Annotated in this window: 102 protein-coding genes, 3 tRNA genes, 1 pseudogene and 2 CRISPR repeat arrays (2 of these 108 cut by a window edge); of the genes and pseudogenes, 39 read left to right on the forward strand and 67 right to left on the reverse strand. The window is 52.9% G+C overall.

The genetic code is table 11. The annotated features are described in order from the left end of the window. The 3 genes in view from MTHE_RS02820 to MTHE_RS09080 are tightly spaced (at most 29 nt apart) and all read left to right on the forward strand, a layout consistent with a single transcriptional unit that may run on beyond the window. On the forward strand, window positions 1-480 hold the 3' portion of the coding sequence (locus MTHE_RS02820) for a fumarate hydratase (RefSeq protein ID WP_217417067.1). Its footprint begins 360 nt before the window's first position; 480 of the gene's 840 nt are visible here — the last part of the coding sequence; its start codon lies beyond the left edge, outside the window; its stop codon occupies window positions 478-480. Continuing rightward, window positions 465-995 carry a fumarate hydratase C-terminal domain-containing protein gene (locus MTHE_RS02825; protein WP_011695740.1) on the forward strand — a complete coding sequence of 177 codons (531 nt, stop codon included), beginning with the start codon at window positions 465-467 and terminating at the stop codon, window positions 993-995. The genes MTHE_RS02820 and MTHE_RS02825 overlap by 16 nt, the downstream gene beginning before the upstream one ends. Before the next feature lie 29 nt (window positions 996-1,024). Then, window positions 1,025-1,624, forward strand: a complete 600-nt coding sequence (locus MTHE_RS09080; protein ID WP_232840912.1) for a DUF434 domain-containing protein — start codon at window positions 1,025-1,027, stop codon at window positions 1,622-1,624. Window positions 1,625-1,791: 167 nt separating this feature from the next. Here the strand turns inward: MTHE_RS09080 and MTHE_RS02835 are convergent, their stop codons facing one another. The 4 genes from MTHE_RS02835 to MTHE_RS02850 all read right to left on the reverse strand — a co-directional run bounded on the left by MTHE_RS02835 (window position 1,792) and on the right by MTHE_RS02850 (window position 5,706). Next, window positions 1,792-3,861: an acetate--CoA ligase family protein gene (locus MTHE_RS02835; protein ID WP_011695742.1), complete on the reverse strand. Its 2,070-nt coding sequence runs from the start codon at window positions 3,859-3,861 to the stop codon at window positions 1,792-1,794. Window positions 3,862-4,509: 648 nt separating this feature from the next. Next, window positions 4,510-4,659, reverse strand: a complete 150-nt coding sequence (locus MTHE_RS02840) for a hypothetical protein (protein WP_175265719.1) — start codon at window positions 4,657-4,659, stop codon at window positions 4,510-4,512. An 89-nt stretch (window positions 4,660-4,748) separates the two neighbouring features. Continuing rightward, on the reverse strand, window positions 4,749-4,919 hold the full coding sequence (locus MTHE_RS09110) for a hypothetical protein (protein ID WP_232840888.1): 171 nt from the start codon (window positions 4,917-4,919) through the stop codon (window positions 4,749-4,751). A 346-nt stretch (window positions 4,920-5,265) separates the two neighbouring features. Then, entirely contained in the window at window positions 5,266-5,706 is a 441-nt protein-coding gene (locus tag MTHE_RS02850) for a DUF134 domain-containing protein (RefSeq protein WP_175265720.1), read from the reverse strand. Window positions 5,707-5,859: 153 nt separating this feature from the next. Here MTHE_RS02850 and MTHE_RS02855 point away from each other — a divergent pair, with 153 nt between their 5' ends. Continuing rightward, window positions 5,860-6,705 carry an Mrp/NBP35 family ATP-binding protein gene (locus tag MTHE_RS02855; protein WP_011695745.1) on the forward strand — a complete coding sequence of 282 codons (846 nt, stop codon included), beginning with the start codon at window positions 5,860-5,862 and terminating at the stop codon, window positions 6,703-6,705. Window positions 6,706-6,772: 67 nt separating this feature from the next. Here the strand turns inward: MTHE_RS02855 and MTHE_RS02860 are convergent, their stop codons facing one another. The 3 genes from MTHE_RS02860 to MTHE_RS02870 form a co-directional block, all read right to left on the reverse strand. Then, window positions 6,773-8,065, reverse strand: coding sequence for a methyl-coenzyme M reductase glutamine C-methyltransferase (locus MTHE_RS02860; RefSeq protein WP_011695746.1), 1,293 nt, complete (start codon window positions 8,063-8,065; stop codon window positions 6,773-6,775). Window positions 8,066-8,242: 177 nt separating this feature from the next. Then, window positions 8,243-8,602, reverse strand: a complete 360-nt coding sequence (locus MTHE_RS02865; RefSeq protein WP_011695747.1) for a NifB/NifX family molybdenum-iron cluster-binding protein — start codon at window positions 8,600-8,602, stop codon at window positions 8,243-8,245. Window positions 8,603-8,605: 3 nt separating this feature from the next. Next, window positions 8,606-9,031 (reverse strand): NifB/NifX family molybdenum-iron cluster-binding protein, encoded by a 426-nt coding sequence (locus MTHE_RS02870; protein WP_011695748.1) that lies wholly within the window; start codon window positions 9,029-9,031, stop codon window positions 8,606-8,608. A gap of 301 nt (window positions 9,032-9,332) precedes the next feature. Between MTHE_RS02870 and MTHE_RS02875 the strand changes: the two genes are divergently transcribed. Beyond that, a complete protein-coding gene (locus MTHE_RS02875) occupies window positions 9,333-10,187 on the forward strand; it encodes an MBL fold metallo-hydrolase (RefSeq protein ID WP_175265721.1) in 855 nt (284 codons plus the stop codon). Beyond that, the gene (locus MTHE_RS02880; RefSeq protein ID WP_011695750.1) at window positions 10,184-11,119 is read left to right on the forward strand and encodes a radical SAM protein; all 936 of its coding nucleotides are present in this window, start codon (window positions 10,184-10,186) and stop codon (window positions 11,117-11,119) included. Before MTHE_RS02875 ends, MTHE_RS02880 begins: the two co-directional genes overlap by 4 nt. A 21-nt stretch (window positions 11,120-11,140) precedes the next feature. Here MTHE_RS02880 and MTHE_RS02885 read toward each other — a convergent pair whose 3' ends face one another. The 11 genes from MTHE_RS02885 to MTHE_RS02935 form a co-directional block, all read right to left on the reverse strand. Beyond that, window positions 11,141-11,695, reverse strand: coding sequence for a hypothetical protein (locus MTHE_RS02885; protein WP_175265722.1), 555 nt, complete (start codon window positions 11,693-11,695; stop codon window positions 11,141-11,143). Between the two features lie 72 nt (window positions 11,696-11,767). Next, the gene (locus tag MTHE_RS02890; RefSeq protein ID WP_011695752.1) at window positions 11,768-12,628 is read right to left on the reverse strand and encodes an ATP-binding protein; all 861 of its coding nucleotides are present in this window, start codon (window positions 12,626-12,628) and stop codon (window positions 11,768-11,770) included. Further along, window positions 12,625-13,458 (reverse strand): ATP-binding protein, encoded by an 834-nt coding sequence (locus MTHE_RS02895; RefSeq protein WP_011695753.1) that lies wholly within the window; start codon window positions 13,456-13,458, stop codon window positions 12,625-12,627. Before MTHE_RS02895 ends, MTHE_RS02890 begins: the two co-directional genes overlap by 4 nt. Window positions 13,459-13,516: 58 nt before the next feature. Further along, entirely contained in the window at window positions 13,517-13,768 is a 252-nt protein-coding gene (locus MTHE_RS02900) for a DUF5320 domain-containing protein (protein WP_011695754.1), read from the reverse strand. A 174-nt stretch (window positions 13,769-13,942) separates the two neighbouring features. After that, on the reverse strand, window positions 13,943-15,151 hold the full coding sequence (locus MTHE_RS02905; RefSeq protein ID WP_011695755.1) for a cation diffusion facilitator family transporter: 1,209 nt from the start codon (window positions 15,149-15,151) through the stop codon (window positions 13,943-13,945). A gap of 52 nt (window positions 15,152-15,203) precedes the next feature. Further along, window positions 15,204-15,962: a zinc transporter ZupT gene (zupT, locus tag MTHE_RS02910; protein ID WP_011695756.1), complete on the reverse strand. Its 759-nt coding sequence runs from the start codon at window positions 15,960-15,962 to the stop codon at window positions 15,204-15,206. A 52-nt stretch (window positions 15,963-16,014) separates the two neighbouring features. Continuing rightward, the gene (mcrA, locus tag MTHE_RS02915) at window positions 16,015-17,694 is read right to left on the reverse strand and encodes a coenzyme-B sulfoethylthiotransferase subunit alpha (RefSeq protein ID WP_011695757.1); all 1,680 of its coding nucleotides are present in this window, start codon (window positions 17,692-17,694) and stop codon (window positions 16,015-16,017) included. A gap of 13 nt (window positions 17,695-17,707) precedes the next feature. Further along, window positions 17,708-18,475, reverse strand: a complete 768-nt coding sequence (mcrG, locus tag MTHE_RS02920; RefSeq protein WP_011695758.1) for a coenzyme-B sulfoethylthiotransferase subunit gamma — start codon at window positions 18,473-18,475, stop codon at window positions 17,708-17,710. Between the two features lies 1 nt (window position 18,476). Then, the gene (gene mcrD / locus MTHE_RS02925; protein WP_232840889.1) at window positions 18,477-18,947 is read right to left on the reverse strand and encodes a methyl-coenzyme M reductase operon protein D; all 471 of its coding nucleotides are present in this window, start codon (window positions 18,945-18,947) and stop codon (window positions 18,477-18,479) included. Window positions 18,948-19,003: 56 nt separating this feature from the next. Beyond that, a complete protein-coding gene (gene mcrB / locus MTHE_RS02930) occupies window positions 19,004-20,308 on the reverse strand; it encodes a coenzyme-B sulfoethylthiotransferase subunit beta (RefSeq protein ID WP_011695760.1) in 1,305 nt (434 codons plus the stop codon). A 986-nt stretch (window positions 20,309-21,294) separates the two neighbouring features. Then, window positions 21,295-22,386, reverse strand: a complete 1,092-nt coding sequence (locus MTHE_RS02935) for a radical SAM/SPASM domain-containing protein (protein WP_011695761.1) — start codon at window positions 22,384-22,386, stop codon at window positions 21,295-21,297. Window positions 22,387-22,699: 313 nt separating this feature from the next. Here MTHE_RS02935 and MTHE_RS02940 point away from each other — a divergent pair, with 313 nt between their 5' ends. From MTHE_RS02940 to MTHE_RS02955, 4 genes are all read left to right on the forward strand, one after another. Then, window positions 22,700-23,521: an FKBP-type peptidyl-prolyl cis-trans isomerase gene (locus tag MTHE_RS02940; protein ID WP_232840890.1), complete on the forward strand. Its 822-nt coding sequence runs from the start codon at window positions 22,700-22,702 to the stop codon at window positions 23,519-23,521. A gap of 23 nt (window positions 23,522-23,544) precedes the next feature. Continuing rightward, the gene (locus MTHE_RS02945) at window positions 23,545-24,525 is read left to right on the forward strand and encodes a TIGR00269 family protein (protein WP_011695763.1); all 981 of its coding nucleotides are present in this window, start codon (window positions 23,545-23,547) and stop codon (window positions 24,523-24,525) included. Continuing rightward, window positions 24,494-24,567 (forward strand) — tRNA-Thr (locus MTHE_RS02950). Before MTHE_RS02945 ends, MTHE_RS02950 begins: the two co-directional genes overlap by 32 nt. A 17-nt stretch (window positions 24,568-24,584) precedes the next feature. Beyond that, entirely contained in the window at window positions 24,585-24,962 is a 378-nt protein-coding gene (locus MTHE_RS02955) for a hypothetical protein (RefSeq protein ID WP_011695764.1), read from the forward strand. Window positions 24,963-25,426: 464 nt separating this feature from the next. Here the strand turns inward: MTHE_RS02955 and MTHE_RS02960 are convergent, their stop codons facing one another. Genes MTHE_RS02960 through MTHE_RS02975 form a run of 4 tightly spaced genes read right to left on the reverse strand, consistent with a single transcriptional unit; the run spans window position 25,427 to window position 28,349 of the window. Continuing rightward, window positions 25,427-26,614, reverse strand: a complete 1,188-nt coding sequence (locus MTHE_RS02960; RefSeq protein ID WP_011695765.1) for an energy-coupling factor ABC transporter ATP-binding protein — start codon at window positions 26,612-26,614, stop codon at window positions 25,427-25,429. Then, window positions 26,611-27,375: a cobalt ECF transporter T component CbiQ gene (gene cbiQ / locus MTHE_RS02965; protein ID WP_011695766.1), complete on the reverse strand. Its 765-nt coding sequence runs from the start codon at window positions 27,373-27,375 to the stop codon at window positions 26,611-26,613. The genes MTHE_RS02960 and cbiQ overlap by 4 nt, the downstream gene beginning before the upstream one ends. A gap of 3 nt (window positions 27,376-27,378) precedes the next feature. After that, window positions 27,379-27,663 (reverse strand): energy-coupling factor ABC transporter substrate-binding protein, encoded by a 285-nt coding sequence (locus MTHE_RS02970; protein WP_011695767.1) that lies wholly within the window; start codon window positions 27,661-27,663, stop codon window positions 27,379-27,381. Further along, window positions 27,660-28,349 (reverse strand): energy-coupling factor ABC transporter permease, encoded by a 690-nt coding sequence (locus tag MTHE_RS02975; protein ID WP_011695768.1) that lies wholly within the window; start codon window positions 28,347-28,349, stop codon window positions 27,660-27,662. Before MTHE_RS02975 ends, MTHE_RS02970 begins: the two co-directional genes overlap by 4 nt. 339 nt (window positions 28,350-28,688) lie before the next feature. Here MTHE_RS02975 and MTHE_RS02980 point away from each other — a divergent pair, with 339 nt between their 5' ends. Further along, window positions 28,689-28,913: a TRAM domain-containing protein gene (locus MTHE_RS02980; protein WP_011695769.1), complete on the forward strand. Its 225-nt coding sequence runs from the start codon at window positions 28,689-28,691 to the stop codon at window positions 28,911-28,913. Window positions 28,914-29,314: 401 nt separating this feature from the next. On the opposite strand, the gene MTHE_RS02985 is transcribed toward MTHE_RS02980, so the two are convergent. The 6 genes from MTHE_RS02985 to MTHE_RS03010 form a co-directional block, all read right to left on the reverse strand. Continuing rightward, window positions 29,315-29,815 carry a hypothetical protein gene (locus tag MTHE_RS02985; RefSeq protein ID WP_011695770.1) on the reverse strand — a complete coding sequence of 167 codons (501 nt, stop codon included), beginning with the start codon at window positions 29,813-29,815 and terminating at the stop codon, window positions 29,315-29,317. A gap of 321 nt (window positions 29,816-30,136) precedes the next feature. After that, window positions 30,137-30,823, reverse strand: a complete 687-nt coding sequence (locus MTHE_RS02990; protein ID WP_011695771.1) for a hypothetical protein — start codon at window positions 30,821-30,823, stop codon at window positions 30,137-30,139. A gap of 104 nt (window positions 30,824-30,927) precedes the next feature. Then, complete coding sequence (locus MTHE_RS02995; protein ID WP_175265723.1) at window positions 30,928-31,923, reverse strand: helix-turn-helix transcriptional regulator; 996 nt, start codon at window positions 31,921-31,923, stop codon at window positions 30,928-30,930. Window positions 31,924-32,270: 347 nt separating this feature from the next. Further along, a complete protein-coding gene (locus MTHE_RS03000; protein ID WP_011695773.1) occupies window positions 32,271-33,479 on the reverse strand; it encodes an ABC transporter permease in 1,209 nt (402 codons plus the stop codon). A gap of 13 nt (window positions 33,480-33,492) precedes the next feature. Beyond that, a complete protein-coding gene (locus tag MTHE_RS03005; RefSeq protein WP_011695774.1) occupies window positions 33,493-34,353 on the reverse strand; it encodes a COG1361 family protein in 861 nt (286 codons plus the stop codon). Continuing rightward, window positions 34,350-35,036, reverse strand: coding sequence for an ABC transporter ATP-binding protein (locus tag MTHE_RS03010; protein WP_175266010.1), 687 nt, complete (start codon window positions 35,034-35,036; stop codon window positions 34,350-34,352). Before MTHE_RS03010 ends, MTHE_RS03005 begins: the two co-directional genes overlap by 4 nt. Window positions 35,037-35,794: 758 nt before the next feature. Between MTHE_RS03010 and MTHE_RS03015 the strand changes: the two genes are divergently transcribed. The 4 genes from MTHE_RS03015 (at window position 35,795) to MTHE_RS03030 (ending at window position 38,275) form a co-directional block, all read left to right on the forward strand. Further along, on the forward strand, window positions 35,795-36,238 hold the full coding sequence (locus MTHE_RS03015) for a TadG family pilus assembly protein (protein ID WP_011695776.1): 444 nt from the start codon (window positions 35,795-35,797) through the stop codon (window positions 36,236-36,238). Window positions 36,239-36,663: 425 nt separating this feature from the next. Beyond that, window positions 36,664-37,419, forward strand: a complete 756-nt coding sequence (gene uppS / locus MTHE_RS03020) for a polyprenyl diphosphate synthase (protein ID WP_268741197.1) — start codon at window positions 36,664-36,666, stop codon at window positions 37,417-37,419. A gap of 28 nt (window positions 37,420-37,447) precedes the next feature. Beyond that, a tRNA-Arg gene (locus tag MTHE_RS03025) sits at window positions 37,448-37,533 on the forward strand. A gap of 391 nt (window positions 37,534-37,924) precedes the next feature. Next, entirely contained in the window at window positions 37,925-38,275 is a 351-nt protein-coding gene (locus MTHE_RS03030) for a nascent polypeptide-associated complex protein (protein WP_011695778.1), read from the forward strand. Window positions 38,276-38,428: 153 nt separating this feature from the next. On the opposite strand, the gene MTHE_RS03035 is transcribed toward MTHE_RS03030, so the two are convergent. Further along, the gene (locus MTHE_RS03035) at window positions 38,429-39,142 is read right to left on the reverse strand and encodes a hypothetical protein (RefSeq protein ID WP_011695779.1); all 714 of its coding nucleotides are present in this window, start codon (window positions 39,140-39,142) and stop codon (window positions 38,429-38,431) included. 140 nt (window positions 39,143-39,282) lie between these two features. Between MTHE_RS03035 and scpB the strand changes: the two genes are divergently transcribed. Further along, on the forward strand, window positions 39,283-40,314 hold the full coding sequence (gene scpB, locus MTHE_RS03040; RefSeq protein ID WP_011695780.1) for an SMC-Scp complex subunit ScpB: 1,032 nt from the start codon (window positions 39,283-39,285) through the stop codon (window positions 40,312-40,314). Between the two features lie 142 nt (window positions 40,315-40,456). On the opposite strand, the gene MTHE_RS03045 is transcribed toward scpB, so the two are convergent. After that, the gene (locus tag MTHE_RS03045; protein WP_175265724.1) at window positions 40,457-40,951 is read right to left on the reverse strand and encodes a matrixin family metalloprotease; all 495 of its coding nucleotides are present in this window, start codon (window positions 40,949-40,951) and stop codon (window positions 40,457-40,459) included. Then, window positions 40,920-41,705 carry an Mrp/NBP35 family ATP-binding protein gene (locus MTHE_RS03050; RefSeq protein WP_232840892.1) on the reverse strand — a complete coding sequence of 262 codons (786 nt, stop codon included), beginning with the start codon at window positions 41,703-41,705 and terminating at the stop codon, window positions 40,920-40,922. The genes MTHE_RS03045 and MTHE_RS03050 overlap by 32 nt, the downstream gene beginning before the upstream one ends. 808 nt (window positions 41,706-42,513) lie before the next feature. On the opposite strand from MTHE_RS03050, the gene MTHE_RS03055 reads away from it, so the two are divergent. Continuing rightward, window positions 42,514-44,748, forward strand: a complete 2,235-nt coding sequence (locus MTHE_RS03055; protein ID WP_011695783.1) for a DNA topoisomerase I — start codon at window positions 42,514-42,516, stop codon at window positions 44,746-44,748. A gap of 162 nt (window positions 44,749-44,910) precedes the next feature. On the opposite strand, the gene MTHE_RS03060 is transcribed toward MTHE_RS03055, so the two are convergent. The 3 genes from MTHE_RS03060 to lonB form a co-directional block, all read right to left on the reverse strand. After that, window positions 44,911-44,985, reverse strand: a tRNA-Ile gene (locus MTHE_RS03060). A 408-nt stretch (window positions 44,986-45,393) separates the two neighbouring features. Beyond that, window positions 45,394-46,707: a TldD/PmbA family protein gene (locus MTHE_RS03065; RefSeq protein WP_011695784.1), complete on the reverse strand. Its 1,314-nt coding sequence runs from the start codon at window positions 46,705-46,707 to the stop codon at window positions 45,394-45,396. Window positions 46,708-46,715: 8 nt separating this feature from the next. After that, the gene (gene lonB, locus MTHE_RS03070; protein ID WP_011695785.1) at window positions 46,716-48,623 is read right to left on the reverse strand and encodes an ATP-dependent protease LonB; all 1,908 of its coding nucleotides are present in this window, start codon (window positions 48,621-48,623) and stop codon (window positions 46,716-46,718) included. 403 nt (window positions 48,624-49,026) lie between these two features. Between lonB and MTHE_RS03075 the strand changes: the two genes are divergently transcribed. The 3 genes from MTHE_RS03075 to MTHE_RS03085 are packed head-to-tail and all read left to right on the forward strand — an operon-like array spanning window position 49,027 to window position 52,164. Next, window positions 49,027-49,257: an Lrp/AsnC ligand binding domain-containing protein gene (locus MTHE_RS03075; protein WP_011695786.1), complete on the forward strand. Its 231-nt coding sequence runs from the start codon at window positions 49,027-49,029 to the stop codon at window positions 49,255-49,257. After that, a complete protein-coding gene (locus tag MTHE_RS03080; protein ID WP_011695787.1) occupies window positions 49,257-51,098 on the forward strand; it encodes a DNA topoisomerase VI subunit B in 1,842 nt (613 codons plus the stop codon). The genes MTHE_RS03075 and MTHE_RS03080 overlap by 1 nt, the downstream gene beginning before the upstream one ends. Next, on the forward strand, window positions 51,091-52,164 hold the full coding sequence (locus MTHE_RS03085) for a DNA topoisomerase IV subunit A (RefSeq protein ID WP_011695788.1): 1,074 nt from the start codon (window positions 51,091-51,093) through the stop codon (window positions 52,162-52,164). The genes MTHE_RS03080 and MTHE_RS03085 overlap by 8 nt, the downstream gene beginning before the upstream one ends. A 62-nt stretch (window positions 52,165-52,226) precedes the next feature. Here the strand turns inward: MTHE_RS03085 and MTHE_RS03090 are convergent, their stop codons facing one another. Genes MTHE_RS03090 through MTHE_RS03100 form a run of 3 tightly spaced genes read right to left on the reverse strand, consistent with a single transcriptional unit; the run spans window position 52,227 to window position 54,678 of the window. Continuing rightward, window positions 52,227-53,078 carry a CBS domain-containing protein gene (locus MTHE_RS03090; protein WP_011695789.1) on the reverse strand — a complete coding sequence of 284 codons (852 nt, stop codon included), beginning with the start codon at window positions 53,076-53,078 and terminating at the stop codon, window positions 52,227-52,229. Between the two features lie 3 nt (window positions 53,079-53,081). After that, the gene (locus MTHE_RS03095; protein WP_011695790.1) at window positions 53,082-53,525 is read right to left on the reverse strand and encodes a universal stress protein; all 444 of its coding nucleotides are present in this window, start codon (window positions 53,523-53,525) and stop codon (window positions 53,082-53,084) included. A 4-nt stretch (window positions 53,526-53,529) separates the two neighbouring features. Further along, window positions 53,530-54,678, reverse strand: coding sequence for an amidohydrolase family protein (locus MTHE_RS03100; RefSeq protein WP_011695791.1), 1,149 nt, complete (start codon window positions 54,676-54,678; stop codon window positions 53,530-53,532). A gap of 1 nt (window position 54,679) precedes the next feature. Between MTHE_RS03100 and MTHE_RS03105 the strand changes: the two genes are divergently transcribed. Beyond that, complete coding sequence (locus MTHE_RS03105; protein ID WP_011695792.1) at window positions 54,680-55,348, forward strand: 2,5-diamino-6-(ribosylamino)-4(3H)-pyrimidinone 5'-phosphate reductase; 669 nt, start codon at window positions 54,680-54,682, stop codon at window positions 55,346-55,348. On the opposite strand, the gene MTHE_RS03110 is transcribed toward MTHE_RS03105, so the two are convergent. Further along, a complete protein-coding gene (locus MTHE_RS03110) occupies window positions 55,335-56,033 on the reverse strand; it encodes a DUF169 domain-containing protein (RefSeq protein WP_011695793.1) in 699 nt (232 codons plus the stop codon). The two genes, MTHE_RS03105 and MTHE_RS03110, sit on opposite strands and share 14 nt — an antisense overlap. Window positions 56,034-56,410: 377 nt before the next feature. Between MTHE_RS03110 and MTHE_RS03115 the strand changes: the two genes are divergently transcribed. Next, window positions 56,411-56,782 (forward strand): lamin tail domain-containing protein, encoded by a 372-nt coding sequence (locus tag MTHE_RS03115; protein ID WP_175265727.1) that lies wholly within the window; start codon window positions 56,411-56,413, stop codon window positions 56,780-56,782. A 237-nt stretch (window positions 56,783-57,019) separates the two neighbouring features. Here the strand turns inward: MTHE_RS03115 and MTHE_RS03120 are convergent, their stop codons facing one another. Then, a complete protein-coding gene (locus MTHE_RS03120; RefSeq protein ID WP_011695795.1) occupies window positions 57,020-57,202 on the reverse strand; it encodes a PUA domain-containing protein in 183 nt (60 codons plus the stop codon). Between the two features lie 138 nt (window positions 57,203-57,340). After that, window positions 57,341-57,940, reverse strand: a complete 600-nt coding sequence (locus tag MTHE_RS03125) for a thermonuclease family protein (RefSeq protein WP_232840893.1) — start codon at window positions 57,938-57,940, stop codon at window positions 57,341-57,343. A 195-nt stretch (window positions 57,941-58,135) separates the two neighbouring features. Here MTHE_RS03125 and trmY point away from each other — a divergent pair, with 195 nt between their 5' ends. Then, window positions 58,136-58,726: a tRNA (pseudouridine(54)-N(1))-methyltransferase TrmY gene (trmY, locus tag MTHE_RS03130; RefSeq protein ID WP_011695797.1), complete on the forward strand. Its 591-nt coding sequence runs from the start codon at window positions 58,136-58,138 to the stop codon at window positions 58,724-58,726. A 120-nt stretch (window positions 58,727-58,846) separates the two neighbouring features. Further along, window positions 58,847-59,818, forward strand: a complete 972-nt coding sequence (locus MTHE_RS03135) for a flavodoxin domain-containing protein (RefSeq protein ID WP_011695798.1) — start codon at window positions 58,847-58,849, stop codon at window positions 59,816-59,818. A gap of 62 nt (window positions 59,819-59,880) precedes the next feature. On the opposite strand, the gene MTHE_RS03140 is transcribed toward MTHE_RS03135, so the two are convergent. Then, window positions 59,881-61,134, reverse strand: coding sequence for a tRNA(Ile)(2)-agmatinylcytidine synthase (locus tag MTHE_RS03140; protein ID WP_011695799.1), 1,254 nt, complete (start codon window positions 61,132-61,134; stop codon window positions 59,881-59,883). Between the two features lie 262 nt (window positions 61,135-61,396). Here MTHE_RS03140 and MTHE_RS03145 point away from each other — a divergent pair, with 262 nt between their 5' ends. The 3 genes from MTHE_RS03145 (at window position 61,397) to MTHE_RS03155 (ending at window position 66,813) form a co-directional block, all read left to right on the forward strand. Continuing rightward, window positions 61,397-62,020, forward strand: coding sequence for an ArsR/SmtB family transcription factor (locus MTHE_RS03145; protein ID WP_394296053.1), 624 nt, complete (start codon window positions 61,397-61,399; stop codon window positions 62,018-62,020). A gap of 20 nt (window positions 62,021-62,040) precedes the next feature. Further along, entirely contained in the window at window positions 62,041-64,206 is a 2,166-nt protein-coding gene (locus MTHE_RS03150) for a CDC48 family AAA ATPase (RefSeq protein WP_011695801.1), read from the forward strand. 2,202 nt (window positions 64,207-66,408) lie between these two features. Beyond that, complete coding sequence (locus MTHE_RS03155; protein ID WP_175265728.1) at window positions 66,409-66,813, forward strand: hypothetical protein; 405 nt, start codon at window positions 66,409-66,411, stop codon at window positions 66,811-66,813. A 27-nt stretch (window positions 66,814-66,840) separates the two neighbouring features. Here MTHE_RS03155 and MTHE_RS03160 read toward each other — a convergent pair whose 3' ends face one another. From MTHE_RS03160 to MTHE_RS03170, 3 genes are all read right to left on the reverse strand, one after another. Next, window positions 66,841-67,626: a hypothetical protein gene (locus MTHE_RS03160; protein ID WP_175265729.1), complete on the reverse strand. Its 786-nt coding sequence runs from the start codon at window positions 67,624-67,626 to the stop codon at window positions 66,841-66,843. Between the two features lie 1,065 nt (window positions 67,627-68,691). Then, complete coding sequence (locus MTHE_RS03165) at window positions 68,692-69,495, reverse strand: 2-amino-3,7-dideoxy-D-threo-hept-6-ulosonate synthase (RefSeq protein WP_011695805.1); 804 nt, start codon at window positions 69,493-69,495, stop codon at window positions 68,692-68,694. 248 nt (window positions 69,496-69,743) lie between these two features. Continuing rightward, window positions 69,744-70,442: an FkbM family methyltransferase gene (locus MTHE_RS03170; protein WP_011695806.1), complete on the reverse strand. Its 699-nt coding sequence runs from the start codon at window positions 70,440-70,442 to the stop codon at window positions 69,744-69,746. Window positions 70,443-70,528: 86 nt separating this feature from the next. Here MTHE_RS03170 and MTHE_RS03175 point away from each other — a divergent pair, with 86 nt between their 5' ends. After that, complete coding sequence (locus MTHE_RS03175; protein ID WP_011695807.1) at window positions 70,529-72,412, forward strand: GNAT family N-acetyltransferase; 1,884 nt, start codon at window positions 70,529-70,531, stop codon at window positions 72,410-72,412. A 98-nt stretch (window positions 72,413-72,510) separates the two neighbouring features. Here the strand turns inward: MTHE_RS03175 and MTHE_RS03180 are convergent, their stop codons facing one another. From MTHE_RS03180 to MTHE_RS09315, 9 genes are all read right to left on the reverse strand, one after another. Next, on the reverse strand, window positions 72,511-73,521 hold the full coding sequence (locus MTHE_RS03180) for a phosphate uptake regulator PhoU (protein ID WP_011695808.1): 1,011 nt from the start codon (window positions 73,519-73,521) through the stop codon (window positions 72,511-72,513). Between the two features lie 5 nt (window positions 73,522-73,526). Then, complete coding sequence (gene phoU, locus MTHE_RS03185; RefSeq protein ID WP_175265730.1) at window positions 73,527-74,186, reverse strand: phosphate signaling complex protein PhoU; 660 nt, start codon at window positions 74,184-74,186, stop codon at window positions 73,527-73,529. 17 nt (window positions 74,187-74,203) lie between these two features. Continuing rightward, window positions 74,204-74,977: a phosphate ABC transporter ATP-binding protein PstB gene (pstB, locus tag MTHE_RS03190; RefSeq protein WP_175266015.1), complete on the reverse strand. Its 774-nt coding sequence runs from the start codon at window positions 74,975-74,977 to the stop codon at window positions 74,204-74,206. A 357-nt stretch (window positions 74,978-75,334) separates the two neighbouring features. Further along, window positions 75,335-76,597 (reverse strand): aspartate--tRNA(Asn) ligase, encoded by a 1,263-nt coding sequence (aspS, locus tag MTHE_RS03195; protein ID WP_232840913.1) that lies wholly within the window; start codon window positions 76,595-76,597, stop codon window positions 75,335-75,337. 103 nt (window positions 76,598-76,700) lie between these two features. After that, window positions 76,701-77,345, reverse strand: coding sequence for a 6-hydroxymethylpterin diphosphokinase MptE-like protein (locus MTHE_RS03200; protein ID WP_175265731.1), 645 nt, complete (start codon window positions 77,343-77,345; stop codon window positions 76,701-76,703). A 108-nt stretch (window positions 77,346-77,453) separates the two neighbouring features. Beyond that, on the reverse strand, window positions 77,454-78,488 hold the full coding sequence (locus tag MTHE_RS03205; RefSeq protein WP_011695813.1) for a hypothetical protein: 1,035 nt from the start codon (window positions 78,486-78,488) through the stop codon (window positions 77,454-77,456). Window positions 78,489-78,723: 235 nt separating this feature from the next. Next, on the reverse strand, window positions 78,724-79,767 hold the full coding sequence (locus MTHE_RS03210; RefSeq protein WP_175265732.1) for an mRNA surveillance protein pelota: 1,044 nt from the start codon (window positions 79,765-79,767) through the stop codon (window positions 78,724-78,726). Between the two features lie 117 nt (window positions 79,768-79,884). Further along, window positions 79,885-80,190, reverse strand: a complete 306-nt coding sequence (locus MTHE_RS03215; protein ID WP_011695815.1) for a ferritin family protein — start codon at window positions 80,188-80,190, stop codon at window positions 79,885-79,887. Window positions 80,191-80,710: 520 nt separating this feature from the next. Next, window positions 80,711-80,923, reverse strand: a complete 213-nt coding sequence (locus MTHE_RS09315; RefSeq protein ID WP_394296054.1) for a Fic family protein — start codon at window positions 80,921-80,923, stop codon at window positions 80,711-80,713. Between the two features lie 57 nt (window positions 80,924-80,980). Here MTHE_RS09315 and MTHE_RS03225 point away from each other — a divergent pair, with 57 nt between their 5' ends. Both MTHE_RS03225 and pyrF read left to right on the forward strand, forming a co-directional pair. Further along, entirely contained in the window at window positions 80,981-81,622 is a 642-nt protein-coding gene (locus MTHE_RS03225; RefSeq protein ID WP_011695816.1) for an HAD family hydrolase, read from the forward strand. Window positions 81,623-81,724: 102 nt separating this feature from the next. Next, complete coding sequence (pyrF, locus tag MTHE_RS03230) at window positions 81,725-82,363, forward strand: orotidine-5'-phosphate decarboxylase (protein WP_175265734.1); 639 nt, start codon at window positions 81,725-81,727, stop codon at window positions 82,361-82,363. A gap of 13 nt (window positions 82,364-82,376) precedes the next feature. Here the strand turns inward: pyrF and MTHE_RS03235 are convergent, their stop codons facing one another. Together MTHE_RS03235 and MTHE_RS03240 are read right to left on the reverse strand one after the other, a co-directional pair. Next, a complete protein-coding gene (locus tag MTHE_RS03235) occupies window positions 82,377-84,518 on the reverse strand; it encodes a sensor histidine kinase (protein WP_011695818.1) in 2,142 nt (713 codons plus the stop codon). A 185-nt stretch (window positions 84,519-84,703) separates the two neighbouring features. Then, complete coding sequence (locus MTHE_RS03240) at window positions 84,704-85,273, reverse strand: hypothetical protein (protein WP_175265735.1); 570 nt, start codon at window positions 85,271-85,273, stop codon at window positions 84,704-84,706. Window positions 85,274-85,572: 299 nt separating this feature from the next. Here MTHE_RS03240 and MTHE_RS09170 point away from each other — a divergent pair, with 299 nt between their 5' ends. Further along, window positions 85,573-85,884, forward strand: coding sequence for a protein translocase SEC61 complex subunit gamma (locus MTHE_RS09170; protein WP_011695820.1), 312 nt, complete (start codon window positions 85,573-85,575; stop codon window positions 85,882-85,884). A 280-nt stretch (window positions 85,885-86,164) separates the two neighbouring features. Here MTHE_RS09170 and MTHE_RS03250 read toward each other — a convergent pair whose 3' ends face one another. Beyond that, window positions 86,165-87,463 carry a phenylacetate--CoA ligase family protein gene (locus MTHE_RS03250; protein ID WP_011695821.1) on the reverse strand — a complete coding sequence of 433 codons (1,299 nt, stop codon included), beginning with the start codon at window positions 87,461-87,463 and terminating at the stop codon, window positions 86,165-86,167. A gap of 311 nt (window positions 87,464-87,774) precedes the next feature. Further along, entirely contained in the window at window positions 87,775-89,109 is a 1,335-nt protein-coding gene (locus MTHE_RS03255) for a glutamine synthetase family protein (RefSeq protein WP_011695822.1), read from the reverse strand. Between the two features lie 177 nt (window positions 89,110-89,286). Between MTHE_RS03255 and cas1 the strand changes: the two genes are divergently transcribed. The 8 genes and pseudogenes from cas1 to MTHE_RS03295 all read left to right on the forward strand — a co-directional run. Next, the gene (gene cas1, locus MTHE_RS03260) at window positions 89,287-90,369 is read left to right on the forward strand and encodes a CRISPR-associated endonuclease Cas1 (protein WP_175265736.1); all 1,083 of its coding nucleotides are present in this window, start codon (window positions 89,287-89,289) and stop codon (window positions 90,367-90,369) included. Then, on the forward strand, window positions 90,335-90,622 hold the full coding sequence (cas2, locus tag MTHE_RS03265; protein WP_011695823.1) for a CRISPR-associated endonuclease Cas2: 288 nt from the start codon (window positions 90,335-90,337) through the stop codon (window positions 90,620-90,622). The genes cas1 and cas2 overlap by 35 nt, the downstream gene beginning before the upstream one ends. 36 nt (window positions 90,623-90,658) lie before the next feature. Next, window positions 90,659-91,234 carry a CRISPR-associated protein Cas4 gene (gene cas4, locus MTHE_RS03270; protein WP_011695824.1) on the forward strand — a complete coding sequence of 192 codons (576 nt, stop codon included), beginning with the start codon at window positions 90,659-90,661 and terminating at the stop codon, window positions 91,232-91,234. Between the two features lie 3 nt (window positions 91,235-91,237). Further along, complete coding sequence (locus tag MTHE_RS03275) at window positions 91,238-93,094, forward strand: TIGR02556 family CRISPR-associated protein (protein ID WP_011695825.1); 1,857 nt, start codon at window positions 91,238-91,240, stop codon at window positions 93,092-93,094. Next, window positions 93,091-94,056 carry a type I-B CRISPR-associated protein Cas7/Csh2 gene (gene cas7b / locus MTHE_RS03280; protein ID WP_011695826.1) on the forward strand — a complete coding sequence of 322 codons (966 nt, stop codon included), beginning with the start codon at window positions 93,091-93,093 and terminating at the stop codon, window positions 94,054-94,056. Before MTHE_RS03275 ends, cas7b begins: the two co-directional genes overlap by 4 nt. Window positions 94,057-94,065: 9 nt before the next feature. After that, window positions 94,066-94,767, forward strand: coding sequence for a type I-B CRISPR-associated protein Cas5b (cas5b, locus tag MTHE_RS03285; RefSeq protein ID WP_011695827.1), 702 nt, complete (start codon window positions 94,066-94,068; stop codon window positions 94,765-94,767). 28 nt (window positions 94,768-94,795) lie between these two features. Further along, window positions 94,796-97,156, forward strand: a complete 2,361-nt coding sequence (cas3, locus tag MTHE_RS03290; RefSeq protein ID WP_232840894.1) for a CRISPR-associated helicase Cas3' — start codon at window positions 94,796-94,798, stop codon at window positions 97,154-97,156. Between the two features lie 6 nt (window positions 97,157-97,162). Beyond that, window positions 97,163-97,750 (forward strand): annotated as a pseudogene (locus MTHE_RS03295) (CRISPR-associated endonuclease Cas6); the annotation flags it as partial. 221 nt (window positions 97,751-97,971) lie between these two features. Further along, window positions 97,972-104,315: direct repeats of the CRISPR family, unit length 37 nt; unit sequence GTCGAAGAGCGAGTTCCAGGAAAACAAGGATTGAAAC. 97 nt (window positions 104,316-104,412) lie between these two features. Beyond that, a CRISPR array of direct repeats spans window positions 104,413-105,115; the repeat unit is 37 nt; unit sequence GTCGAAGAGCGAGTTCCAGGAAAACAAGGATTGAAAC. A 10-nt stretch (window positions 105,116-105,125) separates the two neighbouring features. Here the strand turns inward: MTHE_RS03295 and crn3 are convergent. From crn3 to MTHE_RS03345, 10 genes are all read right to left on the reverse strand, one after another. Then, window positions 105,126-105,395, reverse strand: a complete 270-nt coding sequence (gene crn3 / locus MTHE_RS03300) for a CRISPR-associated ring nuclease Crn3/Csx3 (protein WP_011695830.1) — start codon at window positions 105,393-105,395, stop codon at window positions 105,126-105,128. Beyond that, window positions 105,395-106,609: a DUF1887 family protein gene (locus MTHE_RS03305; protein ID WP_011695831.1), complete on the reverse strand. Its 1,215-nt coding sequence runs from the start codon at window positions 106,607-106,609 to the stop codon at window positions 105,395-105,397. The genes crn3 and MTHE_RS03305 overlap by 1 nt, the downstream gene beginning before the upstream one ends. A gap of 4 nt (window positions 106,610-106,613) precedes the next feature. Beyond that, window positions 106,614-107,639 carry a type III-B CRISPR module RAMP protein Cmr6 gene (cmr6, locus tag MTHE_RS03310; RefSeq protein WP_011695832.1) on the reverse strand — a complete coding sequence of 342 codons (1,026 nt, stop codon included), beginning with the start codon at window positions 107,637-107,639 and terminating at the stop codon, window positions 106,614-106,616. 2 nt (window positions 107,640-107,641) lie between these two features. Next, window positions 107,642-108,043, reverse strand: a complete 402-nt coding sequence (cmr5, locus tag MTHE_RS03315; RefSeq protein ID WP_011695833.1) for a type III-B CRISPR module-associated protein Cmr5 — start codon at window positions 108,041-108,043, stop codon at window positions 107,642-107,644. Then, window positions 108,040-108,858, reverse strand: a complete 819-nt coding sequence (gene cmr4, locus MTHE_RS03320) for a type III-B CRISPR module RAMP protein Cmr4 (RefSeq protein ID WP_232840914.1) — start codon at window positions 108,856-108,858, stop codon at window positions 108,040-108,042. The genes cmr5 and cmr4 overlap by 4 nt, the downstream gene beginning before the upstream one ends. Further along, the gene (locus MTHE_RS03325) at window positions 108,855-109,931 is read right to left on the reverse strand and encodes a type III-B CRISPR module-associated protein Cmr3 (protein WP_011695835.1); all 1,077 of its coding nucleotides are present in this window, start codon (window positions 109,929-109,931) and stop codon (window positions 108,855-108,857) included. Before MTHE_RS03325 ends, cmr4 begins: the two co-directional genes overlap by 4 nt. Next, complete coding sequence (gene cas10, locus MTHE_RS03330; protein WP_175265737.1) at window positions 109,928-111,838, reverse strand: type III-B CRISPR-associated protein Cas10/Cmr2; 1,911 nt, start codon at window positions 111,836-111,838, stop codon at window positions 109,928-109,930. Before cas10 ends, MTHE_RS03325 begins: the two co-directional genes overlap by 4 nt. Continuing rightward, window positions 111,828-113,093: a type III-B CRISPR module RAMP protein Cmr1 gene (gene cmr1 / locus MTHE_RS03335; RefSeq protein ID WP_011695837.1), complete on the reverse strand. Its 1,266-nt coding sequence runs from the start codon at window positions 113,091-113,093 to the stop codon at window positions 111,828-111,830. The genes cas10 and cmr1 overlap by 11 nt, the downstream gene beginning before the upstream one ends. Continuing rightward, the gene (gene csx2, locus MTHE_RS03340) at window positions 113,090-114,796 is read right to left on the reverse strand and encodes a TIGR02221 family CRISPR-associated protein (protein ID WP_175265738.1); all 1,707 of its coding nucleotides are present in this window, start codon (window positions 114,794-114,796) and stop codon (window positions 113,090-113,092) included. Before csx2 ends, cmr1 begins: the two co-directional genes overlap by 4 nt. A 158-nt stretch (window positions 114,797-114,954) precedes the next feature. After that, window positions 114,955-115,343, reverse strand: the final stretch of a protein-coding gene (locus MTHE_RS03345; RefSeq protein ID WP_011695394.1) for an IS5-like element ISMth3 family transposase. Its footprint extends 481 nt past the window's final position; only the last 389 of its 870 coding nucleotides appear in the window; the start codon falls outside the window, past its right edge — the gene reads right to left on this strand; it ends in the stop codon at window positions 114,955-114,957.

Genomic DNA, 115,343 nt, shown 5'->3' on the forward strand with positions numbered 1-115,343 from the left:
AACACAGGCCCTGGCATGCCGTATCTCATCGTGGATCATGTCACAGGAGATTCGCTCAGGATAACCGCATTCCCGAAGGGAGCGGGCTCCGAGAACATGAGCTTTTTGGGGATGCTCAATCCCGCAGACGATCCATTTGAATACATTTTAGAGAACCTCGCGGAGCGGGTATCGAACGCCTGCCCGCCTGTGTTTGTTGGAATAGGGATTGGCGGGACATTCGACCAGGCTGCGGCTCTCGCGAAGCGTGCGATCATCGGCCTTCCCGGAGAGAGCAAGGAGGAGCTGCTGCTTCTCAAAAGAATCAACGATCTCGGGATTGGTCCTATGGGTCTTGGAGGTGACACCACCGCTCTTGGCGTGAAGATAGAGAGGGCGTTCTGCCACACCGCATCACTGCCTGTGGCTGTCAACCTCCAGTGCTGGGCGAACAGAAGGGCGACTGCCAGAGTGACGGAGGATGGATGGAGCATAGAGTGAGATCCCCTCTCAGTGAGGGAGATGTATCAAAACTCTCTGCCGGCGACATCGTCTGGCTGAGCGGTGTTATTTATACCGCAAGAGATAAGGCTCACCAGAGGCTCGGAGAGGTGAAATTCGATCTCAGGGGAGGGGTGATATACCACTGCGGGCCGCTCATAAGAGACACGACTGTTGTATCAGCAGGCCCGACGAGCAGCGTGCGTCTGGCGCGCTATACTCCACAGGTCCTCGATCTCGGGGTGAGATGCATCATTGGAAAGGGAGGAATGCCCGGAGCTGCAGAGCTCATGAGAGGGAGGGCTGTATACCTCGCCTATCCCGGTGGATGTGGAGCGGCTGCAGCGAGATCTCTGAGCGTCCGAGGGGTGTGTCTTTCAGAGCTTGGAATGGCAGAGGCTGTCTGGGAGTTCGAGGCCACTGACCTCGGCCCCATGGTCGTTGCGATAGACTCCCACGGAAGGGATCTTTACAGAGAGGTGAGAGAATCTGCAAAGAAGCACCTGAAGCGCTGAGATCCGCTGCAAAGGATCTGAGGTACCTCCTGAACAGAGGCTATCCCCCAGGCCCTGCTGTGAGGTTCGTGGCCGATCACTATCGCATTGATAAGGAATACAGAAATATTCTCTCCAGGGCTGTGCTCTCAGATGATGTTGCTCGCTCCAGGAGACTCAAGGCGATCGGCCTCGAGAATCTCATGGGAGGGGTGCTGCATATCGATGGGTACAACGTGCTTATAACCATTGAGAGCATCATCACCGGAGAGGATATCTTCCTATGCGATGATGGTTTTATAAGAGACATGCGCTGTCTTTTCAGGAAATACCGGAGATCCGGGGCCACAGATGAGGCAGTTCAGCTGATGATCGATGTGATATCGAGGGCCAGGCCATCTGATGTTCTTCTGCTCCTGGACAAGCAGATAAGCAGGTCTGGCGAGCTCGCCTCTGATATAGGAGAGGCGTTCTCAGCCGCGGGAATCCCCGGCACAGCGAGGACCGCCAGAGATGTGGACAGAGGTCTGAAGAGTTCATCTGCGGTTGTGGCCACAAGCGACGGCATCATCATAGATCACGTATCCAGCGCGCTGGATATCCCTGCGCTGATAGCAAGAAGGATGATGGTGAAGCCAATCAGGATATAGTGCTCCAGCTGTGTGCACACCGTGAATTTGGGGATTTCGGCGATGATCTCCGATCCCACATCACCCTCTGGCCGCAGGCTCGAATCGCTGAATGGCCCTGATAGAGCTGATTGCTTAGGGCTCTCAGCCCAGCAGTGCCGATTGTCCTCTATATGTATGCCGCCCATTCATCTCCGCTCTTTCCTGTACATCCACATCGCTCCGAGGACCTCCGCAGCCTGCTCTGGCGTGGAGTAAACAGGAATGCCTGCGCGCTCCATTTTTATCGTGTCCTCAATCACGAACTCCTTGGATGCGACGACCGCCAGAATGGGCCTTCCTCTGTAGTCGATTGACCTGAGCGTGTCGATATACGCTCCAAGCATCTCGGTCTGTATGATTACTATAAAGCTCCCAACATCCTCGCTCTTCACTGCGATCTCTATGGTCCTCCTGACCTGATCGGGGGTCTGGTCGAATGTGAAGTCAACTGGGTTCATCCCTGACACGTATTTCGGCAGCACACTGCGAAGCTCTTCCTTCAGATCGGGGGAAAGCTCGGCGAGCCGCATACCATTCATGACTATGGCATCTGCAGCTGCAACTCCCAGAGATCCGGCATAGGAGATCACGAACACCCCGTCGTTGATGGGCAGAGGCTGCTTCGAGAATGCCCTTGCGAGCGCGAACATGTGGTCGTTGTCCCTCGCCCGAATGAGACCAGCCTGCTTGAATACCGCGCTGTAGATCTGGTCGTTTCCTGCAAGTGATGCTGTGTGCGAGGAGACCGCCTTCTTTCCTGCCTCGGTCCTGCCTGTCTTCAGGACCACGATGGGCTTTCTTTTCGAGACCTCCCTGGCGACATCTATGAACCGCCTGCCTCCCTTGACGTCCTCCAGGTACATGCAGACAACGTCTATATTCTCGTCCATTCCGATGGCCTCGAGCATGTCGGTCTCGTTGAGATCGAGCTTGTTCCCGATCGTCGCAATGATACCGAAGTCCAGCACCTTCCTCAGACCCCAGAGGTAGCCCGCTGCATAGACCCCAGCCTGGGCTATGAGCCCCACATTCCCTCTGTTGAGCTCGTCCACGACACCTATCGATTCAACAACTCCGCAGTTCGTGTTTATGATCCCGGAACAATTCGGCCCCAGCAGTCTGCATCCATGCCTTCTCACTATCGACAGGATCTCCCTCTCTATCCTCTTCCCCTCATCCCCAAGCTCTGCGAATCCGGCGGACTCGACTACGATGTACTTTACGCCCGCAGCACAGCAGTCCTGCACGACCTGTGGTGTCATGCCTGCAGGTACGAGCACTACCGCGACATCCACAGGCTCCGGCACGTCCCTTATGCTCGGATACGCCTTCACGCCCTGTACTTCAGCAGCATTTGGATTGACCGGATAGAGCCTTCCCCTGTAACCGTGGGTGAGCAGGTTGTAAAACACGTTCCATCCAAGCTTCCCCTTTGTGTTCGATGCCCCAATCACAGCTATGCTCTGCGGGTAGAAGAGGCCCTTCAGATCACCTGCGCTCTGAGGATGCATAGCTGCTGGTGAGGGAGAGGAGCTGTCGAGTATGATCCTGGCATCCGCTATTGTGTATCCCATGGGGTAGACGAATACAGGGTTGAGGTCCATCTCTTTTATGATTGAATGCTTTTCGACCAGATCCGATACCCTGAGAAGTATGCTCTTGATTGCATCGATATCCCCGGAGATGCCACGGTAGCCCCTGAGCAGCGGGTATCCCCTGATCTCCCGGATCATCGACTCGGCATCCTCCTCAGAGATGGGTATTGATCTGAAGCTCACATCCCTGAGTATCTCCACGAAGACTCCGCCGAGACCGAACATGAGAACTGGCCCGAATGTTGGATCTCTTGTAACCCCAATGATAACCTCTATCCCCGGGCTGGCCATCCTCTGGACCGATACGCCTATCATGCCCCTCTCCCGGAAGATCTTCTCCATCTCGTGATACGCAGATCGCACAGCCTCCGCGCCCTGGAGGTTCAGCCTGACTCCGCCAGCATCTGATTTATGTATGACCTCTTTAGAAAGAACCTTGAGCACAACAGGATAGCCGAGCTGGTTCGCGATTCTCACAGCATCATCGGCGCTCGATGCGAGATGAGCGCCGGTCGTCTCCAGCCCCACGTCCATGAGAATGCGCTTGCTCTCATGCTCCATCAGATACGTCCTTCCCTCCTCAAGCGCCTGTGCGGCTATTTCATCGAAGTTACCGGCCATCTAAGCACCCCCCTTGCCATTTCTGAATGGACGAACACGCCCTGGTGTTGTCAAACATGTATCAACCATCTGGCGAGCATCTTTCACCAAGATATACATTTTGTGTCAAGATGTGACAGACTGTGCAAAAGATCGTATTCAGATGTTCCACAGATCAAAATCGATGATTGCAGCATGTTCCAGCTGGTCTGCGCAGAAGTGGCCGAATATCCAGATAGATGGAAAGTAGCTGGAAACGAGATCTTTAGACGACATAATCTACGTAGCTCCACGGGAATCGCGCAAACTCATCACCGTGATTCTGGTGTGTTGTCTTGCATAATTTCGAAGAAGTAAGAACATCTGAAATCACAATTCTGTATAAGTTTTTGTTGATATAAATATGCTTCGGCATATATAGATTGCGTGATTTTTCATTATAATATGCGGCGATCAGGTTAATCTGCTATCCGATTTGGACCAGTGCTCAGATTCAGCTCTCAACAGGGCACATCTGCCGGGATCAGCCGTCATTGTCGAGACTGTCTCGAAACTGGCAGCGATCGATGATAGAGGATAGCAGGGCGCAAGCTCCGGTCTTCAGGTGAGGAGGCCACGCAATGCCAACTGTGTATCGAGGCGTTTGGCTGCTTTGAGATGAGATCGCAATCAATCCACATGCGTTATGCAGGTCCAGTGATAGTAGCCGAACATCGGCGTTCCTGTGACCTCGTCGAACTCGTCGAGCTCACAGCCGCATATCTGGCATCTCTCCCCTTCAGGGACCTCAATCTCCGCGTCGTTCCAGATCACTATCACAATTAGAAATATGATCTGTGAGGTTATATTGTTTGCTCCTCGAGCCAAATGCATCAGCTGATGGTGAGAGCAACTACTCAGCTTAAAAACTAGCCCATCGCATCAGGGGCGTCGATGTACACCTCAGCAAGACCGGGTTTATCTCCATTGGGAATGAGCGTGTATGTCGCATTGCCTGCAACCACAACCACATATCCATTCGCAGGGGTCGCGTCGAGTCCGTGTGTGACAAGAAGAAACGCAAGATCCAGGGATGTCATGAGAGGATCTTCGTAGGAGTTCAACAGTCCCATCAGCTCAGAGTCCATGCAAACCGCTGGAGTCAGCAAAACCAACAGAGTAAAGACAAAGATGCCAATATGCCCATGCATACGCCTCATCGATCGACGGATCGGACCAGACTATATTTAAGTAGCACAGAAAATAAAATCTGTATCTCAAGACAGTATCAATCGTACGTAATCGCAGTCAGCACATGTTTGTGATGAAATACAATATTTGTATGATGAAGTGATATTGATATGAAAAACAATATGATGAAATTTGTGCTTTGCATTAACAAGCCCGATTGTCATCCAACACTGCGCGAAGAGGTTTGGGGGAATGTCATTTCTCTTCGGCTTTTTCACCTACCTTCTTCTCCCCAATCCTTCTGCTGAGCTGATCGAGCCGCCTCTTCAGAATCTCAAGCTCCCGTTCCACAAGCGCAATATCATCCCCCGCCGGGATCTTCTGCTCCACTTCCATGGCATCTCGCAGGATGTAGCTGCCACCCTCGATCCTGATACCCATTCCGTATACCAGGGCTGCAGCCACTTTTCTTCTCGCGCTGACAAGATCGTTCCAAAGGGCTTTTCTGGATACCCCCATGTAAAGGGCGGCCTCCTCCTGCTCGAGGTCCAGCAGATCCACAAGTCGCAGAGCCTCGAGTTCCTCTAGCGTTAAGACAACAGACGCATTCTCACCGCTCTCAGGGAGGAAACATCTCACCTCAGGTATCTCCGAGATCCAGCGCTTACCACGCCTTCGACCACGGCAGCGACACATGATTTCGGGTAGGGGAAGATTATATTTAAGCTTATCAGGGACGTCTAGAGGTTTATGCATTCTGTAAGCTCGGGGTTCCTGTGTTACGCTCCGTATGTGGCTTGGCAGCAGATATAAGTATATCATCGCTTAAGCGCCTTTGGAGGTCTTAGAATGGAGAAGGCATGCGAAAAAGATCCGAAGGCAGAGAATGACAGCCCAAGATCTGGAAAGCATAAAGAAAGCGATCGCCTGAAGCGAATAAAACACAAGATCGTGATTGGAAGTGGAAAGGGCGGCACCGGCAAGAGCACAGTTTCTGCCAACCTGGCGGTATCCCTCAAGCGTAGAGGGTACAGCGTTGGCATACTCGATGCAGACATAACAGGGCCGGACATACCAAAGCTTCTCGGGATAGAGGACGAGAAGCTGACCGCGTCCAGTGAGGGGATCGAGCCTGCTGATGCCAGGGGAATAAAGGTTGTGTCCATGGCGTTGCTGCTAGAGAGCCGGGACTCTGCTGTCGTTTGGAGGGGCCCGGTGAAGATGGCCGCACTGAAGCAGTTCGTCTTTGATGTCAACTGGGGCGACCTGGATTTTCTGGTGGTGGATCTGCCGCCAGGAACAAGCGATGAGCCCATCTCTGCGGTCCAGCTCCTGAGCGGGATGGATGGAGCGATTGTCGTCACCACCCCGCAGGATGTGGCACTGCTTGACACGCGAAAGGCAGTCAACATGTTTCTGATGATGGGCGTCCGCGTCCTCGGGATCATAGAGAACATGAGTGGTTTCAGGTGTCCGAACTGCGGCACTGTGGTGAACATATTCAGCAAGGGAGGCGGCGAGAAGGCTGCCAGAGATCTTGGTGTCGATTTTCTGGGGTACTTGCCAATCGATCCTAGGATAGTAAGCATGTGTGATATGGGGAAGGCATTCGTTGAGAACAGTGATGCTGGAGGGGCATTTGAGAAAATAGTTGACAAGTTGCTCGAGAAGATATCTGAGAAAAGCTCTGCATGATATACAGACAAACAGACAAGCTAAATATTTCTGCTGCTCACAGGAAACCTGTCTCAATTGCATAAATTCAGACGAACTCTCTATATTTATTCAAAAGTCCATAAACCTCTCTGATATCCTTTCCCTGTGATCTGGCCTCGTTGAGGTACGTGTTGTAAAGCGCCTCGGATATTGCTCTGGGTACCGGTTTGCAGTTCTCTCCGTGGAGCATCATCTCGAAGCACCGTGCCTCTGCCTCGGATAGTCTCAGAGCCCGAAACGCGCCCGAATGCTCGCAGAAGAGCGGGTTATCTGCCGGGGGAGTATTAAGCGCAACCCTGGCGAGAGGTGTTCCGGGTATTGGCTCTGCTATGCTCACAAACACATCGTCGAGCATTGCCTCCTCCATGAAATCAAGAGTCTGCTCGAAGTCCTCTCTAGATTCGCCAGGATAGCCGACGATGAAGCTCCCGCCAACCTTTACTCCATGGCTTCTGGCCAGCTCAACAGCTCTAATGTTATCAAGAACAGTCACTCCCTTTCTCATCAGCTTCAGCATCCGATCGCTCCCGGACTCGATGCCGAAGAAGAGCCACCCTATCGTGTACTCCCTGATCGCCTCCAGGATCTCATCGTCAACCAGATCCACCCTCATGTCAGGCACAGACAGGTTTTTCCTTCCCAGAATTCCGGAGAGCTCCTGGAGCATTCTGATGAACGCATCTTTATCGAGAGCGTTCCTGTAGCCAAAGAGAGATGCTGTTCCGCCACTCACAGCAACCCGCTTCACGCCCATACGCCTGAGCTCCCTCACCTCCTCTACTATATTCTCCAGCGACCTGGATCTTATATTGCGTCCGAAGAACCGCGGCACCTGGCAGAACGTGCATCCCCCCAGACAGCCTCTGTGCGTCTCGATGTAGACATTAGCGCCACGAACGCTCTGTTCTGAGAGATCTGGAGGAAATAACGGCATGGTGTGGTCGATGACCTCCATCCTGAGAGGCTCTGATCTGATGATCTCCTCACCCTCTCTGTAAGCAACGCCCGGAACCCCTTCAGGCCCGGCCTCGACGAGCCTAGCGATTATGCCCTCGCCCTCGCACATCGCCACCGCATCGACATCCAGCTCGCCAAGGACCATCTCAGGACAGATGCCAACAGGCCCGCCACAGTAGACCGGTGGTCCTGCCTTCGAGACGAACTCTCTTATCGCAGGATCCAGAAGCTGCAGTGTGGAAAAGAGACTGAGTATGATCACATCGCCATCATGGCGCAGATCTTTTGATATATTAACGGAATGCCCTCTATCTCTCAGTATGCCTCCAAGAACCATCGAGCCGTATGTGTAAACCCCTGGGGAGATTATCTGGATCTTCATCCCTCAAATCCAGTGGCGGGCTCATTTAAAACCCTTTGGACCTGCATGCGATGCGCCCAAACAATATGGTGTGGTCTAAAATGGCCAGAAGCCATCAATAGGAGAAGAGACTGCATCAGAGATCGCTGATGCAGTTATAGCATGGAAAAAACAGCCAGTATTTCAGTCTACAGTACTCTAATGCCTGTGCTCTCTGCATGCGTTATCCATGCTGGCCTCGGTGAGAAGCCCGTTCATCCAGTCGTCGATGGCATCCTTAACGGTCCCCGCTGCGCCAACGAATACCCTGATGCCGAGCTGCTGAAATGCAGAAATGGCCTTCGGCCCCAGGCCGCCGGCGATCACGACCTGCACGCCCTTTCCGTGAAGCGCATCGACCGGCAGGCCATTTCCTCCCATGTGCGTGCTGTTGTTACCGATTATTTCGATCGCACCGGTCTCGGTATCCACGATGGTAAATGTAGGAGAGCGACCGAAGTGCTGGGATATGTACTCATCCAGACCGGCTGTGCCCATTGAGGGAACGCATATTCTCACAGATCACCACCTTCTTCCTCTTCCTGCACCCATTCCGCCGCCCATTCCACCGGGGCCCATGCCGCGACCCATTCCCCCATGGGGAGGTGCTGTTGGTCCGGATACCTTCGCGAGCTCGCCTCTGCGAAAACGCTCAACCGCATCCCTGACCGTACCCCCCTGAGACTGATAGATCTCGATGCCAGCTGAGGATAAAACCTGCATCGCATTCGGCCCGACATTTCCTGTTATCAGAACGCTCGCACCGAGCTGGCTCACCAGCTGAGCTGCCTGTATCCCTGCACCACCTGCCGCCCCTGCAGCGGTGTTCTGCATCGAGCTCTCGGACATGGAATCGAGATCTACAACAACAAAGAACGGGCAACGACCGAACCTCGGATCGACCGGCGCATCAAGCCCTGCTGCCCCGGCAGTCACGCATATCTTCATAACAAACCCTCTTTTTGGAGTCAATGTGATTTATTACTTAAATATTTCGCATCATGTGCTGTGTTGAATAATGTTTGGAAATCCAATAGCAGAGAGCTAATTCATATAACATGAGACTTTAGTAAGAATCGATAGCTATTGATCACAAGGCACAGCAGCATCATGGAAAGCCTCCGTCGGGCATCCCATGATGATAATGAAACGAGCGGGAATGATTACAGGGTTTTGAGTCGTGCTTGGATCACGGTGAAGGGCAGTGCGGGTATTTATAATGAGAGAGCATGCATCTTTATGGATACACATGGTTGAAGGATTGCAGCTCAAGATTGTGATCGAGAACACCACCAGCCATCACAAACCCGGGCTCCGGGGGCAGCACGGTCTCTCCGTACTGATCGAGGCAGACCTCGGCTCAGAGAGCATGTGCATTCTCATGGATACTGGAGCATCTTCAGATGTGCTGCTCCACAACATGGATGTGCTTGGCATCGATTCAGATGATATAGATCTGATATTCCTCAGCCACGGGCATTACGATCACACTGGCGGTTTGATGGGTCTGCTGAAACATATGAAACGCCATGTGCCGATCCTGGCTCATCCCGGGATCTTCGCTCCAAAGCTCAGGTCCGAACCCTTCCTGAGGAGCATAGGCATTCCATTCACACGATGCGAGGCTGAAGGCGCAGGGGCTGTGTTGCTGCTGTCGAGAACCCCTGTGACGCTTGCCCCGGGTATAATGACGACAGGAGAGGTCGAAAGAAGAACGTCATTCGAGAGGGTCGAGGGGTTCTGGACAATAGTTGATGGGACCTACCGGGAGGACAGAATTGATGATGATCAGGCCCTAGTAATTAGCATCGAGAATCGCGGTCTGGTCGTGATATCAGGATGCGCGCACTCCGGGATTGTAAACATCGTCGATCAGGCGAGGAGGCTCACAGACTCAAATGCAATATGCGCGGTGATCGGGGGCTTCCACCTCATGGGATCTGAGGACGAGCGGATCCGCAGGACCGCTGGGGCTCTGCTCGATCTGGATCCCGAGATCGTGCGGCCAGGCCACTGCACAGGCTCCCGTGCGATCTCACAGTTGCAGGAGATCCTGGGGGACCGATGCCGGCCGCTCTTCACAGGGGATGTCATAGAGATATGATCGCTTTCGGGCCGGTACCATCAAGAAGGCTCGGCATGAGCCTTGGAGTCAACAACATCCCACCGAAAATATGCACATACTCCTGCATATACTGCCAGGTGGGACGCACGCTTGGTCTCAGCGTGGAACGGCGTGGATTCTATCCGCCGGCTCGGGTGCTGAACGAGGTCGAGAGAAAGATATCAGATGCAGGGGATGTGAGGGTAGATTACATCACATTCGTCCCCGATGGTGAGCCGACCCTCGATCTGAATATAGGGAAGGAGATCGATCTCCTCAGAACTCTTGGGCTCAGGGTGGCAGTCATATCCAACGCATCGCTTCTCTGGAGGCCCGATGTGAGAGAAGATCTCATGAGCGCTGATCTCGTCTCGATCAAGATCGATGCTGCAGATGATGGAATGTGGAGGAGAATCAACAGACCGCATCACTCGCTGAAGCTCAGAACGATTCTGGATGGCATCCGCGAGTTTGCAGCCGATTACAGTGGCAGGCTCATAACAGAGAGCATGCTGATCAAGGATATGAACGACTGTGATGAATCGCTGAGAGGCATCGCGGAGTTCCTCTCAGAGATAAGTCCTGCAACAACGTATCTATCAGCTCCGATCAGACCGCCTGCAGAGAGATGGGTGCTTCCTCCTGTGGAGGAAAGGCTCAATGCAGCATACCAGATCATGAGCGAGTTCCTGGATCACGTCGAGCTTCTTGTGAGCCCTGAAAGTGATCTGTTTGTATCATCCGGAGACGTCGGGAGTGATATCCTCAGCATAACAGCAGTGCATCCAATGCGGGAGGTGGCTCTGAGAGATCTCCTAGCTCGCAGAGGGGAGGACTGGATGCTCGTTGAGAGGCTCCTGAAATCTGGAACCCTCATGGAAACTACCTACAGAGGGGAGAAGTTTTATATTCGAAGGATCGAGTCCTCATAGCGTCTGACGACACATTAGATCTCAGCTTGACCTCTCCATTCTTGCCTGGCCAGACCATATCAGCCCCTGCGGACTGTACCCGTAGTAGCTGCCCTGAAGATTATCTCCTCTGATTGTAAGCATGCACCTGTAAAGCGCAAGATCTTCTGTAAGGAGATCGAGATACACAACACTCCCCACCACCTGTCCGGTGGCATATGCGCTGCGCTGTGCCGGGGCCAGTGTCCCACGACCGAATACGGCATCTCTGTTATGGAACAGCGTGAGATCTGCTGTGTAACCCTCAGACAGCACAAGATGCCAGCTGCCGTCCATTCTGAGCGTTTGAACGCCTGGAACGTATCCGCGGGTGTAACCCCATCTCTGAAGGGTCTCCAGATACTCCCAGGTGTGCTCAATGTCAGGCGGGCGCATCAGCACATCAATTCCCAGAGGATCCGGTTTGAGCACCTCTAAAGTGGTCCCATTACCCAGGCTGCTTGTTCTCCTGAGATCGATCACATCCGACTGAGAGTGAGCGATCAGTGTTATGCATAGGATCGCAAGCCCCCATGCCAGGAGTATCTTCACGTACATACCTCTCACAGCGGTCATGTTACTGCTGCGGTCGGATAAAAGCTCAGCTTTCATATGAGACATACACAAGACCTACATGATCTCAGATGTCATCAGACGGCTCCAGATCTGTTTTATCGAGTAAGATGCAGGGGTATTCAGCTCCACCACAGGAACTCCCCTGACCATAGCATCGATCACGTTCATATCAAAGGGTATCCGACCGACCATCTCGGTCCCCCGCCCATCGCATGCCCGTTCGATATTCTTTGAGATATCCTCATTGATATCGTACCTGTTTATGCAAACCATCGCACGGATCCGGAAATGCTCCGCGAGATCGAGTATCCTGTCGAGATCGTGCACCCCTGAGATCGTGGGCTCTGTGACCACCAGCGCCAGATCTGCCCCAGCGAGGGATGAGATGACCGGACAGCCTATTCCGGGAGACCCATCTATGAGCACCATCTCCATCCTGAGAGATTCGGCCAGATTTCTGGCGATCTCTCTGACCATCGTCACCAGCTTTCCAGACGCCTCCTCTGCCGGAAACATCTCTGCATGAACAAGAGGGCCGTATCTTGTATCAGATATGTACGCGTATCCGGATAGATGCTCAACCATCCTCACCGCATCCGAGCCACATACGAGTGTGCACACACCACAGCCCTCACATGCAGACTGATCCACTTCAAAGTTATTTATGGCATCAAAACGGCAGCGCTCGATGCATGCGCCGCATTCGGTGCACCTCTCCTTGTCTATGAATGCCCTTCTGAGTCCGAAGAACTCGCGTCTCTCTCTTACGACGGGGTTCAGAATTATATGGAGGTCGGGCGCATCCACATCACAGTCTGCGATCACAGCCCTTCCAGATGCGCATGCTGCAAAGGATGCGACTATTGAGGTCTTGCCTGTGCCCCCTTTCCCACTGATGACAACTATCTGCTTCACTCGGACATCTCCCTGATCCTCTCAGCAAGATTCGTGAACCTCTCCCGCCATTCTCCCAGCATATTCACGAAGATCACACCGCGTGAGTAAAGCTCTGCTATCTCCCTGCTCATCGGTATCTCCATTAAAACCGGAACATCCCGCTTCTCCAGGTAACTGTAAATCTCACGGGTGCCGATACCGCTCTTGTTGACCAGAACGCCTCGCGGGATCGAGAGCCTCTCGAGCAGCTTGAGTGCGAGATCGAGATCGTATAGACCAAATGGCGTCGGCTCAGCCACCAGAAGACAGAAGTCTGTATCACGCACAGACTCAACGACAGAGCATGACGCGCCAGGCGGGCAGTCAACTATGACAGTATCTGCATTTGCGTGCCTCCTGACGTCCCTGATCAGTGGTGTCGGACGCGCCTCCCCCGGCTCTAGCTCTCCCCAGACGATCTCGTGATCTTCAGACCTTGCTCTCGAGATCCAGCCTATCCTCCGAAGCACCTCTGAGATCGCCTTCTCAGGGCAGGATATCATGCACGCGCCGCACCCATGGCAAAGTTCAGGGAAAACCACAGCTCTGGTTGGGATAACTGCAATGGCGTTGAATGCGCAGACCTCAGCGCACCTCCCGCAGTGGACGCACAGCTTCTCATCGATCTGGGGCACCGGAACTGTGCACTCTTTTCTATCAAGTAGCTTCATCTCAGGGAAAAAGAGAAACGCATTCGGCTCCTCGACATCACAGTCGAGAAGCTGGGCTCCCTTCACGGACGCAGTAATACTGGTGGCCACAAGCGTCTTTCCGGTCCCGCCCTTCCCGCTGGCAACTGATACGATCAATCACAGCTCTCCTGACAGACACCAATTGACTCAACAAAGTATAGATAAAACGCTGCGATCATTTGCTAGACCGCAGCCTCTCAAGCCTCTCCCTGATGGCCTTGAGCTCCTCCTCAAGATCCGCAGCTACATCTTCCAGATAGCGAACCTCCTCATCGGGCGTCGGCTCGCGAAAGGGAGCGTACGGATAGCCAGCCATTCCAAAGCCCCTCCAGAACCACCTGGCACGGCACCACGGGTTCCAGAAACCAGGTGCTCTGTAGCCTCTGCCAGGCAGCCACCAAGGTCCTGTGCAATCTCCCCAGGGCATATCCTCTCACCTCCATGCAGTTATTACTACCTTATGAGACTAAGTACTTAAAACTTTCTAATGCACTGCAGCTCTGCAGAATGTGATAGAAAGCAGCAGGGCACAAACTCTAATCTTCGGAGAGGAGGTCACATATTCAACAGCCAGCCTCCGCTTGTAAGCAGAACTGCTGAATCACGCCAGCTGCTGGCCTCTTAGAAGATCATCGATCAGTTCCTTCAGAGAGTCTGTTTGGATCTGGAGGGTCTCAACCCCAGCCTCTGCGAAGGCATAACCAGGACCTCTGCCCCTCAGGCTTTCCTTTGTCAGCACGATATCAGGCTTGTGTTTGAGGAGAAGCTCTGCCACCTTTATCCCCTTCCCTTTCTCCAGACCCAGATACGGGTTCGCAACGATCTCCTGTCGTTTTACCTTTCGCTCCACATTATCGATATCCAAAATAGCGAAATATGGCGACTCTCCGAAGTGCGTCCCCACATCTCCAGCTGGATCTGCAAGAGGGACAGCATACCGCACGAAACTCCTCGCCATGGGCTCGTAGTGGATTATGATGCGATCCACCGCAGGTACCTCTCTCTTGATGCTCTCCTCGATGCGGGTTGCAGAAGCATGTGCTCTCTGCAGATCTCTCAATCTAAAAACCAGGTTCGCCTCCACGAAGAGGTAGCGCCCTGAGTTCCTTGCAACCACCTCCTTTACAGAGACCACCTCCGGGGCCTCCTCGATGATCGAACGTATCCTCTCCAGTGTTTCCCGATCGACAGAGGCATCGAGCAGGACGCGCATGCCACTTTCCAGGATATCCCAGCCAGCCCTTATGACGAAGAGAGCAATCACCACAGCAGCGACTCTGTCCAGCTGAACTCCGGCCATCTGCCCCAGAAACGCTATGAGGACAATTGATGACGTGAGGACATCAGCCTGGTGCTGGGCGCCATCTGCGATCATGCTTGGAGAGCCGAACCTCTCTCCAATTCGAATCTGGTACCGACCGAAGATGAACGGGATTGGAACAAGCGCCATCACCGCGAGCAGCTGCCATCCGCTGTATGTGAGGAAGATCTGCTCACCCCTTAAAGCAGCCATGACGATCTCGTAAGCGCTCAGGAAGAGCAGAATCGATATTGCGACAGAGACCACGTTCTCAACCTTGTAGAGACCGTAGGGAAAGTTCTCGCTCTTTCTGGTGGAGATCACCAGTCCGACAATCAGCGCCAGAGATGCAAGGACGTCAACCATGGAATGGATGGCATCTGCACGAAGCGATAGGCTTCCCGAGAGCTCTGAGAGCACAAGCTTCGCGCCAACAAGGAATATGTTCAGAAGCAGAGAGTAAATGGCGGTCCTCTGCACTGGATCGTCGGGCATCCTCACTCCAGTCATTCTCTCAGCATATCCTGTAATCCCATTGGTATTATATCTTCACACAAAACCATCAGGGAACCTCCATCAGCACAAGGCCGATCATCATAACAGCAAATCCTGCGATGATACCGAGGTTTGTGAGATGCTCGCTTCCGTATCTGTTTGCTATTGGGATCAGCTCGTCGATGCAGATGAATACCATGATCCCAGAGACCAGGGCGAGCGCCGCTGATAGGATCCACTGATTCAGAAAAGGGTAGAGCAACAGAAGGGCCAGAACGGCGCCCAGCGGCTCGGTCATTCCTGCTGCAAAAGAAATCAGGCAGGACCTTCCCCTCTTATTCGTTGCACAGTAGAACGGCACGCTGCATGCAATCCCCTCTGGAATGTTGTGAATTGCGATTGCCAGCGCAATGGGCACACCCAGATGAATGTCTGAGAGAGAGACGAGCGCCACGGCCATCCCCTCAGGCAGGTTGTGAATGGCTATCCCTATGGCTGACATTATGCTGCTTCTGTAAAGTGTGCTGCAGTGTGCATCTGCCTGCCCGTTGATGTGGATGTGAGGTACTGCATGATCGAGGATGTACATCAGAAGAACACCTGTGATGAAGAAGAGGTTGGAATATGCCAGGCCTGCTACCTCACGGGAGCCGCAGAAGAGGTCCACGAACGCAACGTAGATCATGACCCCTGAAGCGAAGCCGAGGCTCAGGGAGAGGTAGCGCATGTCTGGTCTGGGCACGATGTAGGAGATCAGGCTGCCTATGCCGGTAGCGCTGCCTGCAAGCAGTGTGAGAAGAAGTGCTGCAGCAAGATTCTCTGACACTCAGAAAAAACTTTGAGATGCGATGAAATAAAAAAGTTTGTAGGCCTCTGGCCTACACAGCTGGCATGACGAGGGATCTCTCGCCGGCAGCGCGGAACTCGCGCGCACCGCCCTTGCCGAAGCAGAGCCTGATGTCGGTCCAGTCGAAGACCAGCGCGGGGTTGGCGAAGGTCACCTTGATCAGCGGGTTGCATGCGAAGGCGTCGCCGCGGCCTGCGTGAGCAGCGCTTGAGATGCCTGCATACTCGCCCTGGTGGCCGACGTTCATCGCGTAGTTCGGATAGTTGGCGCCCCTCAGCTCGAGCGGGTTGCCCTCGTCCGACTGGTACGAGAAGACGTTGGTTGGGCCGCACTGATCCTGCAGGTCGTAGCCGAAGAATCCGAGCCTGCCATGTGCCTCCTTATGCAGCAGCTGCGAGAGGTACCAGCCAGCAAGGCCTGCCTGGCTGTTGCCAGTCGCTATGGCACAGGTGATGCCTGAGGCGGCTGCTGTGACTCCTGCCCTCTGGGATCCGCCGAAGTGATCCTCAAGCAGGGTCGGGAACGACTCGTACTGCTCAAGCGCATAGAGGGTGACCTCTGTGGCCAGATCCTTGACGACCTCCAGGTTGGCCGGCGCCTTGGCGAATCCACCGTACTTCTCCACGGCATAGTCAACGCCATAGTAGGAGAAGTCATCCAGGACATCGTTGGTGTACGCTGCTGTGGCGTACTGTGTGAATCCGACGCCTCCGGACATGTAGCTGCCCAGCCAGATCTGATCGTAGAGCATCGTGCCTGCAGCGACCACGTTCAGTGAGACCTGTGTCGGATCCCAGGGCTTGACCCTCGATGTCTGGACCATGTCAGCCATGAAGCCGAAGCTCAGGCCGCCCGGGTTGTTGGGACCGCGAGCGCGGCGTGCAGGCAGCATGTCAGACATCTGGAGAACAGCGGCGTGCTTCGCAGCATACGCCAGATCCGCGACTGCAGCCTCACCGGCGCACATGTTGTACGCATCGATGAACGTCATCGAGAGCTGCATCGCGCTCCACCTTGAGGTCGTTCCACCATCGCAGCTCCTGACAACGATCGTGGGGATGTGGATTGCCTGCCAGGTGGTCTTGCCGATGGCAGCCTTGAGCTGCTCCGCCTGGTCTGCCGGGAAGAGCTTGTTGATATCTATGAGGTACTGCGGATCGATCTCGTCAGCGAGGTCATCATCTCCAGTGAAGACCCTGACGTTGCAGTCCTCCACCAACCCTGGATGTGTCTCAACCATGTGCTCCTGGACCACGGCTGCGCCGGGCATCGCGTGGTTGAGGATCTCCAGGTAGTTGTTGATCGTCTCAGGTGTGACCTCCTTGCCCAGGCGCTTCTCAAGCACCTCATGGGCCATATCGAGGCCTACCACGACGGTCCTGCGAATATCGTCCCACATCTGCTGCATCGCAGGGTTGTTGACGAAGTGCAGGTCGTCGCCCTCAACTATATACTCTGTGTTGGACAGCTTGTAGGGGACCAGCTGCCTCTGTCCCAGCGGAACTCCGCCGCAGTGCAGGTATGGGTTGTAGAATGATATGCCACGCTTCCCCTCCAGCTTCTTGGAGTACTCCATGAACTCTCTCTTACGAGCGCTCTGCTCGGGACCGAGCCTCTTGTACTCGGTCTTCTGGCTCGAGAGATCGAAGTCCTTTCCGAACTTCTTGGTCAGAGCCCTGACGAATAGCTTTTTGGTATGAAGTTTTGCCATTTATCTCGCCTCCTCACTCCGGCCTGAAGCCCCACTTTGTCCTGTACTCCCACATGTGGTGCAGGGCCTCCAGCGCCTCGTCGAACTTTCTGGCGCCCACTTTACCACCAAAGGATACGTTGTCGTACCTGAAGATCGTCGTCCGCTTCTTGAGCTCATCCTCGCTCATCGGCTTGCCGACATTGATCTTCTTGTCCAGCGGTATGCCTACCTGGTCCTTGACATAGTAGACGTTGCCATCGGCGCCCAGCTCGGTCCTGGCCAGCATATCGAACATCAGGCCGTTCTCCTCAAGCCTCAGGGAGTGGCCGTGGACCGTGCAGCCCCTCATGGAGCACCTGGCGACGTCTGTCATCTCAGAGTCCATAAGCTTCTTGGTGTACGCCTCGATATCTCTCTCACGGGCCTCTATGATCTGCCTGCCTGAGAGGGTGCCTGGATCCGCGCCTCTGCAGTTGATAGCCGCCCAGTAGGACCTCCAGTAGGGAATCGACGGGGCGAAGTACATCGAGTCAGCAAACTGAGAATACCTGACGCGATCTCCTGCCGCAGCGCCCGGTGTGGGCTCGACGAGCTGCCTTATCGGACAGTCAGGCTCACCCATCTCCTTCAGTGGCGGATGGGTGCTCGGGTAGTCGGCACCTGGGGCCCTGTGGCCCATAATAGCGACTACATCTGCCTCGGGAATATCTCTGAGCTTCTCGAGGTTTCCGGACATGTGCTTCCTTCTGTTGGCGCCAACAGAGGTGTTGCCGGGATAGTATTGGGGTGTGTATGCCATATTATCTCTCCTCCTTCTCGTCACTATCCTTTTCAGACAGAATGGCCAGAGCAGATTCCTTCTTGGCTCGCGGATCGACCAGTCCGAGAATACGCTTGTCTGCATCCTTCCCGTATTTCGCATAATCGGAGATTGTGGAGATATCACGGAAGAACTTGCCCCTCTTTATCTGGAAGCTGAAGGGCAGCGCTCGCTCACACGCTGCCTCGATTCCAGGAAGGAACTCCTCGCCCTCCAGCTCCAGTCGGATCCTGCCGACCTTCACCCTGAGCTCCAGGACCTCACCCCCCACCTCCACGAGAAGATTTCTGTGCTCCTCTATGGGCAGGCCCTTGCCGGGGCCGTATGTCACCGTCCTCGGGAGGTTGGGGCCCTGAATCATCATGCGGACGATTCCTCCGCTCTTGTAGAGCTCATTCAGGAGCTTCTGGGTGGTCTCCGGCGAGAGAAACCTGCTGGGGAAGATCTCCACCTGGACTGGCTCCGAATCCGTGTCTGATTTAATAGTGACCATGTGTTTCGCCTATCTTAGATTGCCTCCGCCACCGATACAATCGGCTCACGGAACTCCTTTATCTCTCCGTAGATGGCCCCGACGAGGCCGGATGTCATCTCGGGTGTGAACATCTGTGTGCCGGCATCAAGAGCCACAGCTGCAGCAACGCATGGTATGGCCATGCCTCTGGAGTGCCTGGTCACGATGTGGTTGCCGTTGAACACACCGGGACCGCCGCCGCCGTAGATCGAGTGGCTGAAGAACGAGAAGCCGACTGCAGTACCCATCACCCTGCCGAAGTCACATCCAGGCAGAGCGGTCTCCTTCTCAACGAGGTCGTTGTAGTACAGCAGCGTCGAGGAGACAGCCTGGGCACCCCTCAGAGCACCGCAGTTGACCATTGTGGCTGCGAGAACGCCAGCTGCATTGTACGCATTCCACATGGAAACGTCATTTGCCTCGTACATCACATATCCGGAGGGGAACTTCTTGCCGGGCTTTATGACCTTGTCCTCAAGCGCCCTCTCGACGACGCTGTGGACGACCGTGCCTATTGTGCCGGTCTTGCCGTTCTTCTTGACGAGATCATATACCATGTTGTTCGCGTTCAGACCCTGGAATGCAAGCGCGAGAAGCTGGTGCCTCTCGAAGATGCCGATCGCATTGCCCATCTCGAACTCGCCCATCTGCTCAAGTATCGCGGCGAGGGATGCGGCATTCATGGCGTTTCTCTTTGTGATGGCAGCGATGTGGTTCGCCATGACGTTCCTGTATGCGAAGCCCAGACCCTCATCGTTCTGGGGTATGTTGAGAACAGATGCGACGTTTCCGCCGTTCATGCCGACGGTCTGCGGGTACTCGCCCCACACTGCAGCATGGATCATCGGAGCATCGAAGAGACCTGCCTTGAAGTGCTGGATTATCGCCTCAACAGTGGCAGCTGCGGCAGCCGTCATTCCGACCACGAACTCAGAGGCGATCTCCGCCCTGGCCGAGGGGATCTGGACGAGAAGCTGCTTGCCTCCGCCGAGTACCTGCACATTTGTATCGTCGCCGGGTGTAACCTGGAGAAGGGCCTTTATCTTCTCAGCAAGGGCAGATGCATTTGCAACAATATCGTAGTTCAGCTCGCGGCCCTTGATCTGCCTTCTGCCGCCGCCGACACGCCCTGTCTTCAGAGCATTTTCAATTCCTGCCAGGTTTACTGCAACAGTCCGCCTCGTCAGTTTCGCAAGCTTTTGGATAGCTGCGTTCCTGAGTGGGCTGATGGCGCTGAGGTCAACGTCACTCTTTAAAAGAACCCCACGGTCACTATATATGTCTATCTTGTCAGACACGTTCCTTATCCTCCTTTACCTTCTAGCAGAAAGGCGCAATGGATACCGTCCCCTGGAGCGATGATACGACACCAAGCCGTATCCAGGTCCGGCCATATCATTACAACCTCCCGCCGCTAATACAATCGATGCATGTCTACTTAAATGTTTTGATTGAGATTACAAATTAAGTATAAATTATTTTAATAAGATCACGAAGTGAATTTATAAATAGCAAAATTTTTTAAAAAATGCCACGTATTTTAATAACTAGCAGTGCCGAGAATCATACTGATATACAAAATTCGCATTGCGAATCGCAGGAACAAAACCACACGATTTTTATGTGATATAGTTTTCTGCGCGACATCTCAAAAGAGACCATATCATTCAATATATTATATAATCAATGCTCAACCCTCTCTGCTTAGTAAATGTAAAACCCACATGTCAGCTACTCCGGCCAGGCAGGAGCTTGTCCTTGGCGTTATGCAGAGAATCCAGCGTGCTCCTACGACTCTCGACGGAGTCGAGAATCGTAAAGGCTGCGGCGCGTTCAGTAGCCACTTGACAGAGGCAACAGGCAGGTTGACGCCAGCTTGCAAAACCGGGCTCTTACGAGCGGCGACCCCGTAGACACACCTAGACTCAGATGCAGGTTTCAGCTTCCGCATTGCTGCGGATTCGGAGTGCTCTGATGTCTCTCACCATCCCTGCTCGAAACCGTTTCTCCATAACGGGGTCTATTGTCAGGTCTGATGGCATGGCATTTCAGGAGATAATCATGTGAAGATATGGCTACCATGTGGAGTACACTCCTCCCTCTAAAGAGCGGGGTCTCCGCTATCCATACGCCCCAGGTGATTCTATCACTATAATCGAATGTTATTACATTGTGAGACTTGAACCCGAAAAGGTGTATCAAAAACAGAACATGGTCTCGAATAGCCGAATGACTCCGGAACCAAGACCCACTGACAAATGAGTCCGGGCAAACTGAGCGCTCTTCATGTGATGTCCTGAGCCGGGCACTCGGATTTGAATCCACTGAAATCGCCGGAGCGTCTCATCGCCCTCCATATTTCAGGGAGTGGTGTATCCAGAACGTTCCCGTAAACCCTGCTGAGATACGGACACCCCCTGATCCCACCATCCACACCCACATGAAGCCAGCGTCTGCCTGCCATGCAGCCCAGCATCTCGCCCTCGAAGTACGTGCTTGCAAATACCCTTGGACCGTCCTGGGAGGCGTTCATCTTTCTGTAGAAACGTATGATCTTCTCCCTGTCGATACGGGTCAGGCGCTCATCCTCACTCCTTGGTATCGCCTCCCACACAGATAGCTCGTGTACCCCGAGCTCTCTGGCAAGCTCGTACAGCTCCGGAAGCGTATTGACCCTTTCTGAGTTCACATGGGTTGACATCGTTACGAGCAGGCCTGCCTTCAGCCCCATCCTAATGGCATTCACAGCCCTCTCATAAGCTCCCACAACACCGCGGATCTGATCATGGATCCTGGGATCGGCGCTGTAAATCCCTATGATGAGGTTGTAAAGACCTGCCTCCCTCAACGCATCAGCAATCTCAGGGGTCATCTCAAGCCCGGGGGTGAATAGATTGACCACAGCTTTCTCCTTATCCACATATTTTACAAGCTCGATGATGTCAGGCCTGAGCAGAGGATCGCCCTCTGTGAATGTGATTATACATGCGCCCATATCCAGAGCCTGGTCTATGACGTTCCTGATCGCATCTGAGGAGAGCTCATCCTCAGCCTCCTGGAGCGTGCAGTGCTCACAGCTGCACCCGCATCTGCGTGTCACCTCTATGCTCACAGTCTGGGGGACCTCACGACCTATCGCTATCCGGGCCTCATTCATGATGAGCCGCCTGAATGGCCCGCTCGGTATCGGCGGGAGCCATGTTGATGGTATTATCGCATCGCTCCTCACGAGCGCAGGTTTCTCCTCCGCCAGCCTCTCATTTATCTTCTTCAGTATCGGTTGGACCATAAGCGAGAGGGCCCCATGCGCCTCGATCCTCCGCGCCTCATCGATGAAGTCGACCGTAAGGGCGGCGGTCTTTAGTAGCTGAGTCATTGATGCGTAATAGCCTCCACGTCAGTTATAGCTTTATCGCTCTCCAAAGAGAGTTCCTGCAGCTTTCCAGGCTTATCCCAATCTTAGATTACAAGGGCACTTTATTTTTCCGGCGCATGGAGCCCTGATAGAGAGTAGCAGTGTGCAAACTCCGGTCTTCAGGACGGAGAGGAAGCCACGCACGCACCTGAGAGAGTTTAATTCATATGTGGTTCTCATATGTGGTTCTCCTCATGCCTGCTGCAGACCACACCAGATAGATATAAGTAAAAGCACCCATGGTTTTTGTGCATTATCTGTCTCGATCATCAGGATGGATTATAAGATGAGTCTGAATAAAGGAGATATTATAAAGCTAGAATATACGGGGATCGTGGACGGCAGTGTGTTCACATCCACCAGTGCCGATGTCGCAAAGGAGAACGGCATATACGACGAGAATGTAACCTACGGCCCCAGGATCGTGATACTGGGAGCAGGCCAGATAGTTCCCGGGCTCGAGGAGGAGCTCATTGGAAAGGAGCCTGGGCAATCAGGATCTGTTGAGCTGCCGCCTGAGAAGGCATACGGCGTTCGTGATCCGGAGAAGATCGAAACCGTGATGCTCAACAGATTCAAGGATGAGAAGCCGTATCCGGGGATGCGCGTCTCTGTCGATGGTAAAATAGGGACCGTTACGAGGATTGTAGGGAGAAAGGCAACGATCGACTTCAACCACCCATTCGCAGATAAGACCGTGCGATTCGATTACAAGATACTGGAGCGCATAGAGGATAGAGAGGAGAAGCTCAGAGCGATGATCAAGATCTTCAGCGACATCGAGCTCGAATCCAGGATAACAGACGACGTGGCTGAGATAACAGTCCCGTGGGAGATCTCCTACTTCAAGGACTGGCTCATGATAAGGCGCTGGCTTGCAGATATGGCCCTGCGGACGCTGGGGCTGAAGGAGGTCAGGTTCGTTGAGAGGCACACGCCAGAGGACAGGCTCCGTGCTGAGCTGATATCGCCTCCCGAGAAGCATCCGGAGGGGAGTGAGAGCACAGATTCGGACGATACTGAGAAAACAGCGCAGAAGAGCGGAGGGGAGGGTTCAGGCGAGGGCTCTGGAGGCGAGAGCCAGCCCGGAGCATAGAAGTCTATCCTGCCTGAAGAAGTATGGTTCCATGCAGCAGGTGCGGCAGGCCCTCGGTGATACACCAGCGCTACTCAGGCCTCAACCTGTGCGCTGAGCACTTCGAGGAGGATGTGCAGAGAAAGATCCGCGAGACGCTCCGCACCTACCGGATATTCTCCAGAGGAGGACGGGTGGCTGTCGCCCTCAGCGGTGGGAAGGATAGCTCTGTTCTCCTCTACACGCTCAAGCGGATATTTTCTCACCGCAGGGATATCGAGCTCATCGCCTTGATGGTCGATGAGGGCATAAGCGGATACAGAGAGGATACGCTGCAAAATGCCGCTGCGCTCGCGGATCGGCTCGATGTACCGCACATCACCCTCAGCTTCAGAGAGGAGTTCGGCATAACAATTGATGAGATTGCGGAAAGGGATCTCCACCAGGCTCCATGCACTTACTGCGGCGTCATGAGAAAGCACCTGCTGAACAAGAGAGCCAGAGAGCTCAACGCGATCGCGCTTGCCACAGGCCACAACCTCGACGACGAGGCCCAGACGATCCTTCTGAACTACCTGAGGGGTGATGTCGACAGGCTCTTCAGACTCCTACCGAAGCGCCCAAAGGAGGGGCTGGTATACAGGATAAAACCGCTCCGGAGGATTCCGGAGCGCGAGGTCGCGATATACGCAATGATTCATGGGATATTTCCTCGCGGTCACGGCTCCTGTCCGAATGTGCCCAGGGCAATGCGTCTCGAGGTCAAGAACATCTTAAATGAGATAGAGGCGAGACATCCAGGCACAAAGTACTCGATCCTGAGGGGATTCGACAAGATACGCGAACTTGCGCCGGATATTCATGTGGATCTGCACAGATGCGAGAGGTGCGGCGAGCCTGCTGGGGGCAGTGTGTGCAAGACATGCCAGCTGCTTGAGGGATTCAGAGCAAAGCCTTTAAGTCATAAAAGCAAGAACTCATGCCCCGATGTTCGCCTCGGTAGCTCAGCTGGTCAGAGCGAGTGACTTGTAATCACTAGGTCGCGTGTTCGAATCACGCCCGGGGCTTCTCTGTGGGGGTTATCATGCAGAGATTGATGATGCTGGTGATTGTGGCATCTCTTGTGCTCTCACCTGCCCTCTCAATACCGAAGGTCGTGGAGAAGGACATCTCTAAGAGCGAACTCGAGGAGCTTGAGGAGCTCTTCTCTGGCAGTCAGGTGGGGCAAAATGCGACAGAGGCAGCACCTAGCGCGGAGATTCCAGAGTATTCGGACTATGTTTCCACAGACGAGACCTCAATAAACATGATCTACAGCCCGCCATACATCAGCGATCTTGTTAACAACACGCTGTTCTCGGAGCTCTCGATGTTAATGAACGTGAGCATCTCGCCTCCCTATATTTCGCTCAACATGAGTGTGCCCAGAACAGCTTACAAAATACGCCACGTGATAAGCTGAGGCGCTGCTGGCCATCCACCTCAGAAGTACCGGCTGTGGCCAATGCGGTGGTGGCGAATGAACGTCTCATGAGGATGTCTCATGACTGCAGGCTGCTGCAGAAGCAAGAGCGGTTGCATTTCCAAGATGGTCTTCCAGCGATGCCTGCTGATGGAAGCAGCCGCGATGCGCCCGTGGAGATCGGGAAGGCGCGGTCTGCCCTCAGCCGCGTCTCCTTCTTCTCTTGATGTCGAGGCGTGCTTTGCATCTCGGACATGCCTTCGGCTTGCTTACCCTCGCCACCCACTGGTATCCACATTTAGTGCACTTCATCTGTTTCATATGTACATGGTTGTAATAAGAGTATTAATAACTTTCCATTGATGATAATATTTTGGTGCCATAACCCCACAACCACAGTTTTTGACTTTTGTTTCACATACTGCATGAAATGGAAGATTACATGATATTAATATAAATAAATATTATCTATTATCCGCCAATGTGGATACATGTGCCCTGGGCAGAATGATAACCTCTATCTCGATGCCGAACTCCTCCGCATAGGATCTGATCCTGCGCTCTGCATGCTCCACCATGCCGCCGGATGTTATGATCAGAGAGCTCTTGCCTGCTATCGCCTTGAGAACGCACTTGTCCACGACTCCATAAGAGAAATCAAGCTCCAGAAGCTCCTCGCTGGCGATCATCTTCGCCTTTGTCCCCATCGCGCCGATGTATCTCACGGCGCCAGAGGATAGGATATCGCGAATTCTTGAGGGCGGCGTGGCAGATATATCGCATATGTATATCCTGCCAGGCTTTCTCCCCGATCTCCCAGCAGCGGATTCTATAAGGTGCATCAGATCCACAATGTTTCTGGGCATCTCGTCCACCGGCACCAGGATCCCCCTCCCGAGCATCTCCCTGTAGATCTCCAGTACCGCGGGAAGCTTCAGGCGCGCCTTTCTGACCACATCTGGATCAGCAAAAACCCTCTCAGGCGTGCCGGTGCGCACGACATTCCCACCATCCATGAGCACGACCTCATCAGCCCAGCGGTACGCAAGCTCCACGTCATGGGTGGAGATAACCACTGTCTTCCCGTAGAGGTTGAGCTCATCGAGCATCTCCATGATCTCCTCAGATGTCGCTGGATCAAGGTTGCTTGTAGGCTCATCCAGAACCAGAACCTCGGGCTCCATCACCAGGATCCCTGCTATAGCAACCCTCTTCTTCTCCCCGCCGCTGAGGTGATGCGGAGGGCGGTTCCGGTGCTCATCCAGACCCACATAGCTCAGTGCATATCCGACATATCTCTCGATCTTCTCCCTAGGATACCCCAGGTTCAGGGGGCCGAACGCGATATCCTGCTCAACCGTTGGGGCGAAGAGCTGATCATCTGAGTTCTGAAAGACCACGCCAACACTCTTCCTGATATCCCTGAGAGAGCGAGAATCATACCGCATCGGCTCGCCCTTGAACAGGACTGTTCCGGATGATGGCCTCAGGGTACCGTTAAGCATCAGGAGCAGCGTGGATTTCCCAGCGCCGTTGGGTCCAACGAGAGCGACCTTGCTGCCGCTCTCTATGGAGAGCGTCACGTTCCTGAGAGCTGCATGCCCATCGCCGTAGATGTAGCACACATCCCTGAGCCCAAGTATCTCGCTCACGCTAATCCACTCCTGATCACTGCGAGCAGGAACGCCGTGATCGAGAGAATGTAAATAGCAGACACCACAAGATGGGCTGGCCTCACAGAATGGTCATCTCCCACAGGCATCCTTCCACTGTAACACCTCGAATCCATGGCCACCATCAGCCTCTCCCCCCTCTCCCAGGCCCTTATGAAGAGAACGCTGGCGAGCATCGCGAATGAGCTGATAGAGCCTCTGATGCTCGTGTAGCCCATCCTCATCTCCTGAGCGCTGTGCACCAACATCGCCTCCTCAAGAAGAACGAAGATATAGCGGTATATGAGCATAGACAGCTCCACAAGCGTCTCCGGCAATCCCATGGATCTCAGAATGGAGAAGATCTCAGTCATAGGGGTTGTGAGAGCGATGAAGAAGAGAGAGGATGTGCCACCGATCGTTCTCGATACCAGAAGCATGCCGAGCCACAACCCCTCCCGGCTGAGGCTTAGCGCGCCGAGGCTCATAATCTCCTCCCCAGGGCTCAGGAGCGCGACTACCGACGCGCTCAGGAGCGCAAAGGAGAGGGGTATTGCAATGATCCCGATGTACAGCCTCCAGGGGATCCTGGCCAGGAGGATCACAGCAGCGCTCAGGCATGCAGAGACTGCTAGGGGCACAGCAGGCGTCGGGGATGCGATGCATGCCATTATGGAGAATGCGCCTATCGCGAGCTTGAGCTTCGGGCTTACATCTCTCAGCCCGTTATCATGCGCATGATCGTCCAGGAGCCTGTGCATACCCTAGTTTCCTTCTCCAGCTTTCCTTCTGTAATACCCCAGGAAGTACCCTATGATCAAACCGCCAATGGCAGCCTGGAGGCTGAAGAAGAGGCTCTCGATCTCGCTACTTGGCGGCTCCCAGAGGGGCTGGAGCCAGGGTGTGTAGCTACCGCCCGTTATCTCCTCTATAACACCCTCAGCCTTCGCGTCCGCGCCCTCCCATTCGTGAAGGCCGCTCTGGCTTGTCCAGAGAAACGCCACGAAGAATACCAGAATCGATGCCAGTGCTATGACCTCTCCCTTCATGTCGCACCCCCCTGCAGCCTCAAGAGATCGGGTTTTGAGATAACATTGAGTCTTATCAGAACATCACTCCTCGCCTGGAGTATGTATTTGAACATGAGAGCCGAGATCACACCCTCTATACCAGCCAGCGGCACCTGCGTTATCGCGAAAACCGCGGCAAACGCCTTCAGTGAGAGAAGAACTCCCCCATCAGCAGCTGGAAACGCAAGCGCGAGCTGCAGTGATGTCACGAGGTATGTCGCGAGATCCGCCAGTGCTGCTGCCAGGAAGACAGCGAAGTACAGGTTGAACCTCTGCGTCGCTCTGTAGATCAGATACCCCACCACAGGCCCGGCAATCCCCATGGAGAAGACGTTCGCCCCGAGCGTGCTCAGACCTCCATGCGCCAGAAAAAGCGCCTGGTACAGGAGAACGATTGTGGAGAGGACGGACGTTATCCAAGGTCCAAACAGTATGGCGCCTATGCCTGTGCCTGTGGGATGCGAGCAGCTCCCTGTGACAGAGGGGAGCTTCAGGGACGAGAGCACAAATATAAAGGCGCCCGCTACCGCCAGAAGCGGCAGGGTCTCGCGCTGCTCACGCGCCATTCTGCTTATCCTGCTCACTCCATATGCCACGAAAGGAAGCGATGCCGCAAACCATATCTCCCACCAGGGATGCGGGAGAAACCCCTCCATGATGTGCATGCGCCCAGATCCGTGGGTCAGATATATAAAGATTACTTGAGTATTTATCAAAAAAGTTTAACTCATCCGACGACCCCGGCGTTGCGATGCAATCGCTGCTTTGGAGATTTCGTAACAAAATTGATATAAGTTGTATGAGTTCTGAATACTGATAAGCAGAATTTATCCGAATAAGCGAGAAATAATTGTGACAAACAAGAGCTGTAAGGCACATACTTTTGACTCCCGTCGATTATTTGGATAGGTCTGGCAAGCAGAGCAAAAGGTTCTTATACTTGTACGTCAGACACATGGATGCGCAAAAACTCTGTGGAGTTTTTCGCTTAGGATGGATGAAAGTTGTTTAGACGTGATGAAGGATTTTCACATGGTGCTGCACCTTCTGCCCCTGTGGCGGTTGGCACCGAGTACAACGTGAAGATAGAGGATATAGCCCGTGAAGGGGACGGTATTGCAAGGGTTGAGGGCTTCGTTATCTTTGTCCCGGATACAAAGGTCGGGGATCAGGTAAGGATTCAGGTCGACCGTGTGATGCGCCGCTTCGCGATCGGCCATCTGGTCTGAAGACCATTAGCTTTTGCACAAGGTGTTTGCTGGTTCTGCGAACCACGCAACCTTTGTTTTTTGGTTACGCATTCGGATCATTGATATGAAAGCTTGTGATCTCGCATAATTCCAGATCTATCATGTCGATGAATGCCGATTCCTGAGATCCAGTTCAATGATAGAGTGTACACCCTGTTTTTGAGCTGGCTCATCTCCGCGAATTATTCGGAGATCCAGATTGAGCAGAGTTTTTCAGAATTGTTGGACTTTTTCATCAGGCGAATAGGCCTTACAGAAAAATAGCCGCTCTGCAATTTGAAAGAGCCTGGTTCATATCCAGTGCCACTTTCGTGCAAACCAGTACATCACCTGCCTATTTGGATTTTCCAGTTTGGCTGTCTGGACTATGACCGCGTATGTCAACCGCGAGGGGCCAGATGATGCCAACCTCGTCTCATTTCATCCGGAACCATCTCGAGGATTATGCTGTAGCTGCCCCTCGCGCTTCCCGCATTGATCCTCATGCTCCCCTTGCCGAGCTGTAGATCATCGTCGATCGTGAGACTGATGTTGCCAACAACCTCACCACCATCTGCTTCATCCCCAACTCTCGCATCTCTGAACCTGATTCTGGCCAGCTCCGCATCTATAGTTGTTATATTTTCAGATCGCATAAGAGCGATTCCCCTCAGCTGGTATACATCCTGCGCTAACCTGAGGACACCTCTGTACGTGATGTTGCCCCTGTTTATTTCTGCCTGTATCTCCTCAAGGCTCATGTTCGATGAGAGCAGCTCCCTCACTTTTGCCGGGTCCACCTCCCTCATGCCCTCGATCCATATGCTCAGCACTGAGGACGCATTTTCGCGGAGGGCAATCCCGCGATAATGAAGCATCGGGATCACACAGCCCTCCTGCATGCACACCCCATGCCGCACCGTTTCCGGACCCTGCGGTGGTTCCGGTGGAGGCATATCCGGAGGCACATCCGGACTCAAATGCATCAAATGCACACCTGTGAAGGGGATGCCAGAGGATGAACTTATAACAACAAATCCCACGATCAGGGCTACTGCTATTTTATGCATCAATCACACCACGCCCAGATGCTCTGGCTGATATGCACAATCTACTGCAGGTGCCTGGATAAATATGCACTGGAAGATGCAGGACATAAAGGTTACCAGGAGTGCTGGCCTCATTAAGGCCAGCAGATCCTGCAAGGGAACCCCATATCATAGTCATCTATGCATCTTTCCGTAACCAGGTCCCCCCATCGGACCCTGGGCTCCGCCCATGGGCCAGTAGGGACATTCCGTATAGCCCTTCCCTCTCATCTCCGCGAGCGTCGTGTTCTCCATCTCTGCAAGCCTCTTCTCTTTAAGCTCTCTTATCTCCGCGAGCGTCATGTTCTCCAGCTCAGCTCTCTTGCTCTCTCTGAGCTCTCTTATCTCCGCAAGCGTCATGTTCTCGAGATCCTCTTGTGTGATGTCATCCATCAGAAGCCACATGCCGCCCAGTCCCTTCATACAGATATCAGCATCACAGGGCCCCACCCCTCTGAGACCCTGGGCTCCGCCCATGGGCCAGTAGGGACATTCCGTATAGCCCTTCCCTCTCATCTCCGCGAGCGTCGTGTTCTCCATCTCTGCAAGCCTCTTCTCTTTAAGCGCTCTTATCTCCGCGAGCGTCATGTTCTCCAGCTCAGCTCTCTTGCTCTCTCTGAGCTCTCTTATCTCCGCAAGCGTCATGTTCTCGAGATCCTCTTGTGTGATGTCATCCATCAGAAGCCACACGCCGCCCGGCCTCATCTCAGGACCCCATCCACGATCATCGAACCTGCCACGCACGCCATCATGCATGGACATCGCTGGCACAGCAAGAAGTGCTGTAAGCACCAGCACACCCATAATCTTCAATCTTGACACGTCATCACCTCGTCCTCTTGGACATGATCAGCTCTGGCCGAACGATATAAAAGAGGCATGCAGAACGAACGTACATGCAGAGGACTAATTTATGGTAAAACCGTTCAGGATCGTTCTTTCCTGGAAACAAACCACTCTGCTATCTCTATGACATTCGTTCTACCCCATTCCCTCTTCTTTATCAGTTTTCTCCTCTCCAGAGAGTTCAGAATGCCACTCAAAGACGACTTCGGGATGCCAGTCTCGTATCGCAGATCCGCCTGGGTCATGCGTCCGCTCTTTCTCAGGAGCGTCTCTATTACAGTCCTCTCCCGGTTTGTCAGCGTCTCTATAACCGCAGCCATCTCTCTCGTAATTTCTATTGGCTCTGATCCCGGAATGAATGGAGTTCTGGGGGACTCTTCCGCATGCTGATCAATATCCTGCGCCCCCTCATGCATATCCTCCCCGCAAACGCTGTCAGAGTGGAGCGATTCATCTGATTCTCTCCCTGGAGCATCCTGACGGCCGATCTCCTGTGGCTCCGATCGCGAGGTCATCCTGCTATGCATCCCCACCCTTCTTCTCAGAATCCAGAAGGCACTGAGACATGCAATCAGTACCAGAGACGCGGCCATCGCAAAATACGTCTGGCTCTTCTTTGCTGGTTGCATGGACGCATTTACAGATGAGACATTGGAAGATGTCAAGAGCGGCTGTCTGTATTCAACAACCACAGAAGGATCCATGAGATCGTATCCCTGAAGATCTACAGCCAGCGACTGGTTTGTTGATGATACAAGATAACTAAGGCCCTCTGAAGGGTTTATGCTGCTAAGCATCGCATCTCCTGGAAGGAAGAGCACCATACTGTACCGCTCGTATGAACCATAAGAGTGGATCTGGAGGGTCCATGCATCTCCTGCCTTAGATGTGAGGGTGTTTGTCAGGGCATAGAGCTGAGATGTGGAGTTGTCGTAGCTGTATTGGGATGATGTCAGGAATGATAGCCCCTCAAGGCTGTCCGCGTATCCGGTTATGAGAGCCTTTCCAGTCCAGTCAAGGTAAACGTTCAGAACGAGAGAGCGGTTATCATCAGCAGATATAGCAGCAGGGCTCATTACAAGCGAAAAGAGGATGCATAGCCAGAGGGCTTTCGCAGCTCTGATTGACAGCCTGGGCGTTCGATTCATACGACATTCACATGCGCTAATCTTCTTGGTGATCTTCTTGGTCTAATTGCTTCGATGTATAGAAATGGTTTTCGATGTCAGGAGCGGAGTTATACTCACACGAAGTATGTTTAATTTTACATATAATATTATGCCTTTGGCATTCCTCATCAAGATGTACAATATGGCTTAATCACCGTGAAGGTGTTTAAATACCATTTACAGGCTCTGATATCGCCTCATCGGCCATTTTCATCATTTCGGCACACGTTTTCTTCCGATCGGTGTTTCTGAGATCATTCGCTTCTCAGCGCCTCGATCGGGTCCAGCATGGCGGCCTTGTTCGCGGGATAAACTCCTGCTATTATTGTAGATATTGCTCCGAAAAGCAGCCCTATGAGCATCGACTGTATCTTTATTGCGGACGGCAGACCTGCAAGCGATCCTATCGCAAATGACAGGATGATGCCAAGCACTATCCCGATTATGCTGCTGACCACCCCCAGCAGACCGGCCTCCAAGAGGTACTGGATGCGGATATCCTGCGTCGTTGCGCCGAGGGCCTTCATGACCCCTATCTCGCGAATCCTCTCCTTCACTGTGAGCATCATCACATTTGCGATGCCTATACCGCCAACGACGAGCGATATCGCGCCTATTCCAGCAAGCGCGTACTTGATCATGCTCAGTATGCTCATCAGTGATGTTAGCATATCCCTCGCTGTCGTTGCGTCATACGCCTCGTCCTTGTGATACCTCTCCAGATCGAGCTTAATCCGGTCAACCACCTCATCAACAGTCTCAGGATCATCAACTGTGACCTGGAAAGTTCCATAGTAGTAGTTCTCCCTTCCGAGAAGCTCCTTCATGGCCTTGTGTGTGACATACATCTGTGTATTGATATTACCAGCCCTCATTCCGGAGGACTCCTCCTCTCTGAGAACTCCAACAACCTTTAAGTCCATGTAGTTATCCTCGTAGTATATTCTGATCCTGTTTCCTGGAGAGATCCTCATTCTGAATATCCCATCGGCGACACCACTGCCTATCACGATCGATGTGTAGTCTGACTCTGTGAGAAATCTCCCCTGAGAGATCTTAGATTTGAGATCATGCTCCTTCTCCGGATCGACACCTATCAGAGTGGCGGAAGCGTTTGTATTCCTGAAGCTGACTATCACGCCTGTGGATGTCTGCGGCGCCACATTTCTCACTCCAGGTATGTTCTCCAGGAGTTTTGTGTCCTTATCTGTGAATTTGGCTGGCTCCTCCGGGCTTCTGGTTGGGGGTCCACCAAAGGTGAACCTCCCTGGAGACACATGTATGACGTCGAGATCCAGCGCGCTGAACTGTGATGATACTCCTGAGTACAGTCCCTCGCCGACGGATAGCATGACCACTATGGCCATGACTCCTATTATTATTCCAAGGCTGGACATCATAGTCTTGAAGCGATCAGCCTTGAACCCTATCGATATGAGATCCAGGAGATCGTAAAGCTTCATGTTAGAGCTCCGGCTACTGAACCTTCAGTCTCTTTCGCCTGTAGATGTAAGCAGCAGGTATCAGAAGCAAAACTGCTATGCCGGCGAACAGAAGGTTGTTCCGTTTGGGCTCCACTCGAGGTGGAGAGTACCGTGTTTCGTATACCTCAGACTCATGCCAGGTCTCGCCGTTCTTGAACCGCGCCACAAAGCTCAGGTTTGTGGGCGCATTAAGCTCTGTCTGCCCTATGGGATCCACTTTGAAGCTTATCGTGAAGACCTCATCAGGGTCCATGGTGCCTATGTAATACTCCTCTGGTGAGAACCTGACGCCCCTCGCAGAAGGGATTATTGTAACAGCATTCACAGTGTTCTCACGCGGGTTGGCAACGTTGAGATTGATGCTGCCCATGGTAGTGTCCTCTGCCCGCGTCAGGGTGACGGCTGCTGGATCGACCTTCACAGGTATCGTTCTGTGGATTGTTATACTATCATAACCGCCCTGCACCTCGAAGTCAAGAAGATGTGTGCCTCTAGTGGCGTTCTCAGAGGCCCTGATCTTGTAGTAGATCGTGATCCTGTCAGTGGGGCCGATCATCCCGAGGTTATGGTAATCCTCTGTGAGAACATCGATCATATCAGTGCCTTTGAGCTTTGTGGCATTGAGCGGCGTCGAGATGAGCGCGCTGTGCGCTGTGGTCCCTGCTACAGACTCCCCGCCAGCGCCGTACTCAGCAGCACCGTTCTCCAGCTCTATGGCGATTATCGCCTCATCTCCCGGCATTAGAACTGCCGGATCCACAGTCGATTGTATGTTCACCGGCATGTGATATATGTAAGCGCATGCGACTGATATGATGAGCAGCAATGATTTAATCCACAATAGAGATCTCATGATGATTCCTCCATCGATGACTGATCTAGTATTCTGCCGTCCCTCATTCCGATGACACGGTTGCAGTACTTTGTTATCTCAGGGTTGTGTGTGACCATTATGATCGTCCGGCCTTCTCTGTTCAGACCGCTCAGAATATCCATTACCTCCTCTGTGCTTTTGAGATCAAGATTCCCTGTGGGCTCGTCCGCGATTATGATCTCAGGGTTGTTTGCAAGCGCCCGTGCTATCGCGACCCTCTGCCTTTCTCCTCCGGAGATGTTGAGCGGGCTGAAATCTGCCCTGTGCGCCACGCCAACGGACTTCAGCAGCTCAAGCGCTCTGTCTCTCCGCTCATCACGTGGCATGCCTTTGAGCATCATCGGCAGCTCGACATTCTTGAGCACGGATATCCGCCCGATGAGATTGAAGGCCTGGAATATGAAGCCTATTCTGTCTCTTCTTATCATCGCGAGCTCCTCCTCTGAAGCCCTGCTCACATCCCGATCGAGAAGAATGTAGGTGCCTGCAGTTGGTCTGTCAAGACATCCGATGATGTTCATAAGCGTGGATTTCCCGCTGCCCGACGGCCCCATCAGCGCCAGGAAATCTCCCGAGTCTATGCTAAGGTTGATTCCCTTCAGCACGGGGAGCTCCACATCGCCTGTGATGTATGTCTTTCTTATGTCGCTGAGCGATATCACCCTCAATCCAGCACCACCACGGATTTCCACGGGAACTGTTCAGGAGATCTGCAGAACGATAGATAAAGTGTACACCGATCGAACGTACTATGAACGTACAGATCGTTCCGTTTCGCAGTAACGACCATCTGCGAGCTCCCGCGTAAAACACGCCATATGGAGAGGCATGAAGGTCTGAAATAGAACAGTGCAGCTTCAAAATAGCATGGCGCAAACTCCAATCTTAGATGGTGAGGTTGTCTCAAAATTCCCAGGCATATTGATTTATGTAGATTGTATTTCCGCGCAGGATCGATGCAGATCTGCATCGTGCTTAAATAGTTTCGAGACAAATTCGGTAACAACGTATGCAAAAGGCTATCGAAAATCGCCATTAAGAGCGTGCGGTTCTATCGCAGTTTGCAATAAAAATCCAGATCATATACCTCCCGCCCCCATGTGATCTGCAGCGTCCCCAGAAAAAGTTCATGAGACATCCTGCTGAGGGCGGTCGATTCCATGTGTTCCATTCGGCGGTGCGATGCCACAACGTACCTTCGCGCAAAGGCAGATGTACGGTCGCGAATCAGATCTGCACGCAAAACCGGCTTCAGTGAAGAATATGGCCTGCCGATACCGAATTTATTTCGGGTTATTTTTAGGTGTTTTTATAAACAATATGATGATATGATAATAATATTAAATACATGAGAATCTTAGAAAAGGTTTAAATCTTAATTAAGAGAAGATGTTTTGACTAAAAGGCAAGGAGGTATTGCATGAAGATCGTAGCATGTACGCTTATGCTTGCTTTGGTTCTGTTCCTGGGAGCGGCATATGCGGAGGATACTGCAGAGAACGTCACTGCAGAGAATGTAACCGCTGAGGAGGCCATTGCAGAGAACGTCACTGCAGAGGCTGCGCCACTGTACATCGCTGACGTCAACATCGAGGAGGGCTATGTGGAGATCGCCAACGATGGCAATGCATCCCAGAGCCTGGAGAACTACACGCTCAAGATAGATGAGAACGAGCCGGTAACACTGGGTGCGATCGAGGTCCAGCCGGCCAGCTCCGTAAAGCTCTTCCTGGGCGCTGGCGAGAACACCGAGACAGAGATATACCTGAACACAACGATCGAGTTCGCCGAGACCGGTACAGTCTCTCTCATGGATCCAGAGGGCAACGAAGTCTCCACATTCGCATACCCAGTGACTGAGTAAAGGCAGTGCAGGATTATCTTTTTTATTTTGCTATTCATTTTTGAAACCTGTCCGAATAAAGATTGAGTGTCTTCTCCATCCAAAAGGTGTAAGCCGCAGATCTCTGATCTCATCTCTTATCCGGACAGATCCCATTTTTGCTTTCATTAATGTGATAGAAAGCAGCAGGGCGCAAACTCCAATCTTCAGGAGAGGAGGTCACTCTGTTCGTGTGTGTGAACTGCCCCACCCTGAAGGGCAGGGCTTCCCACTTCATAGCCAACACCTATCTATCATTTATCGTTGAGCGTACCAGAGGCAGGAAGAACTTCGTTTTCATCCCCACTGCGCCCACTTCTCTCCAAAGAGTTAAATACCTGATCGGATAGCTTGCCTAAGGGATTTTTTTGAAATGCAGAGGTCTCCTGCTATCGTCAGCATATGCAGTGTACGAGAGATTGCTCAAGCAACAGCTCGCAAGGGGTCCAAGAGTGGAACACGTCGCAGTTATCCAAGATGGGAACAGACGATATGCGAACCGACACAACATGCCCGTGTCGAACGGCCACAGGCTCGGCGCGAAGACGACGGAGAAGATATCAGACTGGTGCCTGGAGCTTGGAATAAAACACCTGACGGTCTATGCATTCTCAACAGAGAACTTCAGCAGGAGCGAGCCAGAGAAGAGATACATCTTCAACCTGATCACGGAGAAGCTCCTTGAGCTGTGCAGCTCGGAGAAGATACACAAAAACAGGGTTCGCGTCAGAGCCATTGGCCGGATCGATATGCTACCTGAGTATTTGCAGAACGCCATAAAAGAGGTCGAGGCTGCGACTGAGGGATACAGCCAGATGTATCTCAACGTGGCGCTCGCATATGGAGGGCAGTACGAGCTGATCGACGCCACCAGGGCCATGGCAAGAGACCTGCGTGCCGGTGTGATCAGAATCAGCGATCTAGATGAGGATCTTGTAGGCAGGTACCTGTATCCTACCACAGAAACACCCGTGCCGAAGGTCGATCTCATAATAAGAACGGGTGGAGAGATCAGGACGTCCAACTTCCTTCCCTGGCAGGCAAATGGAAGCGAGTGTGCTGCATACTTCTGTGCGCCATACTGGCCTGAGTTCAGAAAGATAGACTTTCTCAGAGCCATCAGGACAGCCCAGTCGTACGCCTTCAGATCAACAGGCTTATAACCAGGAAGGATTTCATGACTCACTCGTTGTCCCGATGGGGTAGCGGATATCCCGGAGGCCTGCGGAGATCGTCGCAGACAGCCTTCAACCCGGGTTCGAATCCCGGTCGGGACGTTTGAATTTTGGTGCTGCAGCCTGCCCGATGCGGAATCCGCTGGGTGGGCGTCTCTTTACAGAGATGCTCGTTCTCGAACCACACTCCGTCGGAGTTACCTGCACTCCGGTATTCACCAACCACAAGTTCGGGGATTGCAGCTTCTCGGGCCTCTCCGAATAACAGCCGAATTCAGAAATCTGTAGCTTGCTGCGTTTGGATGGTGGGGATGTCTAACCCTTATTCGGGCAGGTTCCATCTCTCCTCGGATGAACGTGTCCGAATAAGGATTGTGTGTTTATGATGTGCAGAAGAGGGGGATGATCCAGATTTCTGGCTACAGCTCTTATCCGGACAGGTCCCTCGGATAAGGATAAATCCAACAATATTCATCCAGCATATGGTGGTCTGATGTTTCCAGGACTTGGTGGACGGGGAATGAGCCCCAAGAAGATGAAGGGCATGCTGAAAAGCATGGGCATAAACATCGACGAGATCGAGGGCGTCGAGGAGGTCGTCATACGAACCTCAGATAGAGAGATAGTAATCAAGAATGCATCTGTGGCGGTAATGGAGGCGCAGGGCAACAGGAGCTATCAGATATCCGGAGATGTCACAGAGCTTCCCAGAGTCTCACCCTCGGATGTCGAGCTTGTCGCATCTCAGACAGGAGCAAGCCCTGAGGAGGCCAGGGCTGCGCTGATGGATTGCGGGGGCGACCTTGCTGAGGCGATAATAAAGCTGAGCTCGAAGACCTCGTGAAGATGTAAACGTGATTCTTATCCATTTGATGGGCTGCCAAAAGAAGGAGTGTTCATGCTATGCTTCGCGGCGACTGTGAATGTATGCCTCCACAACCACATTGCATGCCCTGCAAGCTGCTACGCACATAAGAGTGACGTGATCGTCCGACAATTACGGATCGTAGATGACCGGTATGCCATGCGATGCAGCGATCTTATCGACAGCATCCTTTAATCCGAGATGCCTCATGGCACTCCTGCTTGCCTCAACTAGGATGACGAGATCGCTATCGTGAAGAGCTCTGCCGATCCGTGAGGCCTTGCTCCCCAGCCTCGGATCCGGCCTTCTCACCAGAATTACATGCGCATCACCCATCACAAATGTGCCATCCTCAGACATATGCCCCAGCTGGATCGTAACTTTGTCAGAATCCTGTGATAGCTCGAAAGCGATAGGGTAGTTCGCGAACTCATTGTGGTCGTAAATTTTTCTGTCCCGCAGGGCGTATCTCAGCTCCTCCATAAGCCTCTTCGCCAGATCGACAAGCTCCATCTGGGCCTTTCTTGAGAAGTCTCTGCACTTCGCTATGGAGAGAAACGTCAGATGATGGAGCGGCTGGCCTTTCTTATGACAGTATGCGTGCGTATCGATGACATCGTAATCATCCTCCAGTGGGAAGAAGCATGGCGCATAGCTGTCGCAGTTTTTGCATTTGAGTTCTATCACCTTGGCCTTGTCCAGAAATGGCGCCAGACCTTCAAGTATCTCAAGCATATCTATGATCTGAGCGCTGGAGTTGTTCGTGCTCTGCAACCCTCTGACTATGAACATGAGCTCATCTGCCTCACGGCCAGATTCCTTTGACTTCTGAACCGACTCACTCATTCTAAAGGCATGAGTGCTGGAGCGAATTTAAATATATCTCAAGCCCAGAGAGCATGTCTTTTGATTTCCCAAAGTATGTTGGATAGAGATTATAAGATGACAGAACATCACTGCTCACAGGAGGTCTCAGAACGACGAAGGTGGATGCGAAAGCTCTTGTGGAGGCGATGCTATTTGCAGCGGGCCGGCCTCTCTCTGTGGAGGAGATATCAGGCCTCTCGGGACTCGACGCCAAGGATGTGCTCGATGCCGCGAATTCCCTCTTGAGGGAGTATGCATCACGCGGTGGTGGCATCGAGGTGAGAGCTGTCGAGGGATCTTTTGTGATGCAGGTCAGAGGAGATCTCGCCCAGTCAGTGGCAATGGTCGCGCCGAGGGAGCTCGATTCCTCAGTGATACGCACGCTTGCTGTTATCGCATACAGACAGCCAATAATGCAGAGCGAGCTGGCACGGATCCGTGGGAACAAATGCTACGAGCATGTCAGGCTCCTGGAGCGGATGGGTCTGATAAGTGCGAGCAAGAAGGGCAGAACCAGGGAGCTGAGGACGACAAGGGGGTTTGCGGAGTACTTCGGCCTGCAGTCGGCGAGCCCCGAGTTCTTGAGGGGGATTATCGCCGGGAAGCGTGAGATTATTGGAATCACCCCGATATACGAGAGCCTGGCCAGACGCCTTGGCATCGATTACGTGATTGTAAACCCATACAGGCCTGAAGATGGTGATATTGCCAAGCTCAGGGAGGTCCATCTCCTTATAGCGTCCCCAGGATATGCAGAGAAAATAAGAAAGCACTACTCAGGGGAGATCATCGAGATCGGCACGTCGACGTTCTCGAAGCTGAAGGAGGGTGTGGAGAAACTGATGCTTATGCGGAGAGACGTTCCGGGTGCAGAGGCTCTGATCAGAGAGGTTGATGCCGCTTTAAAGGATTACAGGGAGAGGGCAAAAGGCCTGGGTCCGGTGAAACCCCTGACGCCGATTGCAAGCGAGATCGCGCTGGACATGCATCTGGATGTAGAAGAACGCGGTGTGACTGCTGCAGCCGATTACACAGGCGAGAACGCTGAGATCATAATACCCACGCACCAGGAGGGCCATATAGATATAATCGAAAGGATAAGACAGAGATACGACGCAATGCTTGATGGGCTCAGAGAGCGGCATAGGTGAAGCCTAAGGTTTTGAGACGAGCGTGCTTCTCACAGCGTTTGCTGATACGTGTGGTCGTTCTGCTCACGAAAAAGTCGAGTTCAACCGAGATCTACGGTAACTGCGAAGATGTGCTTTAATGGTGGCCAGGAGTACCTGAATTCTAGGGTACAGGATGCAAATCATATTCAGAGGCTGGACCACGCTGCTTTTCCCTTGCGATCCAGAAGCACTGCTCGCACAGCGCGAACGGTCGTCTCTCGACCTCTTCCTCATTCATTGCGGGCTGCATTAGGCAGCGCTCGATGCAGTGATCCAGCCCGAGAATGTGCCCTATCTCGTGCATGACCACGTTCATCCAGGCGCCTCTTGATAAACCAAAGGTCGTGGTGATGGCGCATCGCCCAGCCGCACATCCGAATATCGAACCCACGCCAGCGAGATATATCTCGCCATCAACCACCAAGATGGCTGGATGTGCTCCGAATTTTCTTAAAAGCATGCTCAGGAGTACCACGGCGTCAGTCCTGCCCTGCAGATCTTCCTGCGGATTCGAGAACTCCATGGAGAGGCCGAGATTCTGAAAGGACATCTCAAACAGAGAGCTGAGCATCTCCCTCTCCGAATCATCCCCGCTGAAGAGTACCCTCACGATCATCTGTATCAAGCGCACGTGTTATCTTGAAAGCTATCGCCTCCATCGACCTGAGCCCTGGTGAGCTCACCTCAATACCATCAAGATACCTGTACAGCATGCTCAGCTCCGGATCAACAGGAACTGAACCCAGAAAATCCACATCCATATCCCTGGCATGGACTTCTCCATTTCCCGATCCGAATGCCTCCACCCTCTTCCCACAGTGAGGGCATACAAGACCGCTCATGTTCTCGACCATACCGATTATGCGCACATTCATCTTCCTGAACATGTCGATTGATTTCAGAGTATCGATGATGGCGACATCTTGCGGTGTTGTGACGACCACGACACCATCCAGATCGGGTATCAGCTGGACGAGGCTTATGGGCTCGTCGCTCGTTCCGGGCGGCAGATCCACGATCAGATAATCGAGATCACCCCAGCAGACATCCGAGAGGAACTGTTTTATGGCCGCCATCTTCATAGGGCCGCGCCATACGACCGATGTTCCGGATGTCGGGAGTATCAGAGCCATTGACACGACCTTGATGTTGCCAACAGTTGCAGGATGTATACCATCAGGCCCCACTGTAAGACGCTCGTCCTCTATTCCAAGCAGCTTGGGTATGTTCGGTCCTGTTATATCCGCATCAAGCAGGCCGACGCTGTAACCCCTCTTTGCCAGCCAGATCGCGAGATACGCTGCCACTGTGCTTTTGCCCACACCGCCCTTGCCGCTTCCCACAAGCATCTTTCTTTTTATCCGTCTCATGCGGTTCTCTTCATCTGTACAGGATCCACGCGCATCACACCTGTCACAGGCCATATCACATCTATCTTGCATGTCTCAGCCCTCTAAGCAGTTCGAATACAGATGGTTTCCAAATAAATCCCTTTGGATTATCTGCGTGAACGTGTCCGGATAATAGCTGTGGCCGAAAATCTGGATCTTCCCATCTTCTGCATATTATAAACACATAATCCTTATTCAGATACGTCCATCTGTGTGAACGTGTCCGAATAATGATTGAGCGTCTTCTCCATCCAAAAGGAGCAAGCCACAGATTTCTGAATTCATCTCTTATTGGGACAGGTCCTCTGTGTGAATGTGTCCGAATGAAGATTGAGTACCTCCTCCATCCAAAAGGAGCAAGCCACAGATTTCTGAATTCATCTCTTATTGGGACAGGTCCTCTGTGTGAACGTGTCCGAATGAAGATTGAGTACCTCCTCCATCCAAAAGGAGCAAGCCACAGATTTCTGAATTCATCTCTTATTGGGACAGGTCCTCTGTGTGAACGTGTCCGAATGAAGATAAAAACCAGAAATCCGGAGCTTACTGCCCCTGGATGCTGTTTATGAGGCAGAATCGGCAGAGTGGTGAGATCTGTACAGATAGCATCAATTGCATCTAACCCATATGCAAGTTTGCTGATCCGCTAAATCACAGGAATGAGTCTCATTCCAGGATATGTTTTGCCTGCCAGCCATCCAATCCTCGTTGAAGACTTTCGGATACAAATGCCTGCGCGGAGATCCCGACAGATTCTTATATTTCCTATAAGAGTCTCCGAAGATGAATGCACCTCATCATTGCTGAGAAGCACGATGCTGCGAAGAGAATATCCGAGATTCTTGCAGGTAAGAAACCGACTGTTACAAAGGTTTCCGGCATCGATACATTTCGTTTTGATGACCGTGTTGTTATAGGCCTCAGCGGCCATATTGTGGGCCTGGATTATCCTGAGTGCTACAACAACTGGCATAAGGTCGATTACAGGGATCTCATCAGGGCGGAGATCGTATCGAGACCGACGCAGGAGAGGATAGTCTCAGCTCTCAGAAAGCTCGGCAGAGAGGCAGACCGCGTAACGATCGCCACAGACTATGATAGAGAGGGAGAGCTCATAGGTGTTGAGGCCCTCTGCATACTGCAGGAGGTCAATCCATCCATAAAAGCGGACAGGGTGCGGTTCAGCGCCATAACAAAAAGCGAGATTCTGAGGGCATTCGCCCAGCCGGAAGAGGTCGACTTCAATCTTGCCGCATCCGGCGAGGCGAGGCAGATCATAGACCTCGTGTGGGGCGCTGCACTGACGAGATTCATATCGATAACATCAGGTCGGCTCGGGAAGGAGTTCCTCTCTGTGGGCAGGGTTCAGTCGCCGACGCTGGCGCTGATCGTGGATCGCGAGAAGGAGATCGAGTCGTTCCAGCCGAAACCCTACTGGGAGATATATGCAGATCTCGAGAAGGGTATCAGAGTAAGGCATTCAAAATCCAGGATCTGGACCAGGGACGAGGTCGACCGCATATTGAATTCTCTGAGCGATGTGGCACGCGTCAGATCGATATCCAAAGGGGAGCGGAGGGATAGGCCGCCAACGCCCTTCGATACCACCAGCTTCATCAGTGCGGCCAGCAGCATCGGCTTCACAGCGGCAAACGCGATGAGGATTGCAGAGTCCCTCTACACGAATGGCTACATCAGCTATCCAAGGACAGATAACACAGTGTACCCACCATCGATCGATCTGAGATCGCTGCTCGAGATGCTCTCATCAGGACCTTTCCGTGAGGATGCACTGGAGCTGATGAAGGGCAGCATCACACCTACAAAAGGAAAACGCTCGACAACGGACCATCCCCCGATATACCCGACGTCTGTAGCTGATAAAGATGACCTCAAAGAGGATCAGTGGAAGATATACGAGCTTGTTGTAAGGCGGTTCTTCGCGACACTCTCTGGAGAGTGCGTCTGGGAGACCACAAGCATCAGCTTTGATATCGGGGATGAGGTATTCAGGGCGAACGGCTCCAGGATTCTGGACTTGGGATGGAGAAGGTACTATCCATACAGCAGGGCCGAGGAGAACGTTCTTCCTCCTCTCCGGGAGGGAGAGGGGCTGAAGGTCCTCAGCCATGAGGTGCTGTCTAAAGAGACCCAGCCGCCTGCCAGGTTCGGGCAGGGACGTCTCGTCAAGCTCATGGACGAGCTGGGCCTGGGTACAAAGTCGACCAGGCATGATATAATCAGCAAGCTCTATGCGAGGGCCTATATCCATGGCAATCCGATAAGACCGACGAAGACTGCGTACGCTGTTGTCGACACGCTCCAGCGCCATGCCCCTGCGATCACGAAGCCTGAGATGACAAGGACTCTCGAGAACGACATGCTCAAGATCGCAGAGCGGAAGATCACAAAGGGCGAGGTCATCGAGGAGTCGAGGCAGATGCTAGAAGCTGTATTCGATGAGCTTCTCGCCCACAGGAAAGAGATAGAAGATTCGCTGAGGGAGGGACTTCGTGTCGACAGGATCGTGGGAAAGTGCAGGCTGTGCGGCTCCGATCTGATTATAAGACGTGGCAGACGAGGTGCCAGGTTTGTGGGGTGTTCCGGGTATCCTGAGTGCAGGTTCACGCTCCCCCTCCCCAGGGGTGGCATGATCGTTGTCACGGAGCGGAGATGCGAGACGCACGACATGAATCACATCAGAATCATAAATCGTGGGAAGAGGCCATGGGATCTCGGATGTCCATACTGCAACTTCAACAACTGGCAGGCGAAAAAGGGATCAAAAACGCAGCGGATGCCCGAGCTTGATGATATCTCGGGGATAGGTCCGAAGAGCAGGGAACGCCTCGAAAGCGCGGGAATAAAAACGCTGGAGGCGCTTGTCTCCACAGACCCTGCCAGCATCTCAGAGTCGACTGGCATCAGCATCAAAAAGATCATCTCGTGGCAGGAGTCGGCCAGGAGCATCATCCACAAAGGAGAGCAGGGCGGCGAGGTGCCCGGATCATCCACGTGCTGACGAGCTGTGGTGGATCATGGGATCGATTTGCTGGAAGATTCTACTGGATTCGATAGACCAGCGTACGGAATGCAATTGAGTGCTGTGGGCCACAACGGGCGCACGGCCCAGCAGTGACAGGGCGTGACCGCATTAAAAACCTGCTTCAATATGGAGTGGACATGGGCCTGGCCGGATTTGAACCGGCGACCACTCGGTTATGAGCCGAGCGCTCTAACCGGACTAAGCTACAGGCCCGCAAGACCACAGGAACCCGATTTTGCGCAACCACTGGCGTTATGCCTACTTTTCACTCCTGTATTTATAGCTTGTGTTATGCATCTCGGGTGTGTCCAGATGAGAGATGAATTCAGAGATCTGTGGCTTGCTCCTTTTGGATGGAGAAGACGCTCAATCATTATTCTAACAGGTTCTGCATCCTGTCCTCCCGGCTCTGCGCAGGTTCTGCCTCCCCGGGAAGACGCTCAATCATTATTCTAACAGGTTCTGCATCTCGATCATAATATGTGTGATGAAGAATAATTCATTGAAATCCGCACATTCTTAGCGCTCTGCCTGAGATGCTTCAGCCACAAATGGTGTGGATTGAGGCAGACAACAGAAACAGGCGCGGAGATCGCATTTACAGCATGGTACGCATGGATTTCATCCAGCACCGCCGACGACCGCCTCATCTATCAGGATGTGCGGCGCGCCATCGCCCACAGGCACAACCTGACCACCCTTTCCGCATCCTCCGCTGTTGAACCTGAGGTCGTCTGCGACCGCTCTGACGCCCTTCAGAATGCTCAGGGTCTGGCCCGAGAGTGAGACATCCCTTATGAGCTCTGAGATCTCTCCTTTCCTCACAAGATAGCCTCTCCTGGCATTGAACTGGAAGATCCCCTCAGCGGTGTTGACCTGGCCGCCACGGCTTCCTATGAGGTAAACTCCATCTCTCATCTCCTCAAAGATCTCTTCCAGACTCCAGTCGCCATTGGCCAGGTATGTGTTTGACATCCTCACTATCGGGCGGTTGTATCCCTGAGCCCTTGCATTCCTCGGACTCCCCCCAAGTCTTCCGGCAGTCTCTCTTGTATGGAGATAAGATCTCAGTATCCCGTTCTCAACGAGAACTGTTTCTCTCGCTGCAGATCCCTCGTCATCGAAGGGATAATGGCCGTAATGCATGAGAGATGGATCGTCTTTAACAGTTACAAGCTCAGAGCCTATCTGCTCTCCGACCCTCCCCTGGAGTATCGATCCACCCTCGAGAACTATGTCTCCCTCTGCGGCATGCCCCACAGCCTCGTGTATGAATACACCGCCCAGCTCCTGGTCCAGCACGACCGGGAACCTCCCGCCTTCAGGGACCCTCGCGTCCAGCAGATCGAGGGCTGTTCTGGCTGCCCTGCGCGCCAGTTCAAACGGATCCTCCCGCTCGATCAGCTCCAGCCCACAGACACCAGCTCTTATCTCGCTGCTCGACTGGAGGAGGCCGGACCGCATGGCGACGGCGCTTATCCCGAAGCCAGTCCTGGTCACGGAGCTTCTCAGCGATGCTCCATCTGAGCTGCTGTACTCTGTCTCAGTGAGAATATCTGTGTAGAACACACGCGTGCTCGAGATCCCGGGGAGCCTTGCTGCCCTCTCTATCTCCCTGACAAGATCAACCTTCTCCTCCAGGGAGACCGATGATGGATCCTTCTTCACCGGCACCCTGCAGCTGAGACCCCTCTCGCTCTCAGCCAGATTAAGTATCTCACGGCCACCGATTGCCCTGGCGATCCCACAGGCCCTCTCGATGCTCCTCTCAAGGTCTTCAATGCTGTCGCTCCTCACGAAGCCCCATGCGCCATCCACGAGAGCTCTGACCGCCACGCCCTGGAATATGCTCTCCGAGATCTCCTCGACCTTCGAGTTGTCAACGACTATGCTTATCCTCCGGCCCCTCACGATCCTGGTATCGAAGAACTCCATGGAGATCACTAGAGTATGCTCATCGCTGGACTTGGAATGCCATCCGGTATTGAGATACCTATCTTCTTCTCTGTTGCGAATCTCCTGAGCTTCTCGAGGAGCTTGGACCTCTGCCCGGCAAGACTGTACTCAAAGACCTCGCTGATATTGGACACGGGTATGATCTCTATCTTGTCCCGTATGGATTCATCCACCAGCACGTCGCCCATGTTGGATTTTGGTATGAGCACGGTCTTTATCCCGGCCTGGGCAGCCGCCTCTATCTTCTGTGTTACCCCTCCGACGGGTAGCACATCTCCTCTGACTGAGAGGGAGCCCGTCATCGCGACGCTCTGCTTTACTGGTATTCCCTCAAGCGCAGAGACTACCGCTGTGGCTATCGATATCGACGCGCTATCCCCCTCAACGCCCTCGTATGTGCCGATGAACTGGATATGGACATCCTTTGTTGTTATGTCCTCTCCCTGGAGCTTCTTGATCAGAGCTGAGACGTTTGTCACGGCCTCCTTCGCGATCTCCTGAAGCCGGCCGGTCGCAATCACCCGCCCCTCCTCCTTGGACTGGGCAGGAGTGACCTCTGCCATTATGGGCAGGACGATGCCGGAATCGCCAATGACAGCAAGCCCGTTCACCCTCCCCACCTCATCGCCAGAGCTCTTGTACATGCTGTACTCCTTTCGCCTCTCGAGATATCTGTCAGCCATCTGCTGCTCCAGCGATCTCGCCATCTTTTTGGCCTCTATGACATGCCTGGCCTCGGTCAGTGGAGCGCCCTCAGATCTCGCGATATCGCCGGCGACACGTATAAGACCTCCGAGGTCCCTGAGCATCAGCGTCAGATGGCCCTTCCTGCCGGAACGCCTCTTCGCCTCTCTGATTATCTCGGCCACAGCATCCCTGGTGAAGTGCGGGATCTTGCCGTCACGCACAACCTCCTGGGCCACGAACCTTATCAGCTTGTCCCTGTTCTCCACAGTGTCCTCCATGGTGTCCCTCATGTAGACCTCATAGCCGTAGCCCTTTATGCGGGACCTGAGCGCCGGGTGCATTCCCTGAACCGCGTCCAAGTTCCCCGCGACGACCATTATGAAGCTGCATGGCACAGGTTCAGTCCTCACGAGCGCTCCTGAGGACCTCTCGCTCTGACCTGTTATCGGATACATGCCCTCCTGAAGGGCTGTGAGAAGGCTCTGCTGCGACTCCAGCCGGAGCGTGTTGATCTCATCTATGAATAGCACACCCTTGTGAGCCCTGTGTATGGCGCCGCACTCAACCCTCTCATGGCTAGGGGTCTCGAGGCCGCCAGACTGGAAAGGATCATGCCTGACATCACCGAGCAGAGCTCCGGCGTGTGCACCTGTTGCATCAACGAATGGAGCTGTCTTCTTGCCGCTGTTGTCGACAAGAAGTTTCGGAATGAACACATCCTCTTTTGGTATGAGATACCTCATTGAGAGAAATATCAGTGCTGCTGCGATTATCCCGAAGAGAAGCTGGCCTGTATAGTAGGCGTAGACTATCAGCCCCATGACGATGAGCATGAAGAACATGTTCCTCGTCTGGACCTTCTTCCTGGCCTCCATCTTGTGTGCATCCACGATCTGCCTGCCCCGACCTGCGGGCACGACCCTGATGCGTGGGTTGTTGTTGTCCTCCGGATTGTGATACACCAGGATATCCTGCAGCTCCTCCACAGGAAGGAGCTCGCTCATGGCCTTTCCCAGCATTGACTTGCCTGTACCGGGCGAGCCTATGAGCATCACGTGGCGGCGCTGATGTGCCGCCTTCTTGATCACCTCCACCGCCTCCTCCTGACCTATGACCTGGTCTATGAGGCTCTCGGGGACGGTGATGCTGCTTGTATCCTCAAACTGAATACTGCCAAGCAACTCGTTCGGTTCTTCCATACTCAACATCTGCCCTCTTAATCAGATCGTTATCCTTCTGATCTATATATTTGATGCTTACCTCACGCGAACATCTCTGTACCGGCCCGCGAATTGTGAAGTCAGAATTTTGTGCATATCCGTCGGCCGGGCCAAAGGGCTCGATTCGCTGAGCTACATCCCATGGTGCACAACCGAGCCGATCACTCGATCCCAGATAGCCTGGAGAGGTGCCAGCTCAGGTTATTGAAAGCACGCCATTGTGATCCCGGAGGGGCGGCTGGATGAGAGGCCCTGTACAGATAAGATCAGAAGTCAGAAATCTGGGCCTTACTTATTTTGGATGTTGGATAGACTTAATCCTTATCCGGAGACAACCGAATGATGTAAAGTTAATATAATATGTAGTGGTGTGTGTTTATGGTGAGAGGCAATGGTGATTGGAGTAACAATGGTCAAGGTAGTGCCTGGACAGGAGAAGCCGGTCTATAATGCACTGCGGCAGGTGGATGGTATAAAGAACGTCTATCACGTCTTTGGAGAGTTCGACTTCGTTGTGATCATAGAGGTCGATGGTCTCAGCACACTGAACCGACTGGTCGACACGATTCGCGAGATCGAGAACGTAACAGCAACACAGACCGTTGTTGGGGCAGAGCTTTAATGGATATAGCCGAGGAGCTGGCAAAGCAGCAGAGATCGATATCTGTTGCGGAATTCTTTGAGAAGAACCGCCAGATTCTTGGATTCGACTCCGCTCCGCGCGCCCTCATAACATGCGTCAAGGAGGCTGTCGACAACTCCCTTGACGCATGTGAGGATGCCGGCATACTTCCCGATATTTTTGTACAAATTAAACGCACCGGTGAGCTTTACCGTGTCATAGTCGAGGACAATGGGCCAGGCATCGTGCCATCTGAGATACCCAGAGTCTTCGCAATGCTGCTTTACGGCTCGAGATTTCATGTTCTCCGGCAGAGCAGGGGGCAGCAGGGCATAGGCATATCTGCAGCTGTCCTCTACTCACAGCTGACCTCAGGAAAGCCAGCGAGGATCACATCCAGGACATCGCCTGAGAGGCCAGCGAGATATGTGGAGGTTATGATCAATACGGCGAAGAACGAGCCGGAGATCATCAGAGAGAAGGATATCGACTGGGAGCGACCAAGGGGCACGCGGGTGGAGCTTGAAATCGAAGGATCGTATGTCCGGGGCAGGAGGCAGTCGGTTTACAGCTATCTGAAGAACGTAGCGATAGTGAACCCGCATGCAAGGATAACATTCGTGGAGCCGGATGGATCCACAGAGCGGTTTGAGAGGGCGACGGAGCTTCTTCCAAAGAGAGCATGTGAGATAAAGCCCCATCCTGCAGGAATAGAGCTCGGCGAGCTCACAAAGATGTTGAGATACACCGAGAGAAGAAAGCTCTCAAGCTTCCTGAAGGAATCGTTCACATCCATCGGCAACATCGCTGCTCAGGAGGTGATCCATAATTCAGGCCTTGATCCATCGATGGATCCCAGAAGCCTCAACTACGATCAGTCCAAGCGGCTTTTTGAGGCGCTCAGGCGCATAAAGATAAAGTCTCCCCCTGCCGACTGTCTCTCGCCGATAGGAGAGGATCTGATAAGATCCGGCCTGGCGAAGGAGTACAAGCTGGACTTCATCGCGACAGTCTCAAGGCCGGTCTCTGTATACTCCGGAAATCCCTTTGTGGTCGAGGCAGGAATCGGATTCGGCGGCGAACTCGAACGGAGTGGAAGAGTGGATATCCTGCGGTTCGCGAACCGTGTGCCTCTTATATACCAGCAGGGTGCATGCGCCATCACCCATGCGGTAGAAGGAGTCTCCTGGAAGAGCTATGGCCTGGACCAGCCAGGCGGGGGATTGCCGGTCGGGCCTGCTGTGATCCTGGTGCATGTAGCATCCACAAACATACCGTTTACATCCGAGTCAAAGGACGCAATAGCGGACATCCCTGAGATACTCACTGAGATAGATCTCGCGTTGAAGGAGATCGGCAGAAAGCTGAGGAGATTTCTCGCACTTCAGGAGACGCTTTCAGAGCGAAGGGAGAAGGAGGAGATCATAGGTAGGATTCTCCCAAGAATGGCAGACAAGCTCGCGGACATGCTCGGGCTCGAGAGGCCTGATATAAGCATGGTTGTGGCCAGGATCATGGGCAATATTCTGGTGAGAAGGGACATTAAGCAGGAGAATGGGCGTTTGAGGGTGTGTATAGAGATAGAGAACAACACCTCCGCGCAGAGAAGCTTCAAGCTGCACGAGATACTCCCTCTGGAGGCGGAGGAACTCGACCCACCTGCCAGAAGGGTTGATATGGGCGACCGCTACGACTACCAGTGGAGGATAGCGATCCGGTCCGGTGAGAGGATGGTCATCAGGTATACGATAAAAAACCACCTGCAGAGAATGCCGGAGGCTGTTGTCGAGGGGCTGGAGCCAGAGATTGTGACAGGAGCGAGGGTGCTGTCTGATGTCTGATCCGGAGAGCAGGCTTCTCAGTATAGCGAGATCTCTCTATGATCAGTTCAGGGAGGGCACTGTACCCCATCTCGTTCTTCCCACGAGGACGAAGAAGAATATCGAGTACAGCACGAAAGATGATGTGTGGGTTTATGGCGACCAGGAGAGCGTGAGAAGCGTCAAGACGATACGTGGTGCGAAGACGCTGCTCAAGACCGTGCATCTGGTGGATCTGCTAGTAAAAGAGCATCTAAGAGGAAATAGGGCATCAACGCTCAGGGAGATATACTACATCTCCGAGAACTGGGATCTTGCGAAGTTTGCAGAGCAGGCTGAGAGCGACCGCCTCATTGAAGATCTGGAGATAATCACAGGCCTGCAGCGAGAGGAATTTCATGTCAGGCCTGAGGAGGATGGCGCCGCTGTCTTCGGCCCTCTGAGAATCAGGGAGCGCACGCGGCGCGGCGAGCGTGAGATACACTGCCAGGAGGATATAGGGGAAGCGGGCTACCAGATACCGTTCAACGTTGATTTTGTTGAGTTCCTGGAGCATGATGCGAGAATGGTCATAGCAGTTGAGACAGGCGGAATGTATGCCAGGCTGATAGAGAACGGATTCGATGAGGAGTTCGATGCTATACTGGTGCACCTCAAAGGCCAGCCGGCACGGTCGACAAGACGCTTCATAAAGAGGCTCAACACGGAGCTCGGCCTGCCGGTGGCTGTCTTCACAGATGGAGATCCGTGGAGCTACAGGATATTCGCGAGCGTCGCATACGGCGCGATAAAGAGCGCGCATCTCTCCGAGCACCTGGCCACGCCGGATGCACGATTCCTCGGTGTACAGCCCACAGACATCGTTGAGTACAATCTATCCACAGACAAGCTCACAGACAGGGATCTTCATGCGCTAAGGGCAGAGCTCACAGACCCGAGGTTCGGCAGCGATTACTGGCAGATGCAGATACAGCTCCAGATAGACCTGAAGAAGAAGGCAGAGCAGCAGGCATTCGCCGGCAAGGGTCTGGACTTCGTCACGAAAAGATATCTTCCGGAGAGGCTCTCAGAGCTGGGGATGGTATAGGACGCGAATGAAACTCTTGCAGATGCAAGTGGATCAGCGCTGTCTCACATGCCATCGCTGCGCTACCTCTCGTATGCTGATATGAAGGGGAGCAGGAGGTTGTGGTCGTTCAGCATGCCAATCAGCTTTCTGTGAGCGTTTACAACAGGCATCTGGTCTATCCTCTTCTGCGACATCGTCCGCGCGCATTCGCTCACCCTGCTGGATCTCAGCGCGGTTATCGCCTGGACCATGGCCTCCTTCACCTTCACATTCTTCAGCGTGATCTTAGATACCTGGTAGTACCTGGAGATGGCCTCCTTCTGGCTCTCCCAGCTCCACTCATCCATCTCAGGCGCAGTGTCTGCATCTGCCTTCTCCAGGGACTCCTCGACGACGCTCTTTGCTATGAGATCTCTATCTGTGATTATGCCAACCAGCTGGAGATCTGTATCGATCACGGGGCATGCCTGGACCCCGGCATACTCCATTATCGCGCCCACCACCGGCAGCGGCATCTCTGCCCATACAACGACTACATTCCGCTCGAAATATTTATCTATGGTCTCATCTATGTTGAGAGACGCGATTACCTTCACGAGATCTGCAACGCTAATGATCCCCACAAGCCTCTCGTCCTCGACCACAGGCAGACGTCTCACACGTTTCTCAACGAAGAGCTTCGCAGCATCGACCAGACGATCTTCAGGATGCACGACATATGGATTCCTGGTCATGAGCATGGCGATCTGGTCCTCCTCCGGGTTCCGGAGAAGATCTGTCCTGGTGACCATGCCGACTACAGTGCAGTTCTTGACGACAGGAACGCCAGAGACATGCCGCTCGTTCAGAACCTTCAGCACCTTATCCCTGGTGCCGGGCAGGCTCACATAAGCGACATCCCTGACCATTGCATCTCTGACCAGGATATCCAAGGATCAGCCCTCCTTTCTCTCGCCGGGCACTGTTAAAACTGGAACTCTGGAGTGCTGGACCACCTTCTCTGCAACACTTCCAAGAAGGAACCTGTCGAGGCCACTCCTCCCAACGCTTCCCATGACGAGGAGATCCACGCTGAGATCGCGAGAGAGCTTCAGGATCTCGTCAGTCGGCTTTCCCTCGACAATCCTCTTCTCGCACGGCACGCCAGCCTCAGACGCGATCGACTCAACGTATGATGTTGCATCTTCACCCTCCTTGAGGAGCATGTCCCTTATGCCAACAAGAATCATCTCATCAGGGAGGTGGCTAAGCCTGCCTGTGTCCGCCACATAGACCGCTATGACCCTGGCCCCCAGATTCCGGGCGAGCTCCACGCCGAACCTCGCGGCCCTCTCGCTCGTCACAGAGCCATCCGTCGCTATCATAATCTTCTCGATCATGCTTTCAGATCCTCAGTATTATATCAGAGGGCTCAGCCCTTCTCACGATGCTTCCCAATGGATTCAACGATCCCCTCATGTTGCGTGAGTTCCTGTCGAACACCATCACCCGCGCCTCCTTTCCGGGATCGACGGAGCCGAGCCTCTCATCCATTCCCAGTGCTCTTGCTCCATTTATCGTGCACATCATAAAAACCTGTCTGTCGTCTCTGACAAGCGCTTTTGAGAGAAGCTCCATCTCCCTGAAGATGTTGGTCGAATTTATCATAATGTTATCCGTACCCACACAGACATTGATTCCCAGAGATAGCATCGATGAGACATCAGGAAGGCCGGCGCGTGTGAAGAGGTTCGATCTGGGGCACACGACCACAGAGGCGCCAGATTCCGCAACATCCCTGAGATCGGAGCGCTCCGCTCTGGAGAGATGTATGAGAATGTCGGGGTCGAGCGCGAGCGCGCCATCTATATCATCCCTGCCGGCCTCTCCAGCGTGTATCGCGATGCGCTTTCCCTCTTTTCTTGCGATCCTCACAACCTCATCCACAAAACTCTGATCGTAATCCCTAGTGCTGCTAAGCCCGACTCCCCAGCATGCTGGATGTATATCCCATGGCGCCCTCAGAGGCCTGCCGAAGATCCTGCTCTGGATCCCCAAACCCTCGATAGCTCTGAGGAGTAGCTCCACGCCGTGAGAACCACCCTCCCTGAAATCGCCGAAGACGCAGGTCCCGGTATCTAGCATCTCTGAAACAGAGAAGCGCATCGATTCGACGAGGAGATCATCGCTCGCGCTCTCAAGAATTCTGTGCTTGAGACCGCCCGGCCCTACAAGATCCGCGAGATCCATGAACGGCGGATCCTTCGCGATGGAGTCCGCGACATGTGTGTGCGCATTGACAAATGCAGGGCATATGATTCCCTCGAGGTGGCCTCTCTCTTTGCCCTCACCGATCTCTTTTATTACGCCGTTCTCTATAACGACGTACCCATCCAGGACAACCATATCCTCGCCTGCGATCACCGTCCCGGAGAGTATCAGCTCATCCTGAAAGCCAGCATCCTCTGATGCAGAGGCGAGAGATCCCGGACCGGAATATTTGCTGATGGGCGGGGCATTCAGCTTATTAACATCCTCATCGATTCTGCGCATGATGAGACCCTATGTTCTGATCAACAGCGCAATGAGCGCCGATGGGAAGATAAGCTCTTTTCTCAGGCGACAGGTGCGCATCTCCGGGTCTGAGGACCTCCTCAGGGTGGAGAGGCTCCGCGCGGAGAGCGATGCAGTGATGGTTGGATTGGGAACTGTCATTGCAGACGACCCGACGCTCCGAGTGAAGTCTGAGGCGCTGCGATCATGGAGGCTGGAAAGAGGTGTGCCGGAGAACCCTCTCCGGATCGTGGCTGACAGCAGGGCCAGAACGCCTCCGGAAGCCAGGGTTCTGGGGCCGGGATGCATCGTGGCTGTATCGAGATATGCCCCTGAGGATAGACTCAAAGAACTCTCTGAGAGGTGCGAGATCGCGATCTGTGGGGAGGATCGCGTTGATCTCAGAGAGCTTCTGGAGATGCTGTACAGGAGGGGCGTGAGGAGGTTGATGGTCGAGGGAGGAGGCACCCTGAACTGGTCGCTCATAGAGCAGGGGCTCGTCGACGAGATTTGCGTCTTCGTGGGGCCCATGGTGATAGGGGGTCAAGATGCTCCCACGCTCGTGGACGGCAGAGGCTTCCCGGAGAACTTTCAGAGGCTGGAGCTTGAATCCGCGGAACGCATCGATGATGGTCTTCTCCTGAAATGGAGGGTGGTCAGGAGCGCATGAATCTGTCCCAGCCCTCGTGCCTCTCCTTCAGAACCCTGCATATGTCCTCGAGCATCTCAAATGGGATTCCAACAACCACATCGTTATCTGTAAGCCCGGTCTTTTTCGCGGACCCGTCACATCCAAGCGAGACGTTCACATCGCCCTTGAGGATCGGGGACGCTGTGGCATCGACGCAGAAGGACTGGATGCCAGCTGTATCAAGATTCATGCGCCCACCGCGCCTGTACAGGACGGCCTGCACTATGCGTCGGGCCTGCAGAGCATTTCCGACGAAGATGACCACGTCAGGATTCATATTCAGCTTTGAGAGAGGCGCGACAAGAGTCGCAACCGTGCTGCCAGCCGGAATCTTTGGGAGGTTCGAAACTATCCTCTGACCTACAGTTGGCGTGGCACATTTGTTCAATTTTGAGAAATACAGCTTCCCCTGAACTATATTATCCGGGAAGGCGTGCAGGCCTATACCAGCAGCTCCGCCTCTGCAGGCATGTTTATCAGACCTCGCAAACAGCACTTCGCCTCTTCGTGCGCGCTGTACCATCCCACAGTACGGCAGCGGGCTCTCTATTTCCTTAAGATCCTTCGGGATATCCTCTTCGCTCTTGAAGAGAACCACACCTACAGGCTCGCTATCGAGGCCGAGCGTGCTCTTCAGAATATCCGACATCTCAGCATAATCCATAATGACACCTCATTTGGTCTGGTTATATCATAGGATTTCTCTGTTGCGCTCTGTTGCTGGAGCATGTCCAAATACAACCAGATCGCTTCTGAGAACCAAAAGCATTGGAGTTTATGTCTGGCGTTCCAGCTCTTTATTTGGACATGTCCTGTTGATGGGAAGCGTTTCAATTAAATTCCTCTAATTGTTGAGAAGTTTATATCAAAATTAATCTCAATAAGATGTTATAAACCTGGTTATAATCTCATAAGTCAAAAATTACTTAGAAAAGTTTAAATCTTTGCAGCTAATCGTAGTAATAACCTCTCTAGAAGAGGTGGGGAAGTATGGTGTGGATCACAAAAGCGTGTTTGGGACTGGCCATCCTGCTGGTCCTATTGGCATCCCCTGTATATGGGGATGGAAATGTATCGAGCTCCGAAACGCCTGTGAGAATATCGAACGTCAGCTTCGTGGCGCCGAGTCCGGAGAGGGCGAATCTCAATGAGGAATGGGTGAAGATCGAGAACATCGGAAAGATTGATGTGGATCTCACCGGCTGGAGCATATCAGATGAACAGGAGCACACATATGTGTTCCCCGATGGATTCATCCTCCGGTCTGGTGCCAGTGTGAAGGTGCACACAGGCACTGGCAATAATACCCAGGAGGACCTCTACTGGGGAAGGAGCGTCCCTGTCTGGAACAACGATGGGGACAGTGCCACATTGCGGGATAGCTCCGGCAGCATCATCGACAGCAAGCCCTGACCAAGGGCAATATTTTTTCGCTATTGTGTGTTCAGCAACTTAGAGGACATGTAGTCCGGTTGCTGGAAGCACTCATTCATTCTCCAAGAACGCACGCCAGGGCCATTGTCTTTCCAGGGAAGTCATTATATGGATAAGAGCGTATTTTTATCGCACATAAATTCTGGTTGTGCCGACCAGCTAAAAGGAGATCAGAACAGCGGCACCACCAGCCGGCTGTTCTGAATGATGCAGGTTTTAATATGCTTTCGCTACTGTTATCACCCTGTCGTTCCTGTCTAGCACCAGCACCTCGTCTCCCGGGTTCACATCCGGATCTGCCCTGAGCACCAGCTTCGAGAAGACGCGCCCGCCCCTCGCCACGAAGGGCACTGCGTAATCGGAGACGACAACTTTTTTAGGTATGTTCGCACCACTCATGGCTTCTCACCGCTCTCTACTGTTGCAACTGCTTTGATATGAATTTTTCGATAAATAATAACAATAGATGTTATTAATAATATCACCATATCATGCGCGTGTGTGTTGAAGGCTCCTGGGCAGATCCCTTTCCGCACGTCATGGAGGTTTGCAGACGCGGCAGGGAGTGTATCCCTTCGAGCGCGCCTCTGACGGGCTGGAGAAACATATTAGGTTAACAGGGGAGATCTTCTGCGCCCACTCGCAGTCAGGGTAGTGGTATTTGTTTGACTTCACCGAGCCGACGTATGCGCACCCTCCGCCTGGCTGGAGCGAGCTGTGGTTCCACCAATCAGCCGGATTGAACTCGTTATCTGTAAAATCCCTCACAACAGCGTGGCCGCTATCAACGATCATCCTGTTGAAGTTCATCTCCGGATCCGGCGCGCCATTTTCATCCAGATAAACAACACAGATCCATCTCCCGTAGTCGTCTCTACCCTTCAGATCGTCTATGTCCAGCCAGACTGTGCGCCCGAAAAGCCAGGAGATCGTGTAGTTCGCGGCGGCCCTCCCTGCCTCTGTATCCATCTCCGGACAGTCGACATCCGCCAGCCGCACCCTGCCAAGACCTTCAACGTCGAACGTGTCTCCGTCCACCACCTTGACGACTGTCCCGTGAAACTCATCCGGTACAGAAGTAACACAGCCCACAACAAAGACGAGCAGGATGGCCATTGCTGGCTGCAGAAGCTTCACATCCCCAGATCTCGAATGGCATGATTTATTGTTTACGACGACCACTATTGTTCCGCATATGGACCTGAAATGAGCATCTTATGTGCCGGCTGAAGGCCGATCGATACGAGCGAACCGAATGGCCGATCAGGATTTAAAACCTCACTCGATTGAGATCCTGTATAGTTTGAATATCATGAACACGATGATGTGATCATGCGCGACTTTGTGATTGTGGGTCATATCGCTAAGACCACGCCGGATTTCTCCCTGGAGGATCTGCCTGGAACCTCAGGAAGGATAGATGTGCTTTGCAGATGCGTCAACTCGGCATTCATGCTCTCACATGGAATAAGAAGAGATGTCCGGTGCCATCTTATCCTCATGGGCGGGCCCGAGCCAAAGATACTTCGCTTTGATGGAAGCAGGCTCCGCCATCTGAATCCAGACGAAAGGAGCACGGCTGCCCTGATAAAGCGCGCGCTCTCCATCGATGCCAGCCCCTCCTGGAGGGAGTCCACGCCAGGCATTTACATCAGGAAAGGAGATCTCAGATCGCTGCTCGAGTCTCTGAGGGATGAGGGTCAGAGGCTGTACTACCTCAGAGAAGATGGCGCTCCCCTCAGTGAGTCAGTTTCAGATGGCGTGTTCGTACTAGGAGATCACACAGGCATGACAGGAGATGAGGAGCATCTCCTGGATTCAATGGGAGCTGAGACTGTAAGCATAGGCCCGCTGAGCCTGCACGCAGACCACTGCATAGTGATAGTAAACTGGATGTGCGATAACGCCGCTCTGAGGAGATGATCCGCTCAGGAGATATGAAGCTGTAAGCACTTCCCGGCAGTGAAACGCGGTGTCTCTCCAGCAGCCGTCTCAAGCCATACAAGGAAGGGATTAAAAGGCGGCGAATCAATACTTCCTGGGATGATCCGGACTCTTGTGGTTTACGATAGCAGATACGGCTCGACAGAGGAGGTCGCACGGACACTCTCGCTGATTCTGGGGCCTTCTGATGCTGTGAAGGTCGACGAGATCCAGCCGGAGCACAGGAGGTTCGAGCTCTTCGTTCTGGGCGCGCCTGTGTACAAGGGTGTCATCAGCCCGAAACTCTGGAACTTCGTCAGGGAGAGCCTGAGCTGGCTGCGGGAAAAGAGGATCGCGCTCTTCACCACATCCATAGACAGGAAGGATGGCGAGACAAATCTGGAAAGCCTCAAAAAGATACTGGGAGAGAGTGTACTTCTCTCGAGAGCCCTCGGGGGAAGGATGTGCGTCGAGAGGCTGAGCTCAAATGATCTCCTCGGCATGGAGTCGTTCTGCAAGAGGAAGGGCTTTCTATTCCAGGATATCGACACACTGGTCAGGGAGGAGGTTGTTGAGTTCGGCCTGGAGATCAAGCGGACAAGAGATACGATCTCTCCTAGAATGCCGGTTAACGAGCTCCGGAGGCTGATAGATGCATTTCTTGCTTCGCACAACACGTGTACACTTGCAACAGGTTATGGGTCAAGGGTCAGGGCGACGCCTCTTGAGTACCTCTACAGAAATGGCGCCATGTACATTCTGAGCGAGGGCGGGGAGAAGTTCGCGAACATCGTGCTGAACGAAAGGGTCTCGGTCGCGGTTTACGATCCGTATGAGAGCATGAGGGATGTGGCAGGGATACAGCTGACCGGCAGGGCTGGCTTCGTCGAGGAGGGCAGCGATGAGTACAGTGATGTGCTCAGGCAGAGGGGAATAAGCCAGAACATTATCTCTTCACTCCCTGTGCGGCTTTATATGATCAAAATCATGCTGGAAAGAGCCGAGCTCCTGTGCGCCAGACTGAAATCCAGAGGCTACGAGATAACGCAGATCTATGACTTCCCGGAGTTCGGGGCGGCGGGATCGAATTAGGTTTAATGTAGCTGATCTGGCCGCACCTGGCTGAAGGACGGAGGTGATGCCAGAGACCCGAACTACCTGCTCGGATGCGCCCTGGGATTCCGCGTTCTCACAAGAGGCTTCGCCAGATGTCTCCTCGCAGATGGCGGGACCTCATAGAGGCCCTCTTCGATATCTCGAGGATGCTCCACGATCTCAGCCTCCATGGATCTCGTCCTACACCTCCTGCACCTGTATCCCTTGCCGGATCCGGCAGACTCCATGCGCCTGCCGCATGCGCAGAGCGGCGGCCTGGATCTCCTCTGCCTCTCAAGAGAGATTATGTCGATCTTCTCCAGGTTCAACGTGCCGGACTTCATGGAGCCGTAGACCTCTATCAGATCTCCAGGAATCAGCGATCTGACGATCTTTCTGAAGCATTTCGTAGGCTCGAAGGCAGCACATTCGATTTTCCTCTCTCCCAGGTCGATGGGGAAGAAGACATGCCCTCCCTCGATCACGCGCGGCTCTCCAGCAACGCTGCCGCGCAGCCTATAGCTCCTGTCATCATGAAGAAGGATATCGCGATCACTCATATCTATGATGTGCGCATCTGTCCCCTGGTTTGTTACGTACATCACGCATCTCTCAGGCGCCTCAGATCTTATCATGCTGAACGCCCTTCTTATCGCTCCGGGATCATCACCGCGAATCCCGAAGAGCACAGGATCTGGCGAGTGTGGGGAGAAGACTATGCGCCTGTTCGAGTAATCCACCGTGTCCCAGGTCGCGGGATACGTCGCTCTGTCCGCATTCCATATCGAATCCTCATCGAGAGCTCTCGGCGTTCCCCAGAGCCCTCTCCGCCTGTACGCGATGAGCTCGTATGTGTGATCGTCGAACTCCGAGCCGACTGCTGCGAGCGCGCCGATGAGTCCTCGCTGATTCTTGAAGCCGCGGTGCCATATGCCCTCAGATGACAGTATCCTCTTCGCCTCCTCGATCTCCAGGATCTCCGTGACCGCCCTCCTGTAAAACCGCCTCATCTCCGCGGTGACCCTGTCTGCGATCACGAGCCCGGGGTTTGTGTTTCTTCCTGAGAGATCTGAGAGCTCCAAGAGTGTATCAAGTGCGAGCTTCCCGATCTCTTCTGGGTCCTCGGCCTCGACGGGTATGGCGATGGCTGCATTTCCCCTGGTCTTGTATCTCGCACACGGATTGAGGCGCACAAGCCTCGGTGCGCCAGTTTGACATCCGCTCGCCCTGAGCCTCTCTATGAGTACTGCTGCGAGATACGTTGTGCAGAATCCCCTCTCAGAGTCCGTGTCATCTATACCTACGATAAGCATCTCCGAATCACATCTGCCGATTTACAGAGAATTGTACAGCCAGCAGAGTCGGATGCGTCCATAAATAAGCCTTTGGCTCAAGATGCAGTGTTGAATGATCAGAAGCTATGAAGTCGAATGCCATCGATTTTATCAGAATTGAAATTTGCATGAATTCGTCCTCAGCTATCGGATCCTCTAACATTTTTCAACACAGCAGAAAAACCAAAATGCTTATATCTAACTTTTTGTTACTAACCATCAGTTATGATTTCGTGGCAGGGTGTTCGGCTTGGATCCGGTCGAGCTGCTTGATGTTCTTGGAAACGAGAACAGGAGGCGCATACTTCAGCTCCTCTCATTCCGACCATTCTACTTCAATGAGATAGCCAAGAGGCTCGATGTCGGACCGAAGGCTGTTATTGATCACCTTGGAGTTCTGGAAGCAGCCGGGCTGATCGAGTGCTACAGGGATGAGAGGAGGCGCAAGTACTTCCGGCTGGCGAGAAATGTCGTCCTGGAGGTCGCGCTGGCGTCGCACTCATATGGGGTGAGGGTCTATGCGCTCTCCTGTCCATCTATGGAGAGGGAGTCGGACTGCCGCGATCTCAGAGCGATACATGAGGAGCTCTCAGCGCTCGCAGCCGAGATGGACAGGCTTAGAATGATGATGGCAGATGTTGCAACGAGGGAGCTGGAGCTGCGCCAGAGGGCGATGAGAGCGATAGAGGAGTGCGCGACCGATGAGATCGAGGAGGAACTGCTCTTCTCACTCCTATCAGGCAGCTCAACAGAGGAGATGCTCGCTGAAAGGCTCAAGATGCCCCCAGCGGTTGTGAGAGAATCGCTCGCAAGGCTTGAGTCGAGGGGGCTGGTGCGCTTCGAGAATGGCTCCTGGAGCATTTAAATCTGTGAGGAAGATCGCCGATGAATGATCAGATAGTTCTCAGAGTGGCAGAGGCATACCACAGGGATGCGGGTAAGAGCATAGCCAGGATCAGTCTGGATGTAATTAACAGGCTGGGGCTCAAGAACGGCGACGTGGTTGAGATCCAGGGAAGGAACAAGGTATGCGCCCTGGCATGGCCCGGAAACCCGGGAGATGCGCCTGACATAATAAGAATCGACGGAAACCTGAGATCGAATCTGGGTGTGGGGATAGACGACAGGGTCTTCGTAAGACGGACTGAGGTAAAACCCGCGAGAAGGGTGCTGCTCGCTCCGACGAGGAGCATAAGGCTGATAGGCGGACCGCAGTACCTCCTCAGGATCCTGGAGGGGAGGCCGGTCACAAAGGGCGAGCAGATACGGATAGAGATGATCACGAACTACCTGATGATGGTGGTTGTGAGCACAACTCCTCCAGGGCCTGTCGTCATAACCAGAGACACCGTCATAAACATAACGAGCGAGCAGATCGAGGGCTTCCAGTTCAGAGACGTCACCTACGAGGATATCGGCGGTCTGAGCAGGGAGATCCGAGCGATACGTGAGATGGTTGAGCTGCCCCTCAGACACCCTGAGGTCTTCCAGAAGCTCGGCATAACGCCTCCAAAAGGTGTTTTGCTCCACGGTCCACCTGGTACCGGCAAGACGCTCATTGCCAGGGCTGTGGCAAGCGAGACCGACGCGACATTCACGGCCATATCCGGCCCGGAGATCATGTCCAGGTACTACGGAGAGAGCGAGCAGCGACTGAGGCAGATCTTCGAAGATGCGCAGAAGAGCGCGCCATCGATAATCTTCATCGATGAGATAGACTCGATAGCCCCCAAGAGGGAGGAGGTACTGGGAGATCTCGAAAGGAGGGTCGTCGCGCAGCTCCTCTCGCTCATGGATGGTCTCACATCCAGGGGAGAGGTGATAGTTATTGCTGCGACGAACCGCCCAAACGCTCTCGATCCTGCCCTCCGGCGCGGCGGAAGGTTTGACAGGGAGGTCGAGATAGGAATTCCGAACAAGAACGGCAGGCTGGAGATACTCTATGTGCATACGAGGGGTATGCCGCTCGATGATTCCCTGGATCTGAGCGAGATCGCCGAGATGACGCATGGGTTTGTGGGAGCGGATCTCGCATCCCTCTGCAAGGAGGCCGCGATGCATACGATAAGCAGGATCCTTCCAGATCTTGATATCGAGGAGGAGATCCCTCCGGAGATACTGGATCAGCTGAAGGTCAGCCGTGAGGACTTTCTCGCTGCGATGAAGAAGATCGAGCCGAGCGCGATGCGCGAGGTCCTTGTGGAGATCCCCGAAGTCCACTGGTCTGACATCGGCGGCCTGGAGGACGCAAAGCAGGCCCTGAGGGAGGCCGTGGAGTGGCCGATAATGTATCCGGAGGCCTTCGAGGCTGTGGGGATAAGGCCTCCGAGAGGAGTTCTCCTGTATGGTCCTCCGGGCACAGGAAAGACCATGATCGCCAGGGCGGTAGCAACAGAGTCTGGGATCAACTTCATAAGCATCAAGGGGCCGGAGCTGATGAGCAAGTGGGTTGGCGAGTCCGAGCGGGCCGTTCGCGAGGTCTTCAGGAAGGCAAAGCAGGCCGCGCCTGCGCTGATATTCTTCGATGAGATAGATTCGATAGTTCCTGCGAGGGACTCAGGCAGGGATTCACACGTCACGGAAAGGGTCGTGAGCCAGCTGCTCACCGAGATCGATGGTCTCGTTGAGCTGAAGGATGTTGTCGTTCTCGCAGCCACGAACAGACCTGACCTGATAGATCCGTCGCTCCTGCGTCCCGGAAGGTTCGACAGGATGATCTACATACAGATGCCGGATCTCGCTGCGCGAAAGAAGATCTTCGAGATATACATGCGAAAGATGCCGGTGGCAGGTGATGTGAATATCGATGAGCTTGCCGCCAGAACCGATGGATACACTGGCGCGGACATAGAGATGATATGCAGGGAGGCAGGAATGCTTGCCCTGAGAGAGAAGATCCAGCCAGGCATGAAGCGCGAGTCACTGCTGCTGAGCCAGATCCAGGTGAGAAGGGACCACTTCGAGAGGGCTTATCAGAATATAAAGCCCCACATGCCACCGGAGACGTTGAAGGAGTACCTGAGGATAATGGAGATGTTTGGCAGCGGCTGAGTGGGTTTTATCTTGCGGAGTGGAAATGGCGGAGCGAGCCATCGCTCTTCGCCGACAGGCTCTGATGTTGGCTGGTCGAAGCGCGAGAAGACTGTATTCGTGCCTGGGATGAAGACGGGGAGCCATGCTGAGTCTCGACATTTGTCATCAAAGCTGTCTCAAAACTGTTTAAGCGATGATGCTGATCTGCGTCAACCCTGTGCAGAAATGCGATCCTTATAAACCAATACGCATGGGAATTTTGAGACAACTTCATCGAATACTTTCGCACTGCATGGCTAACAGCTTCATATCCGCACAGCTACTACTATCTTGGCCGCTCGTCACCGCTGTTATTGCTACTCCCGGACGGGCGGATCTATCCCCCTTCTTGATACATGTGCGGATCTCCCAAATCACATACTGATGCACATGACCTGCGGCAAGCAGGTTGCTCCAGGATTCTGGACGGATTGAGCGCTGTAACATTTAGTGATGCGCACAACCTGCGCAAAGTTGGATTTTATGAACCTGCACATATGTGCCGGAGACCTCGACAGACCTGATGGGCTATTATTTTCATAGCCGTCATCAAATGACGGGTCTGTGGAGCACGGATTGGATCCTTGTGTCCATGTCAGATGCGATTTTAACCAAAATTTTGAAGACCTCCAGAGAGAGCTCTGATATCACTTCTCCCGCTCTGGTTGCGATCTCCCCAATAAGATTGCATGCAATGCTTATGATTTGTGATAAAGCATTCTTCGAGACCTCGAGAACGTGTGCGATAGGCATCACTGTATTCAATTTTTCACTGCTTTGTGCCCAGATGCAGATGCATAAGATCACCACTATCATGAGAAGAACAATAGCGGATTTCCTCATTCAGGAGCCCTCTTCACGTCCGACATGAAGTTTCTGTAGTTTGATGTATAATAATTTTTTGTATAACATTATATCTTACAATGCGCATCCACGCACGCGGTGTAATTCGGCAGACGCTCTCCTGTGCGTGAGCAACTTGCAGCCTGCGATGTGGCTGGTGAAAGCACTCATTCATTCGTCACGAATGCATAGCATGACCACTACCCCTTTTGGGCAAGTCGTCAAAATGGATAAGAGCGTGGCAGAAAGTCATGTAATTGAATCATAGAACAGCCTCGCAGGGGTCGATTCATCAGTGCATCATGCCAAAGGCGCGCTTCCTGCCGGCTGACGCTGCAGGAGCTAGCCAGCACCCAGTATCCCAAATTGAGATAAACGCAGAGGCACCGCAGCTCATCGCAGAAGATAGGAATGTGATTTGCACCTGTAAGAGAACATCCCATTTTCCTTTACAAGCAGCCTACCTAATCCCTGCAGTTACAATGATGTCACGCATGTGCTCAGGAATAAAGGCAAAACATACATATGTACAGCAGGAGCATGGACATGCCCAGGAGCATAGACGCGCCGATGAGGGCGATCTTCATCATGATCACCTTTTACATGATCCGAAAGAACTTTTAGAGAAAACACCCATGATCCAAGGTCACCCATGTGGATGAAAATGGACCTTTGCGAGAACCATTTTCATACCAATCAGTCATGCAAGGCAGGACCTCAGCCGGCCTTGCCAGTATTCCCGCAGCTGATTCAATTCGAGAGAAAGCGATTTGAGCTGCCCGAACGGATGCTCTAGCTTTATAAAGCATCTGCTGAGAGAGTTCCACAACCTCTGCCTCCTTATGTATATCCCCATTTCACACTCCTGCAGGAAATCGCATAATCGAGACCCAGCCGGAGCACAATATCTTCTGCAATTTTTTGTAGATAAATGGGTACGAACCTCTGATAAGTAGTAGAAATAATTATGATGAATACGATGCCATAAATCTCAAGGATGGCGTTGCACCTCCCCGACCTGAAGGAAGGGGATTCCACTACCCCACACCCCAGAGGTTCTAGGACTTTGTGAGGGATCGATGGCGGTCGCGTTCATGGGCTGCTCGGTATCTGGGGTCCAGCTGGGCTTTCAGGCCTGTGCAGCCTATTTTCGAATCCATCTCGAGTCAGCCCATATGCCCTCAGTGGTCACATGGTGTACCTCGAGTGGCACTGCATCTGTTGCAGTCCATTGCTGCTGGAGTTTTGAGCACGCTCAGAGATCCAGGCCCGCAGTTCCAATCCGCACACACATCTCGTGCGAGACGCTTTTATCATCATCCTGAACATTTTCTTCTCATGAGATGCTTAATTGCATGCGTCATGATACTGCTGGTCGCACAGGCGGTCGCGCATCCTCTTGAGGCCAGCGGAAGGGTGAGCAGCATATCGAGTGGTGATACGTTTATGGTAGACGGCTTCGGTATTGTCCATCTCGCCGATGTGAGGGCGCCGGATGTCCATACCGTAGATGGCGTCCATTCAAAGGAGTTCACCATGGAGAGGCTTCTGAACGTGCAGGTTTTTCTCGATATCGATAATGTGACCGGCTACCGGCCAGATGGAATAACTGAGTGTCTCGTCTACCTCTCCAACCCGGATGGGACGCCAGACCTGCAGAGGCTCTTCAACAGAATTATCATGGATGCAGGCTTCGCGAATTTGCGCGACGACGAGAACGAGTTCGATCCAGCCTCGTGGTGACGGGTGCAGTTGTAACTGCAGGTGAGATCACGCGCGCTCGCGCTCCACATGCTCCCGGATAAGGCTCTCCAGAAAACCAGCTATCCCTCCCGGGTAGCATGCCTCGAGCGCATCTAACTCGGCCATCATCCTGCCATCGAGGCCGGCGCCTCTGAGAATCTCTTTGTACTGTTTATCTATGGATTTCTTATCAGCCCTGACCATGGGGATCTGCAGCCTCACGACCTGCTCTGGGGTCATGGCTATGTGCATCACTCGCATACCTGAATCTGAGAGAGCATCCCTGAGAGTAGTGACAAAGGAGAGTCCGGATGGGCTCAGATCTGCCATGCATAGGAGACACAATTCCTCATCCTCTGCTCTTATGCGAAGATCCTGCAGGGCATCATCCAGTCGTGCTCCGCTCACCGATACGAGAGTGATGCCATATCGGTTGCAGACCGGCCAGATCAGCGGGTTGAGCGCAGATCTGTTGATCCAGAGCTCGGCATCCGCGACCGATCTGTGATCAGGGGTGAGCACATGTATGCCCGGCATCTCTTCCAGAAGCGCATCCCGTGGGATGTACCCCAGTTCAGATGCGAGCGTGACCCACTTGACCAAGCGGCTTGCGTCGCTCTCATCAAACGGCCTGGTTACCCGTATCTCGCCCACAAACCCTCCGCATATCGGGTAATCAGATTTGCCTCTGCGAAGAGCGTGATAGAACAGAGATCTCACAGTCGTCCTAGGCCTGTTGAACTCCTCAAATACCTTTGCCACCCACCTGCACTTTGTCCTGCACGTCTCGGTCTCGACAAAGGGCTCTGCCATCGGCATAATTCTCTGATGCGGGCACCTATAAACCTGCCTGTCTCCAACTGAGAATCGCGCATCTGTGGTGAACTATTCTACTTACCATGAGCGCACTTGAGTTACTGATCGAGTAAAGGCAATAACAGTGGGCATGGTCGTTCATCAGAAATCTGCCAAGAGGGCAATTTACCTCAACGTATTGAGCATGTTCGAGTTATGACAGCAATTCGATCCATTCAGAGCATAATACACCCTGTATTCTGAATTGATATGTTCCGATATCAAGGAGGTGACAAGGCATGGAATGAAGTCGTCTCAAAATTCAAAGCTCAAATGCATATTGATTTATGTGGATTGTATTTCAGCACGGACCTGTCCGAATGAGGATTAGGTGTTTCCGACCTGCGGATTGCGGTAAGGTTCGGATTTCTGGCCTCAGCTCTTATTCGGACACATCTTTCCGCACAGGATTGATGCAGATCAGCATGAGTATTCCTATAAACCCATATTTTCACAATGGCGGATTCTCGCTGATATCGTATTTGGCACACATTTGCCTCAAAACCAGAGATTTTTAGGAATACTCGCATGAGTATTCTTATAAACCCTTATTTTTACAATGGCGGATTCTCGCTGATATCGTATTTGGCTCACATTTTGCCTCAAAACCAGAGGTTTATAGGAATACTCGCATTGTTGATTAAATAATTTCGAGACGATTTATCATTAGAACCGATGATAAAAGATTCGAACAGCGGACTGGGTCAGGTTATTACCGAGTTTCCGATCGCGGTGATACTGCTAACGGAGAGGATCACCCGATATTCCAGAACACTCTTATCCATCTAATGACTTCAGAGACATTGGTCCTCTATGCGCCTCTAGAAAGTAGAGGTGCTTCCAGCGGCCCGTCTGCATACCCACCAAGTTGCCAAAGACATAAGAGCGTTCCAGAAAACGTTCACGACGCAATGCCATACATCTGGATGACATACATCTAGATGAAAATGATCCAGAGCCCGTTTTCGTACCAACATGGTCTGGCCGTTTAGAGTATATGGCCTAAATATGGGGAAGGCCGGCTTACCTCTCGCTCAGTATACTCGCCGCCTCCTCTGCGCTTCTCCCATGATGCACTATGGCGCATATCGCCCTGGTCATGCGCGTCGGATCCCTGTGCTGGAAGACGTTTCTGCCTATCGCGACGCCTCTCGCGCCCGCCTTCATCGCGCCCTCGATCATCTGGAGGAACTCCAGGTCTGTCGCTGTCTTCGGGCCGCCTGCTATGACCACAGGCACCGGGCAACCTGCCACGACATCCCTGAAGCTATCCGGAGATCCTGTGTAGTTCGTCTTTATTATGTCAGCTCCGAGCTCGGCGCCTGCTCTGGCTGCGTGCGCCACGACATCCGGAGCGTTCGGGTTTGTTATATTCTTGCCGCGGGGGTACATCATCGCGACCAGCGGCATGCCCCAGAAGTCGCACCTCTCAGAGACCATCCCCAGGAAGTGGAGCTGCTCTGCCTCTGTCTCGGAGCCGATATTTATGTGGACGCTCACCGCGTCTGCTCCGAGCTTTAGTGCCTCCTCCACCATGGCCACCTGGACCTTGTTGTTCGGATCAGGACCGAGGGAGGTGGAGGCTGACATGTGGACTATCAGGCCTATATCCCTGCCGTAGCCGCGATGCCCATGCCTGACCATCCCCTTCTGCTGGAGCACCGCATTTGCTCCGCCCTTCGCAACCTTATCGACCATCTCAGGCAAGTTCGCAAGCCCCTGTATCGGGCCGACGGATATCCCGTGATCGAGAGGTATTATCACGGTGTTCCCGCTGTCCCTGTCCATGATTCTTTCCAGACGAACACGTTTGCCAATCTCGCTCATAGTGATCTCCCAGTGTTAACGTGGTACATGCTAACAAATGTCATATATAAAAAGATGGCGGTCAGAGTCAGAGATATGCTTTGCCCTGGAATGACCCGGAGATGAGGCTTAGAGGATCTGAGGACGTTTTCACATGATCCTGCAGGCGTTCCTGTTTAGATCCGCATGACTCAGCTGCACTTCTTCAGCGTCATCTCTCTCGTACTCGACCTGCAGACGTTCCTGTTGAGTTTCGCATGACTCAGATCTCAGACGTTTCCCCTCCACTCGCCCATGACTATGGGGACGCTTGGGGCGAAAGGGCTTCTGTATACGCTCGCCCTCACATGGATTATATTCGGCATGAAACCCATCGATCGCAGCCTGCCTGCGACCTGGAGGTCCTCAGCAGGGAAGTGGTACGCTGCAATCGCGATCTTCCTGCAGCGCATTCTATCAGCACAGCTCAGGATCTTCAGCGCAGCACCCTCAGCGTCGATCTTGACCACATCCGGCCCGATCCCAAGCTCCTCGATGAGACCGTTCATGGTGTTGACAGGAACCTCATCCCAGGAGGTGCTTCTGCGGAAGACCAGGGAGTGAGCAACTGTCCCCTCTGCAAGAAATAACCTGCCAGTTCCCCTGAAATCAGACAGAGCCATGCGCAGTGGAATGATGCTATCCATTCCCTCCGAATTCATCCTGAGAAGCTCGTAGTTGCTCCGCTCCGGCTCCACCGCGACCACAAGGCCATCCTCCCCCACCATCCCTGCAGCTCTTAACGCGAACGATCCGATATGCGCGCCAACATCAAACACCACCTCGCCCGGGCGTATGTCCAGGAGATCGTAGTGCCTGTGCTGGTATACGTCCCTTATCATATCAGCGTCCCCCTCGGAGAACGGCCGGAATCTGATCAGAACACCATCTGGGAGCTCTGCGCCCAGCACAAGACGATCCAGATCCATGTAGATACATCTGCCTGTATGGGCGCATAAATCCTCTGCAGGTAAAATTAATTAAGTCAGCCTTTAATTGAGCCTGGGGGAAGCTTATGGAGATCATGGAGCACTACTACAGTGATCTGAGGGCGCAGTGGCCTGAAAAGTTCGTCTCGCTGGAGAGGGCGTTCAGCCACATACACGCGGGCGACAGGATCTTCATAGGCACCGGCTGCGGCGAGCCGCAGTTCCTGGTCCAGGCGCTCGCCGACTACGTTAGGGAGCATCCGAAGGCCTTCTTCGACACTGAGATACTTCACGTATGGACGCTGGGCGCTGCTCCATACACGGATATCAAGTTCAGGGAGAACTTCAGGCTGAACACATTCTTCATAGGGAGAAGCACGCGCGATGCTGTTAACAAGGAGCTCGCGGATTACACCCCAATATTCTTCTCAGCTATACCGGATCTGATCTACAGGGGGCGCATACCCATAGACGTCGCGCTCATACAGACGACCCCGCCGGATCGGCACGGCTACCTGAATCTGGGGATAAGCGTTGACATCGTGAAGGCTGCTGTGGAGAAAGCATCAGTTGTCATTGCACAGATAAACTCAAACATGCCCAGGGTCCAGGGGGACGGCTTCATCCACATGGACGATGTGAGCTTTGTGATACCCCATGACGAGCCACTTCTCGAGTATATGGAGAGTGTGCCGACAGAGCTGGCCCAGCAGATCGGAAGATATGTGGCGAGGATAGTGGAGGACGGATCCACGATCGAGGCCGGCTACGGGATGATACCGAACGCCGTCCTCGCAAACCTGAAGCACAAGAAGCATCTCGGCATTCACACATCGCTTCTCACAGATGGGTTCATAGAGCTCATGAAGGTAGGGGCTGTTGATAACTCGATGAAGAGCATAGACAGATACAAGACCATAGCCTCGTTCTGCATGGGCACGCGGAAGACGTACGAATACATACACGATAATCCAGCGATAGAGTTCAAGACGATCGATTACACAAACAATCCTCTCATCATAGCAAAGAACCGAAACATGGTATCGATCAACAGCGCGATGGAGGTCGATCTCACAGGCCAGGCGACAGCCGAGTCTCTCGGAACGTTCTTCCACAGCGGCATTGGAGGCCAGGCAGACTTCATGCGCGGCGCGGTCCTCTCGCCAGGGGGCAAGGCGATTCTCGCTTTGCCATCGACCGCTGAGAACGGGAGAATATCCAGAATAGTTCCGATGCTCAGGGAGGGCGCCGGGGTCACGCTGACGAGAGGGGATCTGCATTATGTCGTCACAGAGTATGGGATCGCATACCTGCACGGCAAGAACGTCAGGGAGCGTGCGATGGATCTCATAGCCCTGGCACATCCGAAGTTCCGGCCGTGGCTTCTGGAGGAGGCGAAGCGGCTCTCGCTCATCTATGCTGACCAGGAGTTCGTACCAGGCGAGAAGGGAGAGTACCCGGAGCATCTGGAGACGTACAGGACGACCAAGACCGGGATCAACATACTTCTCAGGCCTGTGAAGATAACAGATGAGCCGCTCCTGAAGGACTTCTTCTACTCTCTATCAGACGAGACTATGTACCAGAGATTCGCATCCGCACGGAAGGGCATGAGCCACAAGCAGCTTCAGGATTTTGTTGTCATTGATTACACCCGGGAGATGGTGATCCTCGCCGTGATCGAGGAGGATGATAAAGAGGAGGTGATCGGCCTCGGGCAGTACAGCATCGCAGAGGGGACGCATACCGCAGAGGTGGCCATAGTCGTCAGAGATGATTACCAGAGGAAGGGAGTGGGCATGGAGATCCTCTCGTATCTTGTGTACCTTGCAAGAAAGCAGGGTCTGTTCTACCTGAATGCGGAAGTGCTGGTGGAGAACCAGGCGGTTCTGAGGATGTTCGAGCGGCTTAACCTCCGCACTGAGCGAAAGCTGGAGGAAGGAGTGTATTCAGTTAAGATATATCTGTGAAAACTCCCTTGAAGAACTGCATAACGGGCGATACCACCCATCTGCGCCATCCTAATCAGAGCAGATCTTGTGCTGCCAGATAAAATTACCAGGGCAGCTCAAGACTTGCGCAGCTGGGCATGCGTCATATTTATCGTAAACTCACCGATGTTCTTTATGTGATCCAGGAATCTCGCGATGCTGCTTGAGATCACCATCCTCATCAGGATCTCCTCCTGGTTCACCCCCGTAGATGAGCTGGATATAACTGGCTCGAAGCTCCTCATCGCCTCTCTGCGTATCTCCTTGGTTTGTTCTATTATCGAGTTCGCGATCTCTGTGTTTCTGTGGAGCAGTGCTGATATGGCCTCATCTATGAGGCCGCAGATGATTGAGGAGATCCTCGTGAGCTCCAGCGCCATATCATCTGGAACAGACATGCTGTGCTCGATCACCAGATTTGCTATGCTGTGTGCGTGATCTGCGATCCTCTCCAGGTTGGATGCAGCGAGCGCATAGTTGAAGGCTGTGATGACATCGAGCGAGCTCTGAGAGAGCGCGCCAGTCCTGAGCATCTCGATGAACTGGCGTGATACAAGAAGATTAAGGCGATCCACATCATCGTCGCGCTGTATGACATCCTGTGCGAGTCTCTTCTTCATCCCTATCAGAGAGTCGATCGCATCCTGTATCATCGATTTCACAACGGTCCTGAGCCGCCTGAGAGCCCTATCGGACTGGAGCTCATCCGAGTTCAGGAGATCCTGTATCAGAACCTTGTTTCCTGTCTCTTCCAGTATCTCAGGCCCTATCAGCTTGCTCACTATCTGGTGTATGTCCCTCTTCTGCTCTGGCGTCATGTAGGGGGAGACCACCTCGATCGTTCTGTACCCTGACAGGTAGCATCCGATTATGTCCCTTATCAGCGCCTCTCCCGACTTCTCCCCGATATCCAGCTTCACCTTCAGGCTCTGGCTCGTCCGCTCAGGCGAGAGTACGAGCTCCCCACTCTCTCCCTGTGTGATGTACACTATCGACCCGGGCTTTATGCCGCTTCTCACAACCCAGCCCTTCGGGAGTGAGACTATGAACGTTGATTTCCCGGTCCTCTGAACCTTTCTGGTCTCCATGTCAATCAGTTCAGATGCTCCCTCTTCCCTTCGATCATATAAACTATGGACTCGCAGATGTTGCAGATGTGATCCCCGATCCTCTCAATGTGTCTGTTCACCATCAGCAGTGGGATTGTCTGGTCCATGAGGTTCATGTCTTCCGCTGTCATCCTCATGAGCACATCACGTACCTTTACGTAGAGAGAATCGATCACGTAATCATGCCTCGTCACGTTCCTGGCCATATCTGGGTCCCCTTTCTCGAGAGCCTCCATCGCTCCAGATAACATCTCGACTGCTATGCCTGCCATCTTCGAGAGGCCGTCTGGCATCTCCATGCGGTTCTTGTCCTTCGTCTGGATCACGACCCTCGCTATGTCCACGGCGAGATCTCCCGCGCGCTCGAGATCTATCCCTATCTTCAGTATGCCGATTATCATCCTCAGATCCTTCGCCATGGGCTGCTGAAGGGCCAGGAGCTCCATGCACTTGCTCTCCAGCTTCACGCTCAGATCGTCAACCGCGTAGTCGCCCTGAACAACCTCCCTGGCCAGGATGGCATCGTTCCTGCAGAGTGCCTCCACGGATCTCTCTATCGAAGAGGAGACGAGATCTGAGAGCTCTCTTGTCATCGCCCTGAGCGCGTTCAGATCTCTGTGGTACCTCTCTCTGTACGGACTCACAACCCCCCACCCCAAAGTCAACCGAACCTTCCAGTGATGTAATCCTCTGTGCTCCTCTCTCTAGGGTTCTCGAAGATCTGCTTCGTCTCTCCGAACTCGATCATCTCCCCCATGTAGAAGTATGCGGTGTAATCAGAGACCCTCGCAGCCTGCTGCATGTTGTGCGTCACGATGATCTGTGTGTATTTGCCCCTTAGCGATTCCATGAGCTCCTCTATGCGTGCTGTCGATATCGGATCGAGCGCGCTACACGGCTCGTCGAAGAGTATGACCTCAGGCCGCATCGCCAGCGCTCTTGCTATGCAGAGCCTCTGCTGCTGCCCACCGCTCAGGCCCATGGCAGGCTGGTCGAGCCTGTCCTCCACCTCCTCCCAGAGCGCTGCATCCCTCAGGCTCTGCTCCACGATTCTGTCTATGTTCTTATAGCCGTGAATCCTCGGGCCGTATGCGATGTTATCGTAGATCGACATCGGGAAGGGATTTGGCTTCTGGAAGACCATGCCAATCTTTTTTCTTAGAGCCACAACATCAGTGTCCCTGTCGTAGATGTTCTTTCCATCGTACAGAATCTCTCCTTCTATCCTGACGCCTGGTATGAGATCGTTCATCCTGTTGATGCATCTGATAAACGTAGATTTTCCGCATCCTGATGGACCTATTAGCGCTGTTATCTTGTTCTCAGGAATCCCCAGGGTTATGCTCTTCAGAGCCTGCTTACTGCCGTACCAGAGCGATAGGTTCCTCGACTCTATCTTGAACAAGCAAGATACCTCCTGCCGCCCACGGCTCATGCTGAGCGGAACAGGCACGCTGACCGCATTGGACATCTGGTGGTCTCCTGTGTTAAATGAAGATACTGGGCTTCCGGGATCTATTTATATTTTCGCCGGTTCTGCACGCAGAGATCAACTGTGCTCAGCGAGGCATCGAGAATTGGGTTCGTGTGAGTGGGTTATGCCTGGCTGGAACCAAATGCGGACACACCGGGTGGCGTCTCCTGCCAGAGGAGATCAGACGGAAGTCTCTGCCTCGAGGGAGACGCATCGGGTGAGCTGACCACAAGACCACAGCACATGTATTGCTGCGGTCTTGAGTCAGCAATCGATTGCGCTTTCCATTCCCAGCACGTGGGCGAGAGAGCACTGCGATCAGGGAACCAGTCTCCTCCTGTCCCTTGGAAAGAGCACTGCATCCCTGATGTTCTCGAGTCCGAGCATCGTCTGGACGAGACGTGCCAGACCCAGCCCCCAGCCTGCATGCGGCGGCATTCCGTACCTGAAGGGCTTGAGGTAGAACTCGAAGCTCTCCGGGTTCAGCCCCTTCTCTTTTATTCTGCTAATGAGAAGCTCATAATCATGGACGCGCTGAGCCCCGCTGGCGAGCTCCATCGACGGATGCATGAGATCGAACCCCTTGCAAATCTCCGGCTTATCCTCGTAGGGCTGCGTGTAGTATGGCTTCACAGAGCTCGGCCAGTCCGTCAGGAAGTAGTGCTCTCCTATCAGAGATCCGAGGTAGTGCTCGGTCTCCGTATCTATGTCATCGCCCCACTCCATGCTTTTCCTCCCAGACTCACTGGCCATCTCAAGGGCCTCTGTGTAGGTGATCCTGCGGAAGGGTGTCTTCGGGATATCCAGATCCACTCCCAGAATCTGGAGCTCTTTCTCGCAGATCTCCGAGACGTATCTGTAAGCCGAAGAAACCGCGTTCTCCAGGAGCGACATCACATCCTCGTGATCCGCGTAGCTCACCTCAACGTCCACTGAGATCGCCTCGTTAAGATGTCTTCTGGTATCATGCTCCTCCGCCCTGAATATCGGTCCTATCTCGAAAACCCTATCGAGACCCGTAGCCATCAGAATCTGCTTGTAGAGCTGCGGGCTCTGGTTCAGGAACGCCTCCCGCTCGAAGTAGCTTATCGGGAAGAGGGCCGTGCCGCCCTCAGTTGCTGTTGCAACGATCTTTGGCGTGCATACCTCGATGAATCCCTTCTCGTAAAACGTATTCCTCAGGCTTCTCATGACAGCGGATTCTATCTTGAAGACAGCCATGGACGCAGGCCTTCTGAGATCCAGAAACCTCGCATCGAGCCTGGTGTCGAGCTCAGCGCCCACCTTGCCTGTGGGATCCAGAGGCAGAGGCGAATCCGCCCTCGAGAGCACCTCCACAGCCTCAGGGAGGATCTCGAAGCCGTTCGGGGCCTTCGGCTCTGCCTTGACCCTGCCGCGAACGAGAACCACACTCTCCCTGCTCACGCCGCGCACAGTCTCCACCAGCTTTCGGTCAGCCCTCTTTGTGAGAACCGTCACCTGCGCGAGCCCCTCCCTGTCTCTGAGAACGAGAAAGCATATTCCACCAAGATCCCTGATCTCGTGGACATGTCCTGCCAGCGTGACCTCTGATCCGTCCATCTCCGGACGTATCTCACCGGAATAATGAGTTCTGAGAATCAATGGAATCTCACCCTTCGAAAGATTGGCTCCGGGTATAAAAGCAGTCCGGAATCGTTGATGCTCAGGGATCTGTGCATCCGGGTCCGAGCGCGATCTCAAGGAGCACCTTCGCCCATCTGAGCTTCTTGGACTTTCTGGGCGTGACGTTCTCATCATCAAAATCGAACCCGATCAGTCTGATGCTTTTGGGCATGAACTCGAGTGCGAGAAACACGGCCCTGTCGCCGTCTGTGAACCCTCCGAAGTTGTGGACGTTCTCCAGCGGCGATGCCTGTGTCGTTCCCAGGACACGCCTGAGATGCGGCACGTGCTCCTTCAGCTTATCGATGTTATCCCCGTGCGCATGCACCACGACCGCAGATCCCCTGCGATTGGCATCGATGATGTCCGGCATGCATCCATCCAGATCTGTCACTATGATGTCAGGGATCACATCATGCTCAAGAAGCACTGATGTGGCGCCGTCTGCTGCCAAGACAACATCCGAGGGAGTTATTCCTCCGATCTCATCTCTCAGGCGGGGAGCGTTGCCGCACACCACCACATCCCTGCCGCGAACAGCATCCTTGAGCTCGTCCAGCGTGATCTGATCGATGGAATCGAGAAGAGAGGAGAGAACGCGCGCCGCCTCCTCATCCCTGGATCTGGAGAAGCTGAAGTCGGCAAGGATCCTCTTGTATATCCTATCCCATTCCTCAAAGCGCATCTGCATTTAATTGATTGGAGAAGCAAAAAGCCTTGTGCTGATAATCCGGAGGAGAAACGGCAGACGGCTGCTCAGAATAAAACAGAAAGGATAGGGATGGATCCCTATCTAAGCCCACGCCTTGAATGGCGGGTTCACATCAGTCGGCCCGTACATTCCGGCCCTTGCCTTCGCGAGGCAGGAGCAGTCGAATATGCCCTCAGCGCTCGAGCCGAAGCCCCTCTTCAGTGCAGCCGGAATATCAGCCCAGCCGCCCGAACAGCATGGCAGCCAGTCCTCGCTCTTCTGGGTGATCTTGTACGGCACGTTCAGTGTCATGTTCTTGGTTATGTCGTATGTGCCGAAGTAGTCCTCATCGATCTCTATCGCCGGGTTCTTGTAAGCCCGTATATCGCTCAGGGCGCTGCCGGTCAATGCAGTGCCTGGATATGCTGGCGCGGTCGCATTCGCTGTGTAATCTGAAGATGCCTGGAGCACTCCGAAGTGGACCTTGCCGTTGTCGACATGCTCGTTGATCTTCATCTGTGTGTAGCCCACTCCCTCGTACACCGGATCGTACTGGTGGAAGTACTTCTCCTTCGCAAGGACCTCAAGCTCCTTGTCTATGCCGTGAGCGTACTCGACCTCATGGTGCATCGAGGTTCCTGCGCGGTAGTTCTTTATCCAGGTCTTCTCCTTGAGCAGCGAGTCGAAGACGAGCGGGTTCACAGCGTAGTAGCCCGCGCCGATCGCGAACTGGTACGGCGAGTAAACCATCACGTTGTCCTCCTTCACGGAGATGCACGAGACGTCCTCGTCGACCCAGTCGGCATCTATCGGGTGCGTGTTCTTATCGAGCTCCTGCGTGAACATCACGAACTCGTTGTCTATGGAGCCCGAGCCATGGACGTAATCCTTGAAGGCGAGCGCGCCGGCCTTGGCATACCTGTATGTCATGAAGTAGCCGCTGCCCTGGACGTCCTGCTCGAAGTTGAAGGTCACGTTCTTCTCTGCGACCTCGTAGGGGTATCTAGGATACTCCTCGCCCTCAGCGTCTTTTTTTAACTCATAACCAGGAGGTCTCAAGTCATTCGAGAGACCTGCCCCAGCCGAGAGCCCGATAAAAACCATAACTGCAAGCAGCAGTATAATTACTCTCTTCAAATCTTTCCCTCCATCCAAATTCGATACAGACTGAAACTGTTATCTTTTCTGTGAATCTCCTATTTTAATCTGTTGATTGAAACAACGCCGGAAGCGCCCCAGCAGAGCACAGGACATCCGAAGATCTCGCACTGAGATGCATGATCAGAGATGGATGCCAGATTGCACCTCGAACTTTGCCAAATGCAGCAAGTATAATCGCACCTCGCAGCATATCCGAACCCCAGATTTGCACTCACGATGCTCCTGGAATCCTGAAGCGCAGCAGCGCAGCGACCCCGCCCAGGGCCTCCAGCCTCTCCCCTGGCTCAAACTCTGTGCTGAATATCACAACCCTGCCGCGTCCAGCTGCTACATCTCTTATCAGGCTCTCAACGTCACCCCTGCGTACGAGCTGATCCACAATCATGAGCGTCTCGATCGCGCCGTAGTTCGCAGCCTCCCTGACCTCTCTGATGCCGTAAGCTGCCCTCCCATCTGTCGCTATCTCCTTCATCAGATCGTCCATCAGCCTGGTCTCGCGCGATATCCTGCTCGCCTCGACGATCCTGTCAACCGTTCCTCTTCTCAGAACCTCCTGGAATCCAGACCTTCCTGTGGATGATGCATCATCCATTGTGAGGCGCTTGAGGAGATCAGGGTACCTGGCCTCCATCACCTTCCTGAGATCCTCCTTCGTGAAGCCCGGGCCTGCCAGGACAACATAAGCATCATCGCCAGCAGAGTTCGCAATCTGATCCGCGACCTCTTTTAGGAAATCATCTCTCACGCTGGATCCAGAGCCTTTCCCGCTCCCTCCCCTGATCTCGGCCACGGTCTGGACGCCGAACTGCCGGAGGACGCCTATTGTTGCCTCCCCCTCCTCGACGAGAGCCAGGACGACGCGCGGGCGATTCGACTCCGCAACAGCCTCCTCGATCCTCTGGAGCTCGTCAGGGCGCCATCTCTTTATTATAGAGAGCTCCGACCCGGCCTCGATGTTCAGCGTGTGATAAGACCCGATATCCACCCCTGACTTTATCACCCCATGGATCCTGAGCCAGTTTGAGTATGTGTGGAACTCCACAGCCTCAACTGAGATGCCAAGCCGTACAGTCCTGCGCTCAGCCTTCTCCGGCCGGAGCTTGTCCGTCGCGCCGGAGATCTTGCGCTGTGTTGTGGCAAAGACCAGATCTCCAGGAGAGACGAGATGCTTCAGATGCCAGAGATCATCGAGGCTCTCGGCAACGAGCGAGATCTCGCCCTCATCACCGCGAAGGTTTCTTTTTATGACGCGCATAAACACCATCATCAAAGAGCATCGATCTCAACGCCTGATCCCGGCAGCCGATCAGATGGTAGTGGGCTCTGAGCTCGGATCAGAGCCCCGCATGAACCCGGCGTCCCGATGAGATGATCACTTTCTGAGCTTCTCCAGAATCTCCTCAACCTCCTCATATCCCTCTTTATACAGTTCCTCCTCGCGCGGCTCGAGCTCCTTTAAAAGCCTCAGGAACTCGCCTGCGTGCACAACCTCCTCATCAGCGATGTCGATCAGGACAGCCCTTGCGCATTCGTCATCTGTCGACTCTGCGAGCTGCGTGTAGAGCTGGATCGCCTCATACTCAGCCGCGATAACGTACCTTATCGCCCTCACAAGCTCCTGCTTTGTAAGCTTGCGATCGCTGGCCATGCCAGCAAACGGTGTGGCAAACTCAGGCATCGAAAACCACCAAGTTCTTTTGGGGGACGGGGATGAAATAGTTGTCGATAACTGAGAAGCGGCGTTCAATGCCATCACGATTAGCATGCCGTAGCGTTCATTCATACTAAGAATTTCATTAAAATTTCCATATACACAGTTCTGGATTTCATCTCATTTTGAGATCTCCCAGAAAGTGACACCTCCAAGAAAAAATGAATACCGACACTGTTACTTTATAATTATCCATTGGGATACGAACTTGCCATATAACCCCTGGGAAGATACTACGATGGACAGCGATCCTGCAGCAACTAAATGAGGAGGCAAATTGGTCAAGCATTCTGGATCAAAATTCAGGGTCTACGAAGAAGAGCGGTCGATTTTAGATGCTCCCATCCGATATCAGGGAGGCCTATCAGGATATTATAAAACATCACAGCCAGCTCCTGGACTTGCTTGCTCAGGAGTAATCGTATAGGATTCTCTGCACTGTCGCCCACCAGCGCTGCTCTTTTTCTTAAGCCATCGCTTGATGTCTTCAACATCGCACTCGTACTACATTGGAGATCTTATGGAGAACTCGATGGATCACCTCCTCGTCCTGTTTTCCTATCCAGAACCTGTAGATTCTTAGAATCATTGCTGCAAAAGCGGTTCTTTTATTTCCGTCATAAAATGGATGCAGCCGAGACATATCCCATTGCAGCCTTCCGAAGTAATGGGTTCCTGGGAGTGCTCTCGATTCGTTTATAAAGAGACATTACCAGATCCTAACATCGCAAAGATGAAGAGACCACAGGTAAGAGAGATGCCAGAAGTGATATCCTTCGATATGGACGGGACCCTAGTGAGCCCGAAGTACGTTGACAGGGTGTGGATGGAGGGGATCCCGGAGCTTTACGCGAAGCGCCATGGCGTGGAGCTGGACAATGCAAAGGAGATCGTCATCGGGGAGTATTTGAAGATCGGAAGCGACAGGCTCGAGTGGTACGACCTGGGGTACTGGCTGGAGAAGTTCGATCTCAAGATCGATAAGTACGAGCTCCTCGAGATGTACAGATCTGAGATAGAGGTGTACCCCGAGGTGGAGGAGGTCCTCGATTCTCTGAGAGATGCTGGCTACGAGCTCGTGGTAACATCCAACGCGGCGAGGGAGTTCATCGAGATGGAGCTCGACGGGCTGATGGACAGGTTCAGCAGGGTATTCTCTGTGACATCTGATTTCAGGGATGTTAAGAAGTCGCCCCGATCGTACATCCTGGTCTGCAGGGCTCTTGGAAGAAAGCCACTGGAGGTGCTCCACATCGGGGATCATTACGTTTACGACTACGAGGCTCCAATCGAGGCCGGCCTGGATGCGCTCTTCCTGGACAGAATGGGGAACAGAAGTGGCCCTGAGGTCGTGGTAGATCTGAGAGAGGCGGCGGACAGGATATTGAACGGAATGTAAAATGTGGTTGTCGATCGAATGCCATCGGGAGGATGGTTGAACGCATGTGGATTGCAGTTGTTTGCCCAGATCTTCCGTGCAACTAAGCGCCCGGGAGGTATCATGAAGAAGAACAGCAGACTGATTCTCGCATTGGATGTTGAGTCAAGGGATAAGGCTAACAGCATAGCCTCTGAGACAGAGGGGATATTCGATGCGATCAAGGTCGGATATCCGCTGATGCTCTCAGAGGGTCTCTCCGTCATAAAAGAGCTGTCGAATATCGCTCCCGTCATCGCGGACCTGAAGATCGCGGATATACCGAACACAAACCATCTGATATGTAATCGACTCTTCAGCGCGGGCGCTCAGGGTGTCATAGCGCATGCCTTCACTGGAAGGGACAGTCTTGAGGCCTGTGTGGATGTGGCGAAGAGATGGAGTGGAGATGTGTATGCGGTGACCGAGATGAGCCATCCTGGAGCGCTGGAGTTCATGGCCCCTGTGGCGGAACGCATGGTCATGCTCGCTCTGGTCGCAGGAGCATCGGGAATAGTAGCGCCAGCCACCAGGCCGGAGCGGATAAGAGCGCTCAGGAGAGCTGCAGGGGGCCTCACGATAATCTCCCCCGGGGTCGGGGCTCAGGGCGGCTCTCTCAGAGATGCGCTCGAGGCAGGCGCAGACTACGCGATTGTGGGCAGATCCGTGTACGAGAGCGCCAATCCCAGGGCAGCGGCTGAGGCGCTGCTCGATCTCATTTGAGGTCATTCCACATTCAACGGTACAGATCGCCGAATGGACTCTGCGACTCCTCCGAATTTGACTTCCGGCTGAGAGGAAGTGTGAAGCACACGGTGCATCCCTTTCCACCCTCAGACTCTATCCAGATCCTACCGCCATGGACCTCGACGATCTTCTTTACTATCGCGAGGCCTGCGCCCGTGCCCGGAGTGCTGCGGTCTATCCTGTAGAAGAGATCGAAGACCTTATCATGGTACTTCGGGTCTATGCCGATGCCGTTATCTTTCACAAAGAATGCCGCGTCCTCTGGGCGCCAGCCTATCTCTATCCTCGGATGATCTGTATTCGCTGTGTACTTGATGCTGTTGTCTATGAGATTCGCGAGCATCTCCCCTATACGCATCCTGTCGACGTGGACAGAGGGCATATCATCAGCGACGATGATATCAACGCCCCTGAGCTTCGCGTTCATATCAGAGAGCACTTCCCTCACGATATCTGAGAAATACACATCCTCTGGAGGGCTGATCACCCTTCCGATCCTGCTCAGCTCCAGGGTGTTTGTGAGGAGTCTGTCCATCTTCAGCACGGAGTTCTCTATGAACCTTATATCGCTCTCGACCTTGTCAGTCTGACCGGATCTGAGATCCTCCCTAAGGTATCCAATAAATCCGAGTATGGTTATCAGGGGTGACCTGAGATCATGAGACACTGTGTAAACAAACCTCTCCATCTCCGCATTCTTCCTCTCGATCTCCCTTGTTCGGTCCTCCACCATCCTCTCGAGCTCTGTTGTGTATCTGCGGAGTTCATCCTCCAGCCTCTTTCTATCACTAATATCCATGAAGGATACGACAGCGCCCACGATCCCGCCGGAGCTGTCCTTCAGGGGCGCTGAGTTTAGCAGCAGATCAAAGGACTCGCCGTCAACAACCACGCGCTCCTCTTTGCTCTCTGTGATCGCTCCTCTGAGAGCCCTCGAGATGCAGAGATTCCACTCCGGCTCATCCTCCGAGTTGTGCGATCTCAGCTCGAGAGATCCGCCCGGACGTTTCCTCAGTATCCGCCTTGCAGCATCGTTGATGAACAGTATCTTTCTATCGGCATCGACAACAAGGATGCCGCACTGCGCCTGGCTGAGTATGCTCTCCAGGAGGTTTTTGCTCTCGGCAAGGCTCTTCTCCATGGCAGCCCGTCGCTCTGCCTCCTCTCGCAGGTTTTTGAGCATATCATGCATTGTCCGCAGAGATTGCTTCTCGCGCAGGAGCATCAGGCCGATTATGCCGGATATGGATGCCACCAGAGCTCCTGCATTCGATACTGACTCATGTTCTCTGATGAGCACAAGGATAAGTGCAATGCCGAGCCAGATGACAGGGACATAGTAAGAGATCCTCTTGATGTTGATAGGTCTCCATGAAGGGGGATGAACCGAGAGGAGGGGAGCGATGCCGATGAGCATGTAAGCTGCAAGCCAGCCGGTGTCAAGCAGGCTCCCTGAGGTGTACGTTCCTTGGATCTCCTGATATGCATAGCCCAGATCTGTTATTATCATGGCACCCATTCCGAGAATAAGAATGAATGATGGCCAGTCCTCAGCTGCCTCGTGCTCTCTAAAGAGTATGTCCATCAGCGCGATGACCAGGAGAAGGTCCATGAGCACGTAGGCGATCGATACGAACGTGGCCACTGGATCCTCCTCATACAGCTCGGGAATGATGTAGATCCACAGTATCAGAAGGGAGGAGATCATACCTATGCATTCATCCAGCAACAGCCTGGCCCTCTCGTTTGCTGACCGCGGCACAGATGGGAAGAGAAAGATGCCTGCTGCAAAGAAAGGGTAAAACGCCAGGTATCCGATGTCGGCAGCGGATGGAAATGGATCTCTTCTGAGGAATACCTCCAGCACAAGCCATGCGAGCTCTCCAGATGTGTTGAAGATCATCGCGACGAAGATCGCCAGCCAGGCCGCCCTGACCCTGCCTGTTGAGCGTTTGAATGCGTAAAAAAAGCAGAACGCTGCGATGGCTGATGACATCACAAAGGGAGCATCTTCCAGCAGAAGAAACATATCTGCATCTCGAAATGCTGTTATCAGAATCAGATGTGCTGCTATAAGAAACGCAAACGCAGAGGTCGCGATCAGAATGCGCTTGTCGATGGATGCAGACATGCATCACGTGGTTAACATCAGAACAAATTAAATGTTTTGCAGATATTGGCAGCTCTGTGTAAGGCGTGAATGCGTATCCAGACACCCTGCACATTAACAGGGAGGTCGCTCATCGCATCTGAAGAGGCAGATATCCGGCCTGTGCTGCATGTATCTTACGCCGTCCAATCAGCATCTCTCTGGCATCATACCTTTCTCTCAACATGTATGGTTCCAAGCAGGCTTGCAGTCTCATCCGCGGGGAATGTGGAGAAGAGCCTGCAGTTTGCTGTGACCAGTTGCCTTCCCTGGGCGAAGACACCCTCGGGCGCGTAGCTCGCGCAGAATATCACCCTGTCCGATGGAAGGATCCCGCCGCCCAGAGCCCCTACTGTCCCATCGATCACGGTCTCGGTGATGTTTATGTTGCTGCATCCCTGCTCTGTGAGGAAATCGTTGACGATCTTCCAGTCGTTGTCAAGAGGAACCTCCACGAGCTTCTTCCCGTATTCAATGCCGACGTAGTCCGTGACGAATATCCAGATGGAGCTGTCATCTCCCCTAACACCGAGACCGTACGTGATGTAGCTTCTGCCTTTTTGGATGCTTCTCACAGGCTCATCGACAGCAACTGTATATGGCATGCTTGTGTTCAGATCAAAAGATACCTGGAAGGGGCCGAGGTCTCTCACAACAGGCTCCGCTGAGGTGGGCTGAGAAAGGAGGATGGCTGAAAGCACTATGATCAGCGCTATGACAGATCGGGATGCTCTCATGCTGTGACTCTGGGATCGTATACGTAATGAATTCTGCGGTACGGCCATGATCTCAGAGGTTGAAAGATAGGAGATCTTGCATGTCGTGTACTCACATCACTGATGAGACTGCCGGGGATCAGCACCCAATGACATAAATCCTCATGAGTCATGTGAGGCCACATGCTGTTGGGTTCAATTATACGACGATCGATCTGCATGCAAGATCTTTCTGCAGTCTCTAAATCCAGTCCCTTTTCAGGAGAGTTCATGCTCGCCTCCGAAACCTTTTTTAGATCGTATTGTGTTCGCCAAAAGGAATGAAGGCAGCAGAGACGAAGATGGACCAGCTGAAGGGAAAGCTAGGTGTTGGCGGATCTGAGAAGAAGACCGGGAAGAAGGGCAGGGATGCGAAGACAAAAAGCGATCTCACAGATATGCTCGATGACATCGGCATCGAAGCCCCATCGATGGACCTTGGCGAGTACATACGCGTCCTGAAGCTCGCAAGAAAGCCGACCAGGGAGGAGTTCATGATGATTGGGAAAGTATCGATCACGGGCATATTCCTGATCGGCATGATTGGCTTCATCATATACGCGCTCCTCACAGAGCTACCGAAGTCGATATAACTCAAAAAACATCGGATCAAAAACACAGCTTCGCTGGTCTTATGGCTGCCCACTGGCGTGCGTTCTGGATCAGCTCGGCAGACTGGCTGCAGATAAAGAGCTCGAGTGGGCAGGTTCCAGATATTTTAAAAACGTCGCTCTTGTGTTCAACAACTTAGAGGACATGTAGTCCGGTTGTTGGAAGCACTCATTCATTCTCCAAGAACGCATGCCTGGGCCATTGTCTTTCCAGGAAAGTCATCATATGGATAAAAGCGAAAAACATTTGATGCAAAGTATTTCAGGTCCTTCTCAGATCCACCACCTTCTTCGATTTGCCTGCTGTTCGTGGAATCGAGCCCTTCTCAACGAGCTCCACCTTGCTCCGGATGTTGAGCACAGCCTTTAGCCTCTCCTCGACCTTCTTCTGGAGACGTGCGAGATCCGCGAGCTCACCTGTGAACGCCTCATCCTTCATCTCCACTTGAATCGTGAGCTCGTCCAGGCCGTGATGCTTTCTGTCGACTATGACTTGGAAGTAATCCCCGATCTCGGGTATCGAGAGGAGCACATCCTCTATCTGGCTCGGGAAGACGTTTATGCCCCTCACGACGAGCATATCGTCCGCTCTCCCCAAGAACCTGTGGAGCTTCCGGCTCGTGCGCCCGCAGCTGCATCCGTCCTCCATGAGATACGTCACATCCCCTGTTCTGTACCTTATCAGGGGCATGGCCTCTTTGGTCAGGGATGTGAGGACGAGCTCCCCGCGCTCGCCCGGAGCACATGGATTTCCATCTCCATCAAGAATCTCCACCAGGAAGTGATCCTCCCATATGTGCAGACCATTCTGTTCCTGACACTCAAATGCAACGCCCGGCCCGAACATCTCTGAGAGCCCGTACGAGTCATAGGCCTTTATGCCGAACGCCTCCTCAAGCTCCTGGCGCGCCTCATCCGACCACGGCTCGGCCCCGAAGCAGCCTATCCTGAGCTTCAGTTTGTCCATGATGCCCTTCGCCTTCGCTGTCTCCGCCAGGTATAATGCATAAGATGGGGTGCAGTGTATAACTGTCACACCAAAATCAGCCATGATCTCAAGCTGCCTCTCGGTGTTGCCTGTGCCGGACGGGACCGCCATCGCGCCCATCCGCTCTATGCCGTAGTGCACGCCGAGGCCGCCGGTGAAAAAACCGTAATTCACAGCGTTCTGGAATATGTCATTCCTGGTCACCCCGACCATCACGAAGTCCCTTGCCATAAGATCAGACCACGTCTCTATATCTCTCTTTGTGTACCCAACAACCGTGGGCTTTCCGGTGGTTCCTGATGATGCATGTACCCTCACGATCTCCTCTCTGGGAACAGCGAAGAGCCCGAACGGATAGTTGTCCCTCAGGTCCGTCTTCCTTGTCGTAGGAAGCTTCTCGACATCCTTTAGACTGTTTATATCATGTGGGGTGATGCCCATCTCGGTCATCTTTCTGTGATAGAATGGAACGTTCCTGTAAACCTGTTCCACGGTCTTTCTCAGCCGGCGCAGCTGGAGTTCCTCCAGCTCAGACCTCTCCATGAGCTCCAACTTAGGTTGCCAGAATGCCATGTTACTACCCTGATGATTTTGATGCAGCGTGAGCTGACACGCCGTAGCGTGGTAGATTCGCTTACAGTATATCAATCATTCCCCATCGTGGCATCACCACATTCGGTACAGAGGAAACGATGGATGATGCGGGTTTGCAGAAGCAGATTAAGAGGATCTCTGAGACCAGGCTCGCAGAAAGGAAAAGCACTCTGTGGCAATGATTGGAGCGCTGGAGGGGTGAAGCCCACCAGCGCCAATCGACCTCGCCTCTTTCGGAGGCTCATCGAGCCGCCGAATCAACAGGGTTGTGCCGAAGGGTGTGCCGAATATTAAAGAAGCGGCAGGTACCTCTCCAGCTCCCACCGGCTCACGTTTGTCCGGTATTCATCCCATTCCGCCTTTTTGATGGCTATGAAGTTCTCGAAGACGTGATCGCCCAGAGCCTCACGAACGATGTAGCTCTGCTCAGCAAGCTGGATCGCCTCGTTGAGGCTTCCCGGAAGGGAGTTTATGCCAGCAGCTTTCTTCTCCTCCTCGCTCATGTGATATATATCGCGCTCTTGCGGCGGTGGCAGCTCGTATTTGTTTGCGATGCCCGCGAGACCGGCTACGAGCATCACCGAGAAAGCAAGGTATGGATTCGCTGCTGGATCGGGGCTCCTGTACTCTACTCTTGTGGCAGCTTCCTTGCCAGGCTTGTACATCGGGACCCTCACGAGCGCAGACCTGTTCCTCCTCGCCCAGCTGATATAGACAGGGGCCTCGTATCCGGGCACGAGCCTCTTGTAGGAGTTGACCCACTGGTTCGTCACTGCTGTTATCTCGGGCGCATGCCTGAGCAGGCCTGCGATGTACCACTTCGCCTCATCAGAGAGATGATATTCATCAGCTGCGTCGAACATCACGTTCCTCTTCCCCTGGAAGAGCGACTGGTGGACATGCATCCCGCTTCCGTTCACCCCGAAGATCGGCTTCGGCATGAACGTCGCGTAGCAGCCGTGCTTTCTTGCGATCTCCTTGACTGTTATCTTGTATGTTATCACGTTGTCAGCCATTGTCAGTGCATCAGCATACCTCAAATCGATCTCATGCTGTGATGGCGCGACCTCGTGATGGCTGTACTCGACATCGATGCCCATCGCGTCCAGCGCCAGGATTGTATCTCTCCTGAGATCAGATGCGACATCCAGGGTTGTGAGATCGAAGTACCCTCCTGTATCGAGTATCTCTGTTGAGCAATCGCTCTTGAAGTAGAAGAACTCCAGCTCAGGTCCGACCATGAACTTGTAGCCCTTCTCCTTGAGACGGGAGAGGTTTCTCTTAAGAACATATCTCGGATCGCCCTCGTAGGGAGTGCCATCTGGATTCAAAATGTCACAGAACATCCTCGCCACAGCGTTCTCCTGCTGGCGCCACGGAACGATCCTGAATGTAGATGGATCAGGCTTCGCAATAAGATCTGACTCGTATATCCTGGCGAAACCTCTCACAGAGGAGCCGTCAAATCCCATACCCTCTGAGAAGGCGCCATCCAGCTGGTTCGTGTTGATGGCAAAGCTCTTCGGGATGCCGAGGATATCAGTGAACCATATCCTGACAAATCTCACGTTATGCTTGTCTATCGCCTCAAATACATCGTCTTTTGTCGCAGGGGCGTTCATCATCGAAGCCTCCAGAGAGGAGTCAAAGAGAAAAAGATTTATAGATATTTGAGATGTTTTCTTAAATGTTATGAAGATTTATGATGTGAAAAATGCTCACAGAGGGCCTCATATTTGAGAGGCATGTGTTAAGTAGATAAAAATAATTTAAAAATTAATTTATACACAGGATCGATCTGGATGCAGCTCGTTGTCAACTCATACGGATCGTACATACGTAAGAGCGGTGAGTGTTTTGTCGTAAAGAGAGAGGACAGATGCCTGGAGATCGCAGCCAAGAAGATCAGCAGCATTCTGATTGCCACGGCTGCATACATAACAACGGACGCGATCAAGCTTGCGATAGATAATAATATAGATATAGTATTTCTCGACTCGAAGGGCGATCCTTACGCGAGGATCTGGCACCCGAAGCTGGGAAGCACAACCCTGATCAGGAGACGACAGCTTGAAATATACGGAAGGCCAGAGGCGCTGGCCCTTGTAAGGGAATGGTGTGCATGCAAACTTGAGAACCAGATAGAGTTTCTAAAGAGGCTTAAAAAATCACGGAGCGAGAGAAATGATGAACTGACAAGGTACATCGAGGAGATCTCAAGCTCTCTCGAGGAGATGCGCAGGCTTCGCGGCACCGTCGAATCGAGAAGACAGGATATTCTCGGTCTGGAGGGGAGGGCATCCAGGGCATACTTCGGAGCGATATCTCTGATCATGCCTGAGAAGTACAAATTCACGGGAAGGAGCAGGGATCCGGCAAGGGATGAGTTCAATGCGATGCTGAACTACGGCTATGGCATGCTCTACTCGATTGTGGAGAAGGCATGCATAATCGCGGGGCTTGATCCATATGCAGGGTTCCTGCATACAGACTCATACAACAAGAGATCCCTCGTTTTCGATATAATAGAGATGTTCAGGATCCATATCGATGAGCCTGTTGTGCACATGTTCACCAGGCGGATGGTCAGGGATGAGTTCTTCGAGCCCGTCAAGCAGGGGGTCGTTCTGAGCAGAGAGGGGCGAGCGGCTCTGATCGATATGATCAACAAAGCGCTGGACGAGACCGTGGAGTACCGGGGCCGCAATGTCAAGATCAGGAACACCATCCAGATGGAATGCCACAGGATAGCAAACCATCTCATCAGAGGTGCTGTGGAAGAGAGCACAGATGCAGATGATCTCAATGTCATTGAGTCAGGGTGTGATACCTGCCCCGTGGAGGGGGATGATGCTTGTCTGGGTGATATACGATATATCGGATGACAGGACGAGAAGCAGGGTCGCTAAGATATGCAAGAACTACGGTTTGTACCGCGTTCAAAAGAGCGCATTTCTCGGAGATCTGAACCGGAACGAGTCAGATTCTCTGGCCCTCGAGTGCGAGTCTGTCATAGAGGACACCGACTCGGTTTATGTGTTTCCGATGTGCGAGGACTGCTTCGATAAGATAAAGCTGATCGGGACCGGGTTTGATAGAGAGCTGGTAAGCGGAATGACTGTGACCAAGTTCTTCTAGGAGGCGGATGGTATCGAGGAATCGCTCGATCAGGATGTGCTCATAACAGTCTCAGATGTGATCGAATACCTCTTCTGCCCCAGGTTCATATTCTTCATGCACTGTCTCAACATCCCACAGAGGGAGGAGAGGTACTACAAGGTTCTGAGGGGCAGGGAACTTCACGAGAGCCGGGAGAAGGTCAACACCAGCTACGTGAGAAAGAGGCTCAGGTGCGTGAGAAAGGAGGTCGCTGTTTATATGACATCCCGCAGGTACCGGATAAAGGGGGAGGTGGATGAGGTTCTCTTTCTGGATGACGGGACAGCTGCCCCGATGGATTACAAGTATGCGGAGTACAACGATGTGGTTCACAGAACACACAAATACCAGCTCGCTCTTTACGGGCTGCTAATAATGGAACATTTTGGAGCCCCTGTGAATCGGGGATTCATATGCTATACTCGCAGCGACCACCATGTGGAGGAGGTGATTTTCCGGCGAAAGGATTATCATGCTGCTCTTGAGATAGTAAATGAGATACTTAGAACAGTTCAGTACGGTTACTATCCGGAAGGGACGAAACAGAAGGCCAGGTGCGTGGACTGCACGTACAGAAACATATGTGATTGATGCATGGTGATCCGTGTGATCGAGGCAGTAGCAAGAATTGGTAAGCAAAGAATTGGTGAGCATGCTCAGAGCGGTTGTGAGGATATCCTGTATTACATTGTGGAGAATCCAAATCTCAATGGCGGTTACAACCATGCTCTTGTTGTCACACTCGAGGAGAAGGACGGAGATTTCTCCTACAGAGGGGTGGAGCTGGAGGAGCTCAAGGATTACAGAAGATACCTGTACAAGGGGAAGAAGGGGAATGCCACCGATGCCACCCCGACATGCAAGATCGCAAAGGATATCGAGAAAACATTCGAGAAAAAATTTCTGAGATGGTTTGATGGCATTGATTCTTCAGATCTAAGCGGGGAAGAAAGAGCCACGCTGAAAAATATAAAGAATGTGTTATTCTCAAACAAAGATAAAATCTTTAAGGAGCTACAGGAGAAGCGATCTCATCTCAAACAGAGAGAGAACTGCATAATAACCCTTGGATTTGTGAAGGATGGTGATCTTAAATACCTGGCGGATTATCCGGCGTTCAGAAACGTTCTCCTCAAAAATAGCTGCGATCGGTTCTTCCGTAAATACGGCGGCGAGTCCAGAGGAACGGATGCGCTCTGCTCTGTCTGCAAGGAGCAAAAGGATGAGGTTTACGCATACGCCATCCCCTGGCCGTTCCACACATTCGACAAGCCCGGATTCATAGCAGGCGGGTTCAGGCAGTCTGATGCATGGAAGAACACGCCCGTCTGCTTAAACTGTGCGATAAATCTCGATGCGGGAAAGAAGTACATTGAGGAGAGCCTTGACTTCAGCTTCTACGGCTTCAGGTACCTTCTCATACCCAAGCTCATAATCGGCGATGACTACCAGGAGATCCTGGATATTCTGAGTGGTATGAAGAAAGAACTGAAGATGAGCCGGAAGACCAGGAACCGCATAACCGACGACGAGGATGAGATCCTGGATATGGTGAAGGATCAGAAGGACTTCTTCAGCAACAGCCTGATGTTTTATAAAAAGGATAACTCCGCTTACAGGATACTCCTTCACATCGATGGCATTCTCCCATCCAGGTTGAGAAGGCTGTTCGAGGCCAAGGAGAGGGTTGAAGGTGCCTTCGGGATATACAATGAGATGGTGCTATCCGAAGACAAAGGCAGGCTTATATTTGATTTTGGCGTTCTGAGGCGGTTCTTCCCCAGGGAGTCAGGAAACGTTACACACGACAAGATGTTTCTGGAAATTGTCAACAGGATATTCGTGGGGAGGTATGTGGATCGCCATCTTCTGATCTCATTCATGATGAAGAGAATCAGAGATGATTTCGTGCATGGGCGATCCACGCTGATGAACACGCTCAACGGATTCATGCTTCTTCATTATCTGAAGGAGCTGAATCTTCTGAAGGATCTTGAGGTAGACAGAATGTCAGGAATTGTTCTCAAAAGAGAGGAGCTCGAGGCACTTCCTCTGGATAAGAGGGTTGAGAGGTTCTTCGAGGCGAACAGGGAGTTCTTTGACAGCGATGCGAAGAAGGCAACGTTTCTGGAAGGCGTGCTTGTGCAGAAGCTGCTGAACATCCAGTGGATGGAGAAGAATGCAAAGCCGTTCTACACAAAGCTGCATGGGCTCAAGATGAACGAGGCCCTGATCAAGAGGCTTCTTCCGGAGATACAGAACAAGCTTGAGGAGTATGAGAAGAACTACTACAGGGAGCTCGAGGCGATCATAGCGGAGCATTTCGTTCTTTCGGGCCGCGGGTGGAAGGAGACAGATGATGAGCTGAGCTTCTACTTCGTGCTCGGTATGAACCTGCACGAGCTCTTCAGGGTGGATAAAGAGAAGGAAAAGACGGAGGAAACAGCATGAGCACAGTCTCGAACAGATCTGAGCTGCTGTTCATCTACGATATAAGAGATGGGAATCCGAATGGAGATCCGATGGACGAGAACAAACCGCGCATGGATGAGGAGACAGGGGTGAACCTGGTAACCGATGTGCGTCTCAAGAGGACGATAAGAGATTACCTCCACAATTTCAAAGGGCTCGAGATATTCGTGAGGGAGATAATCTATGATGAGGAGAACGGGTACATCCAGGACGCCAAGAGGAGGGCCAAGGATTTCGGGGAAGATCAGGAGAGGATTCTGAGTGAGTGCATCGACGTGAGGCTGTTCGGCGGTGTGATTCCGCTAGAGAAACGGAGACAGAACAAGCAAAAAGATGAGGGTGAGGGATCATCCAAAGGGGATTCGATTACCTATACAGGACCTGTTCAGTTCAAGATGGGGCGCTCGCTCCACAGGGTGGCCCTGAAGCACATAAAGGGCACAGGAGCATTCGCCTCGAAGGAGGGCATGACGCAGGCGACGTTCCGCGAGGAGTATGTTCTCCCCTACTCACTGATACTCTTCTACGGCATAATAAACGAGAATGCTGCGAAGCACACTGCTCTCACAGAGGAGGATGTGAGGCTGCTCCTCGAGGGCATGTGGAACGGGACGAAGAGCTTGATATCGAGAACGAAGGCAGGACAGGTGCCCAGGCTGCTGCTCAAGGTCAACTACAGCAAGGCGAACTACCACATCGGGGATCTGGACAGGATGATAAAGCTGGTATCGGATGTGCAGCACGAGGCGATCAGAGGGCCCGAGGATTTCTGTCTCGATGTCTCAGCGCTTGTGAGCAGGCTCAAAGCTGAGAAGGACTCGATCAGGGATCTTGAGCTCTGCTTCGACAGGCAGCTCAGGTTCGTCAGGGACGGCGCCGAGTTCTCCATGGAGAAGCTGAACGAAGCAACTGGCATAGCGGTAAATCCGATTGCGTTCTAGAGGTTCTCGATGCGGGATAGCGTACTGGTCTTCGATGTGTGGGGGGATTACGCGCACTTCAGGAAGATCTACACAACCAGCTCTCCCCTCACGTACTCTTTTCCTCCAAGGACAGCGATATCGGGAATCATCGGGGCCATAGCAGGGCTCAGCAAGGAGAGTTACTTCAGGTACTTTTCCAGGGATAAAGCAAGCATCGGTTGCAGGATCCTGGAGCCTGTGAAGAAGGTGCGCGTTGGCGAGAACCTGATCGACACAAAGAGGAGCATGCACAGGATCCATAACAGGACGCAGGTCAGGTTTGAGTTTCTGAAGGATCCCAGGTTCAGGATATATCTCAGCCATTCTGACGATCGCTTCTCACGGGATCTCAGGGATATGCTGGAGGATCACAGATGTGTGTACACACCATGCCTGGGCCTGAGCCAGCTAGTATGCAACTTCAAATTCGTCGGCGAGCTGGGTTTGAGGAGATGCGGTGATGGATTACAGGAAATAAACAGCGTTGTGCCTCTGAAATCTCTTCTGGAGTCGCCGGAGTTTGAGGAGGGCAGGGAGTATTTCTCAGAGATCATGCCCTGCGTTATTGGAGAGGGACGGGAGGTCACGGATTACAGTGAGGTGCTCTACGAGAGGAACGGAGGGAGCATCAGGGCCAGAACAAGAGATGCGTGGGAGCTGGATAATGGGGAGAGGGTCGTTTTCATTTAAACTCAGATCCCATCCCGATAAGCTTCTGGTGGATCACCTCAGAAACGTCGGGGAGATGTGCAGGAGGACAGTGGCTGAGAGCGCACGGAACCTCGATGATGCGGAGATTCTGAAGAATGTCGCATACATCATCGGAGCGACACACGATCTCGGAAAGGCGACGGGCTTCTTCCAGGAGTACCTGAGGGAGACTGATGAGAAAAGGAGGCGGGCTCTGAGATCGAGAGATGTCACGAAGCATGGTCTTCTCTCATCGCTCTTCACGTACGCAATTGTCAGGGAGCATCTGAGGAAGAGAGGATGCGAGATGCCCGGCGCACTTCCCCTGGTCTCATTCATCGCGGTGAGGCGCCATCACGGGGATCTGACGAACGCGCTGGATGAGATCTCGGCGATCTACGCTGAGAGGGAGAGGGTCCTATCTGTGATCGAGGAGCAGGTCTCCAGTCTTGACAGAAACGAATGCGCGCAGATATTCAACGCCCTTCTCGGCGGTGTGGTTGAGATAGATCTTGATTCTCTTTTGGACCACATCCTCAGAGATGCTCTGAAGGATTTGAGGGGTGAGAAGCCGCTTGTCAGGAATCTCGGCAGGAGAAATGATGTTCTGCCATACTTCGTGGCCCAGCTCCTGTACTCCGCGCTTCTGGATGCGGACAAGACAGATGCAGGGCTGGAGGGCGTGGATCTGGGCAGGGTGAATATTCCTCCAGATCTTGTGGACAGGTACAGGGAGGCGCGCGGGTTCTCCGAGAGGAGAGATGGCATCAATGGAATGAGGAACGAGATATACCATGATGCAGTCAGCCGGATCTCAGGATGGGACCTCAATGAGAGGATAATATCGCTGAACGTGCCCACAGGTACAGGCAAGACGCTGACATCCCTGGCGATGGCGCTGCGGCTCAGGAGAAGGCTGATGAACGAACGTGGGGTCATGCCCAGGATAGTATACGCTCTGCCGTTTCTCAGCATAATCGATCAGACATGCGATGTCTTCGAGGATGTGCTGGAAAGCGCGGGCATCAGGGCTGACTCAAGCGTGCTTCTGAAGCACCATCATCTCTCCGACATCACATACACAAAAGGGGATGAGGAATTCGAGTCTGACGTGAGCCTTCTGCTGATGGAGGGATGGAACTCTGAGATCGTGGTTACGACGTTCTGGCAGCTCTTCCACACGATATTCTCAAACAGAAACAGAAGGCTTCGCAAGTTCAACAGGATTGCAAATTCAATAATAATAATGGATGAAGTTCAGGCTGTGCCCCACAGGTACTGGCATCTTCTGCATGATTCTCTGAAAATGCTCTGCGAGAAGTTCAACAGCTATCTGATACTCGTCACCGCGACCCAGCCGCTGATCTTCTCTGAGGAGAGCGGCGAGATCAGGGAGGCTGTGAGCGATAAGGAGCGGTACTTCAGAGCGCTCAACAGGGTTGAGCTGCGCCCCATGATCGATGCTCCCATGAGCCTGGAGGAATTTGAGGCTCTTCTGGAGGGGGAGATTCACAATAACCCGGAGAAGGATTTTCTCATCGTGCTCAACACCATCCGCTCAGCCAGGAATGTGTACAGCGCCATAAAAGCTCTTGATCTGAGGGATACAGAGCTGTTTTACCTCTCCACGCATGTCGTTCCCAGGGATAGAAGGGATCGCATACGCAGGATCAGAGATGAGCGTGGAGGGCGCAGGAAGATCACAGTGAGCACGCAGCTCATAGAGGCGGGTGTTGATATCGATGCTGATATCGTGTTCAGGGATCTCGCGCCCCTCGACTCGATAAATCAGGTCGCGGGAAGGTGCAACAGGAACCTCTCGAAGGGCAGGGGGCGGGTCTCAGTTGTCATCCTCAGGGATGAGCGGAGGGAGCTGTGCAGGTACATCTACGATGGTTTTCTTATCTCAAAAACACTTGACATATTGAGGTCGTGCGGAGAATGCATAGAGGAAAGGGAGATACTGGAGCTGAACAGCAGGTACTTCAGGGTGGTGAGGAGCGGCATGAGCGATGAGACCTCCAGGAGGTGCATGAGCATGCTATCAGGCCTGGAGTTTGGAGATCTCGGGGAGAGCTTCAGGCTGATAGAGGAGGATGAGCCCAGGGTGGATGTTTTTGTGGAGACGGATGAGAGGGCCTCTGATGTCTGGCAGGCTTACAGAGATCTCAGATCCGAGAGGGATCTCTGGGAGAGGAGAAGGAGATACCTGAGACTTAGAAACGCACTGAGCGATTACATGATCTCCCTTCCGAGGAGACTCGCTGCGGATCTTGTCGTGGAGAATCAGGGCACTGGCTACATATCGATGGACGAACTCCCTCACTACTACGATCCAGAGACCGGCTTCAGGGTGGAGGATGCTGGCGAGGGATCTATGATAATCTGAGGTGCTATGGATCTAAGGATTCTGCGGCTGAGACTGCGCTCTGATTCGCATGTTAAGGAGGATGCTGCGAAGCTGCGCGGCTTCTTTGCCACGAGCTTCAATGATCAGATGCTTCTGCATCATCATTTCACTGACAGACTGATCTACAGGTATCCGCTCATACAGTACAAGATAATCCAGGGTGTTCCGGTCATCCTGGGGATAAACGAGGGCGCGGATGTTCTCAGGGATGTATACGATAAGTTCGGCGAGATCCGGCTTGGGGATCGGAGCTATTCTGTTGTTGAGCGGCATATATGCCTGCGGAGGGAGAGGTTTGGGTGTGCTGGAGAGCTTCATGCGTACAGGTTTGTCACTCCCTGGCTTGCCCTCAACCAGGAGAACTACATGCGCTATGCGGATGCAGCTTCCTGGTATGAGAGGAAAGAGATTCTGAGGAAGATCCTGGTTGGGAACATACTCTCTGCTGCGAAAGGTCTTGGATACACGGTGGATGAGCAGATACGTCTTGAGCTTGGCAGGGTGAGGGATGAGATCTGCATCTTGAAGGGTGTAATGGTCACCGGCATAAAATGCGAGTTCCTGACGAACTTTCACATTCCGGATCTGATGGGTCTGGGGAAGTCTGTCTCAAGGGGCTTTGGGGCTGTGGGGGCTCTGGAGGGCAGGCGAAGAAAGCTTGATGATTGCGGAGATGGAGTTACAGAGAGGAATGAATTTATAAAGGGTTCGATAAATTCCACTCATGCCAGAGACCCCCTCGAAAAGGAGATCTCCAAGGGGAGATCTGCCAAAAAGAACGAAAAATCGCCGCTGTCGAAGAGCGAGTTCCAGGAAAACAAGGATTGAAACTTTCCGGATTAGAATAATAAGGAACTTCCGGTACGGGGTCGAAGAGCGAGTTCCAGGAAAACAAGGATTGAAACGGTATACTAAGCGTACCGTTCGTCTCAACATCGACTAGTCGAAGAGCGAGTTCCAGGAAAACAAGGATTGAAACACACCATATGCTCCGGGCAGAGGAGCATGTTCACACTGTCGAAGAGCGAGTTCCAGGAAAACAAGGATTGAAACCCAGTCCTCCTCCTCAGGAGGACTGGCTTTTTCAAAGTCGAAGAGCGAGTTCCAGGAAAACAAGGATTGAAACCACAATAAATCCCCCTTTGAAAACGAGTTCAAGCGTCGAAGAGCGAGTTCCAGGAAAACAAGGATTGAAACTATGTAGCTGCATATCTACACCTCCACGGATATAAGAGGTCGAAGAGCGAGTTCCAGGAAAACAAGGATTGAAACTCTTCTGGCTCTGGCACGGCGAGAACTATCTCGCCGTGTCGAAGAGCGAGTTCCAGGAAAACAAGGATTGAAACTCCAAATTACCAAGACAAACATGCTTGTCATGGGTGGTCGAAGAGCGAGTTCCAGGAAAACAAGGATTGAAACCTGCGAACTTTGCCATGAGCACCTCTTCGTGAGGTGCTGTCGAAGAGCGAGTTCCAGGAAAACAAGGATTGAAACGATGATTAATCTCATAACTGGTGAGATTTTCGACTCTCGTCGAAGAGCGAGTTCCAGGAAAACAAGGATTGAAACCCTGTTGATGGTGCTCAGTGACGTTTCGATAGAAGAGTCGAAGAGCGAGTTCCAGGAAAACAAGGATTGAAACAACTGATTTCCTTGTCGGCAAATTTGTTGTTGTAGAGTCGAAGAGCGAGTTCCAGGAAAACAAGGATTGAAACCCTCCTAGCCCTTTATTCGCTGGCTGGAGCTTCTGCTGTCGAAGAGCGAGTTCCAGGAAAACAAGGATTGAAACTACAATTCCTTCCCGCACTCTGAGCACCTCACGAAGTCGAAGAGCGAGTTCCAGGAAAACAAGGATTGAAACAGATGAACTGATACCAGTTCACCTCGGTCGTTTCGAGTCGAAGAGCGAGTTCCAGGAAAACAAGGATTGAAACGGAAATCCCAGACCCCGCTGAGTGTATCTTTCAGTTGTCGAAGAGCGAGTTCCAGGAAAACAAGGATTGAAACTCCATTCTCGAGCGGAAACGCGCTCGGGCCGAGGAGTCGAAGAGCGAGTTCCAGGAAAACAAGGATTGAAACACTGCCTGCTGCTCAAAGCCGGCGAAGGTGAACCTGGTCGAAGAGCGAGTTCCAGGAAAACAAGGATTGAAACAGGTATCAGGAGACCTGCGGAGCAAGTACACTCCAGGGTCGAAGAGCGAGTTCCAGGAAAACAAGGATTGAAACCCGACGATTTTGACTCAAACCAAGCGGTGTATGTCGAGGTCGAAGAGCGAGTTCCAGGAAAACAAGGATTGAAACTCGTTTTTTGTCGCGCGCACAATCTCACGATACCAACATCATCAAGTCGAAGAGCGAGTTCCAGGAAAACAAGGATTGAAACCCAGCAGCGATCTTACCTCTGAGCAATACTCGCCGCGTCGAAGAGCGAGTTCCAGGAAAACAAGGATTGAAACATGAACTCATCCGAGCGATTCCTGTAGATCTGGCCGGTCGAAGAGCGAGTTCCAGGAAAACAAGGATTGAAACACTACTCCTTTGTCTGGAAGATCCAGCATTTACTTGTCGAAGAGCGAGTTCCAGGAAAACAAGGATTGAAACTGGCGTCATCAGAATAACCAAGAGCTTTCATTAGAGTCGAAGAGCGAGTTCCAGGAAAACAAGGATTGAAACATTAAATCCTTATCCAGCCTGGTTAAGCCTTACGATGTCGAAGAGCGAGTTCCAGGAAAACAAGGATTGAAACATCTACTAGCGTCGCTTGCGGCGCAAGTAGATATAGTGTCGAAGAGCGAGTTCCAGGAAAACAAGGATTGAAACAAGAATTGTAACTCGTATTAATGGGGCAAATCAAGTCGAAGAGCGAGTTCCAGGAAAACAAGGATTGAAACTCTCGGTTAACGGCGAGATAGTCCTCGCCGTCCCAAGTCGAAGAGCGAGTTCCAGGAAAACAAGGATTGAAACTCCTACGCCATACGGCTAGCGTGAAAAAAAATGCCGTAGTCGAAGAGCGAGTTCCAGGAAAACAAGGATTGAAACCGCCTCCCAGTTCTCGTCGTTCCATACTGTCTCAGGTCGAAGAGCGAGTTCCAGGAAAACAAGGATTGAAACAAGTTCCAGGTACTTCTCCTGTCCCGGTGGAATGATGTCGAAGAGCGAGTTCCAGGAAAACAAGGATTGAAACAAAGATGTCATGATCGCATCGGTGATCGGCTCGGTGTCGAAGAGCGAGTTCCAGGAAAACAAGGATTGAAACACAGCTTAGCGGTCTTGTTCTGGCCCGACAGCGCCTCCTCCTGGTCGAAGAGCGAGTTCCAGGAAAACAAGGATTGAAACCCTCATCGGGTACTGGTGAGCAGCCCTCGCATCCTGTCGAAGAGCGAGTTCCAGGAAAACAAGGATTGAAACGATTTGCCCCTGGGCATATCGGATCACTATCTGATGTCGAAGAGCGAGTTCCAGGAAAACAAGGATTGAAACTCACGAACATGTACCGACTGCGGCGCTTCACCCGCGTCGAAGAGCGAGTTCCAGGAAAACAAGGATTGAAACCGTCATTCACGTTCTCCTACCCGATAATTCCCGGGAGTCGAAGAGCGAGTTCCAGGAAAACAAGGATTGAAACATCTCGCTCAATGTCAGAGACGCTCTAGTATCTGGAGTCGAAGAGCGAGTTCCAGGAAAACAAGGATTGAAACTCGAGGAGGTGAGAGGACGGCTAAACTGCGACGTGGTCGAAGAGCGAGTTCCAGGAAAACAAGGATTGAAACCCGACTTGATTCAGATGAGAGTCGGATCTTCTGGGAGTCGAAGAGCGAGTTCCAGGAAAACAAGGATTGAAACTTTGGTTCTGGTGCTGTCATTTTTTTCTCCTCCACGGGTCGAAGAGCGAGTTCCAGGAAAACAAGGATTGAAACTATTTAGATTTATTTGAAGGCCAGCGGCTCCAGCCAGGTCGAAGAGCGAGTTCCAGGAAAACAAGGATTGAAACATGTCTCCGACAACTTGCAACGGATAATCATTACCAAGTCGAAGAGCGAGTTCCAGGAAAACAAGGATTGAAACTGACCTGGACTAAATTTGACATGTCGAAGGAGGAGGAGTCGAAGAGCGAGTTCCAGGAAAACAAGGATTGAAACATCACGGCTAGGTAGCCTAAATACTCCTTTTGGTGTCGAAGAGCGAGTTCCAGGAAAACAAGGATTGAAACCCTCCAAATACCATATACGCATTATTGGTATATAAAGGTCGAAGAGCGAGTTCCAGGAAAACAAGGATTGAAACACCTAATGCAGCGGCTCGACAAAGAAGTGCTCAGGGTCGAAGAGCGAGTTCCAGGAAAACAAGGATTGAAACGAGCGCAAAGCACGAGATGCCTTCTTCAGGCGGGAGGTCGAAGAGCGAGTTCCAGGAAAACAAGGATTGAAACTTATGTTCCGGTCCACGTACCGGTATGGTCGTGAAAGGTCGAAGAGCGAGTTCCAGGAAAACAAGGATTGAAACACAATCTTCTATTTCGCTGCGCACGCCAGCAACGAGTCGAAGAGCGAGTTCCAGGAAAACAAGGATTGAAACACGCGCAGAGGATAACGGAGCTCATGACCGTTCCGAGTCGAAGAGCGAGTTCCAGGAAAACAAGGATTGAAACCGAATTCTCTGAGCATAAGTGATATCAAAAAAATATAGTCGAAGAGCGAGTTCCAGGAAAACAAGGATTGAAACTATTTAGATTTATTTGAAGGCCAGCGGCTCCAGCCAGGTCGAAGAGCGAGTTCCAGGAAAACAAGGATTGAAACATGTCTCCGACAACTTGCAACGGATAATCATTACCAAGTCGAAGAGCGAGTTCCAGGAAAACAAGGATTGAAACTGACCTGGACTAAATTTGACATGTCGAAGGAGGAGGAGTCGAAGAGCGAGTTCCAGGAAAACAAGGATTGAAACCGCCCACAGCGATAGGTTTTCGAATAATGAAAAAGCGGTCGAAGAGCGAGTTCCAGGAAAACAAGGATTGAAACACAGAATCTTCGACCATGATCAGGAACTCATTCATTGTCGAAGAGCGAGTTCCAGGAAAACAAGGATTGAAACGCAATTTTCCAGCATGCATCACAACAGAATCACGAAGTCGAAGAGCGAGTTCCAGGAAAACAAGGATTGAAACTATGGAGACTTCTGGAAGAAACCCTCTCAACACTCTCGTCGAAGAGCGAGTTCCAGGAAAACAAGGATTGAAACTCGTCAGGGCATTCGCCAGGCATATGCTGTGTGTCGTCGAAGAGCGAGTTCCAGGAAAACAAGGATTGAAACTCCGCCTGGCTCCACCTGCGACGGCGACCATTCAGTGTCGAAGAGCGAGTTCCAGGAAAACAAGGATTGAAACCTTTCTGCTACGATGGGGGGTGTCACGATCCACGTGTCGAAGAGCGAGTTCCAGGAAAACAAGGATTGAAACTCTCCAGCAGACTTTGCGACAAGCTCTCCAGTCTGCGTCGAAGAGCGAGTTCCAGGAAAACAAGGATTGAAACTGACACCTTCATTATATAATACAGAGCATAATATGGGTCGAAGAGCGAGTTCCAGGAAAACAAGGATTGAAACTGTTGAATACTGTAAGAAGAACAATCTCGCATATAGTCGAAGAGCGAGTTCCAGGAAAACAAGGATTGAAACCGGGATACGTTCAAGCGATCAGCGGATGGAATGAAGCGTCGAAGAGCGAGTTCCAGGAAAACAAGGATTGAAACTATACAATGAAAGTCTATATGGTAAATAGAGGCCCGGTCGAAGAGCGAGTTCCAGGAAAACAAGGATTGAAACCGCATAAAATGCGCATGTTCTAAAAATAATCCCAAGCGTCGAAGAGCGAGTTCCAGGAAAACAAGGATTGAAACATCTCTGATGCAGGAGGAACGGTCGCAACATCCGGGTCGAAGAGCGAGTTCCAGGAAAACAAGGATTGAAACCGAACAACTTTAAGATCTGTACGGAACTCGGTCTCAGGTCGAAGAGCGAGTTCCAGGAAAACAAGGATTGAAACACTTGACTTTTGTATCCAACCAACACATCTTTCGATGTCGAAGAGCGAGTTCCAGGAAAACAAGGATTGAAACACGATTGATACGAACGTATTCTGAAAGGATGAAGATGTCGAAGAGCGAGTTCCAGGAAAACAAGGATTGAAACTCCTTGCAAATCTCCACAGATCGAAGATCGAGGATTGAGTCGAAGAGCGAGTTCCAGGAAAACAAGGATTGAAACTCCTTATTAGGATGTGTTCAACGCCGTCGGCATTGTCGAAGAGCGAGTTCCAGGAAAACAAGGATTGAAACCGAACGCTCTGGTCTTTGAGCGCTCGTAACTATTTTGTCGAAGAGCGAGTTCCAGGAAAACAAGGATTGAAACAAATTCCAGCCCAGGATGGGCTGAAGGCGCTCATCCGTCGAAGAGCGAGTTCCAGGAAAACAAGGATTGAAACCCCGAATGAATTCACCGTATATGGTACATCGGGAATTGTCGAAGAGCGAGTTCCAGGAAAACAAGGATTGAAACTCGCATTTAATGTGTATCGTACACACTTGAAGCCGGAGTCGAAGAGCGAGTTCCAGGAAAACAAGGATTGAAACCTCCTGGGGATACGCCCCATAATATACGTATACGTCATGTCGAAGAGCGAGTTCCAGGAAAACAAGGATTGAAACCATCGAGTGGATAAAAAAGACACTCGATGACGAGGGGTCGAAGAGCGAGTTCCAGGAAAACAAGGATTGAAACTATATTTCCCTCTCGGGAGACTCGGGAGAATTACAGTCGAAGAGCGAGTTCCAGGAAAACAAGGATTGAAACTGCATCCAGCGCTTCTGCATCATCAAAGCAATTCGAGTCGAAGAGCGAGTTCCAGGAAAACAAGGATTGAAACACGCTGCCTTCGATATCATGTCGGCGACATGCTTGTGTCGAAGAGCGAGTTCCAGGAAAACAAGGATTGAAACTACACAGCCCTGAGCCAGCGGGTCTCGGGGGCTGGTCGAAGAGCGAGTTCCAGGAAAACAAGGATTGAAACTCGAAAACGTTGTCAGCGTGCCCAGTGAACCTCCAACGTCGAAGAGCGAGTTCCAGGAAAACAAGGATTGAAACACAATTTAGGAAAAAAAAAAAGTCGAAGAGCGAGTTCCAGGAAAACAAGGATTGAAACCGGACACAATCGGGTGGACAAATCTGCTCATTCAGTTCTGGTCGAAGAGCGAGTTCCAGGAAAACAAGGATTGAAACTATGAATCGGATGCGCGACGCGATAGCATCGCTATCTGGTCGAAGAGCGAGTTCCAGGAAAACAAGGATTGAAACATCATACAGACGTGTTGCGTGTTGATTACAGAAACAAGGTCGAAGAGCGAGTTCCAGGAAAACAAGGATTGAAACCGCCATTCGAAATTCGTGGCGCGGGGGAGCCCTGGAGTCGAAGAGCGAGTTCCAGGAAAACAAGGATTGAAACTGTCACACAAAACGCGAAATCAATACCGGTATCTACAAGTCGAAGAGCGAGTTCCAGGAAAACAAGGATTGAAACCTGCGTATCTCCACGCACTGCACGGGTTGTCGAAATGTCGAAGAGCGAGTTCCAGGAAAACAAGGATTGAAACCCTCGACAACCTGACCGTTCTTCACTACTGCCTGAAGTCGAAGAGCGAGTTCCAGGAAAACAAGGATTGAAACGCCCATATCTCTTCGTGATGCTCCGCGGTCCTGCTGGTCGAAGAGCGAGTTCCAGGAAAACAAGGATTGAAACAGCAGCATCTTTTTTCACCTCATGATATCATTATGACGTCGAAGAGCGAGTTCCAGGAAAACAAGGATTGAAACTTTCTATACTGGGGATGTTGTACTTCCTTGCCTTCCTTGTCGAAGAGCGAGTTCCAGGAAAACAAGGATTGAAACGAACGCGCGGCTAAGGCGGCGTCACATCGACCACCTGCCCGGGCCTGTACGCAGGTGTGTGCGACGCGACGACGACCGCGCCGAGTCGGGGGTCAAAAACCGCGATCGCCCCCGCGGGAGAGCCGTGGAGGCGATGAAGGGCGAGACCGTATCTCCAGATCGGCGCCCGCCCCTCCACGACGACAAGCGCACCCCGCGGGATGGGCGGCAGCGGCGGCAGCGGTTCATCCGGCGCGATCGGCGACTCGACCCCGATGTGGTAGAAGACAACGCTCTCCATCAAACCGCCTGCCGTATGTTGAAGACCTGCGCAACCCTCGCGTTCAGCCGCACGTCACCTGCGAGGTACATCTGCGCAAGACTGCGAACATCTTCAGGCTTCACAATGTTGCACTCATAGAGCCTCGATCTGTCCTCCAGATGCTCCTTGATATTACCGGTCTCGGAATCGATCACGTTATCAGAGGTCGTGACAAGATAGGATCGAACACGAAGTGCTCCGAGCTGCTTCCGTATCGCCTCAATCTTGTACAGCGTATCACTCCCCTCCCTGTCGTGCTCCTGCCCGCCGCTCTTGCACTCCACGATCCTGAGGGACTGATCTGTCATGAACACAACATCCAGATCGTTCTGGAGCTTCTCGTTCTTCATTCCAATCTGCAAACCGAGATGCACATCCCAGACACGATCAAGCCCCCTCAGCAACCCCCATGTGAAGACCTCAAGCCAGCCGCCTGTGAGGAACCTGACAGCGTATTTATCCAGGGCGCCTGTGAAGTGCCCACCATCACATGCCAGACCAAAGCTCGAAGCGATCATCTCACGCAGATGACCATCGTTCAGAAATAGACCATCTGATTCTGAGATCTTGAGTCCCCTGTACCTGCCCCTCCGCTCTTTCGATATCCTCGATAAATTCGCGAGAAGCCCGAGAATGGCGCCATTCTGGCTCCTCGCCGCGATCTCTGCTGCAAGACCAAGCCACCTCCTGCTCCGCTCCTCGTTCTCCTGGACCTTGTCGTAATGGAGCACATCAAACCCATAGCCTGCGAGGAACTCAGCCACAGATATCCTGTGGCTCAGAGGTATGTCCGCTCCACCCGAGAAGTCCAGCGCCCTCGACTGGTCAGACGCGGAGACATAGATTATCCTGGCATTCTTCTTTTGCCTGAAAAACCCGTATGCTCCTATGCTCATCGGCTTCGTGCCGCCTGTGATGTTCACGATCCACTCCGCATCTCTGTATCTCTCATAGACCCCTTTCAGCGCCCTCTCAGTCTCCTCTATTGAGTCACCATCCTCCAGCGGCACGATCTCATTTCTTGTTAGGTAATCCTGACCTCCGATCGCAAGGGCTTTCAGGAATCTGTTTGCAGCCTCCCTCCTTTTCATCCCCTCGGTCTCAAGCAGCACGAGGAGATCCGGCCGCAGCTCGTGAACGCCCAGCAGGTTCGGAACATGCTGCTCGCTGATAAGACAGAGCATCGCTTTCATCCTTTCATCTCCAGGCCTTGTAACGATCCAGAGTCTTTCGCATGCTCTTTGAGGGCGCGTCTTCCCAGAGATTCATGCATTGGTATATCTGCATGATCTCCTGCCGGACCATCCCTTTGAGCTCATCATTCTCGATCGCATTCCACCTGTCAGCGAGCACTTTTGGGCACTCTTTAGCGAAATCCTCCACGCTCTTTCCCATTTCTTCGGCGAGCTTCTCCAGCCACTCGCGCCCCGGTGTCATGGGCTCTGGCGCCGCTTCCTCTGGGGTCTCTGCTTCGATGCAGGCGAACCTGCCGTATCCGACTGCGGTCTTTGCGCCCGCGCCGATCTCCTGCAGCGCCTCTTTGAGCCATCCGATCACCTTCTCGCAGTCCTGAGTGGCTTCTTTTCTCGGAATCACCCCAAAGAGGAACTCCTGGCCCTCAGCGACAGCGAGGAACGGTATCGGCACAGGGCTGTGCCAGTCAGCAGGCCAGCCCTCTGGAGGTTTATCACCTCTGTAGTACGGCCCGTAGTGAGGCGTCATTATCTCCGCCTTCAGCTCCACAGGTCTGACCGGCAGGGCGTCCAGGAAGATAACGGATCCCACACTGCCTGCGCCATCCGGTCCGAAGATCCTGCGGATCTCCCCGTTGTCCAGATTCCTCCACAGCCGCGCCCAGCCCCTCACAATTCCCTTAACAGATGAGCCAGGAAGGTACGGGATGCCGAGCGTGTGGTGCCACGCGAAGCCGTTCTCCACAGGATGGCTCCTCCCGAGGCCTGTGACGAACGGCGCGGTGGTCCTGAAGAGCATGGCCTTTCCGCCCGAATTTGAGATCAGGGAGATCACACGCTCCTTGATCTCCCTGAGGAGAGCCTCATCTCCCACATTCCTCACAACAGTCCTGATCCACTCCTTCTTGCCGTTATCCCCCAGGCTGTTGAAATCATCGTTCCACATGTCGCAGAACTTGTCGTACCAGAGCCCTGCGTTTCCTTCTACACACTTGGGCTCAGAGATGGTTCTGTAAAGAGGCAGTGGCATGATCACGCCTCCTTATCCTTCTCCAGGAAGGCCTGGCTGAACTTCTTCAGCCATTCAAGGTACGCCAGCGCCTCAGCCTGGGCGAGAACGTACTGCTTCTGATCGCCATCAACAATCGCCTTCATCAGATTCTCCTCAGCTGAGTAGATTCTCCTCGTGCGAATCCAGCCCGCGACCAGCTCGTAGAGCTTGTTATGGGCTTTTTTGTCGTCACTCATCTCCCCCGCCCTGCCCGCAGCTGCAAGCTCGCCAGCCATCGCCTGGCCCAGGCCGTTCATCACTATGGCAGGAGGCAGGCGCTCCACATAGCTCCGGAATTTGCCCGCCCAGCTTTCACCCCTGATGGAGTTCACAGCCTCCAGCGCATGTTTCGCACGCTCCTGCTCCAGACTCCTCTCACTCATCTCCCCTCACCCTGCTCCAGGATCTTCACAGCAAACCACCCCATCCCCACGGTCTCGTTCCCGCCGAGCTGTAGGTAGGGCTTCGTCTCGAACATAGACTGCACTTTGCCCAGCGCACCATCCTTGCGCTCGAATACCATCGCATACATCAGGGTGTCTGGAGCTAGCGCCTCCTCGTACCAGAGGTTCTTGCTCTTCTTGTTGTCATCCAGCTTGTTTCTGGCGATCACAGGCAGGCCATAGCTGGCAAACCACCCGAAATCATCATCGCTGATGATCACAAGCTGCCTCTCGAGCCTGGATGCGGTCTGCTTGTGAGGCACCATCTTCTTCAGAGCATCAATCAGCGCACCATCTATCCCGTTAGATCTCTGGAACTCCCTCTCCTCCAGGAAGATCTGATTTAGATCGTCGGTGCAGCAGGCTTTACCCCTTTCAACGCTCGCTCCCTCAAATCCATCAGATATGCCGCAGAGCCTCATGTCCCTGCTCAGCCTCTCCAGGATGTGTGGACAGGTGACCCACCTGTAAGATCCGGTGAGGCTCCTCACCGGAAGGAGGAGAAGCCTGGCGTCGGATACCAGCACATCTCCCGCCCTGTCCTGGTCGCCGAAAATCGATTCGTCCATCCCTCTCTCTCTGGCAGCGTCCCTCAGCGCGCCTTTCAGACTGGATCCAGCTATTACCGGATAGCTGGTCACAGCCTCTCTCGCCACAGGCAGATCCACAAAACCCTCAGACCTGCCTGCTCCTGAATGTATGTGGGTTTCGGCAAGCATGCCGAGCATCATGCCTCTCATGATCTCCAACCTCACCAAATGCCTAGAGCAATCTCTCCAAAACCAAATCCTGTGTACTCTCCTATCCTGCTCACGCTCATAACATCGTTCAGCTCATCCGCCTCAGCCTCGCAGAACCAGACGGATCCCGGTGGAATGAACGGCTTGAGCTCCACAGGTCTCCTGTTAACAGAATCCCAGCCACCGATGCGAAGGGCTCGCCCCACGCAGGCTGATACGACCTCCCCAGGAACCCCGGGGATGCTCTCTCCCGGACGGGGCCACCTCCCCAGAAACGCCGGGGTGATATGCACCAGCGTGAATCTGACCCGTCCGTCGATCGGCCCGATCTCCTGCCTGATCTCAGAGACGCCTTTTCCGGGGCTGAGCATCTCGACACACCCCATCCGCCCCTCTCCGCCGATGGGCATCACCGCGCCGTCCAGCTTTTCCAGGAGGCCCTCATCGATCCCCTCAACGCCCATGATCAGATGCACTCCGCGCACAAGCCTGATCCTGTTTATCGAGTAAAGATGCGCTTCCTTAGCTGTTCTTGTATCCCTTTCTCTCTCAAGACCGACAGCGTACTCCGTCCCCCATAACTCCTCCCTCGGGATCACCCGTCCCTCCGGAACCTCTCCCCTCAATACCTGTTTCAGCTGATCTCCATTTACGTATCCTGACAGCTGCTTCATGCCATCGATTTTCTCCGCTGTGGGAAGCCTGACCCTTCCAAGATCGCACTCCACCTCCTCCCCGGGACGGAGTAGCCTCATCTCGTACCCGCTGTCGTTCCTCTTCCCGAGTAGGTTCAGCGGCGCTGGATACAGCATCTCTGGACCGCGATCTCCCTCCCTGCAGAGCAGCGGTCCCCTGAACCTGAGACCAGCCAGATCATACCCATCCCCGAGCACCCTGCAGATCTCTTCACTCCACTTCCCTTCACGCCAGCCCATGCTCCGGGCGAGGTGCGCCCTTATCGCTCCGACCACAGTGAACGCGCTTGGGGGAAAGAGCCCCCCAACGTCTGATGTCGCCTCTCCCAAATGGAACGGCCTTCCGTCCCTGAAGAACCAGGAATCCACCGGGGTGATTCTGAGATAAATCATTCCTGAACCCCCTTCTGTGACAGGAACTTCACAAGCAGCATGCCATCCGCGCAGATCTCCTTGCCAGTTGCCCGCTCATGCTCAGGGCCCCGGTGCCTCCGGCTCACAGAAAGAAGATCTCTCACGTATCTCACCGCGCTGTCGCGTACCTCCTCTGTTATCTCAGATCTGTGCTCAAGCGCGTTGAGGTATTCGGCCTGCAGGAGCGTCTCTATATCCAGACCTCCGAGATGTGAGAGATCGAAGAACATTCCCGGGCTCCATCTCTGCTCGCCGGCGAGCATGAGCAGCAGCTCTCTCGACTTGTAGAAGAACGAGCTCGACGCCTCTATGCCGTCAGGTTTCTCTGAGAGATTCTTCGCCAGCCGCTCCAGAACGACCTCGTTCTCTGGAGATACAGCACCCTTCCAGGAGCTGACCCATCTGCAGTACCTGCCGCTGCCCTTGAGGACGCTGACAGCCATGCTTCCCCTGCCGTTCTCATCCTTCGCTATATCGTCCAGGATGGAGTGCGCCTCTCGCATAACAGAGCGGAGCGGCACGCGATGGCTGGCGAAGACCAATCCCGCTGATATGGTCGCCTCCATCCCCTGAGCTTCGAACGACTCCGCGAAACTGACAGAGAGCCTGTACGCGCAGCTCATCGCTCTTTCAACAGGCAGCATCGCGAGGACGTCGTCTCCACCCGCGTACACCAGGACTCCAAGGTTATCGTGCACGACACGCTCAACATCTTTTGCGAAGGATGCAAGAGCTCTGCTCACAGCCTCTCCACTCTCCCTGATCAGCCTCCCCATGTTGTCCCCGTCCATGAGGAGCATGGCGTAGAATGGAGAGGGTTTCCCTTTTTTATTGTAAAGCTCCTCAAGGCATTCAATAAGCTCTTCCCGCCTTCTCCTCACATCCTCCGGTTCATCCCCATCCTCCGGGGTCATTTTGAGTGGGGTGCTCTTCGGGTTCTTCAGGGAGGTGGTGTGGTAGAAGTTCGCATCGATCTCCAGGAACAGGTCTTTCCTTCCGAAGATCTGCTCTGCAACACCCTTTCTCTGTATGTGCTCCGCATAGCTAAACGCCTTTTTCGCGTAGTCGTTCGCATAATCCCTCTCAGCTGATTCAATTACAGCACTGAGCCATGGTATCGCTGCCACGTAGAGCGTGGAGGGCCAGCGATCCGCGGAGACCTCCCATCCTATGGCATCCTCTGCCACCGATGGGAACATCCTCTTGATCAGGGCGATCGCGCAGAGCCGTTCATCGCTTCTGAGATCCATCCCGCTGGTCTCCTGGCGTATCTCTTTCCAGAAATCATCCTGCTTTTTCCTCTCAATGGATCTCACATAGCCTGAGATCTCCTGCCAGTCGCTCATGATCGTGCAGTGATCTCCCCATTCAATGGTCGGTCGACCGTCTGACCAGTCTGTGCAGATCCTCCAGTTCTTGCGCGCCTCCATTCCCTCCATCGCGCCGATCGTCCAGTGGATCTCCCAGAAGTTATTCACCTGCCTCTCCCAGATCTCACGCGTGTTCTTTCCCTGATCTGCGACGCCCTCCACGTATTTATTCCAAACACAGTCTGCGATCTTCTTCCACCTGCTCCTCACACCCTCCGCGGCGCTTCTGGCAGCGCCAGCAGGGTCTTCCGCAGATGCCACGAACCTGTTGGGAAGTGTGCCGATCCGGGGTGGTGCACCCTCACCATCACTCTCGATCCAGCGGAGCAGCTGATCTCCCTCTACATCTGGAACCTTTATTCTGCCATCACATCTCCGTATCTCAGCCATGGCGCATCCGGAGAGGTACGAGAGGAGAAACGAGCCGCTCCAGAGGTCTCTCGTACGGCGCGCCTGCGCGATGAACCCCTGAACAGGACCGATTGTGAAGTTTATTTCGGAACTGCTATCGCTCATGCTCATTTGGATACACCCTCTTAAAACTCGAATTAAGGAAATCCCTGATCACCATGAGCTCCTCAGCCTCTTCTGTGTCCAGATTGACGCGAGATTCCGGGAAGCTGCTGGAGTCCACCGACATCCTCCAACCACCATCCTTTTTCTTTTCTTCCGTGGCCCTTATCAGAATTTGTTCATCTGATGGCAGGAACATCGCGGGCATGAGGGTTGCAACCGCGGTGTACTGCGTGCCCACCATCTGGACGTGGATCAGCAGCGGGCTTGCCCTGCGATTGTGGTTTGTACCTCTTATCTCGAGGTTCTTTTCCAGATCCTTGAAGTGATAGTTGTGAGGCAGACCGAAGAAAAGGCGCCGTGGATGTCCGTTTACCTGTTCCCCCAGAGCTATCTTCTTGGCGAGCGCTGTGTCCGCTTTGAATCCTTTCTTGGCGAGCGCTGTGTCCGCTTTGAATCCTTTCTTGGCGAGCTCTGTGTCCGCTTTGAATCTACTCTGTATCCTTTTTCCGCTTGACTTCCCCCTTGTGCCCAGACGATACTCAATCATCGCATTGCCAACCCCGTCCAGAAGGCCCAAGGGGTCGGTGTTCATATTTTTAAAAAGATATATCTCTGTCTTCGGGCTAAAAGCGGTGTATTCTGGGAGCGTGTCGTACAGATTCAGACACTTTATAAACTTCCGTATCTCTTCCTTCAGCTGATCTTTGCTGTTAGGGCATTTGAATTTCGTTTTGCCGTCCACATTCAGCTCGATCAGATTGAACGAGCCGAATCCTCTCCTCGATCTCGATCCGAGGCCTCCAAATAAGCCCATGGCGATCAGGGCCTTCGAGAGCTGATCTGCGATTGATTCAGAAGGAGCTTTCTCATCGCTATTTTTCGGCCGAATCCGGATCCTCAATATCGCATCAACGGGCGGTTTAAGATAATCTCGAGTCAGCTTTCCCTTCTCTATGGGACCGTATCCCAGGTACATCAGGCCCTGGCGTTTTTCAAAAAAGCTTTCGTTTGTGAATTTTGCATTCGCTCCACACAGATCCATGATCACCCCGGACTGCCCGTGCTCTGTGCTCCCGAAGATCCGGCCCTCCAGATCTCGAATCTTGCTGAGATCCCCTTTACACCAGTTCCATGCGAGAGCGCGCCACCAGAACCTGAGGGCACCCTTTATGCCCGGAACGCGCAGCTCCGGCGTACTCTGATCTGCCCCGCCCATGAAGAGCGGTGTAACGATACGGAACTTCGCCTCTATCATATCCCTGCATCCTCCAAAAAGACCACCTCCCCCTCGACGTAAGGGTTCAGATTCTGCTCCTCAATTGAACGATTATCGATGACCGCGATCCATCTGACATTTCTTCCCAACCGCTCTGCCCTCCTTGCCAGCTGGATGACCGCATACTGCATGGCAGCTGTGCCACCCGTCAGGTTGCACACAACCTCATCGAATCTGACGAGAAGCTCCCCTGAGTTGACAACGATGGTTTTGCCATCGTCAAATGAATGTGCATCCATTTCCTTAACATCGAAATCGCCACTGTAACTGGCCATTCTGGCGAGCTCATCCCATCTGCCCACAGTTTCGTGTGATGCAATCACCAGGCATAACTCTGGATTCACATTCCTCAGAGCGGTATAGAGAAAGCCTGGGTGAAGGCCAAGTGCCGAGATCAGAAGCCTGCCAGAGCCACCTCCAAAACCGCAATCCCAAAACGAATTGTCGTCGAGACGCTGCTTCAGATCGTCCCACCACTTCGGGATCCCGATTTGTTTATCACTCACAATATCTTTCGTCATCCCATAATGGTGCAACTTATTTCTGGCGTCGATAACGGAGCTCCATATACCAGCAAGCTCTTTCCTGTCTTTTGTAAGATCTGCGCTGTTCTTTTTGCTGTAATCCATGAGGGCTCCAATACATCGTTCGATCTTCTCTCGCTGTGATTTGTCGAGCCAGCTATTCCTGCCATCCTCATCTTCGAGCATTAGCCTGCTTATGATAAGCTCTCTGATCAGCCCGATAGCGTTGTTGTGGTAACCTGCCTCGAAGTATGCATCTATTAGCTTCTCCTGCCTGTGGATCTCCCCGATATCGAGAATGAGATCTTTCTTTTCAACGCCCTCTGGCAGCCTGAAGCGCTCTGCTGCATTTTCTATCTCCAGCAGCAGATCCTCTGCCAGGAGGATCTTTATTGCTGAAAGATCTCCCTCCACACGAAGCTCTTCTATCAGCCTCTGCAGATCTGCTGAAGCCATGCCGATCTCCACTGGAAGGCCTATGCCGAACAGCTCTGCGAACTCCTTTGCAGCGCTGGAGACCGCGCTGTATTTCTTTTTAGTGGAGGGAGGTATGTTCGTATCCGGCTTTATCACATCTCTCTTGTATGCAAGCAACTTATCCGCAAGGGCCTTCGGGTTGCTCATATCCCTGAAGGACTGAACGACTCGGAACCAGTCGATCATCTCAAGGAGGATGCTCAGATCGATGAATGGTGTTGCACCATCAGGGTTCTTTGCATCCAACCTTCCGTACCAGATCTTTTTGATCTTAACATCCTTCAGAGCCTTCAGATACAGGCATGCGGTGAAGAACAGAAACGGGTAGTGCCTGAAGCCGTGCGTCACATCCAGGATGAGCTCTGCCTTCTCCGGTATCTTCTCCAGCATGTTATGCAGGGTCGCCTGAAGATCGCCAGCGCTGACGCCGCTGTGGACACGCGTGGGCTCACACATGACAGGCAGCTCCTCCCTGAGCAGGGGAAACGTCTTTTCGAGAACCTCCTCCGTGCAGAGGGCCAGCACTCTATCGAACCGCTCATCTTCCGGAAGCAGATTGTACAGAGCCACAGGGGACAGGAGGGACTTGCAGGTTCTGTTCCCCAGTGTGTACGTCGTCTCCTTTGGGTTGAGCCCCAGGGCAGTCAAAAGAACGCGATTATCCATAATGTATCGATCCATACAAATCTTCAGCCGGCAGTTAATGCACAGTAAACTAAAACCCATACAGGAATTATTAAAAAATGTCGGTCGATGGTACCCATTTAACTGCTGTGTTGGATAAGTAGCTTTATATTCATATATTCTCTCTTATTCTTTCAAGAATCTTCGTCATAATGTTATACGCTTAAAATTATAGTATAAAATGTGAACATCCTGCGTACTTCGCGAATCATGCCTTCCTTCGAAGTGGCCCTCACAGTCTCGCCAAATATCCTCTTAATTGCTGAGAATACACTTTCAGCCGCCCACCTTCTTCCATATCCATGCACAATTTTCCAACTGTGGTATCCATACTTCATAAACTCAAGAACTGGTTCGGCTCTGGACGAGCCTGCTTTGACGATAGCATTCTTCCTGATCTTGATTCCAGGCATATCTACGCCCTTCTCTTTCATGAAATCGAATACCCCCTCCTTATCATAAGCTCCATCCATCAGTGAATCTTCAAGCTTAACATCTTCCAGCAGCGGTTTTACCATCTCATGATCAGTGACGGTCTCATCGG

Source organism: Methanothrix thermoacetophila PT, from assembly GCF_000014945.1.
GTDB classification, from domain to species: domain Archaea; phylum Halobacteriota; class Methanosarcinia; order Methanotrichales; family Methanotrichaceae; genus Methanothrix_B; species Methanothrix_B thermoacetophila.

Coding starts and splice junctions, on each gene's coding strand:
- MTHE_RS02825 (WP_011695740.1), top strand. CDS start 465: ATGGAGCATAGAGTGAGATCCCCTCTCAGTGAGGGAGATGTATCAAAA.
- MTHE_RS02835 (WP_011695742.1), bottom strand. CDS start 3,861: ATGGCCGGTAACTTCGATGAAATAGCCGCACAGGCGCTTGAGGAGGGA.
- MTHE_RS09110 (WP_232840888.1), bottom strand. CDS start 4,919: ATGACATCCCTGGATCTTGCGTTTCTTCTTGTCACACACGGACTCGAC.
- MTHE_RS02850 (WP_175265720.1), bottom strand. CDS start 5,706: ATGTGTCGCTGCCGTGGTCGAAGGCGTGGTAAGCGCTGGATCTCGGAG.
- MTHE_RS02855 (WP_011695745.1), top strand. CDS start 5,860: ATGGAGAAGGCATGCGAAAAAGATCCGAAGGCAGAGAATGACAGCCCA.
- MTHE_RS02860 (WP_011695746.1), bottom strand. CDS start 8,065: ATGAAGATCCAGATAATCTCCCCAGGGGTTTACACATACGGCTCGATG.
- MTHE_RS02870 (WP_011695748.1), bottom strand. CDS start 9,031: ATGAAGATATGCGTGACTGCCGGGGCAGCAGGGCTTGATGCGCCGGTC.
- MTHE_RS02875 (WP_175265721.1), top strand. CDS start 9,333: ATGGTTGAAGGATTGCAGCTCAAGATTGTGATCGAGAACACCACCAGC.
- MTHE_RS02880 (WP_011695750.1), top strand. CDS start 10,184: ATGATCGCTTTCGGGCCGGTACCATCAAGAAGGCTCGGCATGAGCCTT.
- MTHE_RS02885 (WP_175265722.1), bottom strand. CDS start 11,695: ATGTACGTGAAGATACTCCTGGCATGGGGGCTTGCGATCCTATGCATA.
- MTHE_RS02900 (WP_011695754.1), bottom strand. CDS start 13,768: ATGCCCTGGGGAGATTGCACAGGACCTTGGTGGCTGCCTGGCAGAGGC.
- MTHE_RS02905 (WP_011695755.1), bottom strand. CDS start 15,151: ATGACTGGAGTGAGGATGCCCGACGATCCAGTGCAGAGGACCGCCATT.
- mcrA (WP_011695757.1), bottom strand. CDS start 17,694: ATGGCAAAACTTCATACCAAAAAGCTATTCGTCAGGGCTCTGACCAAG.
- mcrG (WP_011695758.1), bottom strand. CDS start 18,475: ATGGCATACACACCCCAATACTATCCCGGCAACACCTCTGTTGGCGCC.
- MTHE_RS02935 (WP_011695761.1), bottom strand. CDS start 22,386: ATGACTCAGCTACTAAAGACCGCCGCCCTTACGGTCGACTTCATCGAT.
- MTHE_RS02940 (WP_232840890.1), top strand. CDS start 22,700: ATGGATTATAAGATGAGTCTGAATAAAGGAGATATTATAAAGCTAGAA.
- MTHE_RS02945 (WP_011695763.1), top strand. CDS start 23,545: ATGGTTCCATGCAGCAGGTGCGGCAGGCCCTCGGTGATACACCAGCGC.
- MTHE_RS02955 (WP_011695764.1), top strand. CDS start 24,585: ATGCAGAGATTGATGATGCTGGTGATTGTGGCATCTCTTGTGCTCTCA.
- cbiQ (WP_011695766.1), bottom strand. CDS start 27,375: ATGCACAGGCTCCTGGACGATCATGCGCATGATAACGGGCTGAGAGAT.
- MTHE_RS02970 (WP_011695767.1), bottom strand. CDS start 27,663: ATGAAGGGAGAGGTCATAGCACTGGCATCGATTCTGGTATTCTTCGTG.
- MTHE_RS02975 (WP_011695768.1), bottom strand. CDS start 28,349: ATGCACATCATGGAGGGGTTTCTCCCGCATCCCTGGTGGGAGATATGG.
- MTHE_RS02985 (WP_011695770.1), bottom strand. CDS start 29,815: ATGCAGGAGGGCTGTGTGATCCCGATGCTTCATTATCGCGGGATTGCC.
- MTHE_RS02995 (WP_175265723.1), bottom strand. CDS start 31,923: ATGAGCCCTGCTGCTATATCTGCTGATGATAACCGCTCTCTCGTTCTG.
- MTHE_RS03000 (WP_011695773.1), bottom strand. CDS start 33,479: ATGAAGCTTTACGATCTCCTGGATCTCATATCGATAGGGTTCAAGGCT.
- MTHE_RS03005 (WP_011695774.1), bottom strand. CDS start 34,353: ATGAGATCTCTATTGTGGATTAAATCATTGCTGCTCATCATATCAGTC.
- MTHE_RS03015 (WP_011695776.1), top strand. CDS start 35,795: ATGAAGATCGTAGCATGTACGCTTATGCTTGCTTTGGTTCTGTTCCTG.
- MTHE_RS03030 (WP_011695778.1), top strand. CDS start 37,925: ATGTTTCCAGGACTTGGTGGACGGGGAATGAGCCCCAAGAAGATGAAG.
- MTHE_RS03035 (WP_011695779.1), bottom strand. CDS start 39,142: ATGAGTGAGTCGGTTCAGAAGTCAAAGGAATCTGGCCGTGAGGCAGAT.
- MTHE_RS03045 (WP_175265724.1), bottom strand. CDS start 40,951: ATGATCGTGAGGGTACTCTTCAGCGGGGATGATTCGGAGAGGGAGATG.
- MTHE_RS03050 (WP_232840892.1), bottom strand. CDS start 41,705: ATGAGACGGATAAAAAGAAAGATGCTTGTGGGAAGCGGCAAGGGCGGT.
- MTHE_RS03055 (WP_011695783.1), top strand. CDS start 42,514: ATGCACCTCATCATTGCTGAGAAGCACGATGCTGCGAAGAGAATATCC.
- MTHE_RS03065 (WP_011695784.1), bottom strand. CDS start 46,707: ATGGAGTTCTTCGATACCAGGATCGTGAGGGGCCGGAGGATAAGCATA.
- lonB (WP_011695785.1), bottom strand. CDS start 48,623: ATGTTGAGTATGGAAGAACCGAACGAGTTGCTTGGCAGTATTCAGTTT.
- MTHE_RS03075 (WP_011695786.1), top strand. CDS start 49,027: ATGGTGATTGGAGTAACAATGGTCAAGGTAGTGCCTGGACAGGAGAAG.
- MTHE_RS03080 (WP_011695787.1), top strand. CDS start 49,257: ATGGATATAGCCGAGGAGCTGGCAAAGCAGCAGAGATCGATATCTGTT.
- MTHE_RS03085 (WP_011695788.1), top strand. CDS start 51,091: ATGTCTGATCCGGAGAGCAGGCTTCTCAGTATAGCGAGATCTCTCTAT.
- MTHE_RS03095 (WP_011695790.1), bottom strand. CDS start 53,525: ATGATCGAGAAGATTATGATAGCGACGGATGGCTCTGTGACGAGCGAG.
- MTHE_RS03100 (WP_011695791.1), bottom strand. CDS start 54,678: ATGCGCAGAATCGATGAGGATGTTAATAAGCTGAATGCCCCGCCCATC.
- MTHE_RS03105 (WP_011695792.1), top strand. CDS start 54,680: ATGAGACCCTATGTTCTGATCAACAGCGCAATGAGCGCCGATGGGAAG.
- MTHE_RS03110 (WP_011695793.1), bottom strand. CDS start 56,033: ATGGATTATGCTGAGATGTCGGATATTCTGAAGAGCACGCTCGGCCTC.
- MTHE_RS03120 (WP_011695795.1), bottom strand. CDS start 57,202: ATGAGTGGTGCGAACATACCTAAAAAAGTTGTCGTCTCCGATTACGCA.
- trmY (WP_011695797.1), top strand. CDS start 58,136: ATGCGCGACTTTGTGATTGTGGGTCATATCGCTAAGACCACGCCGGAT.
- MTHE_RS03135 (WP_011695798.1), top strand. CDS start 58,847: ATGATCCGGACTCTTGTGGTTTACGATAGCAGATACGGCTCGACAGAG.
- MTHE_RS03140 (WP_011695799.1), bottom strand. CDS start 61,134: ATGCTTATCGTAGGTATAGATGACACGGACTCTGAGAGGGGATTCTGC.
- MTHE_RS03150 (WP_011695801.1), top strand. CDS start 62,041: ATGAATGATCAGATAGTTCTCAGAGTGGCAGAGGCATACCACAGGGAT.
- MTHE_RS03155 (WP_175265728.1), top strand. CDS start 66,409: ATGAGATGCTTAATTGCATGCGTCATGATACTGCTGGTCGCACAGGCG.
- MTHE_RS03160 (WP_175265729.1), bottom strand. CDS start 67,626: ATGGCAGAGCCCTTTGTCGAGACCGAGACGTGCAGGACAAAGTGCAGG.
- MTHE_RS03165 (WP_011695805.1), bottom strand. CDS start 69,495: ATGAGCGAGATTGGCAAACGTGTTCGTCTGGAAAGAATCATGGACAGG.
- MTHE_RS03170 (WP_011695806.1), bottom strand. CDS start 70,442: ATGGATCTGGATCGTCTTGTGCTGGGCGCAGAGCTCCCAGATGGTGTT.
- MTHE_RS03175 (WP_011695807.1), top strand. CDS start 70,529: ATGGAGATCATGGAGCACTACTACAGTGATCTGAGGGCGCAGTGGCCT.
- MTHE_RS03180 (WP_011695808.1), bottom strand. CDS start 73,521: ATGGAGACCAGAAAGGTTCAGAGGACCGGGAAATCAACGTTCATAGTC.
- pstB (WP_175266015.1), bottom strand. CDS start 74,977: ATGAGCCGTGGGCGGCAGGAGGTATCTTGCTTGTTCAAGATAGAGTCG.
- aspS (WP_232840913.1), bottom strand. CDS start 76,597: ATGGACGGATCAGAGGTCACGCTGGCAGGACATGTCCACGAGATCAGG.
- MTHE_RS03200 (WP_175265731.1), bottom strand. CDS start 77,345: ATGCGCTTTGAGGAATGGGATAGGATATACAAGAGGATCCTTGCCGAC.
- MTHE_RS03210 (WP_175265732.1), bottom strand. CDS start 79,767: ATGCGCGTCATAAAAAGAAACCTTCGCGGTGATGAGGGCGAGATCTCG.
- MTHE_RS03215 (WP_011695815.1), bottom strand. CDS start 80,190: ATGCCTGAGTTTGCCACACCGTTTGCTGGCATGGCCAGCGATCGCAAG.
- MTHE_RS03225 (WP_011695816.1), top strand. CDS start 80,981: ATGCCAGAAGTGATATCCTTCGATATGGACGGGACCCTAGTGAGCCCG.
- pyrF (WP_175265734.1), top strand. CDS start 81,725: ATGAAGAAGAACAGCAGACTGATTCTCGCATTGGATGTTGAGTCAAGG.
- MTHE_RS03235 (WP_011695818.1), bottom strand. CDS start 84,518: ATGTCTGCATCCATCGACAAGCGCATTCTGATCGCGACCTCTGCGTTT.
- MTHE_RS03240 (WP_175265735.1), bottom strand. CDS start 85,273: ATGAGAGCATCCCGATCTGTCATAGCGCTGATCATAGTGCTTTCAGCC.
- MTHE_RS09170 (WP_011695820.1), top strand. CDS start 85,573: ATGAAGGCAGCAGAGACGAAGATGGACCAGCTGAAGGGAAAGCTAGGT.
- MTHE_RS03250 (WP_011695821.1), bottom strand. CDS start 87,463: ATGGCATTCTGGCAACCTAAGTTGGAGCTCATGGAGAGGTCTGAGCTG.
- MTHE_RS03255 (WP_011695822.1), bottom strand. CDS start 89,109: ATGATGAACGCCCCTGCGACAAAAGACGATGTATTTGAGGCGATAGAC.
- cas1 (WP_175265736.1), top strand. CDS start 89,287: ATGCAGCTCGTTGTCAACTCATACGGATCGTACATACGTAAGAGCGGT.
- cas2 (WP_011695823.1), top strand. CDS start 90,335: ATGCTTGTCTGGGTGATATACGATATATCGGATGACAGGACGAGAAGC.
- MTHE_RS03275 (WP_011695825.1), top strand. CDS start 91,238: ATGGTGATCCGTGTGATCGAGGCAGTAGCAAGAATTGGTAAGCAAAGA.
- cas7b (WP_011695826.1), top strand. CDS start 93,091: ATGAGCACAGTCTCGAACAGATCTGAGCTGCTGTTCATCTACGATATA.
- cas5b (WP_011695827.1), top strand. CDS start 94,066: ATGCGGGATAGCGTACTGGTCTTCGATGTGTGGGGGGATTACGCGCAC.
- crn3 (WP_011695830.1), bottom strand. CDS start 105,395: ATGGAGAGCGTTGTCTTCTACCACATCGGGGTCGAGTCGCCGATCGCG.
- MTHE_RS03305 (WP_011695831.1), bottom strand. CDS start 106,609: ATGAAAGCGATGCTCTGTCTTATCAGCGAGCAGCATGTTCCGAACCTG.
- cmr6 (WP_011695832.1), bottom strand. CDS start 107,639: ATGCCACTGCCTCTTTACAGAACCATCTCTGAGCCCAAGTGTGTAGAA.
- cmr5 (WP_011695833.1), bottom strand. CDS start 108,043: ATGAGTGAGAGGAGTCTGGAGCAGGAGCGTGCGAAACATGCGCTGGAG.
- MTHE_RS03325 (WP_011695835.1), bottom strand. CDS start 109,931: ATGATTTATCTCAGAATCACCCCGGTGGATTCCTGGTTCTTCAGGGAC.
- cas10 (WP_175265737.1), bottom strand. CDS start 111,838: ATGAGCGATAGCAGTTCCGAAATAAACTTCACAATCGGTCCTGTTCAG.
- cmr1 (WP_011695837.1), bottom strand. CDS start 113,093: ATGATAGAGGCGAAGTTCCGTATCGTTACACCGCTCTTCATGGGCGGG.
- csx2 (WP_175265738.1), bottom strand. CDS start 114,796: ATGGATCGATACATTATGGATAATCGCGTTCTTTTGACTGCCCTGGGG.